Genomic DNA, 115343 nt, shown 5'->3' on the forward strand with positions numbered 1-115343 from the left:
ACGTCAAGCCATTGGCCACGGCCTGGCGGGCGACCGCGAAGCAGCCGGTGATGCCGCCCCACTTGAGCACGTCGGGCTGCACCACCTTATGGCTGCGCTGCGCGATCAGCCGCGAGAAATCCGCGAATCCGGCAACGTTTTCTCCCCCCGCGATGGGTGAAGAGGAAAGCATCGCCAATTCCGCCCAGTCTTCCGCCGGACTGTCGGCGGGAATCGGCTCCTCGATCCAGCCGAGCTCGCGTTCCGCCATCCTGGGTACCGCGATCCGTGCCTCCGGCATGTCCCAGCCCTGGTTGGCATCGACCATCAGGCGCTCGTCTCGAGCCAACTCCTTGTTGATTGCGTCCAGGACCGCGAGGTCCCGCGCCAGCCCGAACGCCACTTTGACCTTGAAGGCATTGAATCCGGCCGCGCGCGCCCTGTCGATGGTCTCCAGCGCGGAATCGGGATTGAGCCCGCTCGCATAGGCGGGCACGGTTTCGGGGACATCGCCCGGTACGAGCAAGGCCCTCAAGGGAAGCTTGGCTTTTCGTCCCGCCATATCCCAGAGCGCAAGATCGAGCCCGGCCAGGCAGGCTGCTATCGGGCCGTACTCTCCGCTCTGTATCGCCCAGCGGCGGGTCTTCGCGCTCAATGCATGCCATACGGCTTTCGGGTCATGGCATTCGACGCCCAGGGCCACCGGCGCGATGACCGTCTCGACCAGGCGGGCCTTGTTGTCGGCGGAGAACGGCGGGAAATTGCACCAGATCTCGCCCCAGCCATGCGCACCGTCGGAATCCTCCACGCGCAACAAAAGGACCGACCTGCGCGGGATCGAACCGAAGGATGTCTTGACCGGCTCATGGACTTCGGCGCGGTAAAGGAAGGTCTCGATTCGAGTAAGTGTCGCAGCCATGACGCTCCCGCATATTGAATGACTTGGCGGCATCTTAGCGTCGGGAAAATGCCGAGGGGAGCGATTCTTTCAGATGTCTTCGATCACGAATGCAGATACTCCGGGGATTCACATTTCCAGATCGATTCCATCTTGGAAAACTGCTACCGCCGCCCTTCACGCGACCATATTATTCATCGGCGGTCCGATGGGCACATGCCTGGGGGCACGGAAGCAGATGGGCCGTATTCGCCAATCACAAAGGTGGCTCAATTGACCAGGAAACCTCTCGGTGGCGGACTCATCCGCCGTTTCTACGCTCGCCACGCCGCCCGCCATGCGGCGGCCTTCGGCGTCGTTATGCTATCGGCCATGGTGCCCCTCCATGCGGAGGCGGCGGACTTTCCCACCAGGCCCATCACGGTGGTCGTGCCGTATACCGCCGGGGGCGCGCCCGACGTCTTCGCGCGCACGTTGACCGAGGCAGTCGGAAAGGCGCTCGGGCAACCCATCATCATCGACAACAAGACCGGTGCAGGCGGCAATATCGGCGCGCAATACGTGCAGCGCGCGAACCCCGACGGCTACACCCTGCTGCTGTGCGCATTCGGTTGCGCGGTCGCGCCGGCCTTGTACAAACCCGCGCCGTACGACATCGTCAAGGACTACGCACCCGTCACCCTGCTGGGCACCGTGCCCAGCGTGCTGGTGGTGAATCCGAACGTGCCCGCGAAGAATCTCGCCGAACTCATTGCCTACGCGAAAGCCAACCCCGGCAAGTTGAACGCGGGATCGGCCGGCGTCGGCACTTCGCCGCATTTGGCGATCGAGCTGCTTCGGGCGAAGACCGGCGCCGAGGTCGCGCATATTCCCTACAAGGGCGTGGCGTCGGTCGCCCAGGACCTGCTCGCGGGCCAGATCGACATGCTCTTCGACAACCTGCCTTCGTCCTTGGCGAATATCCGCGCGGGCAAGCTTCGGGCACTGGCGGTTGCCAGTGAACGACGCTCCCCATCGATTCCCGGCGTACCGACTTTTGCCGAAGCGGGCGTTCCGGGCTTTTACGTCACGCCGTGGTTCGGCCTCATGGCGCCGGCCAAGACGCCCCCGGCCATCCTGGACAAGCTCAATGCCGCCTTCGTACAGGCCCTGACGGACCCGGAGGTCAAGGCCAGGACCATGCAGCAAGGTATCGATCTGACACCCAGCACACGCGCCGGGATGGCCGCCTTCGTGATGAACGAACGGGACAAGTGGAGCCAGATCATCAAGGCGAATGGCATACGCGCCGACTAGGCAGCGAACCGTGCCTGGGCTTTGCCTGGGAGCAGCGACAGGCCGGGCTTAACGCGCCGGCCTCACCACGTCCGCCTTGCCGCGCCGCTCGGACCAGTAATTCAGCAGCGCGCACAACAGCAACAGCGCGCTCGTCACGAAGAAGACATGCGGCAGGCCCATGTGGACGCCGATCGCGCCGCCCAGCAATGGGCCTATGACCTGGCCGGAAAACTGGGCGGATTGAAGATAGCCCAGGGCCGATCCCGAGTCGCCTTCGTTGACGGACTGGCGTATGAGCTTGGCCACCGAAGGAAGCAAGCCGGCGAGTGTCGCGCCCATGATTCCCCGCAGCACGGCCAGTTGCCACCACTCTTTGACGAATGCCTGGGGTACCAGGACCAATGAAGTCGCGACCAGGCAGGCGATGATGACCGGGCGGCTGCCGACGCGATCCGCCATCGCGCCCAGTCGCGGCGCGGCGAGTATGCTGCCGAGCGCGGAACAGGCCATGATGATGCCGGCCGACTGCGCCAGCTTGTCGTGATGCACGCCCAGCTCGCCCACGTAGATCGTGATGATGGGCTCGATCGACATGTTCGACAGCAGGACCATCATCGCGGTGGTCAGCAACGTCCATATGTACAGGTTGTTGATGGAGCGAGGACTGCCCGCTGCGCGCGTTGCGGTCGACGATCGGTGGCTTTGCACGTCGAAGTCTTCGCGTATGAGGAATATCGTCGCCAGCGCGGCCACGGCGATGATGCCGCCACCGACGAAGAACGTGCCGCGGATGCCGACGAGACCCGGCAGGAAACCGCCCACCAGCGGGCCCACCAGGCTGCCCGCCAACGCGCCCGTGGACAGGACACCCAGCGCCCATCCCGCCCGCTGCCGCGGCGCCTGGGTGCCGATCATCACCGTCGAGGCGGAAGCGTAGCCGCCGACCAGGCCCGCAAGCAGCCGCAGCACCACGAGATCCGTAATGCCACGCGCCAGGCCGATCAGCGACATGACGATCGCCATGCCCACCGCCGCGCGTATCAGCATGGGCTTGCGGCCATACCTGTCGGCCAGCCTGCCCCACACCGGCGCCGTGATGGCGGTTCCGAAGAACGTCGCGCCGAAGGCGATGGCCGACCAGCGCATGACGTCATCCGCGGACTTCGCGCCCAACTGCTGCACATACAAGGGCAGGAAGGGCAGCAGCATGCTCAAGCTGACCAGCGTGGTGAACGATCCGAAGACGCATACCACCAGGTTTCTCTTCCAATACGGCGCGTTGCGTTCGGCATAGTTCATGGGTGGAATGCTACCCAGAACCCAATATCTGGAGAAACGAAATATAGTGATCCGTGTTATCTGCCTTTTAGATAACTACCGGCTGGACGCGACCCCGGAAGCGCCTATCCATACGCGCGCAGCCATTCCTCCAGCTTGCGCAGCCAGATCGCGTCGACGCGCTTCGCATTGCCATCCGAATGGCCCGCCGCATGCGGCGTGGCGATGACGTTGGGCATATGCCAGAGCGGCGAGCCGGCATCCAGCGGCTCGTGCTCGTAGACGTCCAGGTAGGCTCCGCCCAGCCGCCCCGCGCGCAGGGCCTCGATCAGGTCGGCTTCCACGACGACCTCACCGCGCGCCACGTTGATCAGGTGCGCGCCTTCGGGCAGCGCCGCCAGCGCCCGGCCATCGACCAGCCCGCGCGTGCGCTCGCTCAAGGGACAGGCCAGGATCAGCCAGTCGGCGCGCGGCAACAGCTTGCCGATGTCCTCGAACGCCACGGTTTCCGTCTCCGCGTCCACCGGTTCGGCGCTGCTCCGCACCACCGCGATCTTCAGGCCCAGCAGTTTCAGCACGGCGCCCAGGCGCTGGCCTATGCTGCCCCAGCCGACGATCACCGCGGTCTGGCCCGCCAGGTCACGCGGGATCTTCAGCTCGGTGGCCTTCAGCCAGCGACCCTGCCGCTGCGCATCCAGCAGCACGTGCATGCGCCGGTTCAAGGCCAGCAAGCCGGCCAGCGCCGTCTGCATCACCGGTTCCGAGTTCGCGCCCGCCGATGCGCTGACTTCCACGCCGCGCGCCTTCAGTTCGGGAAAGATCGGCCGGTCCAGCCCCGCCGAATGCACATGCACCCAGCGCAGCCCCGGCGACGCCCGCAGCGATTCGTAGAAGGCCTGCAGGGACTCCATCAGCACGTGCTTGGTCGAGGCGCCCGTCACCTCGCGCGAGATGTATGCGAGATCCACGTCGTCGTACGCGTGGCCCAGCGTGGGCTCGGCGATGCGCAATTCGTACGGACGGCCATTCATCACCTTCGCGATGGGCTCGCGCAGGCGTTCGGCGGTATCGCGGGAAAGCAGTATACGTATCGTCATGATGACTAGTGTTATGGCACCTATCGTTACCAGGAAGCGCACCCCATGCGCCTATTCTTACGCCGGCTGCGGAACGGCCGCACCGATGCACCGATGCGCTGGGTTCGCGCTTCGAGCGCGAGCCTGGCGGTCCGGCGCCGACATTATCGCCCGATTAGGCCCATGGCCAGGGCATTTCCCGCATAGGAGTTCACCCAGGAGTGATAGCAATGAAGACACGCAATCTCGCGCGCGCCGCCGCGCTGGCGGGCATGCTCGCGGCCATGGCGGCCGGGCCCGCGCAGGCCGAAGGATTGGACCTGAAAGGAGCCCTCGGCGGCCTGGGCCTGGGCGGTTCCGGTAGCGGATCGACGCCCGATGCAGGCGGATTGACCTCCGGCAGCCTGGGCAACGCCGCGGGCATCCTGGAATACTGCATCAAGAACAAGTACCTGCAGGATGGCAGCGCCAGTTCCCTGAAGGACCGGCTGCTCGGCAAGCTGGGCGGGAGCACCGGCCAGCCTCCGCAGAAGGACAGCGGTTACCTGTCCGGCGCGATGGGCGTACTGCAGACCGGCTCCGGCAACAGCGTCGACCTGAGCGGTGGCGGCTTGAAGAAGGCCGCCGCCCAGCAAGCCTGCGACGTGGTGTTGCAGCAGGCCAAGTCCTTCCTGTAAGGACCCGCGCCGAGCAATGATGGCGAGCCGGACCACCGGCGGCATCAACGCCCGCGCGTCAGCTCCCGGCCCGCTCCCCGCGGCATGCGCGCCGTTACCGGTATGGAAGCGGCGGAGAACAGTCCCAGCACCAGGAACGCCGGCCAGAAATCCGTCCACACGATCTGCGCATGGCCCTGCACATAATGGGAAAGTTGCAACACAATACCCGCCACCGTCACGCCCAGCCCCAGCGACATCTGCTGGATCACGCTGGCCACGCTGGTGGCCCGGCCCACGTCACCGCTATCGATTTCCGCGTACGCCAACGCATTCAGCGCGGTGAATTGCAGCGACGGGAATATGCCGCCGAACAGGACGATGACCCAGATCACCCCGCGTGACATCTCGGGGTGGAACAGGCCGTAGCTGGCCAGCGCCAGGCCGGACAGCGCCGCGTTCGCCATCAGCACGGGACGGAAGCCGAAGCGCCGCAGCAGCGGTTGCGCCAGGGTTTTCATGAACAGCGCGCCGAAGGCCGACGCGCACGTGATCATGCCGGCCTCGAACGGCGTCATGCCCAGCCCTTCCTGCAGCGCCAGCGGCAGCAGGAAAGGCACCGCGCCCAGGCCGATGCGAAACAGCGAGCCGCCCATCACGCTGGTATGGAACGTCGGGATCCGCAGGAAACGCAGGTCCAGCAGCGGGTTCTTCGCGCGCCGCGCGTACAGCACGTACAAGCCCGACAGCACGATGCCTACCACGCACATGATCGCGGTCGCGCGGTCGCTGACGACGTCGCTGCCGACCAGCGACATGCCCAGCATGAACAGCGAAGCGCCGCCCGCCGACAGGACGAATCCCGGCCAGTCCAGGTGCCCTGGCTCGGTATCGCGCACGTCGTCGATATGGCGGTTGGTCAGGTAGATACCCAGCAGGCCGATGGGCACATTGATGAAGAACATCAGCCGCCAATGCAGGTAGGTCGTGATGAAGCCGCCCAGCAGCGGCCCCACGACAGGCCCGAGCAGCGCCGGCACGGTCAGGTAATTGACGGCGCGCACGAAGTCGGCGCGCGCCACCGAACGGAAGATGATGATGCGCCCGACCGGCACCATCATGGCGCCGCCCACGCCCTGCACGAAGCGCGCGAGCACGAAGGTGAACAGGGAGTTGGAAGCCGCGCACAGCAGCGAGCCCACCACGAAGACGCCGATGGCGGCGCGGAATACCGTGCGCGGGCCGAAGCGGTCGGCGACCCAGCCGCAGATGGGGATGAATACGCCCAGGCCGACGACATAGCTGGTCACGGCCAGCTTGAGGGTGATCGGGTCTTCGCCCAGGTCGCGCGCCAGCGATGGCAGCGCGGTCACCAGCACCGTCGCGTCGACATTTTCCATGAACAAGGCGCACGCCACGATGAGCGGGACAATGAACGCACCGATGGCAAGCGGCATGGCGGAAAAACGGACGGTTCTATGGCGACGGAGCGAGATTATGACATCCCGTTCAACGCCATTCCTTCAGCATTTTGTCAGCAGACGAGCGCCACGCGCGCCGGCGCCGGGCGCCTATACCGGGCCGCGATGCAGGTGATCGCGGGTATAGGGCGCGTCTTGGCCGGACAAGGCCAGGGCCAATGCCACCACGACATCATGCGTGCGCATCTTGGGCGCAACCGAATAGCTGGCCGCCGCCGACAGCAGGAAAGCCAGCGCCACCGCTCCCGCGCGCAGGCCCAGCCGGCCGACGGGCCAGCGCGCCAGCACGACGCCGGACACCACGCCGCCCACCGCCAGGCCGAGTATCACCTCGGAGACCGAATGCGCGTCCAGCACCAGGCGCGATATGCCCACCAGCACCGCGAATGCGGCGCCGGTCCATGCCAGCGCGACCGCCAGGCGCCGCGAGTGGCGGTTGCCCAAGGCGTAGCCCAGCACCGGGTACACCGCCGCCGACACCATGGAATGGCCGCTGAAACCCGTGAAGTCGATGGCGGCCCAGCCTATGCCCCACCCCAGGAATGCCAGCTTGGACGCCAGCACCGCCGCCCCGGCGATGCCGAAGGCCCACAGCCAATTGAGCACGGGCGGCCTTTGCGTCATCGCGACGAACAGCATCGCGATCAACGCGGCCGGCAGCACCAGCCGCGATTCACCCAGCGCCGAAACCAACATCCAGAAACCGTGCATGCCATCCTCGGGAGACCAACGTTCAAGCGCTCCATGGGACCATATCCCGCACGGCTTGGCTATCCCCCATCTTGCCCACCGGCGCGCCCGCGGCGGTATACCTACCGCCCGGCGCGGACGGCGGCGACGCCGGCCCTACCAACCCGCCTTGTAGCGCGCGTACAGGGCAATCACGTCGCGCACGTACTGCTGGGTTTCCGCATAAGGCGGAACGCCATCGTATTTCTGCACCGCGCCCTGTCCGGCGTTGTAGGCGGCCAGCGCCAGGTCCAGGCGACCGGGATACTGGTCGATCAGGCTGCGCAGGTGGCGCGACCCGGCCCGCACGTTGGTGGCCGGGTCCACCAGGGCGCGCTCGATATCCGCGTCGGCCAGCAAGGCGGCGGCGGTGCCGGGCATCAACTGCATCAGCCCCAGCGCCCCCTTGGGGGACCGCGCATCCTTGCGGAATCCGGACTCGATGGCGATGACGGCGCCCAGCAGCGCGCTGTCCAGCCCGTAATCGGCGGCCGCCTTGGCGATGACGGTGCGGTAGTCGTCCAGCCCTCGATGCGTGCTGAGCGCCGCCACGCGCGCTTCGTCGGCCTGCGCCAGCGCGGCCCTGGCCGGCGCCCCCGCCGGGCCGCCCACTCGCAGGCGCGGCGCGCAGGTCGCGCAACGCGAGGCGGCGCGCGCCTGGGCCTGCCTGTAGTACTTGGCCATCCCCTTGTCGACCGTCATGCTGCGCCAGTTGCCGAAGGGATCCTTGTAGCGGTAGGTCTCGCCCGCCCAAGCCTGTTTTGCACCCGTTCCCAGGGCCAGCACCATCGCCAGGGCAGCCAGGAACAGCCATCGTGGCCCATTGTTTCGCGCGCGGGTACGCCAGTGTGTCGTCATGGTGATTTTGCGTGTGCGGTGGCCTGCCGCGCTGCCGCGGCCCCATGCTCGGGCGCGTCCTCACCACTCGCGCCACCCGGTCTCTCCTCCGGTCCCAGATATTGGGGTATGGCGGCGCGCGCTGTCTTCTGCCTTGACGTCTTAGTGCATCGAGCGGAGCACTAATGCACATGGCCGGGTTCGCCGGCCATGGCGCCACGTCGAATGCGTCAGGCCCGCCGCAGGAAGCCCACGTCGCGGTTGCCGAAATTGCGCAGATGGGGGAACACGTCGTCCAGCGCCCCGTTGTCGGCGCCGAACCAGGCGCCCAGCGTCGCGCCGAATTCCTCGACGGAAGTGCTGGGCAGCAGCCGTCCGGCGTCGACGTAGCCTGGGCCCTTGATATCCCATTCGGGCTGCGTGCCGTAGAAGCGGCCACCTCGCACGGCGCCCCCCAGGACGAAGTGGTGGCCGCCCCAGCCATGGTCGGAACCGTCGCCGTTGGACACCAGGGTGCGGCCGAACTCGGATGCGGTGAACGTGGTCACCCGGTCTTCCATGCCCAGCGCCGCGATCGCCTGCTGGAAATCGGCCAGCGCGCCGCCCAGTTCCCGCAGCAGGCCGGGATGGGTGCCGTTCAGGCCGTCGTGATTGTCGTAGCCGTTCTGCGAAACGAAAAACACCTGGCGCTTGACGCCCAGCGACCGCCGCGCGGCGATCATGCGGGCGACGATCTTCAACTGCGCGCCCAGGGGCGTGCCGAAGCCGCCCCGCACATCGACGCCTTCCAGGGCTGCGCGCAGTTGCGTGTCGGCGCGTATTGATCGCGCCAGCGTGGCGGCGATCTGTTGCTGGAACAGGTGCGGTCCGGGCCGCGTCAACAGGGAACGGAGCAGATCGGTGCAGGCCGTCGATCCATAGGTGTCCCGTTGCAGCAGCTCGATCGGCGTCGAGCCGGCCGGACTGACACGGTAGGCGGACACGTGCTGCCCGGACAACAGCAGCGCCGTGCCGCCGGCCGTGACGTTGGCGAAGGTACTGTTGCCGTTGCCGGCGGCGAACAGGTCGGCCAACCGGCCGGCCCAGCCGGACGCCGCGCCCTCCGGCGCCAGGCCTTGCCAGTAGGATTGCTGGTCGTTGTGCGAGAACAGCTTGGGCGGCATGGGCACCCGCCCGCCGATGTAGTCGGCCTTGGTGGTGGGCACGACCATGGGGCCAACGTTCAACTGCACCGCCAGCGCGCCACGCTCGAACAGCGGCGTGAGCGGCGCCAGCGCCGGCGCCAGGGCGTAGACGCGCCCGGCGGCGCCATTCTCGCGCGCGGAGCCGCGCAGCACCGTCGCATCCAGCTTGTCCCGCTTCAACGCGATGTCGGCGCGCGTCCGAAAATAGCGCTCGTGGCTATCGGCGTCGTAGGGCACGACCGTGTTGTAGGGATCGTTGCCGCCATACAGGAAGACGCAGACCAGGGCCTTGTAGTCTTCCTTGCCATCGGATCGCGACGCGGCGCCGGATGGCGTCGCCTGCGCGGCGGCCTCGCCAGCCGCGGCCAGGCGCACGGCCAGCGGCAGCGCCGCGCCCGCGACGCCCGCCGCGCCCAGCACCGACACGCGGCGCACGAACTCCCGGCGTGAAGCTGAAGTCGTCATCGCTGCACCAGATAGTCAGGCGTGGCCGCCACCAGCGTGATCGCGGCGCGCACGCGGTCCAGCGGACGATCGGCCGGTATGGTGGCCACGGCGCGCGCGATCTCGGCGGCGGTGCCGCGATCGTAGGCATCGCCGGCCATCAACAGCACGACGCGGTCCACCAGGGCCTGCGTATCGTGCGCCACCGCAACTTCCGCCTTATAGGACGTCTGCAAGTCTTCCCAGCCACGATCGACGTAGATCGCGACGAAGTTCAGATAGCCCGCGACGCTCGTTTCATCGGTGATCTGCATCTCCGGCGCCACCATGCCGCGCTCCGCGATCGGACTGCCCGGCGGCGTGTAGCGCGGGCGGAAGAAATTGAACACCGACGCCGAGCGCATCGGACTCTGCGCCAGCCGTATGGTGTTGTCGGTGGTATCCGGCATGGCCCACTTGCCATCGGTCGACGTCGCGCCGAAGGCGCGCGCCCAGGCGGCGAAACGCACGATGGGCTCGCGCACCTTGCCCCAGGTGGGCGAAGCCAGGTCGGGAAAGCGGGCCTCCGGATCCAGCAGCACCGCCCTGACGACGGCGCGCAGGTTGCCGCGCCGGCCGCGTCCGTCATCGGCGAACACGGCCGCCACGCGGCCCACGTACGCCGGGCTCGGATTGCTGGTGACCAGCCGCTGGATCAGCTGCGTGCCGACGAAGGGCCCCACGTTGGAATGGTTGCACAGCACATCCAGGGCCTTGTTCATCGATGCGACGCCGCCCGTTCCGGCCGGCACCACCGTGCCCAGGAAACGTTTCTCCGACATGGAATGCAAGGCGGGGTTCAGCGCCATGGGCCGCCGATGGAAGGCCACGTTCTCCTCGCTGCCGCTCAGGTCCCAGCCGGTGAACACCTTGGCCAGCCCGCGCACGTCGTCATTGCCGTAGGTCTCGATCGGTTTGCCCTTGGACAGCTTGATGGTGCCATCCGGATTCAGCTGGTACAGGCCGATGGTGAACAGCTGCATCACCTCGCGCGCATAATTCTCGTCCGGCTCGCGACCGGTGCGCGGGTCTTCCTTGCGATTGCCGCGATACGTCAGCATGCAGCCCATCGATACGTTCAGCGTCACCGCGCCCAGCAGCGTGCGGTAATCGCCCAGGCCATGTTCGGCCAGGATATCCATGAAAGATGCCGCGCCAAACAAGGGCCAGTTGGTGGTGATCGCCGACACGCCCACCACGAAGATTTCCGACAAGGCGAAGGCCACCCGCGTGCGCACCTGGTCGGGCGCCGAGATGAACTTGCGCCACAGGGTCGATTCCAGCGGCGCGTTGATGCCGTTGCCCTTGTTGGCCTCGTTGTCGGCCCGGATGGACAGCAGCCAGTCGAAATGCGTCTGCGATGGCGGCAGGTTCAACTGCTCGTCCAGCCAGGCCGCGTAGCCCATGCGCACCACGCGATCGATTTCCGCGGGCGTCGGGCCGAACGTGGCCTGCGCCAGGAAACGCGACGCCTGCCCAGGCGTCGGCACGGGATAGTCATCGCCCAAGGTAGCGGGGTCGGCGCGAGGCGGCCGGGTGGTCGTCACTGACATGGCGGCATGAAGTCTGCAACGCACCCACCTTAGACGCATCGCAGCATGCCCACAATTCCGGCGCTTGGCGTAGAAAGCGGTGCCTGGCCAACCGAACGGCCTAGTCCGGACGACGACCCGCCGTGGATACGCCCGGCACAGGCCTTGCCGCCGTGGCGCGCACGACGCAACTCATCCTTTGGGAGTCGGCATGGCAGACGAGGCATCACGCTACGCACGCGCGGAGGTATTGCGCACCCTGGGGCGCTCATTATGGAAATACCGGCGCCGGGCGGGCGCGGCGCTGGTCCTGCTCGTCATGGCCAAGGGCTTCGCCGTGGCCGTGCCCGTGGCGCTGAAGATGGTGGTCGACCAGTTGAGCAGACCCGACGCTATGCTGGCGCTGCCGGTGTTCCTGCTCGTCGGCTACACGCTGCTGCGCTTTGCCGGCGGCCTGTTCACCGAACTGCGCGACATTGTCTTCTCGCCGGTGGCACAGGCGACGGTGGCTGAATTCAACCTGCGCATCTTCGAGCATCTGCATCGGCTGGGCGCCCGCTTCCATGCCAATCGCCAGACCGGTACGCTGGCACGCGACGTCGAACGCGGGACGAACGGCATCGGCTTCCTGATGGGAACGGCGCTGTTCACATTGCTGCCGACGCTGGTGGAGATAGGCTCCGTCGTGGCGATCCTGGTGGGCGCCTATGACCTGGCCTTCGCCGTCATCGTCGCCGCCACCTTCGTGCTCTACGCCGTCGTGACCTATGTGCTGACCAAGCGGCGCATCTACTACCAGCGCATGATCAACGAACTGGATTCGGCGGCGGGCGGGCGCATGGTGGACAGCCTGCTCAACTACGAATCGGTGAAGCTCTACACCAACGAAGCCGGTGAGTCGCGGCGACTGCGCGACCTGCTGGATCGCTGGCGCGCGGTGGGCATCGATAACCAGCGCGCACTGTCGACGCTGCACATCTCGCAGAGCGCGGTGATCGCCCTCGGCGTGGGCGCGGTCATGCTGCTGGCGGGCGTGCAGGTCGTCAACCGCGGCATGACCGTCGGCGACCTGGTACTGGTCAATGCCTACATCATCCAGATCTGCCTGCCGCTGAATACCCTGGGCCTCGTGTTCCGCCAGACCAAGGAGGCGATGATCAATGCGGAGCAGGTCTGCGGCCTGCTGCGGTTGCCACCTGAAAGCGATCCCGCGACGCCCGCGCCCTCCTTCCATCCGGGGCGCGGCGACGTACGATTCGAGAACGTGAACTTCAGCTACGAACCGGGCAGGCAGATCCTGTGGGACGTCAGCCTACACATCCCGCCTGGCGGCACGCTGGCCGTGGTCGGCGGCAGCGGCTCGGGAAAATCGACGCTGGGCCGTCTGCTGTTCCGCTTCTACGAAGCGGACTCGGGCCGCGTTACCGTCGACGGCGTGGATGTGCGCAGCGTCGATCCGGGCAGCCTTCGGCGCCACCTAGGCATCGTTCCGCAGGACACCATGCTGTTCAACGACACCATCGCGTACAACATCGGCTATGGCAGACCGGGTGCATCGTTGACGGACATCATCGAGGCCGCCAAGGGGGCGCGCCTGCACGACTTCGTGCATAGCCTGCCGGCGCAGTACGACACCCTGGTGGGCGAGCGCGGCGTCAAACTGTCCGGCGGAGAACGGCAGCGCATCGCCATCGCACGCGCCATCCTGAAGAATCCGCCCATCATGTTGTTCGACGAGGCGACGTCGGCGCTGGACACGCGCACGGAACGCGCGATCCAGGCCGAGCTGGACCGCATCTCTCGGGGCCGCACCACGCTGATCATCGCGCATCGCCTGTCTACGGTGGTCGACGCCGACGAAATCGTGGTGCTGGAGCACGGCCGGGTCGTCGAGCGGGGCAGGCATGCCGAACTGCTGGCGGCAAAGGGCATGTACGCACAGATGTGGACCCTGCAGCGCCAACAGACCGAACTGGAGCAGGCCGGATCGAAGCGATCCGCGCAGCCCGTCAACCTGGCGGCCTTGGTTGCGGGGGTGCTCGACGCCATACGCCAGGTCATCGATGAGAAGGGCGTCATCCTCTACACCGAGCTGAGCATGGAGAGCGCCCGCGTCACGGGCGACCCCGGTGTCTTGCAACAGGTCATCTGGGACATGTGCCTGAACGCGATCGCGGCGACGCCGGCGGGCGGCCGCATCGAGCTGAGCCTGCGCCGCGCGCACGACGCGGCGCGCCTCGCCGTGACGGACGGCCGCCTGCCGCCAGCCGATGCGGCCGCCCTGGATGTGTCCGATCAGATGAATGCGGTGCTCGCCGACCGGCCGCCGCTGGACGTCACGCACGCCCGCGCGGACATCGAGAAATTCGGCGGCCGCTTCGGCAGCGATACGATGCCCGGCGGACCGGGCCGCACCTACTGGCTGGAGATGCCGCTACGCGCGCCGAGCACGCCCGCGCTGCCTTTCGTCGGTCCGGTCCGCCAGGCATCGCTGCAAGGGGCGCGCGTCTTCCTGGTCGACGATAGCGAAGAGGAGCGCGCGCGCGTCGGCGCGGCCATGCAGCGCGCGGGCGCCGACGTACGCTACTTCAAGACGGGAGGCGCGCTGCTGGACGCTCTGCGCGGCGCGCCGGAAAACGACTGGCCCGATGCACTGGTGTGCGACGTCACGCTCGACGACATGGATGGCTATGCCATGGTCGCCGCGGTGCGCCAACTCGAAGCCGCGCGTGGCGTGGGCCTGGCCAATCGCATCCCCGCCATCGCCATATCGGGACATTCCGCATCGGAGGGCCGGTTGCGCGCATTGATGGCAGGCTACCAGACGCATACACCCAGACCGGTCGACGAAGACACCATCGTCAACATCACCGCGAAGCTCATGAGCGAGAAGTTCCACCGCGTGTAATCGGTGCTGTGCGATGCGCCGTGCGCGTCAGCCCAAGCCCGAACCGTTACACAGAGAACCGTTACACGGCGACGCCATAACGGCACACGGCTTGCACCCCCACGCTACCGAGCAGAGGATGAGTCTGGACATCGCACAGCGAGCGATCGAGTGTGATACGCAGCTGGTTCTCGGATGAGCGGCCAACAAGTCGACCAGTACGGAGAGAACCATGCGAAGAATCGCCATCGTGAGTGAACACGCATCGCCATTGGCGCTTGCGGGCAGCGTCGACAGCGGCGGACAGAATATCTACGTTGCGCAGATCGCCAGGCATTTCGCGCGGATGGGACATCAGGTGGACGTGTACACCCGCGCAGACAGTCCGCGCCTTCCCGCCGAAGTCACCTGGGAGGATGGCGTCCGCGTCATCCACGTTCCCGCCGGACCCGCGCGCGAGATCCCCAAGGAACAGCTGCTGCCCTACATGGATCAGTTCGGCGACTTCCTCATGCGCCATTTCGCCCGGCCGGAGCGGCGCTACGACATCGTGCATGCCAACTTCTTCATGTCCGCCCTGGCCGCGCTGCCCGCCGCACGCGCATGCGGGATACCCATCGCAGTCACCTTCCATGCGCTGGGACGCGTCCGGCGCCAATTCCAGAAGGAAGCCGATCTGTTCCCCGAACGCCGCTTCGACATCGAAGATGACATCATCGCGCGCGCCGACCGCATCATCGCGGAATGCCCACAGGACAAGCAAGACATGGTGACGCTGTACGGCGCCGATCCGCGCCGCTTGTCCATCGTGCCCTGCGGTTACGACCCGGCCGAGATGCTGCCCATGGATCGGATCCGCGCGCGCGCCGAACTCGGATGGAACGACAACAGGTTCACGTTGCTGCAGCTGGGCCGCATGGTGCCGCGAAAAGGTGTCGACAACGTCATACGCGCCCTCGGCCGCCTGCGCCGCCGGCACGGCATCGATGCCCGGCTGTGCGTCGTCGGGGGCAATAGCGCCACGCCGTCGGAAAGCGCGACGCCGGAGCTGGCGCGCCTGCGCGCCGTCGCACGCGAGGAAGGCGTGCTTCAGCACGTCGAATTCACCGGCCGCCGCGACCGGCTGCAGCTGCGCGCTTACTACTGCGCGAGCGATGTCTTCGTCACCACGCCGTGGTACGAGCCCTTTGGCATCACACCGCTGGAAGCCATGGCATGCGCCAGGCCGGTGGTGGGCTCCGATACCGGCGGTATCCGTTTTTCCGTACGGCACGGCGAGACCGGCTGGCTGGTACCGCCCAAGGAGCCCGATGCGCTCGCCGATCGCCTGGCCATGCTGGCGCGCGACAGCCTGCTGCGCCATCGCATGGGCGAAGCGGGACTGCAGCGCGCGCGCAGGTACTTCACCTGGCCATGCGTGAGCCGCCAGCTGATGGACGTCTTCGAAGAAATCATGGCGCCGGCCATCCTGCCCGACGTCGCCCCCGCGCCCGCGGCAGCCGCCGCCCGTGCCATCGCCTGAGGAGTTGCCTGTATGCCTGATACCGATACATCCACCGTCTCGGGCCGCGTCGCCATCGTTACCGGTGGCGGCAGCGGCCTGGGCAAGGCCATCTGCACGCTGCTCGCCGGCGACGGCGCCAAGGTCGTGGTCGCGGACTACGACGTCGACGCGGCCGAGCGCGTCGCCGGGTCGCTGCCGGGCGAGCATGGGCTGGCCGTGGGCCTGGACGTGGGCAATGAACAGCAGGTCCGCGATGCCCTGCGCCAGGTCGCGGAACGCCACGGCCGGCTCGATATCCTGATCAACAACGCGGGCGTCGACGTGACGGCGCCGTTGGAAGCGCTGGACGTGGCCGATTGGGAACGCGTGGTCCGTACCAACCTGACGGGTCCGTTCATGCTCTGCAAGTACGGCATGGGCCATCTGGGCAAGGGCGGCCACATCGTCAATATCGCCTCCACCGCGGCCCGCCGCGCCTGGCCCAACGCGTCCGTGTACCACGCCACCAAGTACGGCCTGATGGGTTTGTCCCACGCCCTGCACGCCGAACTGCGGCCCAGGGGCATCAAGGTCTCCGCCGTCATCGCCGGCGGCATGCGCACGCCTTTCCTGCTGGATCGCTTCCCCGACATCGACACCGGCACGCTGCAGGATCCTGCCAACGTCGCGCGCGCCGTGCGCTTCGTGCTGACCCAGCCGGAAGAAACCGTGGTCCCCGAAGTGATGGTGCTTCCCATGCGCGAGAGCTCATGGCCATGAACATGAAGCCCGCCATTTTCCTCGACAAGGACGGCACGCTGCTGGCCGACGTTCCCTACAACGCCGATCCGGCGCGCATGGCGTGGGCGCCCGGCGCGCGTGAAGGCGTCGCCCTGCTGGCCCAGCTGGGCCATCCGCTGATCGTCATCAGCAACCAGGCCGGGGTGGCGATGGGGCGCTTCGACGAAGCGGCCCTGCATCCGGTACGCCACCGCCTGGAGGCCATGTTCCGCACCCGGGGCGCGCAACTGGCGGACTTCTATTTCTGCCCGCACCATCCGGAAGGCACGCAGGCTGCCTACGCCGTGTCCTGCATCTGCCGCAAGCCCATGCCAGGGCTCCTGCGGCGGGCCGCCGCCGACCACGGCGTCGATCTGTGCGCCTCGTGGTTCGTGGGAGACATCCTGAACGATGTCGAAGCCGGCGCCCGCGCGGGTTGCCACACCCTGTTGCTGGACAACGGCCATGAGACCGAATGGAGGCAGGGACGCTGGCGCACGCCGGAAGAAACGGCGCCCGACCTTTACATGGCCGCGCGCCTGATCGCGCGCAAGCTGCGCTGCACGCCATCGCGCGGAAAGGAGACGGCATGAGCCCACGCGATCCGCCGGCGACCGGCCTGCCTGCCTTAGGCCTCGATGGCCCGACGGCGCCTGTCGATGCCGCCGCACAGGGATGGCGCAACGCGCGCAACCTGCTCTGCATCCGGTTGGACAATATGGGCGACGTGCTGATGACCACGCCCGCGCTGCGCGCCTTGAAGGCGGTGCGGCCGGACCGGCGCATCACGCTGTTGGCGTCGCGTTCTGGCGCGGCGATCGCGCCACATGTGCGCGACATCGACGACGTGATCGTCTACGAGGCCGCCTGGATGAAGAACGCGGCCAGTCCGCCGGAGCGCTTCCACGCGACGGTGCAACAGCTGCGCGAACGCCGCTTCGACGCTGCCGTCGTCTTCACCGTCTACAGCCAGAGCGCCTTGCCCGCCGCCCTGCTGTGCCATGCCGCCGGCATCCCGCGCGTGCTGGCCTACAGCCGCGAAAACCCCTATCACCTGATCAGCGATTGGGCCAGGGAGATCGAGCCCCTGCCCGAACCGCGCCATGAGGTCCAGCGCCAGCTGGACCTGGTGGCGACCATAGGCGCGCAGGCGCCGGACCGTCATCTTGCCTTCAGCGTCCGGGATGCCGACCAGGCGGGGCTGGACAAGGTGTTGCGGGCGCGGGACCTATCGCTGCCGCGCGACTGCGTACTGGCGCATTGCGGCGCGACCGCGGAATCGCGCCGCTACCCCGCCGCCCTGTTCGCGCAGGCCATCGACATGGTGGCCGGCGCCGGCGGATGCGTGATCCTGACCGGATCGCCCGATGAGCAAGCGCTGGTCGATGACGTCATGGCCCGCAGCTGCGACCCGCGCCGGCTGGTGAACCTGGCGGGCGCGCTGACCCTGGGCGAATTCGGCGCGCTGATCGCGCGCGCCAGCCTGCTCATCTCGAACAACAGCGGGCCGGTGCATATCGCCGCCGCGCTGGGCACGCCCATCGTGGATCTTTATGCACTGACCAATCCGCAACATACCCCTTGGGAAGTCCCCCATCGACTGCTGTACCGGGATGTTCCCTGCAAGTACTGCTATCGCAGCGTATGCCCCCTGGGCCATCACGCCTGCCTTAGCGCCGTCGATCCATGGCAGGTTGCGCAGGCGGCGTTCGAGCTGTTGGAGAGCCATGCTGGCACCCGCCCGCCCGTCATGATCAAGGCCGCCTGAGACGACGCCCAGGCCCCGTAAAGGACAACACCATGTACACATTGGGCATCAACGCCGCCTTTCACGACTGTTCCGCCACGCTGGTGCGCGATGGCGAGGTGCTGGCGGCCGCGGAGGAAGAACGCTTCACCCGCATCAAGCACGGCAAACGGCCCGTACCCTTCAGCGCCTGGCAGCTGCCCTATCACGCCATCGACTACTGCCTGGCCTATGCGGGAATCACGCTGTCCGACGTCGACCACGTCGCTTATTCCTTCGATCCGTCGCTGCTGGCCGGCGGTCGACCCCTGCCCGAGACCATCACGCTGCCGCTGGAGCCTTCGCGGCAAACGCACGGGGCGGACGGCCTATCCCCATGGGACCCGCTGTTCCTGTCCTATATCGTGAACGCGCCGCGGCAACTGATAGGCGGCGCGCCGCACCACCTGCGCCAGCGCTTCGAAGGGCTGACGCTGGACCAGTTGCTCGGGCGTTGGCAGTACGTCGAGCATCATCTGTCGCACGAGGCCAGCGCCTTCCTGGCGGCGCCCTGTGAAGAGTGCGCGGTGCTGACCATGGACGGCCGCGGCGAACGCGTTACCACCAGCTATGGCCACTTCACGAAAGGCCGCTATCGGCGTCTCAGGCAGATCGACCTGCCGCACTCGCTGGGCCTGCTGTACGAGGACGTCACGGACTACCTGGGCTTTCTGCGCTCCTCCGACGAGTACAAGGTGATGGCGCTGGCTTCCTATGGCAAGCCCGAGTATGTGGACCTGTTCCGCGAGATCGTCCGCCTGGACAAGGAAGGCGGCTACACCATGGAGCCGATCAACCTGGTCAGCCGGTTCGGCCCGGCGCGCAAGCGCGGATCGCCATTCGAGCAGCGCCACATGGATATCGCCCACTCGCTGCAGCAGATGCTGGAAGAAACCGCCTTGCACATGGCGACATGGCTGCAGGCGCAGACCGGCGCGCAGCACCTGAGCATGGCCGGCGGCGTGGCATTGAACTGCGTGATGAATGCGCGCATCGCGGCGGATGGCCCATTCAAGTCGGTATGGGTCCAGCCCGCCGCGGGCGACGCCGGTACATCGCTGGGCGCGGCGCTATGGGTGGACTACGAACGCCGCGAGGCGCCGGGGCGGCGCTGGGCCATGCAGCACGCCTACCTCGGACCCGAGTATGCCGACGAGGAAATCGAGCGCCTGCTCGATCGGTCGCACCTCGCATACCGGCGGCTGGACGATGTGGCCGAACAGGCTGCGGAACTGCTGGCGCAGGAAAAGATCCTGGGCTGGTTCCAGGGCCGCATGGAGTTCGGCCCCCGCGCGCTGGGCGCGCGCTCCATCCTGGCCTCGCCGCGCGACAGCGCCATGCAGGCCAGGCTGAATGGCTTGAAGGACCGAGAGGACTTCCGGCCGGTGGCGCCGGTCGTCATGGAAGAGCGCGCCCACGAGTGGTTCGATGCGCGCGGCGAAACGGGCATCTGCGCGCCGTTCATGCTGTTCGTCTATGACGTGCTGCCGCATCGCGAACGCCAGATACCGGCGGTCAAGCACATCGACGGCACGGCACGCGTGCAGACGGTGCGGCGCGACCAGCACGCGCTGTACTACGACCTGCTGGCCGCCTTCGAACGCCGCACCGGCGTGCCCGTGCTGGTGAATACCTCGTTCAACACGCGGGGCCTGCCGGTGGTCTGCACCCCGCGCGACGCGCTGGAATCGTTCTGGACCTCGCCGCTGGACGCCCTGGTCATCGGCAGCTATCTCGTGGAGAAGCCGCTTTGAGCGGCACGGCGCACCACCCGACGGCGCCACGCCCGCGGGACGAACGGATGAATGATCAGGATGAACCCATGATTGCCGAATCCCGACCGCGCATCTCGGTGGTGGTTCCGACCTACCGCCGCCCCGACCTGCTCCAACGCTGCCTGGAGGCCCTGCTGCGCCAGACGCTGAAACCGGGCGATTACGAGATCATCGTCTGCGACGACGGCCCCAGCGATGCCGCATATCAGGTGGTGGTCAAGCTGACGCCCGTGGCCGGCGGCCCGGCGCTGCGCTATGTCCCGGTCACGGGTACGCAGGGGCCGGCGGGGGCCCGCAACGCCGGATGGCGGCGCGCGCGGGCGGAGCTGATCGCCTTCACCGACGACGACACAGTGCCCGACCCGGCCTGGCTGGCCGCCGGACTGGCCGCGTTGTCGCCCGGGGTGGACGCGCTGTCGGGGCGCATCGTCATGCCGCTGCCGCCCCATCCCACGGACTACGAGCTCGACGCCAGCCGCCTGCAGGACGCCGAGTTCGCCACGGCGAATGTCTTCCTGCGGCGCGACGCCCTGGCGCGCGTCGGCGGTTTCGATCCGCGCTTCCAGCTGGCGTGGCGGGAAGATTCCGATCTGCATTTCTCGCTGATGGAACACGGACTGCGCGTCGAACGCGCGCCGCACGCCATCGTGGTGCATCCCATCCGTCCCGGCTCATTCGGCGCCGGCATAGGCATGCAGCGCAAGATCGTATTCGACACGCTGCTGTACAAAAAACATCCGCGCCTGTACCGCGAGCGTATCCGGCCGCATCCGCCGTGGTTCTACCTGTCCGTGACGGCCATGCTGATACTCGCGGTGGCGGCGCTCGCCGCGGGCTGGTACGCAGCGGGCGCGGCCGCGCTGCTGGCCTGGCTGGCGCTGACCGCATGGTTCAGCCTGCGCCGCCTGCGCGGCACGCGTCGCACACCGGACCACATCGTGGAGATCCTCATGACGTCCGCCGCGATCCCCCCAGTCTCCATCTTCTGGCGCATCGTCGGGTCGTTGCGCTACAAGGCGGGCTTTCCATGACGGGCGATCTCTGGCATCCGCGGCCGCGCCGCATCGCGATCTTCCGCGCATTGCAGCTGGGCGATATGTTGTGCGCCGTGCCGGCGTTGCGCGCCTTGCGGCAACACTGCCCCGACGCCCGCATCACGCTGATCGGGCTGGATAATGCCGGCCCATTCGTGCAGCGCTTCCGGCGCTACCTGGACGACCTGCTGCCCTTTCCCGGGATTCCGGACTTCCCGGAGCAGGCCGCCCGGCCCGAGGCCCTGCCCGCCTTCCACCGCCAGGCGCGAGCGCGCGGGTTCGACCTGGCCTTGCAGATGCACGGTAGCGGCACGATATCGCTGCCCATCGTGCGCGCGCTGGGCGCGCGCGCGCACGCCGGCTTCGTCCCGCATGGCGGCATGGCATGCCAGGGCCGGCTCATGCCCTGGCCGGACGACCTGCCCGAGCCGCTGCGCTATACGGCGCTGATGCGGCACCTGGGCGTGCCGGTGCATGGCGACGCGCTCGAAATGCCATTGACGCCGGAAGATCATGCCGAGGCCGATCGCGTTGCCACGGAGGCCGGCCTCGATCCGGCAACGACCGTACTGATCCATCCGGGCGCGCGCCTGCGGTCGCGCCGCTGGCCGGCGGCACGCTACGGCGCCGTTGCCGCGCGGCTGGCTGGCCAGGGGTGGCGCATCGCCGTGACCGGCAGCGCCGACGAACGCGCGCTGGCCGCGGAAGTCCTGGCGGCCGCCGGGCCCGGCGCCATCGACCTGACGGCCCGCACGTCGCTGGGCGCGCTGGCGGCCCTGCTGGCGCGGGCGCCGCTGCTGGTCTGCAACGACACCGGTGTTTCGCACGTCGCCGCGGCGGTGGGCACGCCCAGCGTCGTCGTGGCCTGCGGCAGCGACACGCAGCGGTGGGCGCCGCTGGACAAGAGGCGTCACACCGTCCTGGCCGACCATCCGCCATGCCGTCCCTGCGCCTACGAGACCTGCCCCATCGGCCACGTGTGCGCCTTGAATGTCTCCGTCGACGCCGTCATGGGCGCCGTGGAGGCGAAACTCAGCCTGCCGGAACGAAGGAACAGCCATGCCGCGTAGTCCGACCCCACTGCGCCCGTTGCGCATCCTGACCTGGCATGTACACGCCAACTACCTGTACGCGCTGACGCGCGTGCCGCATGAATTCTTCGTGCCCGTCCGCGCGGGGAACCCGCCCGGCTATGGCGCGCTGGGCGATCGCATTCCCTGGGGCGGACACGTGCGGCAGATCGACGCCGATGCGCTACGCGAAGCCCGGTTCGATTTGGTGGTCTACCAATCCCGCGCCACCTACGAAGAGCGCGAGCGGCTGTTGTCGCCGGCGCAGCTCGCCCTGCCCTGCGCCTATATCGAGCACGATCCGCCCATGCCGCATCCCACCGATACGGCGCACTGGTTCCGGCACGAGCGCGGCACCCTGGTCCACGTCACCCACTACAACCGCGTGGCCTGGGACAACGGCGCGGTGCGCACGGCGGTCATCGAACATGGCGTGCCTGCGCCGGGCATCGACCCGCGATCCGACCGCCTGGCGCGCGGCATCACCGTCATCAACCACCTGCGCCGGCGCGGCCGCCGCATGGGCGCGGACCTGTTCGAACAGGCGCGCGCGCAGGTGCCGCTGGACCTGATCGGCATGGATGCGCAAGCCATGGGCGGGCTGGGCGAGATACCCAACATGGAAGTCGGCGCCTTCATGTCGCGCTACCGTTTCTTCTACAGCCCCATCCGCTATACCAGCCTGGGGCTGGCCCTGATCGAGGCCATGATGGCCGGCTTGCCTGTCGTGGGCTTCGCCGCCACCGAGCTGGCGCGGGTCATCGTCAATGGCCGCAACGGCTATATCGACACCGATCCGGACCGGCTCATCGACGTCATGAAAGCCCTGATAGACGAACCGCGCCTGGCCGCCGACTGGGGCGCGGAAGCCAGGAAAACGGCACTGGAGCGCTACGGCATGGACCGTTTCGTAGCGGATTGGACCACCTTGTTCGCAAGGCTGATGGGAGATACGCAATGATCCAGGCTTGTACTCGTCCTTTGCGCGTTCTGGTGTCGGGCGGCGCCGGCTTCATCGGCTCGCACCTGTGCGCGCGGCTGCTCGACAAAGGGCATACCGTCATCTGCCTGGACAACTTCTATACCGGCCAAGTGCAGCACGTCGAGCCCTTGAAAAGCAATCCACGCTTCGCGCTGGTCACGCATGACGTCGTCGAACCCTACGAGGCACAGGTCGACCGCATCTACAACCTTGCGTGTCCCGCCTCGCCCATCCATTACCAGAACCAGCCGGTGCATACGCTGCGAACCTGCGTACTGGGCGCGATGAACATGCTGGAGCTGGCCCGCGCGACAGGGGCGCGCATCCTGCAGGCATCGACCAGCGAAGTCTACGGCGATCCGCAGGTGCATCCGCAACGCGAAAGCTACTGGGGCCACGTCAATCCCATCGGCATACGTTCCTGCTATGACGAAGGCAAGCGTTGCGCGGAAACCCTGTTCCACGACTATGCCCGCGTCTATGGCGTACGGGTCAAGATCGCCCGGATCTTCAACACCTACGGTCCCAGCATGGCGCCCAACGACGGCCGCATCGTTTCCAATTTCATCCTGCAGGCATTGCAGGGGCGGCCCATCACCATCTATGGCGACGGCAGCCAGACGCGCGCCTTCTGCTACGTGGACGATATGGTGGATGCGCTGGAGCGCCTGATGGAAAGCCCGGACGATGTGACCGGGCCGATCAACCTGGGCAATCCGCAGGAGCTGACAGTGCTGGATATCGCGCAGCGCATCCAGCGCCTGGCGGGCACCCGCGTGCCGCTGGACTTCCAGCCGCTGCCGCCGGACGACCCCACCCAGCGCTGCCCCGACATCGGCCTGGCCGCCCGCGAGCTGGGTTGGGCCCCGTGCGTGCCGGTGGACGAAGGCCTGCGGCACACGATCCGCTATTTCAGCCAGTTCGTGAACGCGGATATCGTACGGGCGCCGGCGCGAGCCGATGCGTCGCTATAGGGATGCGCGTCAAGGGAGACCCGGGTGCGACCCATCGATGACCCTGGCACGATCGCGGCGATCTCGCCGCATCTGGACGACGCGGTAGCGGGCTGCGGCGCGCTGCTCGCGGGCGCGCCTGGCAGCACCGTGATCACCGTGTTCGCCGGCGTGCCGGATGCCACCGCGCCGCTGACGGACTGGGATCGGCGTTGCGGTTTCGGCGACGGCGTCGCCGCCATGAAGTGGCGCCTGGCGGAGGACGACAAGGCCCTGCATCTGCTCAAGGCCCACCCCGTGCGCCTGCCCTTCCTGGACGACCAGTACATGCGCGCCATGGCGCTCGCGACCGCCAAGCCCGACAAGGTGGCGCATGCGCTGGACGCCGCGCTGGAAAAGGCCGGCGCGCGCACGGTGCTGTTTCCCCTGGGCCTGTTCCATTCCGATCACACGCTGGTGTCGGATGCCGTGCTGGGCCTTTTCACCACCCGGCCGCAGCGGCGCTGGGTGGCCTACGAGGACGCGCTGTACCGCACCAAGCCAGGGCTGCTTCATGCCAGGCTGGTGCAGTTCTACACGCGTGGCGTCAGCCTCACGCCGGTGGCCTTCGCCAATACGAACGGGCACCGCAAGGCGACCGCGATGTCGGCCTACGGCAGCCAGATGCCGGAACTGGGCATCACCCGTAACGAAGGCGACACCACGGCCCCAGAGCGGTACTGGCTGCTGAGCGAAGCCATCAAGCAGGCGCCCGAGTCCCGTGAACCACCTGTCGGCGCGGGCGACGCGGGTGATGCGGGCGGACAGCCGGCTCCACGGCAGCCGGGGACGGCGGCACGAAGGCCATGAGCGAGGCGCCGGCCCGTGTGTCCATCGTCGTGCTGACCTACCAGCGGCGCGGGGAACTGCTCGGCAACCTGGAGCGGCTGCTGCGCCGGAATCCCGGGGTGCCCGTGATCGTGGTCGACAATGGTTCGCGTGACGGGACGGCGGACGCCGTCGCCGCGGCCTACCCCGGCGTGACGCTCGTGCGCGCTCCCGGCAATCTCGGCGCCGCCGGCCGCAATCTGGGGGTGGCGGTCGCCACCACCCCCTATATCGCCTTCTGCGACGACGATACCTGCTGGGAAGTCGGCGCGCTGGCCGAGGCCCAGCGGCTGCTGGACGGCGCGCCACGCGCGGGCGTCATCAACGCCGCCGTGCGCGTCGGGCCCAGCGGCAGACTCGACGCCACCTGCCTGGCCATGTCCCGCAGCCCGCTGGGCCGTGGCCCCTTGGGCACCACGCGGCTGCTGGGCTTCATGGCCGGCGCGTGTGTCGTGCGGCGCCAGGCCTACCTGCAGGCCGGCGGCTACGAAGCCCGTTATTTCATAGGCGGCGAAGAAGCGTTGATGGCCCTGGACCTGGCGACCTTGGGCTGGGACATGCTCTACGCGGGGCAGGTCGCGACCTGGCATTACCCATCTCCAAACCGAGACCGCCCCGGCAGAAGGCGGCTGCTCAGCCGCAACGACCTGTGGACGGCCTGGTTGCGGTTGCCCGCGGGCGTCGCCTGGGCCGCGACATGGACCGTGCTGCGGGAGTGCCGCCAGCACGGCGATGCGCTCCGGGTGCTGGGAGCAGCACTGGCGGGGGCGGCCTGGATCCTGCGGGCACGCCGTTGCATCTCGGCGGCGGTCGAATGCCAACGCCAACGGGTCGCCAATACCGTCACCGCCGAGGACGCCGTACTCATCCACGATGCGCAAATCTTGCCAAGCCTGCGCACATCGCACGGGCACGAGGCGTGCGCCACTCGCGTGCATCCAGGCCGCACACCCCAGGAGACGCTCATGACGATGCACCGCGACACAGAGAGCCGGGCTGACGAAAAAGCCCTCACCGACCATAGCGGCGACGCACAAGATCACGCAGTTTTACGTCCCGATACAGGCCCCCGCTCCGATCCGCCCCCGCGCTCGTTGCAGAACCGGCCGCTCGACCCTAACTCCTCGGCAGAAAAGACTTTTCCCCCGGGCGTGGACGCGGCCGACGTGCTCGATCCGGGCCGGCAGACTCCCGGGGCACCGCCCGTGGACAATCGATCGGGGCAAAAGCGCTAGGTTTTCGCGTTACAGCGGGCACGGGGCTTGCGTCGATGCCGCGCCGCGCCATTGCGGCACCCCGTGAACCAGGAGAACAGTATGAATAAGGCGGAAATCCCTCTCGCACAGCGCGATGCCCTGACCCTGATGCTGGACGATCATTCCACGATCAAAAAGCTTTTCAAGGATTTCGGGAAAACGGATGACCCGGAAATCCGCGAATCGATTGCCCACGAGGCCTGCATGACCTTGACGGTCCTGGCCCAGATCGAAGAAGAATTGTTCTACCCCTTCGTCCGTGCCCAGAACCCCGCCGCTTTCGGCCGGCTGCTGGACAAGGCCGTGGTCGAACATGGCGTGGCGCGCAATCTGGTTGCCCAGATCCAGGGCATGACCAGCGACGACCCCCTGTTCCATGCCCGCGTGTCGGTGTTGGGCGACTACATCAGCCACCACATCGAAGAAGAGGAAGGCGAACTCTTCCCGAAGCTGGTCGTGCTGAACGTCGATCTGCGCGCCGTCGCCAAGAAGATGCAGCAGCGCAAGGAAGAAATCGCCACCGTGGCCCATATCGCGTGACCGGCACGCCGGTGGGGATCGGATTGAAATGAGGATATTGACGAAGGAAACCCCCAATTCGCGGGCGACCCTATGGCTGGCGCCCACCATGCAGGGGGGGTTCCGCTGGGAAGTCGAAGTCGTCGACACGGGTAAGACGACGGTGCCCCAGCTGATTCAATCCCAATTCATTTACCGTACGCCTACCGATGCCGCGTTGGATGGGATCCGCGCCCTGGAAGAGCTGGCCGTACTGCCCTAGCGGCATAGGCCCGTCTCTATCCAGGCATGAGGCGCGCCGCATGAGCGGCGCGCTTTTTGTCGTCCGGAATTTATCAGGGCTTGGGCGCGCCCTTGTCACCCGGCAGCAATGTGGGCGGCGCCTCGCGCGACGCCGGCGATACGGCGCCGGGGGCGCCGGAACTGGCGGCGGGCGCGCTTTCCTCCGGACTTGCCTTCCCGCTGGCGGCCAGGCTCTTGCGCAGCGCCAGTCCAGCGTCCAGGTGCGCCTTCAGATTGGGCAGCATCTGCTGGGCAAAGGCCTTGACCTCCGGATCCTTGCCATGCTCGGCGGCGTCGACGAAAAGCGCGACCGCGGCCTGGTGGGCCGCGATGGCCACGTCGTCGGCATAGGCAAGATCGAAATCCGTCCCGTTCTTGGCGTCGAGGGCTTCCATGACGTGCGTCTGGCTGGAAGATATCGCCCCTGGCAGGGAGACCTTGCGCGCTGCCGCCAGGGCCTTGAGCTGGCCTGCCATGTCCGCATGCTCGTCCAGCATGGTACGCGCGTAGCGCTTGACCTCGTCATGCTCCGCCTTGCGCTGGGCCAATTGGCTCGCGGCGATCTCGAAGCTGCCGGCCTGGGCCGCTCGCTCCATGAACGCCGCGTCGGCGCGATCAACCTCCTGGGCCTGCGCCAGGCAAGGCCCAGTCACCCACAATAGCGATACCCCGATTATGCGCACCCAGTGTTTCATGGCGATCTCCTTCGACGCGTGGCCGGCCGGTACAGGCGCGCAACCCGTGTGCCCATCCATGGGTCTGTTGCCCAGGCAGCGTTGAGAGTGTGCCCAGACCGCGCCAGGCGCGGGAAAAGGAGGAAAAAATGCAGGACACCATGCAGATCTTCGTCGGCTGCGATCCCAACAATGGCGACCTCGAACAAATGATGGTGCTGGACTACAGCCTGCGCAAGCACGCTTCATTGCCCGTGCGCGTACATTGGATGCGATTGACGCACGATCCAGCGAGCCCCTGGTACTGCGATCCCGCTCGCGGACGTGGCTGGCGCACGGAAACCTGGTCGACACCCTTTTCCGCCCTGCGCTGGAGCCTGCCGGCCTGCCGTGGCTACCAGGGGCGCGCGCTGTACATGGATGCCGACATGCTGGTCCTGGACGACCTGGCGGCGCTGTGGACCATGCCCCTGCGCGACAAGGCCGTGATGGCCGCGCGCCACAACGGCGGCCAGTCGGGGCGCCCCGACTGGCTCTACTGCGTGACGCTGTGGGACTGCGCACGCGCGCGCCGCCATCTGCCGGCGCTGGAAGATATGCGGAAAGATCCCCAGCTGCATCGCCGGCTCAAGAAGTACTTTTCGCGACGCCCGGAATTGATCCACGCCATCGATCCCCGCTACAACTGCATCGACGGCGAGAACCGGGCCGCGGATGAAATGGGCGTCCTGCACTACTCGGACATGAGCACGCAGTTCAGCCATGGATACGCGATGGCCCGCCGCCAGGCGGAAGGCGCGGAGCACTGGTATGACGGGCCGGTGCGCGCGCACCCGCGCGCCGACCTGGCCGCGCTGTTCCACCGCTACTACCAGGAAGCCCTGGATGCCGGCCACCGGCCGGACGACTATCGGGTACCCGCCTTCGGCCGGTTGCCCAAGGCGTCGCAACAGGATTATCCCGGCAACGTGCGGCGCGTCAGGCAGGGCTGGACCCGCCGGCTGTTCGCTGCGTCGGGGCTGTTCAGGCGCGCCTGATCATGTGAACAGGCTACCGGCCTGTTTCAGCAGCTCGCTCTTCTGCAGCATGCCGACCACCTGGCGGCCTTCGCGGTCGCTCAGCACCGGCGTGCGTTCGGCGGGCGACTCCACCACCGTCTGCCAGACATCCAGCAGCCGCTGGTCCGCGTAGACGACCGGGAAGTCGGTCGTCGCCATGCGCGCCAGCGTGGCCTCCCGGCCCTCGCCGGCGTTGACCCGCGCCATCAGGTCATTGACCCACACCGCGCCGGCGAAACGTCCGCCGGCGTCGATCAGGAAGACGAAACGGTTGCGCTGCGCGAGGCCGATCCGCAAGGCTTCCTCGAGCGACGCCGACACGGGGGCCAGCAGCCCGACCGGCCGCATCACGCCTCCGGCGGTCGCGTCCGCCAGCAGCGCACGACGCATATCCCGCGCGCGATGCCGCGCGATGACCTCATAGGTGCCCGTCAGGCGGAACAGCATGGAGACCGCATAGGCCGCCACGGTCGCGATCATCAGCGGGAATACGAAGGTGGGTTCGCTGGTCATCTCGAACACCATCAGGGTCGACATCAGCGGCGCCTGCGTGGTGGCCGCGAGCGCGGCGGCCATGCCCAGCACGCCCAGCAGCACGACGCCGTCCTGCACGCCGAACACCTGCGCGGCCAGCGGCGCACAGGCAGCGCCGGTCAGGGCGCCTATCAACAGCGACGGTGTGAACAGCCCGCCGATGGCGCCCGAACCCACCGTGGCGATGGTGGCGACGACTTTCAACACCAGCAGGATCAGCAAGGGCGTGGCCATGGGATGGCCATCCAGCAGCCGCTCGATGGGCGCGAAACCGTTGCCGGTGACATCGGGCGCCGCCAGTGTGATGATGCCGACGATCAGGCCACCCAGGCTCATGCGCCACACCGGCGAGGCAAACAACCGCGCGAACAGATTGCGCGAGTAGCGCACGCCCCAGAGAAACGCCGACCCCACGGCGCCGGCCACCAGTCCCAACGCCACCACCGCCAGCACGCTGTTGGCCGTGAAGTCGAAGGCGTATGCGGGCAGGTCATACAGCGGATTGAACTGCCCCAGCATGCTGGTAGTCCAGGCCGATGCGACCGCGGCGGTGAACAGGTAGCCTATGCGCCGCAATTCGAGCGAACCGAATGCTATCTCGGCGACGAAGATGACCGCCGCCAGGGGCGTGTGGTAGACCGCGGTCAGGCCGCCGGTGGCGGCCATGGCCACCGCCAGCCGGAAATCGGCGCCGCGCAGGCCGGGCAGCACGCGCTTGCAGAAGGCCGAACCCACGGTGGCGGACAATTGCACCATGGCGCCTTCCTTGCCGATGGAGCCGCCGGACACGATGGAGAAGAACGACGACACGCAGCGCAGCAGCGACGGCAGCACCGGGATGCTGGCCATCTTGCCGTCTATGGTTTCCAGGTACTCGGAGACGACGCCGGCGCGCTTTTCGCGGCGCTGCGCCTGGACCAGGATGAGCGCGGCGATGGCGCCGCCCAGCGTCGGCAAGGCGATGCGCGCGTACCAGGGCAAGCCGGCGAACACTTCGGTGATATCCGCGGCGCTGTCGAACATGCGCTCCGACGCGTGTTCCAGGCTCCAGCGAAACGCATGCGCGGCCAGCGCGCCCAGCACGCCGGTGGTGATCGCCAGGACGATCACGCGAAGGTAGTCCGCGACGGACCGTTCGATCGTGCCTGTACTGTTCAAGGCCGGCTCCTCAGGACCGCGCGCAAGGCTTTCATCATCGGCGACCAGACCGCCTGGCGCCGGCTCAACAGGGAGATGTCGCGCTTCAGCGGCAGCGCGGCGTCGACCGGCAAGGCGGCCACGCCGGTGCCGGCGTCCGCCAGCAGGGAGTCCGGCGCCACGGTCAGCAGGTCGGTGCCCGCGACCAGTTGCAGCGCGCCGGCCGAGATGAAGTCGACCTCGAGCGCGGCGCGCGGCAACGGCTGGTCCGCGCGCGCGAAGGAGGCATCCAGCCGCTGGCGCGCCACCGACGTGCGCTTGGGCAGTATCCAGCGCTGATCGGCCAGGTCCGCCAGCGACAGCGCCGGATGCTTGAACAGAGGATGGCGGCGGCTGGCCACCAGGCGCAGCAGGTCATGGCCCATGGCATCCTGGCGCAGCACGCCCCCGCGGGCGCCATCGGCCGGCGCGACGGCCAGGTCCAGGTCGCCGCGCTCGACCAGATCGGGCAATTCATCGGAAAGCCCGAGGGTCAGGACCACCCGCAGCTCCGGCTGCCGTGGCAGCAGCACTTCCAGCGCGGGCATCACGACGGTATCCATGGTGGCGGCGGTGGCGCCCAACCGCAACAGCCCGCCGCCGCCGCTGCGCAACCCCTGCGCGTGCCGCACCGCATCCTCGTATTGATTGACGACCTTGCGCGCGTGCTCGGCGAAGGCCAGGCCCGCGGACGTCGGGCGGATGGCGCGGCCCGCGCGGTCGAACAGCACCAGGCCGGTTTCATCTTCCAGCCGCTTGAGCGATTTCGACAAGGCGGGCTGGGTCACCGCGCAGGCGGATGCCGCGCGCCCCATATGGCCATGGGCGACGACAGCCAGAAAATACGAGAGATCCCGCAGCGAAAGATCCATGAATTCCAGTTATGCAATTCATAACCATCTGGAATCCGGAGTGTAGCGCGGCGGGAACGGCCGGTCCATCGCTCGATCCGCTTCGGGCTTGCCACTAGAATCGCCCCATGAACGATGCTCAGGCCTCATACACCGTCACGCTGGTGCCCACGGAATGGCGCTTCGACGCCGGCGCGGACGAAGCCGTGGTCGCGGCCGCCGCGCGCGCCGGCATCAGGATGCCCGCGTCGTGCCGCAATGGCACCTGCCGCACCTGCATGTGCTTCCTGGTCGAAGGGGAAGTCGCCTATCCCGGCGGAAGGCCGGGCCTGACGGCGGACGAAATATCAGAGGGTTGGATATTGCCCTGCGTGGGCAGGGCGCGCAGCGACCTGCGCATCGAACTGCCCGATGCCGAGCTGGCGGCACCGAGCGCGCCGCGTCCCATCATGGTGGGACCGCGGCGCTGACTGGCATATCGCCGCGGATCAGCCCGCCGCGATGCGGTAGTGGCTTTCGTTGAACTCGACGGCGGCCTTGCCGTCGACGGTGCTTTCGACTCGCTGAATGGACTCCGCCGGCCGGGCGCCGCGCGGTTCGGTACGCGGCAGGGCGCGCGCGGGCTCCGACGCCACGCTCTGCGGCAGCGCCTGATTGGAAACGCCCAGCAAAGTCAATTCGGCACCGATCAATCCTTTGAAAAGCTCGTTCATTACCGCTACTCCTTAATCCTTGCAGACCGGCGCGAAACTGCCCGGCACCTATGGATCGACAGCTTAGGTGAAGCCAGGTTCCCGCGGAAGGCAAATAGTTTTATGGGCGCGATTGAACGCCCCTATGCGGCTCTGCCTCCATGCGGCCATGGGATTGGACGCCGCCGCCGATATCGCGGAGCCACGGCAAGGGCTAGACTAGCGCCACAAGCAGAACAATTCGGAGAAGACACATGGGATCGAAGTCCAAGGCGGCCTTGGCCGCGCTGGCGCTATGCGCCGCCACCGTCTGCCAGGCGCAGGACACCTGGCCGGCCAAACCCATCACGATGATCGTCCCCTTCCCGCCCGGCGGGGTCGCCGATACCGTGGCGCGGCCGGTCGCCGACGCCATGAGCCGCACGCTGAAACAGACCGTGGTGGTGGAAAACCGCGCCGGCGCCGGCGGCGGACTGGGCATGGGCGTGGTCGCGCGCGCGGAGCCCGACGGCTACACCGTGCTGATGGCCTTGTCTTCCATTTCCATCATTCCCGAAGCCGACCGCATACTGGGCCGCTCCCCCATGTACCAGTTGCGCCAGTTCAAGCCGATCGCGCGATTCACCGCGGATCCCACGGTGCTGGTGGTGCGCGCCGACAGCCCCTGGAAGACCGCGCGCGAGTTCATCGACGACCTGCGCCGGCCGGACGCCACGCCCGTGAGCTATGGATCGTCGGGCAACTACGGCACCATGCACGTGCCGATGGAGATGCTGCATGGCGCGGCGGGGATCAAGGTGCTGCACGTGCCCTATGGCGGGGCCGGGCCTGCCATCGTTGCGCTGCTGGGCGGTCAGGTACAGGCCGTGTCCACCGGCCCCGCGTCGGTGCTGCAATACATACAGGCGGGCAAGGTCAGGGCCCTGGCGACGTGGGGCGACACGCGGCTGGCGTCGCTGCCTGACGTGCCCACCTTGAAGGAACTGGGCTATGACGTCACGTTCGCCCAATGGTCAGGGCTGTTCGTGCCGGCGGCCACGCCGGAATCCATCGTGCAGAAACTGCGCGCGGCAGCCGCGGCCGCCGCCAACGACCCGAAGGTGCGCGATACGATCCAGCAGGCGGGCAGCCCGGTGCTTTATCTGGACGCGCCGCAGTTCCAGCAGTACTGGGATGCGGATGCCGCCAAGATGACCGAAGCCGTCCGCAAGATCGGCAAGGTCGAATAGCGCCGCCGGGGCGGCGCCATTGCTGTCAGCTGACTGAATAACCGCGGCCCGTCATGCAGGCGGACATGGCGCGGTTATACGAGTCCACCATCACGCCGGTGGTCCACTGGTTGGGGTGCTCCGGATCGTAGCCGCTCTGGTTCATCGCCCAGCCCTGGCATTCGCCGCGGTCACGCGTCTGCTGCGCCTGGCTTTGCCCGCGAGCGGGATAGGCGATCAGGCTGCTGGGAGGCGCGGGCGGCGGCGTGTACACGGGCGGGGGCGAATACGCCACCGGCGGGGCTGCGTACACCGGCGCGGGATACACCGGGGCGCCGTAGACGACGGGGGGCGCCGCATAGACGGGCGCCGCATATACCGGCGAGGTGTAGACCACCGCCGGCCGCGAGTTGGCGGCAATGATGGCGCCGGCGGCGCCCAGCGCGAGCGCGCCACCTACCCACCAGCCCGCCGACGAACCGCGCCAACCGCCATGGTAATAACCGTAGCCATGGGCCATGGCCGGCGACGCGACGCCGGCAGCCGTCGCCAGCGCCAGGGCCGCGACGGCAGTTCGCAAAGTCAAGGTCTTCATCTGCTGCTCCATATCCCGCGCGCGCAATGCGCCGAGGGAAACACGACCGCTACTCTACCCACTTCGACTGTGCGCTGGCGAGCAAATTCCGTGCGTAGGAAACCGCGCTGGTTTCAGGGCGTTTCGGATTCGCGCGGCGGCAAGCACCAAGAGGTAGACGGCTTAATTTAATCCGGGTAAAATTTCCGGAATCGAGGCATACCGGCGACACCCGGGCTTCTCTTCCCTCTTCCTCTCCGTTTTACTCCCTATTCTTCGGGACCACCGGGCAGCCGTCGCGCTGCTACTCACCATGACACTGACCGTCCGTACCCCATGCACGGCCTTCGCCGGGCACCGCCGGCTGGCTGCCGGCCCGCTCGCCGACGTCGCCTTGGCCGTCAAGGCCGCGCTCGAAGAGCAGGTTCCCGAGCATGCGAATGTATTGACCTTCGACGACACCACTGGGCAGGTGATCGATATCGACACGCGGGGCAGCCGCGACGACGTGCTGGCACGCCTGGCGCGCGCCCAGGCCGCGATGGAGGCCGCCGCCGCGGGCGTCGCCAGGCCGGCGGCCGCCGCGACAGGGGGTGAGGCCGATGCAGGCGGTCCGGGCGTCGATGGGCCGGGCGTCGCTACGCCGGGCGTCGCTACGCCGGGCGTAGCCGGGCGGTCGGGGTCCGCGACCGGACCATCGACGCGCGGACGTGGACGTCCCCGGCTGGGCGTGATCGCCCGCGAGGTCACGCTCCTGCCCCGGCATTGGGAATGGTTGAATGCCCAGCCCGGCGGCGCGTCGGTCGCGCTGCGCAAGCTGGTCGAGTCCGGCATGCGCGATCACGGGCTGCGCGAACGCGACCGGCGCGAGGCGGCCTATCGCTTCATGTCGGCCATGGCCGGCGACATGGCCGGTTTCGAGGAAGCCACGCGCGCCCTGTTCGCGGGCGACGCGCCCGCCATGACACGATGCATGGCATCCTGGCCCGACGACGTGCGCGCGCATGCGCTGCGCCTGGCCTACGGCGAATAAGCCTCAACAAGCAATAGGAAAATCGATGATGGCCTCCCACGACAACGTCAGCATGGCGCTGTTCTGCGATTTCGAAAACGTGGCGCTGGGCGTCCGTGACGCCCACTACGAAAAATTCGATATCCGGCTGGTGCTGGAACGCCTGCTGCTGAAAGGCAGCATCGTGATCAAGAAGGCGTATTGCGACTGGGACCGCTACAAGCCCTTCAAGGCGCCGATGCACGAGGCCAATTTCGAGCTGATCGAGATTCCTCACGTGCGGCAGTCGGGCAAGAATTCCGCCGACATCCGGCTGGTGGTCGATGCCCTGGACCTTTGCTATACGAAGTCGCACGTGAATACCTTCGTGATCATCAGTGGCGATTCGGATTTTTCGCCGCTGGTGTCCAAGCTTCGCGAAAACGCCAAGCACGTGATCGGCGTCGGCGTGAAGCACTCCACCTCGGACCTGCTGATCGCCAATTGCGACGAGTTCATTTTCTATGACGACCTCGTGCGCGAAAACGCCCGCACGTCCGCGCGCGGCGCGACCCGCGAAAGCGCGAACGGGCGACGCGGCGGCGGCGACGATCGCCGTCGCAAGGAAGACGTCGAGGCACGCAAGACGCAAGCCATCGATATCGCGGTCGAGACCTTCGAAGCCCTCATGGCCGAACGTGGCGACAGCGGCAAGATCTGGGCGTCGGCGTTGAAGGACGCCATCAAGCGCCGCAAGCCGGACTTCAACGAGTCGTACTATGGCTTCCGCGCCTTTGGCAATCTGCTGGAGGAAGCGCAGTCACGCGGACTGCTGGACGTGGGACGCGATGAGAAGTCCGGCACCTACGTCTACCGTGCCAGCATCGGCGGCGATGGCGCCCGTGACCCGCGGGAGACCAGGATGAGCGAAGGCCGCGTGGCGCCGATGACGCCGATGGCGACGGAGACGGAGGCCTCGGTAGCCGCCCCGGCCGGACAGGCCGAACAGGCCGAGTACGCGGCCGCGGAGACCAGCGCGCCGGTGCCCCAGGACAAGCCCAAGCGGTCGAGCCGGCGGCGCACGCGCTCCGGCGGCAGCGCGGCGGCCGATGCGCCGTCGGACGTGAACGCGCTACGCGAGGACGCGACCGCGACCATCGAGGCGACCACGCCAATCGCGGCGACCGCGGCGATCGAGGCAATCGAGGGAACCGCGCCGATCCGGGCATCCTCGGCGAAGAGATCGACGGAGCCCGCCAGCGACGTGCCGCCTGCCGGCGTTCCTGCCGGCGTCGACGTCGACGAGCCGGCCAAGCCCAAGGCCAGGGCCGCCCGCAAGACCCCCGCCCGTCCGCGCCGGCCACGCAAGACCGCCTCGACCAGCGAAACCTGAGCTAGACTGCCGCTTGTGCCCATCCAGCCGGATGGGGTTTCCAAGACGGCTTCTCCCAGGTGATACCCATGAAGAAACCCGCAAGCAGCAGCAAGAACTCGGCCAAGAAAAGCAGCCTCGAAAAGCGCCGCCTGGCGCCTCTGGCCACGCCTTCGGATATCTCCGCCAACGGCACCCGCGATATCGCCGGCGCGATGAACCGCCTGTTGGCGGACGTGTTCGCCCTGTATCTGAAGACCAAGAACTTCCATTGGCACGTCAGCGGTCCGCACTTCCGCGACTATCACCTGCTGCTGGACGAGCAGGCCACCGAAATCTTCGCCATGACCGACGCGATCGCGGAACGCATCCGCAAGCTCGGCGGCTCGACCCTGAAGTCGATCGGGCACATCGCCCGTACCCAGCGCCTGCTGGACAACGACGCGGAATACGTGCAGCCGCTGGACATGCTGGCCGAACTGCAGGAAGACAACAAGAGCCTGACCAGCTTCATGCGCGAAGTGCATGACCTGTGCGACGAGCACCGCGACATCGCCACCGCCAGCCTGATCGAAAACTGGATCGACGAGACCGAACAGCGCACCTGGTTCCTCTTCGAAACCAGCCGCCGCGGCGACGCCACCGGCCATTGATGACGCGGGCATGGCGCGCGACGTGCGCGCCCGCCCTCATCGATGACGGGGTGTGGCACGCGCTGCGCGCGTCCGCCCCTCAATCGCCGGTGTCTTCCCCCAACGCCCGTGCCCGCGCCAGCAACATGTCGCGGTCACGGGCGTTGCGCGTCATGGCCGCGGCCTGCTCGAACGCCGCGCGCGCCTGGTCCCTGTGTCCCAGCCTGGCGAGCAGATCGCCGCGCACGCTGGGCAGCCAGGGATAGCCGCGCAGCGCGGGGTCGCCGTCCAGCGCCTCGACCAGCGGCAAGGCGGCCGCCGGGCCCTGCGCCATGCCGACCGCCACGGCGCGATTCAAGGCCACGACCGGCGATGGCGCGCAGTGCATCAGGGCGTCGTACAGCGACACCATGCGCGGCCAGTCCGTGTCGGCCGCCGTGGCGGCGCGCGCATGGCAGGCCGCCAGCGCGGCTTGCAACGCATAGGGCCCAAGTGGCCCCTCCAGAGCGTCAAGGGCACCTTCGCCTCCTTGGCCGCCTTGACCACCTTGACCGTCCTCTCCCCTATGCCCGTCTTCCCCGGCGGATGCCGCCGCACGCGCGACCAGCGCCTCGGCCCGCGCCAGGGACGCCAGGCCGCTGCGCACAAGCTCGGCATCCCAGCGACCGCGGTCCTGGTCCGCCAGCAGGACCGGCGCGCCCTGCTCGTCCACGCGCGCGGGCAGGCGCGAGGCCTGCAGCTCCATCAAGGCCAGCAGCCCTTGCACCTCGCTTTCCTCCGGCGCCAGGCCGGCCAGCAGGCGGCCCAGGCGGATCGCCTCGCGGCACAGCGCGGGCCGCATCCAATCGTCGCCGGCCGTCGCCGCGTAACCTTCATTGAAAACCAGATAGATGACTTCCAGCACCGACCCCAGCCGCTCCGCGCGCAGGTGGGCGGGCGGAACCTCGAAAGGCACGCCCGCCTTGGACAGCGAGCGCTTGGCGCGCACGATGCGCTGCGCGATGGTGGGCTCCGGCACCAGGAAGGCGCGGGCGATTTCGTCGGTGGCCAGCCCGCACAGCAGCCTGAGCGTCAGGGCGACCCGCGCGTCCCGCGACAGCACGGGATGGCAGGCGATGAAGATCAGGCGCAGCAGGTCGTCGCCGATGTCGTCCTGGCGGGCGGCGTCCAGGGCGTCGACGAAGTCCGGCTCCACGCCGGTCTGCAGGGCATCCATATCGTGCGCCAGCGCTTCGTGCTTGCGCGCGTGCAGCGCATCCTGGCGCAACCGGTCCAGGGCGCGATGCTTGGCGGTCGTCATGAGCCACGCGCCGGGATTGTCCGGCACGCCGGTGCGCGGCCAGTGCTCCAGCGCCGCCACCAGTGCGTCCTGCGCGTAGTCTTCGGCCAGGCCGACGTCGCGCACCAGCCGGGCCACGCCGGCGATCACCTTGGCGGCTTCCTGGCGCCATACGGTTTCGATGGCGGCCCGATGGTGCATGGCGGCGCCTTTACTCGAAGCAGGGCGCGGCGCGGCGGACCTCGACGGTGCACCACGCCGCGGCCGGGCAGTCGGCGGCGATGGCCAGGGCTTCCTCACGGGTGTCGCAATCGAGGAGGAAGAAGCCGCCGACCATTTCCTTGGCCTCGGCAAAGGGCCCGTCGGTCAGACGCTGCCGGCCTTCGCGTATCTGCAGGCGCGTGCCTTCGCGGTCGTCGGCCAGCGATTCGGCGGCCAGCAGCTTGCCGCGCGCGTGCAGGCTCGCCGCGTAGGCGCGCATCTGGTCGTAGAGGTCGCGCCCTTCGGCCTCCGTGCGCTGGGCGCGCTGGCCGCGCGGCTCGACGATAAGCAGCATGTACGACATGGGGTGTCCTCCGGTGCGGGCGCGATGGCGTGGGGGCATTGTATCTGCTGCCCCAGGCCCGCCCCGCGCCCTGGTATTAAGGATGATCAGCGGCCGATATGACGGCTTATTTCGCGTTTGTTGCGGCGCGTTTCCTGTTCACAATAACGGTAATCCTCCACCCGTCCGGGTGGTCCGCAACACGGGTCACGATGATGACGTCCAGCCGAATCCCGCACGAAACGCCCCTCCCCGCGATCCCCTGGGGGTTCCTGCGCCTGCTGGCCGGACTTGGCGGCTGCGTACTGGCCGGCGCGCTGCTGGGCTGGCCCGGCGATGCGCACGCGGATACGCCGCCGGCCGGCAACCTGTCGGCGCTGCGGCAGAAGCTGGTGCCCGCGAACGTACAGCAATGCCGCTCGCTGCTGCAGCGCACGCCGGAGCTCGATCCCTATGCACCCAAGTCCTCGACGGCGTGGGAAGGCTATTGCTCATGCGTGGGGCAGGCCTATGTGGGCTATATGCCGGACAACGTCGTGTTGGCATTCGCGTCCGGCAAGCTGCCGCAGGACCGCGGCGACCAGGCCGCACGCATGCGCGCGGCGGCCGTCAGCCTGGATGCCGCGCGTGCCCGCTGCGCGGCGGTCCGCTGAGACGATAGCAATAGCGGGGGCGATCGCGGCGACCGGCCGTGCCGCTTGCGCCCGCGGCGCCGGCTGCGGCAAGCGCGTCGAGCGCGCCGGAACCGGCGCTACGGCCGGCCTTCCAGCAGCTTCACCATCGCATGCAGGACGCGGTTGACCGGCGTGGCGATGGCGCGCTCGCGGCCCTTGCGTTCGATATAGCCGTTCAGGTAATCGATTTCCGTCGCCTTGCCGCGCATCAGGTCCTGCGCGGTGGAAGAGAATTGCGTCGGCATGGTCTCGACGATCTTCAGGACGGCGGCCCAGCTGTCGCCCGGGACCTCGACGCCTTCGGCCTGCGCCACGGCCAGGCATTCATGCACGACATCGCGCATCACCTGCTGGATGCCCTGCCCTTCGTACAGCTCGCCGTAGGGCATGCGCGCGATGGCCGACAGGGCGTTGTAGGCACAGTTGACGATGAGCTTGGCCCACAGCGCGCCGATGACGTTGTCGGAAATCTCCACCGGCACGCCGGCGGCCGCGCAGGCGTCGGCATAGCGGCGGCTGCCGGCCGACGGTCCGATGACCAGTTCGCCCCGCCCGTGGTGCTTGACGTGGCCCGGGCCGGCCATTTCCGTGGCGACGTAGACGACCGCGGGAACGACGGTCTGCGGTAGCAGGGCCTGCAGGCGCTCGGCGTTGTCGACGCCGTTCTGCAGGCTCAGCACCAGGGTGTCGGGGCCCAGATGCGGCGCCAGCGCGCGCCCCGCGCTCTCGGTGTCGGCGGATTTGACGCAGAAAAGAACGATATCGGCCCCGCGCGCCATATCGGGCCCGGTGCCGGCCTGCATCGGAATGTGTTCCTGGAAGGTCCGCGCCTCCAGGTACAGGCCCCGCGCGCGCACGGCCTCGACGTGCGCCGGCCGGCCGATCAGCGCGACCTCGTGTCCGGCGCGGGCCAGCATGCCTCCGAAATAGCAGCCGACGGCGCCGGCGCCCATGACCGCGACTTTCATGCGTATCTCCTTCGATGTCGAGCCGCCCGCGCGGGCGCGGGACCGCTGCTTGCAAACGATCCGCAAACGGACTGCAAACGGCACCCGGGGCGCACCCGGATCGCGGCGCGCCGTTGATGGTAGATACTAACCGTCTTTGATCAACGCGGCCCGCGCGGGGCACCGCCATTGCCGGCGGATCCGCGCCGGCCGCCTGGAGGCCCGGCGCTGCCCGCCGGTCCTCCCCCACCCCATGGAGGACCATCGTTGCCGACCGACCCACGCCGTACATCCCTGCGCCGCATGAAGACCTGGGCCCTGGCGTCGTTGCTGGCGACGCTGGCGGGAGTGGCCGTGAGCTACGCCATGGGTGGACAGGGGATATGGGCGTGGGTGCGCGCCTTCTGCGAAGCGGCCACGATAGGCGCGCTGGCCGATTGGTTCGCCGTGGTCGCGCTGTTCCGACGGCCGCTGGGCTTGCCCATCCCGCACACCGCCATCATTCCCTCCAACAAGGCGCGCATCGCGGACAACCTGTCCGTCTTCGTGCGCGATCATTTCCTCGACCCCGTGTCGCTGCTGGAACGGCTGCGCGTGTTCGATCCGGCGACCCGGCTGGGACAGTGGCTGAGCGACCCGCGCCAGGCCCGCGTGGTGGCGGGCACGGCGCGCGCCTGGGCACTGCGCGCGATGGACCTGCTGGACGAACAGGCGGTGCGCGATGGCATTCACGGCTTCGTGGTGGGCAAGCTGCGCGCATGGAACGCCGCGCAGACCGCCGGCGAGCTGTTCGAGCTGCTGGCGCGCGACGGGCGCCACCATGCCCTGCTGGACGAGGCACTCAACCGGCTGGCGGCCTACCTGGAGGGCGAACAGGTCAAGGAGCGCGCATCGGCGCTGATGGTCAAGTACGCGCGCAAGGAATGGCCGCGCATGGCAAAGGCGCTGAACCTGGTGCGGCCGGTGGACGATATCGCCGACACGCTGGCCGACCGGCTGGCGCGCGCGCTGCTCGATGAGCTGCGTGACGTGCTGGCGCAGCCTGACCATCCGCTGCGGCGCGACTACGAGGCCTGGCTGGGCGGCTACGTCACGCGGCTGCGCGACGATCCGGGCTTGCAGGCCCAGGTGGAACAGATAAAGGAACGCATCATCGGCCACGAGCAGGTGCGCGCCTACGTGCAGGGCATCTGGGACGAGGTGCGCGACGCCCTGCGGCGCGACCTGTCCAGCAACGATTCGGCGCTGGGTCGCCATCTGGAGCAGACGCTGAGCGCCCTGGGCCGCAACCTGGCGGCCGAACCGGCCTTGCGCGACGCCATCAACCAGCATGTGCTGGCCGGCGCGGAACGCCTGGCCGCGGGCTTGCGCCAGGGCATCACGGACCATATCGCGCAGACGGTCCGTACGTGGGACGAGCGCCAGTTCGTCGATGAGCTGGAGCTGAGCATCGGCCGCGATCTGCAGTACATCCGCTTCAACGGCATGCTGGTGGGCGGCCTGATCGGCCTGGCGCTGCATGCCTGCGTGTGGGCGGCCACGGCGGCCGGGATATTCGCGGCGGCGTAAACGTCCGGGATCGCGGCCGCCGTGGCCGGGTTGTGGCCGGGATCGCCGCCGGCTTGCGGCGCGGGTTGCGGCCTGGGTCGCGGCGCGCACTGCGGTCTGGGGCGCGGCGCGGGCTGCGGTCTGGGGCGCGGCGCGGGCTGCGGTCTGGGGCGCGGCGCGGGCTGCGGCCGTAGCCACGCGGCCGTGGAACTGGCGGCGCGGTCGCGTTAAGCTGTGGCGACGAGCCGGCCCGCGCCGGCCGGCAGTATCACCGCCCTGCCGCCCGCCATCGGCGCACGCGGCGGCAATTCGCAGGAATCCGCCATGGACCATCCTCTCCCCCCACCCGCCCTCCGCCGCCACGCCGGCGCCATCCTGCTGCTGGCAACCGGCCTGCTGGCGGGCTGCGCCAACATCGCCGCCACGCCCGCCGGCACGCCGCTGGCCGACATGGAATCGCAATACGGCACGCCCTCCTACACCTGCACCCGTCCGGATGGCGCGCGCCGCGTGGTCTGGTCGCAGCTGCCGTCCGGCAGCTACGCCTGGGGGACCGACCTGGACGCCCAGGGCCGCGCGGTGCGCATGGAAACGCTGATGTCGCCAGAACACTTCGCGCTGCTGCGCCAGGGCGACTGGACGCCCGAGGCGGTACGCTGTGAATTCGGCCCGCCGGGACGGGTGGGCGCGGTCGGCCTGGGCGAGAAGCACGAGGTCGTCTGGTCGTATTACTACGTGCTGGATGGCCGCTGGCATTCGGTGATGTACGTGTATTTCGGGCCGAACGGCGACAAGGTCACCCACTACCATTCCGGCCCCGACCAACGGTATCAGCGCAGCGAATAGAGCTGCCCTCGGGCCCGGCGGCCAGGTGCCCGAGTGGCCGAGTGGCCGAGTGGCCAGAGTACACGGGTGTGCGGGTGTACCGGTGTGCGGGTGTAGAAGTGTGCGGGTGTAGAGGTGCACGGGGGTACGGGTGCACTGAGGGCACCGTCGCACCGCGCCGTGGCGCGAGCTCATCGAGATTTGTGCCACGGCTATAAGGCCGCGTTATGGGCGCCGCCCTTCCCGGCCCTGCGCCCGCGCCGAAACTGCTTTCGCATCAATGGCTTGCGCCCCGGCGCACGATGCTGCACCGCAGATGCGCGCATTGCCGGCCGGGTTTCGCCCGGCGCCGCCTTCGCGCATCATGCGCACATTCCCCGCGTATCGGATTTCCACGCGCGGCGCGCGATGGCGCCGCGTCCAGCATGCGTTCATTCCCGGAGCTCCTCCCATGACCCAGACTTCCCGCGCTCGCAAATTCGGATTGGCCGTGGCCCAGATGGGTCCGGTGCACCTGGCCGATTCCCGCCAGGCAGTCGTCAAGCGGCTGGTGGAGATGTTGCGCGAAGCCGCGGCCCGCCAGGCCACCTTCGTGGTGTTTCCCGAACTGGCCCTGACCACCTTCTTCCCGCGCTACTGGATGACGGAAGAAGAAGCGGTGGAGCGTTACTTCGAACGCGCCATGCCCAATGCCGACGTGCAGCCGCTGTTCGACGCCGCGCGCGAACTCGGCGTGGGCTTCTACCTGGGCTATGCCGAGCTGACCGCCGACGGCCGCCGCTTCAACACGGCCGTGCTGGTGGACCGCGCCGCCAAGGTGGTGGGCAAATACCGGAAGGTGCATCTGCCCGGCCACGACGACCACAAGCCGGATGCGCCCTTCCAGCACCTGGAAAAGAAATTCTTCGAAGTCGGCAACCTGGGCTTCCCAGTATGGAACACGCAGGACATCAACGTCGGCATGTGCATCTGCAACGATCGCCGCTGGCCGGAGACCTGGCGCTCCATGTCGCTGCAGAGCGCCGAGCTGATCGTGCTGGGGTACAACACGCCGTCCTGGAACATCCACTGGACCGAGCCGGTGCACCTGCGCACCTTCCATCATGAAATCGTGCTGCAGGCCAGCGCCTACCAAAACGCCGTGTGGATAGGCGCGGCCGCCAAGTGCGGGTCGGAGGACGGCTTCCACATGATCGGCAGCTCCATGATCGTCGCGCCTTCCGGCGAGATCGTGGCGCGCGCCAGCGGCGAGGAAGACGAGGTCATCACCGCGCAGATCGACCTGGACCTGGGCACGACCTTCCGCCAGCACGTGTTCAACTTCGCCAAGCATCGCAGCCCGGATCAATACCGCCTGATCGTCGAACGCACCGGCGCCGGCGAACCGCTGCCGCTGCCGCCCGAAGCGCGCGGCTGATCGCCAGGGCGCGCCATCATCCTCGGCATGAGTACGATGGCGAGGATGACGGCGTGAATGATGGGGTATTTGGCGGCGCGCGGCCGGTCACGGCCGCCGCCACCTCAGGCCGTCTTCTGACCCAGGACGGTCTCGACCCATTTGGCCACGCGCAGCGTGGCGATATCGCGTCCGAAAGTGCCCACCAGCTGCACGCCCAGCGGCAGGCCGCGCGCGGAGCGCCCGGCCGGCACCGTCAGGGCGGGAAAGCCCAGGAAAGTCCAGGGCGCGCACCACGACGCGTCGCCGGTGTCGTCCAGCCCCGCGGGCGCTTCGCCCGAGGCGGGAACGGTCAGGATGGCGTCATAGCCCGATAACCGGGTGGACAGGGCCGAGCGCAGCTCGCGCTGCGTGCGGCGCGCCCCCACGTAATCGGCGCGCGCGATGTCGCGCGATGTGTCGACCAGGCCCTGGAGACGCGCGCTGGCGCGATCCGGGTAGCGCGCCACCAGGTCGCCGTAGATATCCAGCGCCTCGAAGCCGAGTATCCGCTGCAGCGGCTCCAGCGTCGGCGCGCCGATTTCCGGCAGCACGACTTCTTCCACCGACGCGCCCGAACGCCGCAGCGTTGCCGCCACCCGCTCCAGCAGCGCCTTCTGCTCGGCGTCCACCTTGTCCCAGCCGGGCGCGCACACCAGCGCCAGCGCGGGCGCGGGCAAGGGATCCAGCCCGTGTTGCGGATCCAGGCGGAATGCCGCCAGGTCCGTGCCGTCGGCTAGCGTGTAGCCGGGATCGCCCAGGGTCGCCAAGGCATAGGCGACGTCGTCCACGCAGCGGGCCATGAAGCCGACGTGGTCCAGCGAGCCGGACAGGGGATGCACGCCTTCGCGCGGCACGGCGCCGAAGCTGGCCTTGAAACCGACCACGCCGCAATACGCGGCGGGCCGCACGACGGAGCCCATCGTCTGGGTGCCCAGCGCCAGCGGCACGATGCCCGCGGCGACCGCCGCGGCCGAGCCGCTGGACGATCCGCCCGGCGTGTGGGCCGAATTCCAGGGATTGACGGTGGCGCCGGGATGACGGAAAGCAAACTCCGTGGTCACGGTCTTGCCGAACACCGTACCGCCCAGGCGCTTGATGGCCGACACCACGGCCGCATCCTCCATGGGTACGTGATCGGCGAACATCGCCGACCCGTTGGTGGTGCGCAAACCCGCCGTGGCGATGATGTCCTTCACGCCGACGGGAATACCGGCCAGCGGCCCTTGGGTCGCGGCTTTCAGGTCCGCCGCCGGCACGCGGGTGACGAAAGCCTTGAGCCACGGCTCGCATTCGTCGGCACGCGCGGCGCAGGCGCGCAGGTAGGCGTCGCGGTCGAGCGTGCCCGCCGCGAAGCCGCGCAGGGCCTCGAGCAGGCCAGGCAGTTCAGTTGGCGTCATGTTCATCGTGTCGGCCTATTGCGGCAGCGCCAGCGCTTTCTTCACGTACGTCGGTACGACGAAGGTCGCGTAGTCGGGCTGGGTCTTCAGGTTGCCCAGGGCGATCTGCGTATCCATGCCGGTCTTGAAGGCCTCAGCCGACGTTTCCACGCTCTTGGGGTAGACGTTGTCCGCCAGCATGCGGTTGACGGCATTCGTCACCACCTTGGGATCCAGCGTGGGGAACTCCTTCAAGGCGATCTGCAGCGTCTGGTCGTGGTTCTTCTGCATGAAGCGCAGGGCCAGTTCCATGCCGTTCACCAGGCGCTGGGCGGCATCCGGATCCACGTCCGACCGCGCGGTCACCGACGAGAACGCGTACGCGCCGTACTGCTTGGGAAAGCCCAGCACCACCTTCATGCCCTGGGCGGCCACCTGGTCCAGGCCCGGCTCGTACAGCACCGCCACCTTGGCCTGCCCGCCCAGGAACGGCCCGGCCTCGGATCCCGTCTGCACCTGGATCATGTCGACGTCCTTGTCCGGATTCATGCCGTTCTCCTTCAGCAGCTTCATGAAGAGAGACGTGCTGGTGGTCGGCATCAATCCCGTCACCACCTTCTGCCCTTTCAGGCTCTTGACACCGTCGTAGTGGAAGTCTGGCGTCGTCGCGATATAGACCGCGGCGCCATTGACCACGTTGCTGATGATGCCGACCTTGGCGCCCTTGGACGCGGCGATGGCGGTCCATTCCGGGCCGTGCACCGAGAATTGCGCGCTGCCGGACAACACCGCCGACAGGGCCGCGGTCGGCGACCCGGCGCTTTCCTTCGTGACATCCAGGCCCTGCTGCTTGAAGAACCCCTGGTCGATGGCGACGTACAAGGGCAGGTACAGCATGGACTGGAATGCCTGCGTGACCGTCACCTTCTTGGCTTGTGCCCAGGCCGGGACCGTGGCGACGGCCAGCGAAGCGGCGACCAACAGCGACGCCAGGCTACTCTTGGAAAAGCGCATGACTTGCAACCTCCGAATGGGACATGAAAAGCGCCGCGGACGCGGCGCGCGAAACCCGGGCTACACCTGGATGTGCGGCCGGCCGTCATCGAGCTTCCACGGCAGGAGATTGCGCTCCAGCGCATCGATGGCGTGGTACAGCAGGAAGCCCACCAGCATCAGGACGAACAGGCCGACCCACACCGAGTTCAGGTCGTACAGGCTCGACGCGGTGTAGATGAGATGGCCCAGTCCGTACTTCGACGAAATGAATTCGCCCACCACGGCCCCGACCAGGCCCAGGCCGATATTGATGCGGAAGTTGGCGATGATGGCCGGCAGCGCGGACGGCACCACCACGCCATGGAAAATCTGGTGCTTGCTGCCGCCCATGGAATACAGCAGGGCCTGCAGGTCCTTGTCGGCGTCCTTGGCGGCCTGGTAGGCCGCGATCAGGGCGACCACCGCGGTCATGGACACCACCAGCGCCACCTTGGACAGCAGGCCCGTGCCGAACCACAGCAGCACGATGGGCGCCAACGCGATCTTGGGCACGCTGTTGATCGCGACGATGAAGGGCTCCACCAGCCTGGCGACGAACACCGAGTACCACATCGCCAGGCCCAGGACGGAGCCAATCGCGGTGCCGGCCACGAAACCGAGCAGCGCTTCGAACAGGGTATAGCCGGTATCCCAGAGCAGCGAACCGTCCATCAGGTTCTTGACGAAGATGGCCCAGATGCCGCTCGGCTTGCCGATCAGGAATTCCGAGATCCAGCCGACGCGCACGCCGGCTTCCCACACCAGGAAGAAAACCAGGACAGCCAGCAGTTGCAGCCCGAACCGGCCGGCGGCTGTATCGAAGAGACGGCGCCGGCGCGCCGGCACGGACGACGTCCCATCCCGCGGCTGGAGGGCCGCGTCGGCACGCTGGGGAATCGATGACATGGTCAGGCCGCCTTTTTCCGGGTCTGGATATCCAGCTCGCCGCACAGGGTGTGGAAGTACTCGGAAAAGCGGCGATCGGCGCGCGCTTCGATGGGACTGCCGCGCTCGATATCGATCTGGTGGATGTTCTTGACGCGCGTGGGCCGCCCGCTCAACGCCACCACGCGGCGCGACAGGGCCACCGCCTCGTCGACGTCATGGGTGACCAGGATGACGGTCTTGTGAAAGGTTTCCACCGCTTCGAGCAGCACGCTCTCCAGGTACAGCCGGGTCTGGTAATCCAGCGCGGAAAACGGCTCGTCCAGCAGAAGGATGTCCGGATCCATGATCAGTGTGCGCATCAGCGCCACCCGTTGGCGCATGCCGCCGGACAGGGTCTGGGGATAGGCTTTCTCGAAGCCGGAAAGCCCGAAGGTGGAAAGGTATTCCCGCGCGGTATCCACGGCCTCGCGTTCCGCCACGCCGCGGATCCGCAGGCCCAGCAGGACGTTCTCCAGGACGGTGCGCCAGGGGAACAGCAGGTCCTTCTGCATCATGTAGCCGACCCGCCCGCGCATGCTGGACACGGCTTCCCCGCGGTAGATCAACTGGCCGCTATCGGCCTGCAGCAGGCCGGCGATAATGTTGAAGATGGTGGACTTGCCGCAGCCGCTGGGCCCTATGATGCTGACGAAATCCTTTTCGTAGATGTCGAAGTCCAGGCCATCAAGCACCTGGACGCCCCCGCCCTTGCCGGGGAAGGATTTACGGACGCCGCGTATGCTCAGCTGCACGGGCTCGGAGGCCGGCGCGGCGCGCCCGTCGGGTTGAATCAGGGACATGGATGCGTTCTCCTTGCCTGGAAAAAGCAAAGCATGTGCCAAATTTCGCCTGCCGCCAGCCCTCTCGCGGCGCCCCGCCCATGCGCCGGAATCGTGCCGGCAGGCCCGCTGATGGTGCCGGCAGAGCACAAAACAGTGCCTACGCCGGCGTCCGTCGCGTCGCCGCCACAAAATCCGCCCAAAAGCCGAACCCAGGGCAAGCGCTAATACATCTTGAAAGGGAAAGGCCGCATCATGGCGCTGTTTGTTCGTTTGTTCCTGAGTCCAGACAATAAATTATCCGGATGAGCTCCAACCGCGCCTTTGCCCCCTTGGCCGCCGCCGTGACGGCCGTGATGGCCCTGGGCATCGCCCTGCTGCCGCCGAACGTGGCCGCACAGGCGGCGGCAGCCTCCGCGCCCGCGATTCTTGCGGCACCCAAGGGGAATACGGCGGCCACGGCCGCGACCGCCGTCGCCGTCAGCGCGGCGAACGACCGCTGGGCGGAGAGCCTGGCGGCGTTCGCCGCCGCTGACCAGGCGCATCCGCCCACGCCGGGCGGCGTTCTGTTCGTGGGAAGCTCTTCCATCCGCCTGTGGAACGGCCTGGAAACCGAATTCCAGTCGCTGCCCGTGGTGGTCAAGCGTGGTTTCGGCGGCTCGCGCATGCTGGACTGCACGCGCCATCTGCACCAGCTGGTCGAGCCCTACAAGCCGCGACTGGTGCTGGTCTACGCCGGCGACAACGACCTCGCCGAAGGCCGTACGCCGGAGCAGGTACTGCAGGCTTTCACCGCCTTCGTCGAAGGCGTGCGCACCAGCCTTCCGTCCACCCGCATCGCCTACATCTCGATCAAGCCGAGCCCGTCACGGGTGTCGCTGATGCCGCAGATTCGCGAGACCAACGAGCTGATCCACGCCTACACCTTGAAGACGCGGAACACCGATTTCATCGATATCTATACGCCCATGCTCGATGCCGCCGGCCAGCCGCGCCCGGAGCTGTTCCGCGAGGATCTGCTGCACCTGAATCCGCAGGGCTATGCCTTGTGGAAGCGGGTGATCACGGCGCATCTGAATTGAGCCGCGGCGCCCGCGGCGCGGGCACCGGCGCGGGCTTGGCCTTGCTGTCCCCCACCAGGCGCGCCACGATGTAGAGCGCCAGCACGCTTCCGCCGAACAACAGCAGGTCCTGCCACATGGGGCGATCCGGCGCGGGCTCGCCGATGATGGTCAGCACCAGCAGCACGAGGACCAGGTGCGCGCAGAACACCGACAGCGACGCCCGGCCCATGGTTTCCAGCCAGCGCATGCGCGGCAGGTGCGTCTTCAGCCAGCCGCTGAAGTGCATGGCCAGCACCACCAGCGCCAGGAAGTTCAGGACGCGCAGCGGCCCCAGGTGCCATTTGTCGAACAGGAAATTGAAGGGATTGCCGTCCGGGAACGCACCCAGCCCGGTAATGTGGCGCCAGATGAAGAAGCTGCCCGCGATGACGATCGCGCCCCACACCACCGGCCGCGGGATGGGCCGCCGGGCTTCCGCCGGCACCCGCGCGTGGGTCGATCCCAGCCACAGCCCGAAAATCCACAGGGCTTGCCAGCCGAAGGTCTCGAAGGCTCCGGTTTCGCTGAAGGGCACGGGCAGTCCGGTCAGGGTCACCAGGCCGCCGTACAGGAAGCGCGACAGCTCGAACTGCGTCAGGAACCACAGCACGCCGCTCCCGATCAGGATGGCGCGCCAGCCCTTGCGCAGCGCATAGGTCAGCACCCACGGACTCGCCAGCATGAACAGCACGTAGACCGGCAGGATGTCCAGCAGCGGCGGGTTGTAGACCAGCCCCAGGGCGGACAGGAAGGCCGTCAGCGGCTGCTGCAGGTAGAACCAGATCAGGTTCTGCACCGCCGGCTGCGGCAGCGTCAGGCCCAGGCCGGCGATCACGGTGAACAGGAACAGCAGCGAGGCGGCCTGGCAGCCGTACACCACCAGGGCTCGCTTCAGGAAGGCCCGCTGCATGGCATGCATGCCATGACGCAGGTAGCGTTGGGTATAGACCAGCCCGGCCATGTAGGCCGACAGCATGACGAAACCTTCCGCCGCCGATACGAAGCCCAGCGGCTGGCTGGTGGGAATGCCGAAGTTGGTGGGCAGGTGCGTCGACAGCATCAGCACCAGCATCAGGCCCCGGACGGCGTCCAGCTCCCAGAGCCGGGGACGCGCTGCCGCCGCTGGCGCCGGGGCGGCAGCGAGGGGAACGCGTGACAGGCAGGAAGATGGGTTGGTCATGGGCGCATCCGGGGTGTTCGAGCAAACCAGCAAGGGTACATCATCGCTGGGGTAAACCCGTAGGCTTCAAGCGTGACATCGCTGGGCGCGGCGCGCACGCCATGGTTGTACCGCTTTGTATCGGACGCGGCGCCGGCGTAGGGCCATGGGTAGCATCCGGGAACATGCATGCGAACTTCATGCAGGAACCCCTGGACGCGGCCAGGCAATCCCGGCCGCCTATCCGGGAAACCCGCGTGCTCGGCGTCCTCGTCCCGTTGACGTTCACCGATGTAGTTATTGTCCTTTCTTAGAGACAAACTACGTCGCCTAAGGCCCTGCCAACATTACGAAATTTCCCACAGTTGATCGGGCTATCAGTTATTTACATTCTGTCTGGTTTCTGTTGACATAGCGCGGCGCCGGCGGCATCCCGCGTCGCCGGTACGGCCCCAAGGAAGCCCGCGTGCCAACCAGCTATTCGATCCGGCGCAGGATCGCCGCCATCGTGGTCACGCTGCTCGCCGCGGTTCTGCCCATCCTCCTCATCCTCCCCATCGTTTTCTACGAATCGCAGCGCCAGCTGGCCGGTGAAGCCAACGTCACCGCCGGCGTGCTGCGCCGCCAGCTGGAGAACATCCTGCTGCGCGCCCAGGACGTCACGCAGCGGCTGACCCCTGCCTTGCAGAGACCGTGCGAGGAAGTCCTGCCCCTGCTGCGACAACTGGGCGCCCTGCAACCGTATTTCCGTTCGCTGCTGCTGGTGCGCGACGACGTGGTGACCTGCTCGTCGCTCTACGGCATGTCGAACACGCCCCTGATCGCGGTGTCGTCGCAGGAGCACGTGCCCAAGGGCATGCACGTGACGCCCGTGGCCGGCACGCTGCTGGTGCCGGACCGGCCCGCCGTCCTGGTGTCGAGCGGGCTGCGCGACGGCAACGGCATCGCCGCCTTCCTGGATGCGCAATATCTGTACGACCTGAAACTGGCCGCGGCGCGCGACGGCGTCTACGACGTCGACATCCTGCTCGGCCCCCACAACGTGCCGCTGGTGGAAGCGGGCGAGCGGCAGCGCGGCCCCCGCGTGCCGGCGCCGGACACGCAGCAATCGTCTTCCAGCATGTTCCCGGTGCAGGTACGCGTCACGCCGCTGCAGGCGCAGCGCGACGCCGTGCGCCTGCACGTCTGGCGCGGCTATGCGGCCTTCCTGCTGCTGGCCAGTTTCCTGTGCGGCTACGGCGCGTACCGGCTCTATGGCTGGCGGGTGTCCATCCCCGGGGAAATCCGCAAGGGCATGCGGCTGCGCCAGTTCCACATGGTCTACCAGCCGGTGATCGACATGTCGACCGGCCGCATTTCCGGCGTGGAGGCGCTGCTGCGCTGGGGCCATCCGCGCCTGGGCAAGGTCAGGCCCGACCTGTTCATCGCCGCCGCGGAAGAACACCACATCATCGACGACCTGACGCGGCACATGTTCGATCTGGTCGCCAACGACCTGGCGTTGCTGGACCTGCCGCGAGACAGTCACCTGGCGGTGAACGTCTGCGGCGCGCACATGGCGTCGGATCGCTTCGTCGCCGACGTGGACGCGCTGTTGAGCCGGGTGCGGGCCTACGACGACGTCAGGCTGGTGCTGGAAGTCACCGAACGCCACCCGCTGCCGGACACGCCGACGCTGCGCGGCAACATGGCCGAGCTGCGCGAACGCGGCGTGCGCTGGGCGCTGGACGATTTCGGCACGGGCCACAGCTCGCTGTCGTATCTGCAGACGCTGCACGTGCCCTTCCTGAAGATAGACCGCGCGTTCGTCAGCAGCGCGGGCACCGAGGCGGTCAGCAACGTGGTGCTCGACACCATCATCGGGCTGGCGCGCCAGCTGGGCATGGCGATGATCGCGGAAGGCGTGGAAACCGAAGCGCAGGCGGCCTATCTGGCCGGCAAGGGCGTGCAATTCTCGCAGGGCTTCCTGTTCGCGCGGCCCATGCCGCCGCGCGAACTGGCGGCATGGCGGACGGAACACGCGGACCGCGTGGACCTGCCGCGCCCGCGGCTTACCTGGCCGCCGGACGCGGTCGATACTTCAGGCGCATGACGCTGGCGATCGCCGCCGCGGCGGCGAAGAGCGCGCCCAGCCACAACGCCAGGATGGCGCCGCTTTCGGTGGACGCATGGAAACAAGCCGCCACCATCGCGGCGCCGCTGGACTGCCCCAGCAGGCGCACCGTGCCCACCATGCCGCTGGCCCCGCCCGCGCGTTCCGGGGGCGCGGCGGTGATGATGGCGCGCACATTGGGCGACTGGAAAAAGCCGAAACCCGCGCCGCACACGGCCAGGCGCCAGCACAGGCCGAAGACCGACGGGTCGGTCGGCATGGTCGCCAGCAATACCATGCCGATGGCCAGCATGGCCATGCCTCCCCCCGCCAGCACGCCGACGTGCATGCGGTCCGACAGATAACCGGCGATAGGCGCCATCACCGCCACCATCACCGGCCAGGGCGTGATGAGGAAGCCGGTTTCGACCTGCGTATAGCCCAGCACGTTCTGCAGCATGAAGGGCAAGGACACGAAGGCCAGCGATTGTGTCGCGAAGGAACACACGCCGGTGGCGGCGGACAGGGCGAACACCGGGCGCCGCAGCAGGTCCACCGCCAGGAAGGGCGCGGGATGGCCGGCCTGGCGCTTCAACAGCAGAAGCAGGCAGGCCAGGCACGCCACGGCCGTGATGGCGATGGTCCGGGGCGCGGCCAGTTGGGCGCCTTCGTTCAGGCTGAAGACCAGCAGCGAAAGAAAGCCGGCGCATAGCACGGCGCCCAGGGTATCGAAGGGGCGCCTGGTGCGCGTGGTCACCGGCAGACCGCGCAGGCAGAAGTAGATGCCGAGCAGGCCCACCGGGACGTTGATCAGGAACAGCCAGTGCCAGGTCGCCACCGTCAGCACCAGCGAAGCCGCCGTCGGCCCGGCGGCGAAGGCCAGCGCAACCATCAGGGAATTCAGGCCCACTCCCCCGCCCAGTTGCCTTTCCGAATAGATGAACCGCAGCATGGCGCCGTTGACCGCCATGGTGGCCGCCGCGCCCAGGCCCTGCGCCACCCGTCCCGCCACCAGCCATTCCAGCGAAGGCGCCATGCCGCAGGCCAGCGAGGCCAGCGTGAACAGGATCAGGCCGAACACCATGATGCGCCGATGGCCGACGATCTCGCCCAGCGTCGCGGCGGGCAGCAGGAACGCCACCATGGAAAGCTGGTAGGAACTGATCACCCAGATCGACCGCGCTTCGGACGACTGCAGATCGCGGGCGATCGCGGGCAGCGCGGTGTTCGCGATCGCGGTGTCCAGGCTGGCCATGCAGACCCCCAGCAGCAACCCGAGCGTGGCAGACCGACGCTGGTCGGCGGGCAGGCCCGCACCGAAGGGATAGGCTTTTTGTACCGCGAAGGAAGGGAACATCCGACACCGAGGGCAGTTGGGAGGCGCCTGGCCGTCCCACGGGACCCGGAACCGGCCCGCGACACCACCAGGCAGGGAAGGTCCAGCCAGGCAAAAGCGGGTTAGGGTGTACTGCGACACAGGCCGGGCTGTCAAACGCCGCGCGGGCCGGCTTGCGCGGCCCGGCCTGACCGGCCGTGCCTAACCGGCTGTGCCTGACCGGCCGTGCCTAACCGGCCGTGCCTATCCCCCATGCGGCATCAAGCGCAGCAGCACCGTCAGGGATACCAGCGAGCCCACCGTCGACAGCAGGATCGTGCGCGCGGTGACGAAGGCTTCGCGGCGATAGAACTCCGCCAGCATGAAAGGTCCCGTGCCCGTGGGCAGGGCCGCCAGCAGTACCGCCATCTGCGCGAGCGGGCCGGGCAGCATGAAGACACGCGCCGCCAGCCACCAGGTCAGCGCCGGCTGCACGACCAGCTTGCCGGCTGTCAGCACCAGCGATGCGCTGGGGGTCCTGGCGGCGGGCCGCTTCTCCGCCAGGAACAGGCCCAGGCACACCAGCGCGCAAGGGGTCGCCGCCGCACCCAGGATATTCAGGAAGCTTTCCGCCGGGGCCGGCAACCGCAGCCCGCTGGCCGCGGCCAGGGCGCCCGCCAAGGGCGCGACGATCAATGGATTGCGCGACATGCCGCGCAGCACCTTCAACCCGACCTTGTGCGGCCGCCGCTCCGTCTGCAGGCCGACTTCGACCAGCATCGCCGCGATGGCGAACAGCACCGATACCACCATCAAGGTGGCGACGGTGGTGGGCACGATGCCCGCGTCGCCGAACAAGGCCACGATCAAGGGAAAGCCGATGTACGCCGTATTGGCGTATGACGCGGCGATGGCGTCCACGCTGGCGTCGGCCAGATGCCGCCCCGCGCGCAGGCGCCAGGCCAGCGTCCCGGCGAACACCATGGCGCTTGCCAGGCCGAAGGTGGCGACGAAGCCGGGCTGATACAGCTGCGTCCAGGACGCATGCGCCATCAGCTTGAACAGCAGCGCGGGCAGCGCCAGCCAGACGACGAAGCGGTTCAGCTCCACGCAGGCAGCGGCGCTGGCGATGCCGCGCCTGCGCAGCACGAACCCCGCCAGGATGAGGGCAAAAATGGGAAGGAGGATCTGCAATGTCGAAAGCATGGAACACAACCTGCGCCGGTGGAGACGCGCGCCGGCAGCCGCGCGACCGTCGATGCGCATGCCTGCGCGGTAGCAACCGGCAACACAGTCAGCCATGACGGTGTGCCCAGCGTAGTGCCGCCTGGCAATACAATCCAATTCTTTATCGGGTCATCGACAATACCTTTTCTGCATCGTGCCGGTTCACCGGCCTTTTCACACCGGCCTCACACATCGTGCTGGACATCAAGCCCCTGCGTTATTTCGTCACCCTGGCCGAAACCCGCCACTTCGGCCGCGCGGCGGCGCGCCTGCACCTGTCGCAGCCGCCGCTCAGCCGGCAGCTCGCGGGATTGGAAGCCGCGCTGGGCGTGAAGCTGCTGGACCGCAATCCGCGCGTGGTGTCGCTGACGCCGGCCGGCGAACGTTTCCTGGCGGACGCAAGAGCCATCCTGGCCGCGCTGGAACAGGCCGGCCGCAACGCGCAGGCCGCCGCGCGCGGCGAAGCCGGCACGCTGTCCATCGGCTTCACCATGTACGCGGCCTACAGCGTCATCCCGTCCTATGCCAAGACCTTCGGCAATGCCTACCCGGACGTGGCCCTGAAGCTGCGTGAAGTCGTTTCGCAGGACCTGGCGGCGCAGGTACTGGATGGCCGCATCGACGCCGCGGTCGTGATGGCCGGTGGTCGCCATGGCGAGCTGTCCAGCCGCGTGGTGGTGCGCGAACCGCTTTGCGTCGCGCTGTCACGGCACCATCCGCGCGCCGCGGCGCGCGGGGCCATGCGGATCGAGCAGCTTGCCGGCGAGCCCTTCGTCATGACCTCCGGCGAAGTCGGTCCGGCGCTGCGCGCCAGCATCGTGGCGCATTGCCGCCAGGCCGGTTTCGACCCGATCGTGCGGCTGGAAGTACAGTTGCAGCAGACCGTGCTGAACATGGTGGACGAAGGCGTGGGCGTGGCGCTGGTGCCGGCGTCCATGCGCAAGTCCCGCCTGCCCGGCGTGGCGTTCCGTCCGCTGGCCGGCGCGCCGCAGTCCGAACTGGTGATGCTCTGGTCGCCCCGCAACCGCAATCCCTGCCTGTCCAATTTCCTGGCGCTGGCCGCGCCCGCCTAGAGAGTACGTACCAGGGAGATCCCTATCGATGCCCAATAGCCGCAATCCCCTTTATCGCCGCTTCGAGACGATGATCGATCCGTTCCGCCCGGCGCTGGACGAGCCGCCGCCGGACGACGTGATCCGCTTCTACCGCCATTATCTTCGGCAGGTGCGGACGGCCCTGGTGTTCCTGCTGATCGTGGGCCTGGCGGGGGCGCTCATCGACGTGACGCTGTTCCGCTTCCTGGGCCGCATCGTCGACCTGGTGAAAGACCAGCCGGTCGCCGCCTTCTTCAGCGAGCATGGCAAGACCTTGATCGGCATGGCGCTGGTGGTGCTGGTGCTGCGGCCCATCGTCACCGGGCTGCACGATATGCTGGTGCATCAGTCGCTGGCGCCGGGGCTGACCACGCTGGTGCGTTGGCAGAACCACCGTTATGTGGTCAAGCAGGGCCTGGGCTTCTTCCACAGCGACTTCGCCGGCCGCATCGCCAACCGCATCCTGCAGACCGGCGTGGCGCTGCGCGAATCCACGCTGCAGGCCGTCGATGCCATCTGGCATGTGCTGATCTATGCGGGCAGCGCGCTGATCCTGTTCTTCGATGCCGACTGGCGCCTGACCCTGCCGCTGATCGTCTGGATCGTCGGCTACATCGTGACGCTGATCCGCTACGTGCCACGGGTCAAGTCGCGCTCCGCCACGGCGTCGGAGGCCAGCTCCAAGCTGATGGGACGCATCGTCGACGGCTACACCAATATCGGCACGCTCAAGCTCTTCGCACACAGCCAGCGAGAAGAAGTCTACGCCCGCGAAGCGATGGCGGAACAGACGAGCAAGGCGCAGATGGCCGCGCGGCTGGTCACCGGCATGGGCTTCACCATCGCCATCCTGAACGGCATCCTGATCGCCGGCACGCCCGGCCTGGCATTGTGGCTGTGGAGCCGGGACCTGATGTCGGTGGGCGATATCGCGCTGGCGACAGGCCTGGCCATGCGCATCGCCGACATGTCGGGCTGGATCATGTGGGTGGTCAACGGCATCTTTGAAAACGTCGGCACGGTGCAGGACGGCATCCGCACCATCGCCCGGCCGCGCGTGGTGGCCGACCGCGTCGACGCCCAGCCGCTGCGCGTCACGCACGGCCGCATCTGCTTCGAAAACGTGGGCTTCGGCTACGGCAAGGGCGGACTGATCTTCACGCGCCTGAACCTGGACGTCGCCCCGGGCGAAAAGATCGGCCTGATCGGGCCGTCCGGCGCGGGAAAGTCGTCCCTGGTCAGCATCCTGCTGCGCCTGTACGACGTGGAGGCGGGCCGCATCCTGATCGACGGCCAGGACATCACCAAGGTGTCGCAGGAATCGCTGCGCGCGCAGATCGGGGTGGTGACGCAGGATACGTCGCTGCTGCACCGGTCCCTGCGTGAAAACCTGTTGTACGGCCGGCCCGATGCCACCGAGGAACAGTTGATGAACGCCATCCGGCAGGCGCGCGCGGACGAGTTCATCTTCGACCTGACCGACGGCGAAGGCAATCGCGGCCTGGACGCGAACGTCGGCGAACGCGGCGTCAAGCTGTCGGGCGGCCAGCGCCAGCGCATCGCCATCGCGCGGGTGCTGCTGAAGGACGCGCCCATCCTGGTGCTGGACGAAGCGACGTCGGCGCTGGATTCGGACGTGGAAGCCGCCATCCAGGACAACCTGGAAACCCTGATGCACGGCAAGACGGTGATCGCCATCGCCCACCGCCTGTCGACCATCGCCAAGATGGACAGGCTGGTGGTGATGGACCACGGCAATATCGTGGAGATGGGTACGCATGCGGAGCTCCTGGCGCGCGACGGTGTGTATGCGCGCCTGTGGCATCGGCAGACCGGCGGCTTCGTCGGGCTGGAGTAGGCGCGGGACCGTGCCGCGCGCGCCGGCGAAGCGGGCCGGCGGCGGCGAGCCGACGATCCACACTGCCGATGGCGTCCGGCATCACGCGACACATGCATGCGGGTAGACCGCCAGGGACACGATGAAGGAATCGACAAGAGCCGCATCCGCCGCCCGAAAGGACGGCGGTACGGCATATGACTTCCTCGCGCGCAGACTCGGGCCCGTGCCGACCATCGCGTTGGCGCAACTGCTGGGCACGTCCTTGTGGTTCAGCGCGAATAGCGCGGCCGACGACCTGATGAGGGCCTGGGGCGCCACGCCCGGCGATATCGGCCTGTTGACCAGCGCCGTGCAGCTGGGCTTCATCCTGGGTACGCTGGCCATTTCGGTCAGCGGCCTGGCGGATCGCTTCCGGGCCAGCGTGATCTTCGTGTGCAGCGCCATCGCGGGCGCCTGCTTGAATGCCGCTTTCGCCTGGTTGGCCGGCGGCCTGACGGCCGGCGCGCTGTTGCGGTTCCTGGTCGGGATCTGCCTGGCGGGGATCTATCCCGTGGGCATGAAGCTGATCGTGCACTGGGCGCCGGAGCGCACGGGTACGGCGCTGGCGCAACTGGTGGCCATGCTGACGTTGGGAACCGCGCTGCCGCACGCCCTGCGCGCGGCGGGCGCGGGGCTCTCCTGGCAGACGGTCATCGTGGCCTCGTCGGTGCTGGCGCTGGTCGCGGCGCTGCTGGTGCGCATCCTGGGCGACGGGCCGCGTACACGCGCAGCCGCATCGGCGTCCGTCGCATCGGCTGCCGCGGCCCCGACGGCGGCGCGCGCCGGGCACGGCACGGAGGCCATGCCGGACAACGTCGGCCGCCGGCCGACCATCGTGGATGCCTTCCGCGTGCGGCGCTTCCGAGCGGCGGCGATCGGCTACTTCGGCCATATGTGGGAGCTGTATGCCTTCTGGACCTTGGTCCCACTGCTGATCGCGCGCTCCTCGGCCGCCGAACTGGTTCCGGGCATGGGCAATTCCGCCGCGTCCTTCTGCGTCATCGGGATAGGTGCCCTGGGTTGCCTGCTGGGCGGCAAGCTGTCGCAAAGACTGGGCAGCGCCAAGGTCGCATTGGGCGCGCTCAGCCTGTCCGGGCTCTGCGCGGTGACGTTCGCCGCGGGCTGGCAGACCCTGGACCCGCGCCTGCTGGCCGTATTGCTGCTGGTATGGGGCGCGGCGGTGGTGGCTGATTCGCCGCAGTTTTCCGCCTTGAGCGCGCGGGCATGTCCGCCGCGGCTGATCGGCAGCGCGCTGGCGATCCAGAACTCCATCGGCTTCGCGATCACGGTGGTGTCGATCGCCGGTGCCAGCGCCCTGTTCCAGCATATCGGGTTGGACGCCACCTGGCTGCTGGTCCCGGGCCCGGTCATCGGTGTGCTGGGCTACGCGCTGGCCTCATCCGAACGGCGCGTCCTGTAGCGACCCGCACAGTGCGCGCTAACGCCGCCGACCGTTCGGGACGCTGTACGACCGTTCGCGACGGTTCACCCCTGTTCACCAAGGTTCAGGACGTAGGCGTGCCCGCGTCGTAGACGGCGTCTTCCAGCGGATACAAGGGCCGCGATCGCCGGGCGTATGGAAAGATCGAATAATCCGAGGTCGTCACGCCGGGGCTGTCGCATTCGACCAGGCCGTCCGAGATCGGCACGAACACCGGCCGGCAGTACATGCGCGATTTCAGCAGCAGATAGCGGGCGCCGCGCGGATCCTGGCCCACGCTCTCGAACACCGCCAGATCCCAGGGCTCGTGGGTCTGTTCGGAGACCACGACGCGGGCGTCGCCCAGGTCGAGCACCGCCGTTCGCCCCATGCCGACGCGCATGCCGGTATAGGTCGGGCCGGTGATCACGTACTCGCCGTCCGTCAGCGCCAGCACCGTGCCGCTGGCCTGCATCGGCCGCGCGTGGATGCCCAGCGCCGCCAGCGAGCGCTTGTTGCCCAGCGGCAGCGTCACGCGTGCACCGACGCCCGCCCGCGCCATGAGCGCGACGGCTTCGGGGTCGCAGACGATGCCGGCCAGGATGCCCTTCATGCCGCGGGCCAGCGCGGCTTCCAGCACCGCGGTGGTGTCGCAGGTGCCGCCCGAATTGCAGTTGTCGCCGTGATCCAGCAGCAGGATCGGCCGCCGCGCGTCGCGCGCCATGGTTTCCGCGCGCGCCAATGAATCGGCCAAGGGTTCGCTGCGGTAGACGAAATCGTCGCGCCGCGCCCAGATGCCCGCGGCGATGCGGTCGGCCGCCGCTTCGGCCAGCGCGCGGTCGCCGTCCGCGACCACGATCACGCTGATGCAGGGATGCGGAATATCCGCGAGCCCGAAACCGGCCAGGACGGAGGCCGCTTCCACCCCGCGCGATTCCTCTTCGCGCGCGGCCTGCACGGCGTCGCGCATGGCGCCGCCATCGGTGGCCGACCGCAGGGTGTGCGTCATCAGCGGCGGGCGCCGCCAGGCCATGACCGGGCGGAATTCGCCGGCGATCATGCGCCACAACAGCCGGCCCGCATGCTCGCCGGTCTCGTACATGTCGACGTGCGGATAGGTCTTGAAGCTGACGATGACGTCGGCGTTGTCCACCATGCGCGCGGTCACGTTGCCGTGCAGATCCAGCGCCACCGCCAGCGGCACGCCCGGCGCGGCGGCGCGCACGCGCGCCAGCAGGTCGCCTTCGCCGTCGTCGCTGTTCCGGGCGACCATGGCGCCGTGCAGGTCCAGGAAGATGGCGTCGCAGCCCGGCACGGCGGCCAGGATGCGATTGCACATCTGGTCATAGGCGTCGGCATCCACGGGACCGCTGGGATAGGCCCAGGCCGATAGCGGCGTCACGATGTCGGCGCCCTGTGCCCGCGCCAGGTCGATGAAGGCGCCCATCGCGGTACGCGCGCCCTCGTTCTCGCGGCGGGCGTCGTCGTCATAAGCGGGCCCGCCCCGGCCGAACGCGGACAGCGGCGTCGGCACCGGGGAAAAAGTGTTGGTTTCGTGGTTCATCCGCGCGATCAGGACTTTCATGCGGCCTCCCGGGCAGCCACGCCCGCCGTGCGCAGCATGGCGCGCAGCAGCACGTTGCAGCCGGCCTCCAGATGCTCGGGACGGGCGTCCTCGATTTCGTTATGGCTGATGCCGTCCTTGCAGGGCACGAAGAGCATCGCGGTGGGCGCGACGCGCGCCAGGTAGACCGCGTCGTGTCCCGCGCCGCTGACGATGTCCATGCAGGACAGACCCAGCTGGCCGGCGCCGTCCTTCAAGGCATCCAGCAGCCCGGCATCGAAAGGCTGCGGGGGGAAGTACACGACTTCGCGCACGTCCACCTCGACGCCCGGCAGCGCCGCGCAATGGTCGCGCAGCGCCGCGGTCATGGCCGTCAGCGTGGCGTCGTCGGCGGCGCGCAGGTCCACGGTCAGTTGCACGCGTCCCGGAATCACGTTGCGCGAATTCGGATAGGTATCCAGGCAGCCGACCGTGCCGCGCGCGTGCGGCGCATGGTCCAGCGCGATGCCGTTCACCCGCCGCACGATGTCGGCGGCCGCCAGCAGGGCGTCGTGGCGCAGCTCCATGGGGGTCGGTCCGGCGTGGGCTTCCATGCCGGTGACGGTCACGTCGAACCAGCGCTGGCCCAGCGCGCCGCGCACCAGGCCTATGGTCGTGTCCCTGGCCTCCAGGATGGGGCCTTGTTCGATATGGGCCTCGAAATACGCGGCGACGGGGCTGCCACCCACGGGCTCCGGGCCGGCATGGCCGATCGCCGCCAGGGCATCGGCCACGCTGATGCCGTCGCGGTCGCGCTGCGCCAAGGCATGCGCCAGCGTGAAGGCGCCGGCGTAGACGCCCGAACCCATCATGACGGGGACGAAACGCGAGCCTTCTTCGTTGGTCCAGACCACGACTTCGATGGGTGCCTCGGTGACGATGCCGTGCGCATGCAGGGTGCGCAGCACTTCGATGCCCGCCAGCACGCCGTAATTGCCGTCGAACTTGCCACCGGTGGGCTGGGTATCGATATGGCTGCCGGTCATCACCGGCGGCAGATCGTCGCGCCGGCCGGCGCGGCGCATGAAGATGTTGCCGATGGCGTCGATGCGCACGGCGCAACCCAGTTCGCGCGCCCATTGCATGACCAGCTCGCGGCCCTGGCGGTCCAGGTCGGTCAGCGCCAGGCGGCGCACGCCGCCCTTGTCGGTGGCGCCGATGCGCGCCAGCGCCATCAGCGACGTCCACAGGCGCGCGCCGTCGACGCGGGGAATGGATGCGGTTTCAAGTTCTGGCATGTTCGTTTCCCAAGTATGGTCAGGCGCGGTGCCGGATCACACGCCGACGCCCAGATAGCGGTCCTTGATCGCGTCATTGGCCGCGAAATCGGCGTTGCTGCCCTCGTACACGATAGCGCCCTGTTCGATGATGTAGTGGCGATCCGCCAGCTGCGTGCAGACCTCCAGGTTCTGCTCCACCAGCAGGATGGGCACGCCCTGCCCCCGGATGAGCTTGAGCTGCGCGACGATCTCTTCCACGATCACCGGGGCCAGGCCCTCGACCGGCTCGTCCAGCATCAGCAGGCGCGGATGGTTCATCAGGGCGCGGCCGATCGCGAGCATCTGCTGCTCGCCTCCCGACAGTTGCGCGCCGCCGTTGCGGCGCCGCTCCTTCAGGCGCGGGAAAATGCGGTAGATGTCCGCCAGCTGCCATGGCGACGCGCGACGCGCGCCCAGGAGCAGGTTTTCCTCCACCGTCAGCAGACGAAAAATCCCTCGGTGCTCAGGCACCAGGCACAGGCCCTTGCCGGCCACGCGATGGGCCGGCAGCCCGCCCACCGCCGCGCCGTCGAAACGGATGTCGCCGCGCGCCGGACGCAGCGCGCCGGCGATGGTCTTGAGCGTGGTCGATTTACCGGCGCCGTTGCGGCCCAGCAGGGTGACGAGTTCGCCTTCGCCCACGGCCAGCGTCACGCCCTGCAGGATATGGCTCTTGCCGTAATACGCGTGCACGTCGCGCAGTTCCAGCTTCATGCGCGGCCTCCGGTGATCATGTTGCCCAGGTAGGCCGCGCGCACGCGCGGGTCGTCGCGGATGGCGGCCGGCGTTCCCTGCACCAGCACCCTGCCCTGCTGCATCACCGTGACGGTATCGGAGATGTCCATGACGATATTCATGTTGTGTTCGATCAGCACCACGGTGTGGTCGCTTGCCAGGCCACGTATCAGCGCCTTCATCGCGTCCAGGTCGTCCACGCCCATGCCGGAGGTCGGTTCGTCCAGGAAGATGGCGCGCGGCCGCGCCGCCATGGCCATGCCGACTTCCAGGCGGCGCTGCTGGCCGTGCGACAGCGCGGCCGCGGCGACGCCGGCGCGCGCGGTCAGGGCCAGGCGTTCCAGCAACATATCCACCAGTTCGCTCACGCCGCCTTCGCGTCGCGGACGATGCCACATGTCGAAGGCGCCCGCGGCGTGCGCGCCCTGGGCGGCCAGGCGCAGGTTCTCGCGCACGTCCAGGTTGGCGAACAGGCTGGTCACCTGGAAGGATCGCGCGATGCCGCGCCGCACGCGGATATTGTCGGGCTCGCGCGTCACGTCGTGGCCGTCGAACACGATGCGGCCTTCGGTGACGGGCACCGTGCCGGTCAGGGTGTGGAACAGCGTGGTCTTGCCGGCGCCGTTGGGGCCGATGACGGAATGCACGGTGCCGGGCATCACGCGCAGGTCCACGCCGCCCAGCGCGGTGAATTTGCCGTAGCGCTTGACGATGCCGCTGGCGTCCAGGATCGGTTCGGTCATCGCGTTTCCTTGTCGCGCCACCTGGCCGGCCACCACCGTTCGGCCAGCCCCCACAGGCCCTTGTGCATGAACAGGCTGACGGCGATCAGCAGGAAGCCCAGCAGCATCAGCCAGCGCGGCCACAAGGTGGACAGCCAATCCGACACCAGCACATAGAACGCCGCGCCCAGCACGGAAGCAAACAGGTTGCCCGTGCCGCCGATGACGGTCATCACTAGGATCATTTCGCTGGTGTGGTATTCGATGTTGGATAGCGGCGCGATGCCCGTCATCAGCGCGTGAAAAGCGCCGGCCAGCGCGGTGACCGCGCCCGACAGGGCGAACACCGCCAGCTTCAGCGCGCGCGTGTCGTAGCCGACGGCACGGGCGCGCGCTTCGTTTTCGCGGATGGCCAGCAACGTGCGGCCGAACACCGAATCGGTGACCCGCTGCAGCAGCCAGAACACCAGCAGGAAGCAGACGCCCACCAGCGTATAGAAGCGCCAGGGCGTGTCCAGGCGCATCAAGGTCATGCCCGCCAGCGCCAGCGGCGGACGCGGGATGTCCAGCAGGCCGTTGTCCCCGCCCGTCCAGGACGGCAGGCTGTAGGCCAGGAAATAGAACATCTGCGCGAAGGCCAGCGTCAGCATGACGAAGTAGGTGCCGCGCTGGCGGATGGCGAACCAGCCCACCAGGCCGGCGGTCGCCGCGCCGACGGCGATGGATGCCAGCACGGCAGCCGGCAAAGGCAATCCCGCGCGCGTCATCAGGATGCCGACGGCATAGCTGCCCATGCCGAAGAAAATCCCCTGCCCGAAGGACAGCAGGCCCGTATATCCCAGCAGCAGATTGCAACCCAGGACGGCCAGCGCATACACCAGCACTTCGGTGGCCAGGGTGCCGGATTCCAGCACGGCAGGCAGCAGGATCACGACCGCCGCCGCCAGCAGCAGGCCGGCATGCCCGCGCATCCGTTCGACCATGCGCGGCATCATCCTCTCCCCAGCAGGCCGTGCGGACGCAGCAGCAGCACCGCCGCCATCGCCACATAGATCATCAGCCGCGCGCCTTCCGGCCACAGCGTGCTCATGACGCTTTGCACGATGCCGATCAGCAGCCCGCCCACCAGCGCGCCACCGAAACTGCCCATGCCGCCGACCACCACGATGACGAAGGCCACGCCCAGGGCCTCCAGCCCCATGAAGGGATCGACGCCGCGTATCGGCGCGGCCAGGGCCCCGGCCAGCGCCGCCGTGCCCGCGCCCAGCGCGAACACCAGGCCGAAAACGCGATAGACGTTGATGCCCAGCAGCGACACCATCTCGGCCGATTCGCTGCCCGCGCGCACGGCGCTGCCCAGCCGCGTGCCTTCCAGCAGCCACCACAGCAACAGTGCGAACACCGCGGTGAAGGCGATGACGAACAAGCGGTATTTCGGATAGATGAAGCCGCTCCACATCACCACGCCCTGCAGGGCGTCCGGGGTGGCGACGTTGTCGCCCAGCGGGCCCCAGGCCACGATGACGGCCTCCTGCAGCACCAGGGCCAGGCCCACCGTGATCAGGATATGGAACTCGTGCGGCTGGTCGTAGACGCGCCGCAACAGCGTGCGTTCCGCCAGCCAGGCCAGCAGGGCCACCAGCAGTGGCACGACCGCCAGCGCCACCCAAAAGTCCAGGCCCCATGCCACCGCCTGGTAGCAGAAATAGGCGCCCAGCAGATAGAAGGCGCCGTGCGCGAAGTTGACGAAGCGCAGCAGCCCGAAAATGATGGACAGCCCCACCGCCAACAGGAAATACAGCATCCCGATGCCGATGCCGTTGACGACTTGCAGCAGATAGACGTTCATGTAGCCGGCAACGGAACTACAGCTTGCAGCCGGTCTGGTCCACGGGCAGGAAGGATTTGCCGGCGCTCAGGATGTCGGCGTAGTCGTCCTTGTCCTTCATCGCCTTTTTCGCCTTGCCACGCAGCAGGTAGTAGTTCTTGAGCACCTGGTGGTCCTGCGCGCGGATTTCCTCATCGCCGGTCAGGCCCGTGTATTTCATGCCTTCGAGCACCGGGATGACCTTGGCGGGATCTTCGCTGCCGGCCTTGGCGATGGCGTCGAGCAGGATCCTGGTGCAGATGTAGGAACCGGCCAGGCTGTAGTTGGGATTCGACTTGAAGGCTTCCTGCGAGCGCTTCACCAGGTCCTTGTTGCCGGGGCTGTCGATGCCGTGCCAGTACTGCGCGCCGAAATACACGCCTTCGCACAGGTCGGCGCCCAGGGATTCGAACTGCTCCAGCCCCGAGGCCCAGGCCATCAGGATGGTGGTGTTCTGCTTCATGCCGAAGCTGACGGCCTGGCGCAGCGCGTCGGAGGACTGCGAGCCGAAGTTCAGCAGTAGCAGCACGTCCGGCTTGGCGGCCATGGCGTTGGTCAGGTACCCGCTGAATTCCTTTTCCGTCAGCGAGTGGTAGCTGTTGCCGACGTGCTCGATGCCCTTTTCCTTGAAGATATTCTTGGCGGCATTGAGCAGGCCGTCGCCGAACACGTATTGCGGCGTGATGGTGTACCAGCGCTTGGCCTTGGGCAACTTGTCGATGAGCGGCCGCACCGTCTGCTCGATGGCGCCGTAGGTGGGCACCGACCAGCGGAAGGTGGACTTGTTGCAATCGGACCCGGTGATCTCATCGGCGCCGGCGGTGGTGATGAACACGCCGCCGTCCTTCTGCACTTCCTTGCCCATGGCCAGGGCTTCCGACGACAGGATGCCGCCGGCGAAATAACGCGCGCCCTTCTGCTGCGCCAGTTCCTGCACCTTGCGCACGGCGGTGGCGGGCTTGCCTTCGGTATCCAGGGTGGTATAGGCCAGGGGGCGGCCCAGCAACTGCCCGTATTGCTGGATGGCCAGCTTCATGCCCAGGTCGGCATATTTGCCGTTGGCGGCAAAGGGGCCAGACATGGGCACGGGGCATCCGAACTGGATCGCCTGGGCGGCCTGCGCATAGGCATCGCGCAGCGAGAGGGATCCGGGCAGCGCCGACAGCGCGGCGAGTTTGAGTAGATCGCGACGGTTCAAGGCCTTCCCCTATTTATCATGATAAATAAGATGAACTGATAATATGGTTGGGCAATATTCCGCGTCAACACGGCAAGACGTGGAATCGTGACCGTAGTTTCCCTAGTGCCGCCGACAAGGACCACGCATGCCTCGCGAAACCGCCACGCCGCCGCCCGCCGCGCCTGGCAAATCCAAGCGCGCCGACCTGGTGGCCGAGGAAATCAAGCGGCTGATCACCGAACGCGACCTGCGACCGGGCGACAAGCTGCCGCGCGAGAACGAACTGCAGCAGTTGTTCGGCGTCAGCAAGAGCACGATGCGCGAGGCGCTGAAGTCGCTGGAAGTCCAGGGGCTGGTCACGATCAGCACCGGGCCGGCCGGCGGCGGACGCATCGTCGAAGTGACGCTGGACCGCACGTTCCAGCTGATGCAGAACTACCTGTTTTTCAAGGAAGTCACGATCGACGACATCTATACGGTGCGCAAGATGCTGGAGCCGGAACTGGCGGCCGGGGCGGTGCCGCACCTGACCGACGCGGACTTCGACGCGCTGATGCACAGCATAGAATGCTGCGATCCGTCTTCGGGCAGGACGGCGGACGTGGTGGCGCAGCGCAAGGAAGACCTGAACTTCCACGACATCCTGGCGATGGCGAATCCCAATCCTTTCCTGCGCTTCACCTGCCAGCTGATCAACGAGATGCTGCGGCAGCTGACGGTGTTCGAGAACGACACGCCGACGCGCACGCAGCGGCGGTTCGGCGAGGCCAACGCGCACGTGCACCAGGCCATCGTGGACGCGGCGCGCCAGCGGGATGTCGATACGGTGCGCCGCCTGATGTCCGAACACATGGTGGAAGCCTCTGGCTTCGTGAAGAAGCTGAACGGTAAGCTGCAGGGACGGCTGATCCTGGATTCGGAGATGTCGCGACGCAATGCCGCCGCGCGGCGGGGCTTGTCGCGGCGGCGCGAGAAAGACTCAACGGCAAGGGGCTGACCATGTGGTTCGATCTATCCAAACTGGCGCCGCGCGACGGCTACAAGATCCTGTCGTCGACGGTGGTGCCGCGGCCCATCGCATGGGTGGTCAGCGCCGACCAGGAAGGCCGGCTCAATGCCGCGCCATTTTCCTTTTTCAACCTGTTCTCCGACGATCCGCCCATCGTCTGCCTGGGCATCATGGGGCGCGCCGGTGGTTCCAAGGACACATCGGCCAACATCCGCGCCCGCCAGGAGTTCGTCATCAATGTCGTGCCGGAATCACTGGCCGCCAAAATGAACATGACCTCGGGCGACTATGCGGCCGGCATCGATGAGCTGGCCTGCGCGGGCCTGACCATAGCGCCCAGCACCAGGATAGGCGTCCCGCGCATCGCCGAAAGCCCCGTGGCCCTGGAATGCGTGCCGATCAATTTCATGGACGTCGGGGGCGGCCGGGTCATCATCGCCGCCCGCGTGGTGGGCGTGCACGTCGCCGACCATGCCGTGCTCGACGCGGACAAGTGCTACATCGACACGCCCGCCCTCCAACTGGTGGGACGCATGCACGGCGGCGGCGAATACACCCGCACGACCGACCGTTTCAACATGACGCGCCCCACCCCTGACGAACTGGTCACGCCACCCGCGCCCCGCGCGCCCGACGCCTAGACGCCACCCGCGGCACCATGGATTTCGCCATCCTCTATACCTGGACGAAGATTCTGCACGTCACCGCGGCATTCGTCTTCGTCGCCGGCATCTCGGTCGTGTCCCTGATGCTGATCGCCGACCCGCCCGACGCCCCCGACGCCGCCGGCGCGGCGGCCAGGACGCTGCGCTGGCACCGCGTCCTGGCCACCCCTGCCATGATCCTGACGTGGATCCTGGGCATCGCCCTGGCGGTGCAAGGCCATTGGCTGGGCGATGGCTGGCTGCACGGGAAACTGGCCCTGGTCGTGCTGCTGTCGGCCATCCACGGCATCCAGGCCCGGACCCTGCGCCGCCGCGCGGCGGGCCGGCATGCTGCCATGTGGCGCATCACCCCGCTGGTGGTCGCGATGGCCGTGATCGCCATCCTTGCGCTGGTGGTGGTCAAGCCGTTCTGACGCCGGCCGGACGCGGCCGATGCGCGCCTGCACAGTATGAAATCGCGCGGCCGCTTCGCCCCACGCCCAAGGCGACGGCCATCGCCGCGCCCATGTAACTGACAGAATTGTCAGTTCTCGGACAGGCTATCGTCCCGGCGCGCTTCGTACAGTGGCGGCATCATGATCGCCACCATCCCGCCCGCGCGCCGCGCCTCGCGCCGCTTCCCATTCGTGCCGGCCGTCCTCTCGGCACTGGTGCTTCTATCCGGCTGCACGGTCGGGCCGGACTACGCGCGTCCGGACATGGCCATTCCCACCGCGTACAAGGAAAGCCCGCCGCGCAATCCGCCCCAATCCGGAGCCTGGAAGACCGCCCAGCCCGGCCAGATCGACGCCACCCGGAACTGGTGGGAAATCTACGGCGACAGCACCCTGAACGACCTGGAAACCCAGGCCACCGCCGCCAACCAGACCATCGCCCAGGCCGCCGCCCAGTACCGGCAGGCACGTGCCCTGGTGCAGCAGGCCCGTGCCGCCTTCTGGCCCCAACTGGGCGCCGGCGTTTCGGCCGATAGGGCCCGCAGCATCGGCAACGGCGGCAGCAAGCTCGGCAACACCTACACCGCATCCCTGGACGCCGCCTGGGAGCCGGACCTGTGGGGCGCCGTCCGGCGCTCCGTGGAAGCCAGCGACGCCAGCGCCCAATCCAGCCAGGCGCAACTGGCCGCCGCGCGGCTCAGCGTGCAGGCCACGCTCGCCCAGGACTACCTGCAACTGCGCGTCACCGACGAACTCAAGGCCTTGTTCGCGCGCACCATCGCCGCCTTCGAGCGTTCCCTGAAACTGACGCAGAGCCAGTACAACGCCGGCGTCGCGCTGCGTTCCGACGTCGCACTGGCCGAAGCGCAGCTGAGAACGGCGCAGGCGTCCGCCATCGATCTCGATACCCAGCGCAACCAGCTCGAACATGCCATCGCCATCCTGACCGGCCGCGCGCCGGCCGACTTCAGCCTGCCGGCCGCGCCCGAAAGCTGGCAGGCCAGGGTTCCCGACATTCCCACCGGCCTGCCATCGGAACTGCTGGAACGCCGCCCGGACATCGCCAGCGCCGAACGCCTGGCGGCGTCCGCCAACGCCCAGATCGGCGTGGCGCAGTCGGCGTTCTACCCCGACGTCACCCTGAGCGCCGCGATCGGTTTCAGCAGCGGCAGCGCCGGCCTGGCGCAATGGTTCAACACGCCCGGCAGGATCTGGTCGCTGGGCGCGGCGCTGGCCGAAACGATCTTCGACGGCGGGCTGCGCAGCGCGCGCGTCGACGAAGCTCGCGCCGGTTTCGATGCCGCGGCGGCCCAATACAAGCAGACGGTGCTGGGCGGCTTCCAGGAAGTCGAGGACAACCTGTCCAATCTGCGCGTGCTGGCCGACGAAAGCGTCGCCCAGGACCAGGCGGTCACGGCGTCGCGGCTGTCCGAACGCCTCGCCCTGGCGCAGTACCGCGCCGGCACCACGACCTACCTGACCGTGGTTACCGCCCAGGCCCTGACCCTGTCCAACGAACGCACCGCCGCGGACCTGCTGGGCCGCCGCCTGCTGGCCAGCGTGGCGCTGATCAAGGCCACCGGCGGCGGCTGGAACGCCGCGCAGCTCGGCGTGCCGATGGCGGACGCCGCGCCGTCCGGCCCCGCCCACTGAATCCTGACCGTATCCAAGACTGAGAGCGTAGATCATGGCAGATGCATTGTCCCGGCGCCGCGCCGGATACGCGGCCGCCGCCGTGTCCCTGGCGGCGATTGCCGCCGGCTTCTGGGGCGTCGAGCACCGGGCCGAGTCGGCGGACGCGCCGGCGCCCAAGACGCCGCCCGTCATCGTGACCTCCACGCGGGTCGAACAGCAGGACGTGCCCGTCTACCTGACCGGCGTGGGCACCGTCACCGCCAACCAGAGCGTGACGGTCAAGACCCGCGTCGACGGCGAGCTGGACAAGATAGGCTTCGTCGAAGGCCAGGACGTCAAGGCCGGCCAGATGCTGGCGCAACTGGACCCGCGTGCGTTGCAGGCACAACTGGCGCAGGCCAAGGCCACCCAGGCCAAGGACCAGGCGCAACTGCTGAACGCCCGCCTGGACCTGAAGCGCTTCACCCAGCTGACCAAGGAAGACGCCGCCACCCAGCAGCAACTGGACACCCAGCGTGCGCTGGTCGCGCAGCTGGAGGCGACCGTGCAGATGGACGAAGCGCAGGTCTCGTTCGCGCAAGTGCAGCTGGGCTACACCACCATCACCGCGCCCATCGGCGGCCGCGTGGGCGCGCGCCTGGTGGATCCGGGCAATATCGTGCACGCCAGCGATACCGGCGGGCTCGTCGTCATCAACCAGATCGATCCCATCTCGGTGATCTTCACGGTGCCGGAATCGGCGGTGGGAGACATCAACGCCGCCATGGCCGACACCCCCCAGGGGCTGCCGGTCACCGCGCTGGGCCGGGAAACCAACCAGCCGCTGGGCACCGGCAAGCTGGTGCTGGTGAACAACCAGATCGACACCACCAGCGGCACCGTGCAATTGAAAGCCCTGTTCCCCAATCCCCGGCACGTCCTGTGGCCGGGCCAATACGTGAACGCGCGCCTGCAGCTCGCCACCCGCAAGCAGGCGCTGACCGTGCCGGCCGCCGTCGTGCAGCGCGGGCAGAACGGCACCTATGCCTATGCCCTGGACGACCAGGGCATCGCACGCATCCAGCCCATCCGCGTGGCGATGATCCAGGACAATGTCGCCGTGGTGGATGAAGGCCTGAAGCCCGGCGAACGCGTGGTGGTCGACGGCCAGTACAAGCTGCGCCCCGGCATCCACACCACCGAATCGAAAACATCGACCGCGATGGCGGGCGCCGCCGGCGGGCCCGCGCAAGGGGAAGGCAAATGAGCATTTCCGCGTCGTTCATCAAGCGCCCCATCGGCACCAGCCTGCTGGCGCTGGCGCTGCTGCTGGTCGGCGTGGCCGCCTGGCCGCTGCTGCCGGTGGCACCGCTGCCCCAAGTGGATTTCCCCACCATCCAGGTCACCGTGAACCTGCCGGGCGGCAGCCCGGAAACCATGGCGTCCAACGTCGCGCAGCCGCTGGAACGGCAGTTTTCGCTGATCGCGGGCCTGTCGCAGATGACCTCGCTGAGCGGCCAGAGCCAGACCCAGATCACGCTGCAATTCGACCTGGACCGCAGCATCGAATCCGCCGCGGTCGACGTGCAGGCCGCCATCAACGCCGCTTCCGGCCAGTTGCCGTCCAACCTGCCCAACGCGCCTACCTTCCGCAAGGTCAATCCGGCCGACGCGCCCATCATGATCCTGAGCGTGCAGTCGGACACGCTGCCGATCACCGAGGTCAACGACTACGCCGACAACATCCTGGCGCAGCAGATATCGCAGATCAAGGGCGTGGGCCTGGTCAACATCGGCGGCCAGCAGAAACCGTCGGTGCGCGTGCAGGTCGACCCCACCAAGCTGAAATCGCTGGGCCTGAGCCTGGAGGACGTGCGCAACGTCATCGCCACCACCACGGTCAACCAGCCCAAGGGCACGATAGACGGCCCCACGCAGAGCTTCACCACCTACACCAACGACCAGCTGCTGAAGGCCGCGCAGTGGAACGACATGGTACTGGCCTATCGCAACGGCGCGCCCATCCGCGTGCGCGACGTCGGCGTGGCCGTGGACGGGCCCGAGAACAACAAGCTGGCGGCCTGGGCCTATGCGGGGCCCGCCGCCGCCCCGGGCAACACGATCACCAACGGTCGCGGGATCGTGCTGCAGGTCAGCAAGCAGCCGGGCGCCAACGTCATCGAGACCGTCGACGCCATCAAGGACGCCATGCCGCGCCTGCAGGCCGCCATCCCGCCCACCGTGCAGGTGAACACCATCATCGATCGCACCGCGAATATCCGCGCGTCGGTGCAGGATGTGGAATTCACGCTGATCCTGACCATCGTGCTGGTGGTGATGATCATCTTCGTCTTCCTGCGCGACATCGCCGCCACGCTGATACCCTGCGTCACCGTCCCGCTGGCCTTGATGGGCACGGCCGGCATGATGTACGTGGCCGGGTTCAGCCTGGACAACCTGTCATTGATGGCGCTGACCATCGCCGTGGGTTTCGTGGTCGACGATGCCATCGTCATGCTGGAGAACATCTATCGCCACGTCGAGGACGGCATGGGGCCGCTGGAAGCCGCCTACAAGGGCGCCGGGGAGATCGGCTTCACCATCGTGTCGATCTCGGTGTCGTTGGTGGCGGTGTTCATCCCTCTGCTGTTGATGGGCGGCATCGTCGGCCGGCTGTTCCGCGAGTTCGCCGTCACCGTCACGCTGACCATCCTGGTGTCGGTCATCGTCTCGCTGACGCTGACGCCCATGCTGTGCTCGCGCTACCTGAAGAACCAGCACGGCCGCCAGCATGGCCGCCTGTTCATGCTGTTCGAGCGCGGCTTCGACGCCATGCTGGGCGGCTACAAGCGCGGCCTGCAATGGGTGCTGCGCCATCAGTTCATCACCCTGCTCAGCTTCATCGCCACGGTCGCGGTGACCGGATTGATGTTCGTCACCATACCCAAGGGATTTTTCCCGCAGCAGGACACCGGCTATATCTTCGGCTTCGCCCAGTCGTCGCAGGATTCTTCCTTCGGCGCCATGAACCGCCGCATGGTGCAGCTGGCCGATATCGTGCGCCAGGACAAGGACGTGGCGGCCTTCGGCATGAGCGGCGACCAGACGCAGTTCAACACCGGCCGCTTCTTCATCGGGCTGCGCTCCAAGGAAGACGGCCGCACCGACAATGCCGACGAGGTCATCCGCCGCCTGCGGCCCAAGGTCGCGCAGGTGGAAGGCGTGACCCTGTATATGCAGGCCGGCCAGGACATCAACGTCGGCGGCCGGCTGTCGCGCACGCAATACCAGTACACCCTGACCGATTCCAACCTGGATGAACTCAACCAATGGGCGCCGCGGCTGTCCACGCGTTTCGCCCAGTTGCCGCAGTTGACCGACGTGGCGTCGGACCAGCAGAGCAACGCGCCCACCGCCACGCTGACCATAGACCGCGCGCGGGCATCCAGCTTCGGCATCTCGCCCGCCCTGATCGATTCCACCATCTACGATGCCATCGGCCAACGGCAGGTCGCCCAGTACTTCACGCAGTTGAACAGCTATCACGTGGTGCTGGAAGTGACGCCGGCGCTGCAGCGCGATCCCTCGCTGTTCGACAAGCTGTACCTGACCTCGCCGCTGACCGGCGAGCAGGTGCCGCTGTCCACCTTCGTGAAGCTGGACACGAGCAAGACCAACTACCTGGCCATCAACCACCAGGGCCAGTTTCCGGCGGTCACCCTGTCGTTCAACCTGGCGCCGGGGACCTCGCTGGGCGAGGCCGTGCAGGCCATCAACGCCGCGCAGACGGAAATGGGCGTGCCGGCCACGCTGATCGGCTCCTTCCAGGGCGCGGCGCGCGCCTTTGGCGATTCGCTCAAATCGCAGCCCTACCTGATCGCCGCGGCGCTGATCGCGGTCTATATCGTCCTGGGCTTCCTGTACGAAAGCTATATCCATCCGCTGACCATCCTGTCCACGCTGCCCTCGGCCGGACTGGGCGCGCTGCTGATCCTGCGGGCCGGAGGCTACGACCTGAGCGTGATCGCGCTGATCGGCATCATCCTGCTGATCGGCATCGTCAAGAAGAACGGCATCATGATGATCGACTTCGCCCTGCATGCCGAACGCGAGCACGGCATGTCGCCGCAGGAAGCCATCTACCAGGCCTGCCTGCTGCGGTTCCGGCCCATCATGATGACCACCATGTGCGCCCTGCTGAGCGGCCTGCCCCTGATGCTGAGCAACGGCCAGGGCGCGGAGTTGCGTCGCCCGCTCGGCTACGCCATGGTCGGCGGCCTGATCGTTTCGCAGGCGTTGACCCTGTTCAGTACGCCGGTGGTCTACCTGTACTTGGACCGCGCGCATTACTGGTATCTGCGCCGCAAGGAGGCGCGCGCCGCGCGCAAGGCGGCGGCGCATCCGGCCGCCGGCGACGGCGAGCCGCGCGAACCGCTGGTGCAGAAATAAGGTAAAAGAACCGCAGTTCCGCACCTTTGTGCCCCCAACAGCGCCCTGCCATGAAAATCCTGATCGTCGAAGACGAGCTCAAAACGGCCGACTACCTGCACAAGGGCCTGACCGAGCAGGGCTGCGCCGTCGATCTGGCGCACAACGGTGTCGACGGCCAGTATCTGGCGGTGGAACACGCCTACGACGTCATCGTGCTGGACGTCATGCTGCCGGGGCTGGACGGCTTCCAGGTGCTGCGCGAACTGCGCCGCTACCGCCAGACGCCGGTCATCATGCTCACGGCGCGCGACAGCGTGGAGGACCGCATCCGCGGCCTGCAGGACGGTGCCGACGACTACCTGGTCAAGCCCTTTTCCTTCCTGGAGCTGCTGGCCCGCCTGCAGGCGCTGACGCGCCGCGGACGTACCCAGGAGCCCATGCACCTGCGTATCGGCGACCTGCAGATCGACCTGGCCAGCCGCAAGGCGCAGCGCGCCGGCGTGCGCATCGACCTGACCGCCAAGGAGTTCGCCCTGCTGGCCGTCCTGGCCCGCCGCAAGGGCGAGATCCTGTCCAAGACCGCGATCGCCGAACTGGTCTGGGACATGAACTTCGACAGCAACGTCAATGTCGTCGAAGTCGCCATCAAGCGCCTGCGCGCCAAGATCGACAGCCCCTTCGGCACGCGTCTGCTGCATACCATCCGCGGCATGGGCTACGTGCTGGAACAGCGCGACGACGCGCAGCCCGAATGAAGCCGGCCGCGTCCATCACCACCCGGCTGGCGCTGATGTTCGCGTCGGTCGCGCTCCTGACCTTCTCGCTGATCGGCGCCGCCCTGTACGGCGTGTTGCGCGCGGAACTCGCCCGCCAGCAGACCGACGTGCTGAACACCACCGCCAACGAAATGCTCTATGCGCTGAACCGCATGGGCAATACCGAGCGCTGGAGCCGCGCGGAAACCAAGATGGATACGCTGACGCCGGCCGACGGCAGCCTGCGGTTCTGGATACTCAGCCCGGATCCGGCCTATGCCTACGGCAAGGACGTCCCCGCGGCGCTGAGCGCGGCACCGCCGCCCGACGGCTTCGACAGCGTCGCCATTCCGGGCCGCGAGTACCCCATGCGCATCCTGGTGCGCACCGTGCCCGCGCTGCAGGACCGCCCGCAGGTGAAGTTCATCGTCGGCATCGAGACCGCGCCGTATTTCCATACCCTGCACAGCTTCCTGATCGCGCTGGCCGGCCTGCTGCTGTCCGCCGTCGTGCTGATCATGTTCCTGGGCCATTGGGTCGCGCGCATGGGCCTGCTGCCATTGCAACGGCTGTCCGACGAGGCGCGCAAGCTCAGCCCGCGCCACCTGGCCCAGCGGCTGGACGTGGCCACCCTGCCCATCGAGCTGGCCGACCTGGCCGGCGCGTTCAATGGCGCGCTGGGCAGGCTGGAAATCGCCTATACGCGACTGGAAGCCTTCAACGCCGACGTCGCCCATGAATTGCGCACGCCCCTGACCAACCTGATCGGCCAGACGCAGGTCGCGCTGTCGCGCCGCCGCAGCGTGGCCGACCTGGAAGAAGTACTGCAATCCAACCTGGAGGAACTGGACAGCCTGCGCGCCATCGTCAACGACATGCTGTTCCTGGCGCGCGCCGACCAGGGGGAAGCCGCCACCGGGCTGGTGCGCACACCGGTTGCCGCCGAGGTCGGCAAGACGATCGAGTTCTTCGAGTTCGTGCTGGACGACATGCGGCTTTCCGTGGACATCGAAGGCGATACCCTGGCCGAGGCGTCGCTGGACACCGCCCGCTTTCGACGCGCCGTGACGAACCTGCTGCAGAACGCCATCCAGCACACCGCATGCGGCGGGCGGATTACGGTACGCATCGATCCGCAACCGGGCAGCGTGCGCGTGGCGGTGTCCAATCCGGGCGCGCCCATCGATCCCATCCATCTGCCGCGCCTGTTCGATCGCTTCTACCGCGTGGATGCGTCGCGCCACGACAAGGGCGACACCCATGGCCACGGCCTGGGCCTGGCCATCGTCAAGGCCGTGGCGACCATGCACGGCGGCGACGTGTTCGCCACCAGCGACCACGGCTCGACGACCATAGGCTTCAGCGTACTGGCCTGACGGCGTCGCGTGCGCACGCCGGCGGGCTACGTGTAAACCCGGGGTGGCGGACGTCGATCTGGTAATCCTGGATTGCATAATCGCGCGGCGCGGCGGGTCTTGCGCAATGAGTAAGTCTTATAAATTCTGCGGACTTGGAATTCCTGCCACAGGCAGGAACGCGGCCCCCACGCTCGCAACGAACGGGCGTCTGAATGACAGCACCCGGTTGCACATAAATAGAGTCTGGTCGTAGAGTCCGCCGCTTCATGAATTCGCCTATCCTTTCCCCGCATCGCCATCCCGTACCCGCGGTACACGCCGCGTCAGCTGCATTAGCTGCATTAGCCGCATCAATTGCATTGGCTGCATCAGCCCCGCATGCGATGCATGCGCCGGCCCGCGCTACCGGCAATTCATAGCCACGGGCGGCAAGCCTCCCACCGCCACCCGGTCCACCTGGCCCACCTGATCCGCATATAGCGCCGCGCATCGCGCCGGCGTCGGCTTCGTGCGCCTTGCATGGTCGCTATCGCACCGAGTCCGCCACGGCGTGATCCATCGCGCGGCGCCTGCACGCGCCGAGCGCATCCATATCCATCCTTCACCAGAGAGTACGCAGCACCGATCCGCCAGCACCCTTCCAGCGCTAAAGGAGCAGTATGTCTTACCCGCATCACCCTGCATCCCCGCCATCGTCGTACCCGCATTCGATGTTCCAGCGCTTCCGCCTACCCGGCGGAGTTCCCGTTTCCCACCGTGGACAGCAGCCATGGATCCGTCGCGCCGTGTATGGCGCGACCTCATTCGGCCTGCTGGCCTATCCTCCCGATCCCGTCTATGCCGGCGGCGACGCCAGGCAGTACGGACCGGCCAGCGCCACCGTCACGTTGAGCGCCGGCGACCCCGGCGCCACGGCGCATGCGCGGGGTCCCATCGCGACCACCGGCGCCAGCGAACACGCGGTACTGGCCTTGCAGCCCGGCGCCGCCGTCTTGTCCGGCCCGGTATCGACTCGCGGCGATGACGCCTACGGCATCCACTACGGGGCCGGCGTGCGCCTGATCATCACCGATACCGACATCGTCACGCGCGGCGCGCGCGCGCATGCCGTGCAAGGCGTGCAAGGCGCGGCAGGCGGCGCCGCCGCATCGGCGCCAGGCGAACTCGCGTTGCAGCGCGGCTCGATCACCTTGTTCGGCCACGACAGCACCGCCGTATACGCGACCGCGCCCGTCGTCCGCCTGGGTCGTCCGCTGCAACCCACCAACCCCGCGAAGCTGTGGAGCATGGGCTACGACAGGCCCGCCAGCGCGCATCAGACAGACGTGCGCATCCTGGGCCAGGCGCCCCGCAATACCGGCATTTCCATACGCGGCCGCCGGCGGCTGGAGCTGAATGGCGTCGCCATCGATCTGCACGACACCGGCTCGGTCGCGATGTCGATCGGCGCCAGCGCGCGCGTCGACGGCAGGAACGTCGGCATCGCGGCGACGGGATCCGACAGCTTCGGCCTACGCGTACGCGGCGCTGCCGCCAGGCGCGCCGATGGCGAGGCCTGCCCCGCGCCGACCGAACTGCACCTGGCCGATGGCTTCATCGCCATGGCCGGAGCCAACTCACCGGCGGTGGAAGTGGTGCGCGCGCTGGTTACGCTCAAGGACGTCTCCGTCACGACCTCGAAGGACGCCCGCTTTGCCGTCGGCAACGAGGCCGGCACGTTCCGCATGCAGGCCACGCAGGGCCGTGTCGAGCTGCGCAGCACCGGTTCCGCGCTGGCCGCCTGGACCGGCAATGACAGGGAAACGGCCAGCTTCGATTTCCGCAACGTGTCCATCCACAGCGGATCGGGCAGCCTGCTCGAAGTGGGCCGCGATCGCGGGGATAGCGGGCCGGCGCGGCCCGCGCACGTCAAGCTGACGCTGGACGACAGCGATGCGCGCGGCCGCATCTGGAGCGGCGATCCCGGCGCGCCGCGCGTGGACGTCACCTTGAAGCGCGGCGCCGCGTGGCAGGGGCATACGGACATCGGGCGGACGGTGACGGTGGAAAGCCGGGGCGCGTGGACGCTGGATGGAGATTCCAGGGTGCAGCGGGTGCTGCTGCACAACGGAACGGTCGCCTTTCGCGAACCGGATCCGGATGAACGGCCTGCTGCGGCGCCGACCCGGCGGGGTTCCACGTACACGGTCGAAACGCCTCATTCCCGGCCGCCCGGCGAGCGCGCGCAAGCCACCTTCCACCGGCTGCACGTACTGGAGGACATCGACGGCAAGGGCACCGTGGACATGCGTGCCGATACGGCGCGGGGATCGGGCGACAGCATCGTGGTGGACGGCGCCGTACGCGGAAACATCAGCGTGGCGGTGCGCGACACCCGCGCGATGAGCCAGGCCGTGACTTCCGTGCCGCTGATCCATGCAAGGAAGGGCGGGAGCGCCACCTACACACTGGCGAACAATGCGCCGCGCGTCATGCTCGCGGGCCATGCCTTCCAGCTGCGAAAGGAGAAGGCGGACGACGGACCCGCGGTGACCGTATGGGTGGTGCCGGAAGGCGCGCCCTTCATCCGGGGCCACGACACGATGGACCTGCCGCCACCGGGCGACGGCCCGGTCGTGGTGGCGGAAGTGGCGCCCGCGTCGCACGGCGGGGTCGATTACATGCATCTCCCGCCGGCCACGCCGCCAGCCGCGCCCATCGTCGGGCCGGCGCCCACGCATGGCGGAATGGAGCGCAAGCGGGAACGCGAGGTCGCGGTGGCGGGGAATCCTTCCGGCAATCCTTCCGGCAATCCTCCCGGGATTCCTTCCGGGGATACACCGACGGTGCGCGGCCCGGGTCCGTCGACGGTCACGGTCGGGAAGGATGGCAAGGATCCCGCGCGCGAAGGACCGCCGGGGACCATGGGTGACCGGCCCATCGTCGCGACCATGCGTCCGCCGGCGCAGGCGCCTGCTCCCGCGCCTGTGCCTGTGCCTGTGCCCGTGCCGGAGCCGGCTCCGCGGCCCGGCGATGGTCCCGTACCGGTTCAGGAGCGAGAACCGGGAGGGCACGGCGAACCCGTGGATTTGCCGGGCGATCCGCCCTCGCCCGCCAGGCCTGGCGAGAACGATCCGTCCAGCGAGAACCCTGATGGGCCGGCCGACACGCCACCGGTCGCCAATGTCCCCGCCGATGTGCCCGCCGACGTCCCTGCCGACGTCCCTGCCGATGTCCCTGTCGACGTCCCTGCCGATGTTCCTGTCGATGAGCCCGCCGATGAGTCCGTCGATCAGCCTGCCGATGACATCGCCGAAGACACCTCCGAAGCCGCCGCGGAGGAAACCACCGAAGCAGCACCTGAAACGTCCGCCGAAGCGCTCGCGGAAGCACCCGCCGAGCCCCCTGCGGCGGAGCCGGCCGCGCCCGCGATCGCCCTGTCGTCTCAGGACCGGCTCGTCGTCACCAACTCCGCACTGGCCGCTGGCCAGGGCATCTGGAACGCCCAGCTCGGCGCCATCGACCGGCGCATGCGCGCGGTCCGCCACGGCGATGGCATCGCTCCCCCCAGCGGCATCCACGCGATCGATTCCGCCAGCCTGGGCATCTGGATGGAAGCGCTCGACGGCAAGCAGAAGATCGACAACCCGCTCACCGGCGATTACCGGCAGGAGCTGCATGGCTTCATTGCCGGCGTGGACCGCGCCATCGACGTCGCCGCCGGCCGTTGGCACATCGGCCTGCTGGCGGCGCAGGCGCACAGCCGCCGCGACTTCGATAACGGCAAGGGCAGCACGCGCAGCACGCACGTCGGCGGCTATGCAACCTTCCTGGGTCCGCGCGGCAGCTATGCGACCGCCATCGTTTCCGCGGGCCGCTATCGGCACGACATGCATGGCGAAGCGGCCGACGGCGGCCCACTCAGCGGATCGTTCCGCAACAAGGGCATCGGCGCCTCTCTGGAAGCCGGCCGCCGCGTCGAACTGCCGCGTTCGTGGTTCGTCGAGCCCTACGCCGGCGTGAGCTATCTGCGCGTCGGCGGCGCACGGTACAGGCTCAACGACGGCACCCAGGTCCGCGATCGCGGCGGCCATTCCTTGCAATGGCGCGCCGGCGGCCGCATCGGCCGCGCCATCGACACCGCCAGCGGCGGCACCGTCACGCCCTATGTGCGCGTGGGCTATGCCTACGAACAAGGCAACCGCAACCGGCTGTCGGTCGATGGCGCGAACCTGAACGCCGACCTGGGCGGCAGCCGCGTCGAAGTGGGCGCGGGTATCGAAGCCCGCCTGGGCAAGGCGCACGGCCTGTACGTCGACCTGGGTTATGCCAAGGGCAAGCGCTTCGAGCAATCGCGCGTGGTGACCGTGGGCTACCAGTACCGCTGGTAGCCCCACGGAACAGAAAAGCCGGCGAGCGCACATATCGCTCTGTCCTTCCCACGCACCGCCGGCCGCGATCGCCCACCACGAAGACGATCGCGGCCGGCTTGCTTCATGCCCGGCGCCGCCGGGCGGGAACCGTATCGCAGATGTCGGAGGAGCAAGCAGTCATGGCTGGTCTACACGTCCATCGAGCTGTCCATGGACCCGAACGCAAGCGCGGCACCCCTCAAGCAGTCCCATCCTGTCGCATGGCACGCCGGCCGGACTCCCTGGCAGGCACACGCAAATGGGCCATGCCCGGCCACACCTGGAAAGGCGGCGCTATGCGCGGCGCGGCGGCGCTGGGCCTGCTGCTGAGCCCTTGCTACGATGCCTGCGCGCAGCAGTACGCGGCCGAGTATGGCTGGTCGGACCGCGGCATCGAAGTCACCGATGGGGACGCCGGCCGCAAGACCCGCGTGCTCGGTCCGGTCCGGACGCGCCAGGGCATGGAGCATGGCGTCAAGGCCTTGCAACATGGCTCGGCCGACCTCATCAAGACCACCATTCACACCGTCGGCAACGACGCCAACGGCGTCTACTTCAGCGGCGCCGCGCGGCTGTTCGTCACGGGCGCCAGCATTGCCACCCGCGGCGATAACGCGCACGGACTGGGCAGCTTCGATGACAGGGGCGACGATGTCCCCGACTGGGCGTATGCCAACGCCGGGACGGTGCGCATGGACAGCGGCACCATCACGCTTGAAGGCAAGGGATCCCACGGCGTGCATGCGGTCGGCGACACCGGCGTCGTCCACCTGGGATCGGTACTCGCCCCCGAACCGAGCACAAGCCGGAATGACGGCAGGCCGGCGCCGGCGCGGCAGGCGGCTGCCGGTGTGGACGCCAACGTGGATGCCGGCGCGGACACCGATGCCAAGGTGTGGATCCACGGCAAGGGCGAGCAGAACACCGCCATACACGCGGTCGCCAACCGCCGCGTCAGTTTCAATGGCCTGCGCACCATCCTGTACGGCCCCTTCAGCACCGGCGTCCTGGCGCGCGGCAACGCCACGGTCACGGGCCGGAACCTGTGGTTGTATGGCGAGAATGCCGACAGCGTCGGGCTGCGCGCCGTGGGCAGGGTCCCCTGCGCGATCGATGCGCACAGCAGTCGTTGTCCGGGCGCCGACACCACCCTGCATATCGCGCAAGGCTTCGTGCACATGCGCGCACCGCGCTCGCCCGCGGTGGAAGTGGACCGCGCGCGCGTCTACCTGCGGGATGTCATCGTGACCACCGGGGCGGATACCCCTTATGCGGTCGGCAACGAAGCGGGACGTTTCCGCTACACCGGCGAAACCACGCGCGTGATCCTGAGCAGCCAGGGTGCGGCCTTGCGCGCATGGGTGCGGGAACCCGGGGAAAGCGCCGTCTTCTACCTGACGAAGGCCGACATACGCAGCGGCAACGACACGCTGCTGGAACTCGTGCGCCCCGCCGACGCGCCGGCGCCCCAGCGGCGGCGCGTCCCGCGCATGCACTATGCGATGCTGAAGCTGGACGACACGCGGGCGCATGGCGCGGTGCGCGGCCTGCCGGACACCCGCGCGAACATACAGCTGGCCAACGGCTCGGTCTGGCGCGGGCACACCGATGTCGGCGGCCAGGTCTACATCGGCAGCCGCAGCACCTGGGCCATGGACGCGGATTCCATCGTCGATGCGCTGACGATGTCTTCCGGCGGCACGCTGCGCTTTGCCGCCTCCCCGGCCGGCAGCGGGCACGGTCCGCGCTTCCAGACCTTGACGATGCGGGACCGCCTGCGCGGCAAGGGACGTTTCGAGATGAACACGCATCTGGCGCACGGCGCGGCCGACCGGCTCGATGTCATGGGCCGGGCGGCGGGCTCGTACGCGGTGTTGATCACCGATCATTCCCGCGACGGCGATCCCGTGGGACCGCGGGCCGTGCCTATCGTCCAGGCCCGTCGCGGCAACGCATCCTTCGTCCTGGAGAACGACGGCCAGGCGGTGGACGCGCGGGGGCAACGCTATACGCTGGTCAAACGGCGCACCGCGTCCGGCACCGTGTGGGCACTCGAGCGCGAAGCGGACGACGCGCCGGAAGACGGCGCCGATGCGCGTGGCCCGACAGCCGCGCCGATCGCTGGTGGACAGGACCGGCCAAGGGACCGAAGCGCGGATGCTGGCGATGATGCTGGCCTATCGACGGCCCGGGACGGCGGCGGCGGCAGCAGCGATGTCCTCGGCGACAACGGCGATGACGTTGGCAACGACGACGATGGCGGCGGCAATGACAGTGATGACGTTGGCAACGACAGCGATGACGTTGGCAACGACCGCGATGGCGGCGGCAATGCCGCAGGCGATGACGGCACCCGGCAGGCCGGCGACGACAGCGCCATGGCACTCGGCGCGCCGGATGCCGCCGACGTGCCGCCGCGCGCGATCCAGGCCACCCTGGTGAACAACGGTGCCATCGCATCGTCCAGCGCCTTGTGGATGGCCGCGCTACGGCCAATCGAAGAACGCGGCCGGGACATGCACGACGGCAGCACCGACGGCAACAGCAACGGCATCGGCATCGGCAACGCCGACGGCGACGGCCGCGACATCCGACTCGCGCCTATCGGCCACGGTTTCTGGCTACGCGGCGTGGATACGCGCCAGCATCTGCGGCAATCCGCCGGCGCCTACACGCAATCGCTCTGGGGCTACACCCTGGGGGCCGACCGCGGCGTAAAGGTCGCGGCGGGAAGGTGGCGCCTGGGCGTCAGCGTCGGCCAACTCGACGCGCATCGCCGCTTCGATGGCGGCAAGGGGCGCACATCCACCGTCCTGTTCGGTCTCTACGCGGTACTGCAACTGGATAATGGCGCCTATGCCAGCCTGGCGGCATCGGCGGGTCGTTTCCGCAACACCGTACAGGCAAGCGGAGCCGACATCGGCGGCACCGTGACGGGCCGGTATCGCCATGCCGGCGGCGGGCTGGCCGTCGCGGCCGGACAGCGCCTGGACCTGGCGCGAGGCTGGTTCGTCGAACCGGGCGCCGGGCTTGCCTACTTCAAGGCAGGCGGCGCGCGTTATACGCTGAGCGACGGCACTGCCGTGCACGACCGCGGCGGCCATACGCTGCAGCCGCGCGCCGGTTTACGCGCGGGCCGCGCCATGGCGCTGGGCAACGGCAACACGGCGACGCCTTACGTCAGGGTCGGCTGGCTGCGGGATTACGGCAAGCAAGGAACGATACATGCCGACGGTGCGAGCCTGCGCTCGGACCTGTCCGGCAATCGCTTCGAGATCGGCGCGGGCGCGGAAGCCAGGCTGGGCCAGAGCCACTTCCTGTACGCCGACGTGGAGGCCGCCAAGGGCGGCCACCTGACGCGATCGAGGTCCATCGTGGCGGGCTACCAGTACCGCTGGTAGCCCGCGCGGGCAGAGCGATCGGCCGGCAGCGACTGCCGGCCGCGATCACTGGCGGTGGCCGCTGGCACTCAACCAACCCCGATCAGTCGGCCGTGATGCCGGCCGACTTGATCACCGTCGCCCACTTGGCGGCTTCGGCGTTCAGGTACTTGCCGAAGTCCTCCGGCGAGCCCGGCTTGGTGGTCACGCCCATGCCGGCCAGCACCTTCTGCGCATCCGGGCTGGTCAAGGCCTTGTTGATCTCCGCGTTCAGGCGACTGACGATTTCCGGCGGTGTTCCCTTGGGCGCCATGAAGCCCCACCACACGCTGGCCTCGAAGTCGGGAAAGCCCGCTTCCGCGGCGGAAGGCACGTTGGGCAGCAGCGCCAGACGGTCCTTGCTGGCCACCACCAGGCCGCGCAGGCGGCCCGATTGCAGCTGCGACAGCCCCTGTACCGGATCGAGCAGCATGAAGTCCACGCGGCCGGCGGTCAGGTCCACGATGGCGGGCGCGCCACCCTTGTACGGCACGTGCAGCATATTGGTCTTGGTCACGTACTTCAGCAGCTCCGAACCCAGGTGGGCCGAACTGCCCGGGCCGGCCGAGGCATAGCTGATCTTGCCCGGATCGGCCTTGGCCGCGTCCACGATGTCCTTCAGCGACTTGGCGGGGGAACCCGCCGGCACCATCATGATCAGCGGCGACGATCCCACGTAGGCAATGGGCGTCAGCGATTGCAGTTCGGAGAAGGGCCGCTTGGGATACAGCGCGACGTTGGTGGCCAGGCCGTTGGCGCCCAGCAGGATGGTGTAGCCGTCGGCCGGCGCCTTGGCGGCGGCCTCGTTGCCCACGCTGCCATTGGCGCCGGAGCGGTTTTCCACCACGATGGACTGGTTCATCTGCTGGCCGATGTGCTGCGCCACCAGGCGGCCCAGGATGTCCACCGCGCCGCCGGGCGGGAACGGCACCACCATCCGGATCGGCTTGTCGGGGTAGTTGGCCTGGGCCTGCGCGGCGCCCATGGGGACGACGGCGGCGACAGCCAGGGATAATGCCGCCAGCCAGGCCGGCGCGCGGAAACGTGCTGATGTCATGTCTTCTCTCTTTGTTGGTCTGTAAGTCTGGTACGAAAAAAAAGGGGCCTGCGCCCCCGTGGCATCATGCCTCGCCGGCGGAACCCGGTTCCGGCCAGCGCAGGATGTGCGCGGCCGCCTTGCCCATGACCCATGCGCGGCTGTCGTCGTCGAGGAAATCCAGGGCGATGCGGAAATGGTCCACGCATTCCTGGTACGTGCACGGCAGGCGGGTGTAGTCGGAACCCCACATCGTGCGCCGCGGGCCGAAGGCCTCGAAAATGCGCTTCAGGTAGGGATACAGATTGGCGAAGGGATAAGGCTCATTGCTGTAGCACGGCGCGGCCGAGGCCTTCACCGATACGTTGGGAAAGCGGGCCAGCGCCAGCAGGTCGTCCAGGTCGGCGAAGGCGGCGGCGTCGCGCAGGTTGCTGCGCCGGGCCATGTGGTCCAGTACCATGCGCAGGCCCGGATAGCGCTGGGCCAGGTAAGGGATTTTGTCGACGTGGCCGGGCACGAAAAGCATCAGCGGAATATCCAGGCGTTCGCATGCCGCCCAGAACCAGTCCATGCCGCCCGGCTCCAGCCAGCCGCTCCACTTGGGCTTGTGGAAGGTCATGCGGATGCCCAGCATATTGGGCTGGTCCAGCCAATCCGCCAGGCGTTCGCGCGCGTCGGGCGCTTCGGGGTTGAAGCGGCCCATGATGGCCAGGCGCTCCGGGTAGCGCGCGGCGGCTTCCAGCGCGGTGTCGTTGCTGTCGCCGACCGGCGACGGCGGCACGATGATGGCGCGCTGCACGCCCGCCGCGTCCATCGTCGCCAGGAATTCTTCAGCGCCCAACGGTGCTTCGCGATGCGGCCGCGCACCCTCGACGGCCACGAAGACCTTGCGTTCGACTTCTTCCGCCGGCCATGGGCGATCGGGCCGGTGGGCTTCCCACAGATGCACCTGGGTGTCGGTAATCAGCACGCTATCTCCTGCTGGCGCCGGTAGGCCGGCGTCTATTGAATGTATGGAAGCGTGACTATAGGAGCGATGCGCGGAGAACGGAACGGCATTTCCGGTCTAGCTGCTATTACAGGAATGAATAGCTGGCTCCCGGCGCCGCGCGGGAGATGCGGCGCAAGGCCGGCGCGCTATCGCTGGCGGGGACCGCCTGCGCGCCGTGCCGCTTGCGCCAGCGCTTGCGGCACGAAGCTCGCGATCAGCGCGGCCGTCTCGCGGCCCAGCACGGTATCGGGACGTTCCGCGGACGTGGCCAGCGCCAGCGTGCTGGTGATGCGTGGCGACACGATGCGGCGGGCCGTAAGCTTGGCGGCGTCGGCGGCGATCAGCAGCGCGTTCTGCGTGACGATGGCATGGCCGTAGCCCTGCGTCACCAGGTCCACGATCGCACCGACCGCATCGATTTCCAGCGCGATGGAGATCTTGCGGCCCAGGCTGGCCAGGCGCGTTTCGACCAGCATGCGCAGGGGATGCGGGCGGCTGGGGATGATCAGCGGAACTTCCGACAATTCCTTCACGGCAATGGTGGCGCCCTGCGCGACGCGCCCCTTGCCGCGCCGCTCGATCAGGAACAGCGGGTCTTCGCTGAGCGGCAGGAATTCCAGTCCCGGCGATGGCATGGGATCGTGCAACACCGCGACATCGATGCGGCCGGACAACAGCCATTCGTGCAGATGCACGGTCAGGCCTTCCGTGATGCTCAGCGTGGCGCGCGGAAAGGCGCGGCGGAACTCGCCGACGAAGGGCGCGGTCAAGAGGCGGCCGATGGAGTGCGGCACGCCGACCACGACGCGGCCCACCGGCGAGCCGCGCGCGTCCTCGACTTCCTGGCGGGCCCGATCGAACTGCAGCAATATCCCGCGTCCATGCGCCAGCAGCCGCTTGCCGGCTTCGGTGGGCGTGACGCCCCGCCCGTTGCGATAGAGCAGCGTCTGGCGCAGTTCGATTTCCAGCCGCCGCACCTGCCGGCTGAGCGCCGGCTGCGCCACGTCCAGGATCGCCGCCGCCTTGGTGAAGCTGCCCAGCTCGGCGACGTGGACGAAGTATTCGAGTTGTCGCAGGTCCATGTAGTCCCCACTGGCGGAAGGCGGTTGCCGTCCGGCGGGTAGGCCGCCGTCCAGGATGGGGAGGCGCGAAGAAAGCGACCTTACCATGGGAGCCCGCCGGACCATGGCGCGCCCAGGCCATGGAGCCGCCGCCCCGCCCGCGACGCGGGCGAGCGAGCGAGCGGGCGGTTAACGGTAACCAGCAGGCGGTACGCGGTACGCGGTACGCGTCAGTCCAGCTGCAGATGCGCTTCGTCCACGACCTTCTTCCACTTGTCGATTTCCGCGCGGCGGAAGGTGTCCAGTTCCGCGGGGGTGGACGCGACGATTTCCGCGCCCATATCGGTCAGTTGCTTCGAGACCTGCGGGTCCTTGAGTACCTGGGCCAGGGCCTTGGAGACCTGCTCGACGATGGCGGGCGGCGTGCCGGCGGGGGCGAACACGCCGTTCCATTCGTAGGAAGCGTAGCCGGGCACGCCGGATTCCGCGATGGTGGGCAGGTCCGGCGCGGACGCCGACCGCTGCGTGCCGCCGGACGCGACCGCGCGCAGCTTGCCGCTGCGCACGTGCGCCCACGACGATCCCATGCTGGCGAACATCACCGGCACCTGGCCAGACATGACGTCGACCATGGCGGGACCGCCGCCCTTGTAGGCGACGTGCTGCATATGGGTGTGAGCCAGGAAGTTGAACAGTTCGCCCGCCAAATGTTGCGCCGATCCAGGCCCCGACGATGCGTAGTACACGAACGGGCCATCCTTGGGCTGCGCCAGCTTGATCAGCTCGCCCACCGTCTTGACGGGATACGACGGCGTCACCACCAGGATGTTCGGCACGCGCAGCAAGAGCGAGACGGGCGCGAAATCGCGCAAGGTATCGAAGGTCATCTTGCTATGCAGCGCGGGATTCTGGCCGTGGTTGGACGCGTCCATCATCAGCGTGTACCCATCCGGCGCGGCCTTGGCGACATACGCGCCGCCTATCATGCCGCCGGCGCCGCCCTTGTTCTCGATGACGACGGGCTGGCCGAGTTCGGCCGACAGGCGCGGGCCGATCAGGCGCGCGACCAGGTCCACCGTGCCGCCGGGCGGATAGGTGACGACCAGGGTGACGGGCCGTTCGGGATAGGCCGCCGCGGCGCCCGCCGTCATCGTGGCCAGCGCGAGCGTGGCCAGCGGGGCCAGCAGCGCGCGCACGCGGCGCGCCGCAATGTGCCTGCAATCGATATGCATGGATGTCTCCTTGGTTTTGCTTGGTTTGGATGTGGAACAAGTAAGCCGGATATCGCCGAAGGGCGCTACCCGTCGATCCTGAACAGGCGCCGCGCGGTCTCCCCCAGGATGAGGCGGCGGGTTTCGTTATCGGCGACCCAACGGTGCAGCCACTCGTACGCGGCGCCATAGGCCATGTAGCCATGTTCGGTATGCGGCCAGTCGCTGCCCCACAGCAGGCGTTCCGGCGTGTAGGCGTCCAGCAGCAGCCGCGTGGCTTCGGCGCCGGCCGTGGCGGCCTGCTCATGCGGCCAGTTGCGGTAGGCGCCCGAAAGCTTCACCCATACCCGGCCGCTGCCGGCCTGGCGCAGCAGGTATCCGAAGCCGGGATCCGCCACGCCCAGCGCGGGGTCCGGCCTGCCGAAATGATCGACCACCACGTCGCAGCCGGCGTCCAGCAACGGCGGCACCACGGTGGGCAGGCGCGCCGCGGGCAGATGCACTTCCACATGCCAGCCCAGGCGGGCGACGCGCGGCAGCAGGTTCCGCCAGGGTGGCGCGTCCAGCGGCGGCACGTCCTTGCCCACCAGGTTCAGGCGCATCCCCACGACGCCGTCATCCGCCATCCTGGCCAGGTCGTCGTCGGTGCAGGCGGGGTCGATCACCACGACGCCACGCAGCCGTCCGCGGCAGGCACGCAGCGCATTCCGCAGGTACCCGTTGTCGGTGCCCAGGAAGCTGGGCTGCACCAGCACGCCATGCGTCAATCCATGCGCATCCAGCTGCGCCAGATAATCGGCCAGCGTGGCGTCGTGGCCGGGCGAGTAGCGGCGGCCCTCGGCCAGCGCCAGCCCTTGCTCGAACACATGCGCATGCGTGTCTATCGCTGCCACCCGCGCCGACGTCGCGGGCCCGCTGCCGATGGCGGGAGATGGGGCGGATACGGCCATGCAATGCTCCGAGGGTGGCGATGCGGCGCATTCTAGGCAAGCCATGTATAGTTTTCTATGTTCCGAACGTCGATTTTATATATCGTCACGATATGGAAACCCGTCATCTTCGCTATTTCCTGGCCGTCATCGACCATGGCAGCGTCAGCCGCGCCGCGACCTGGCTGGGACTGGCGCAGCCGGCGCTCAGCCAGGCGCTGGTGCGGATGGAAAAGGAACTGGGCGTACGCCTGTTCGAGCGCTCGCGCCGCGGCGCCTCGCCGACGCCCGCGGCACTGGCCATCCTGGAAGACGTGCGCGCCAGCGTGGCCCGCATCGATGCCGCCGCGGCCAGGGCGCGCGATATCGGCCGCGGCAGTGCGGGACAGCTCACCGTCGGACTGGTCTCGTCCGCCCTGTTCGATACGCTGCCGCGCGCCCTGCGCCAGATGCGCGAACGCGCGCCCGGCGTGCGCGTGATCCTGCGCGAGATGAGCAACGCGGAACAGGCCGACGCCCTGCAGACCGGGGAAATCGATATCGGGCTGATGCATACGCCGGTCGCCGTGGGCGGCCGCATGCGCGAACGCCAACTGCTGCGCGACCGGCTGATGGCTGCCGTCCCGGACGAATTCGACGTCGCGCCGGACGGCAGCGTCACGCTGGCGCAGATCGCCCACGCCGGCCTGGTGCTGTATCCACGCTCGCAGTTGCCGGTCCTGTACGAGTCCATCCTGGACGCGATGCGCAAGGCCGGCCATGCCCCGCACGTCGCGCAGGAAGCCAACCGCACGCTGACGGTGCTGGCCTGCGTGGCCGGCGGCTGCGGTGTCGGCCTGCTGCCCAGCTGGATACGATCGCTCGATTTTCGCGGCGTACGCTTCTGCCGCGTGGCCGATGGCCAGAGCCTGCCCAGTTTCGACCTGAGCGCCATCTGGCCCGCACGCTCCACGCCCACGCTGGCCGACATCTTCGCCAACCTCGACCTGACATCGAAGTAAGGCCCCTTCCCGCCCGCACAACCCAGCGACGCCCCATGCTCAACACCGCGCTCAAGTATTTCCTGGAAGTCGTCAACAACGGTTCACTCACCGTCGCCGCGCAGGCGCTGCACGTGGCGCCGTCGGCGGTCAGCCGCATGATCCGCAAGCTGGAAGACGAATACCACACCGTGCTGTTCGACCGCCACGCACGCGGCATGGTGCTGACGGAATCGGGCCAGTTGCTGGCCGCCTATGCGCGGCGCGCCCACCTGGATGCGGAGCGCGTACGTTCCGACGTACGCGACCTGAGCCAGGTCGGCCAGCGCCTGGTCAAGATTTCCGCCAACCAGGCCTTCGGCCGTGAGCTGCTGCCGCGCCTGATCGGCGAATTCCGCAAGCAGGAGCCCAGCGTGCATTTCCAGCTGAACATCCTGCAATCGGAAGAAATCAATCGCCGCGTGCGCGAAGGCAAGGACGATATCGGCGTCAGCTACAGCCTGTCCGCGCCGGAAGGCGTGCAGATCGAGCACGTCGGCATCCTGCCGGTCTGCGCCGTCATGCCGCCCGATCATCCGCTGGCGGGACGCCCGCTGCTGTCGATGCAGGAGATCGCCGGCTACCCCGTCGCGCTGATGGGCCACGGCAGCACCATCCGCTTCATCGTCGACCTGTGCTGCATGCACGAAGGCATCGAGCTGAACGTGGTGATGACCAGCAACAACATGGGCGCGCTGCAGAACCTGAGCCGCAACTACGGTCCCATCATCTTCGGCAGCCGCCTGACGGTGCTCGCGGGCATCCAGCGCGGCGAGCTGGTGGCCGTGCCGCTGACCAATGCCGACCTGCACCAGCGGCACTTCCACATCCAGACCATGCTGGGCCGCGAGCTGCCGTCCAGCGTGACGCGCATCGTGCAAGCCATCGTGCGCGACGTGACGGCGGCTGCCTGAGGCACCGAACCTGGATCCGACGCTAGTCCACCTGCCCGGCCCACTCGGGTTCCTGCCATGACACGTCCGTGTCGATGGGCCACACCGGACGCGGCAGATGGCGGAAGTCCACCCGTTTCAGGTTGGGCGTGGTCAGGCCCGGACTATCCACGTCGTGGATGCGATCCGGGGAAAAGAACTCGTCGAAGCCGGCGCGATAATGCCCGCGGCTCTTGACGATCAGGTTCTTGACCGTGGCGATGTCGATGCCGTGCATTTCCACGATGCGCGGCTCGGCCAGCTGGCGGCGCAGGCTACCCACGATGACGCGCAGGCCTGAGCCTTCGAGCTGCAGCAGCGCGCTGGGGCCCAGCGCAAACTTGCGGCCGCGCATGATGCCTCGCCGCCCCGTGCCTTCGCCGTCCGTCAGTTTCAATATCTTGGCGCGCGCCTGGAAACGCCTGGAGAACTCCGATTCCTGCCGGTTGAAGACCGCCTCGAACGACGCGCCCTCGCCCAAGGCGTGCGCCTGCGCGGCCAGGTCCGGATCGACGAACACGCCCAATACCGTGCCGGGAAGATTCGCCTGGTGGAATGCCTCCAGCAACCACGCGGTATTGCCGCGCCCGCCGCCGCCGGGATTGTCGGCGACGTCGGCGAACAGCAGCGGCACGGTCGACGCGCGCGCCAGCGCGACGGCACGGTCGACCTCGATCATGTCGGGCACGTAGCGGTGGCGATCGTCCCACGCCGCGCGCGCCAGGGCCAGGGCCGTGCGCCGCGCCGCCGCCAGGTCGCCGCGCGCCGCCACGTTGATGGTCAGCCCGCATTTGGGGATGTCGGAAAACACGAAACCGCCCAGCACGGACACATTGGCGATCGGCCCCTGCCCCGCCGGCGCCATGCAGGCCTCCGCCTGCTGGATCAGATCGGCATAGGGACCGGCGGCGGTGCCCAGCGTCACCGATGGCGGGGTGAGCGGCAAGCGAATATAGGCGGTCGCGGTCTTCATGCCGGCCAGCATTTCGCGCAGCAGGTCGGCCGCCTCGGCGGCGCGCTCGCGCTGGTCGACGTGCGGATTGGTGCGGTAGGCGATCAGGGCGTCCAGGGCCTCCACCGTGGCGGCCGACACGTTGGCATGCAGGTCATGCGTGGCGACGATGGGCACGTCCGGCCCCACCATGCGGCGCACCATGGTGGCCAGCACGGCCTCGGTATCGTCTTCGCCTTCCGCGGTCGATGCGCCGTGGTTCGCGATGTACACCGCGTCCACGGGCAATACCGCTTGCAGGCGTTCGCGCACTTCGCGCAGGAAGGTGTCCCAGACCGATGCGCTGGCCGGCCCGCCCGGGGGCGCGCCGATGACGATCAGCGGCAGGGGCTGCCAGGGGCCCAGCGCGTCCATGCGTTCGTAGAAGCCGGGCAGCTCGCTGGGCAGATGGCTGACCTGCCGCGCCAGGGTGCTGATACGGTCGCCCGCTTCCCAGCACTGCGCGCGGAAGTCGGCCTCCACCGACACCGGCGCGAAGGCGTTCGACTCCAGATGGAAACCCAGTACGGCGACGCGTGGACCGGATGCATGCATGACGGGCCTCCTGGCTTCAGGCCTTGCGGGCGGTATAGAACAGGGGCAGCTGCGGCTGGAAGTCCTTCCATTCCGCGCCGTACGCACTCACCTGGTAGCTGGCGCCCAGCGGCACGTAGGGCACGTCTTCGATGACCTGCAGCTGGATCTGTTCGCAGATTTTCTTCTGCGTCGCCAGGTCGGGGGCATTGAACCAGTCCTGCCGCAACTGCTCCAGCTTGGGGCTGTCGGGCCAGCCCCACCAGGCGGCCTTGCCGTTGCCGCGCAATGCCAGGTGGCCGGCCGGATCCAGGTTGTTGGGGCCGGTCAGGCCGGTGAAGGCGATGTTCCAGCCGCCCTTGCCCGGCGCATCCTGGTTGTTGCGCCGTTGCACGGCGGTGCCCCAGTCCATGGTCTGCACGTCGACGTTCAGGCCGATGCGCTTGAACAGGTCCGCGGTGACCAGCGCCGCCGCATGGTAGTCGGGGAAGTCGGCCGGATCGATCAGCACGATGGGTTCGCCCTTGTAGCCGGCGGCCTTGATGTCGGCGCGTACCTTGTCCAGGTTGCGCTTGCCGGTCAGCTTGTCCATGCCGGCCTCGGTCGCCATCGGCGTACCGGGGACGAAAACGCCCATGCGGTCGGTCCAGTACTCCTTGAAATCCGACCCGTTGATGGCCGTCATGTAGTCGGTCTGGTTGATCGACGCCAGCACCGCCCGGCGCATCAGCACGTTGTTGAACGGCGGCTGCAGGTGGTTGAAGCGCAGGATGGCGACGGTGGGCAGGCTGCGCTTGAGCAGGGTGATCGACGGATCGGCCTTCAGCGCGCCGATAAAGTCCTTGTCCACGGCTTCCACGCCGTCGACCTCATGCGCCTGCAGGGCGGCAATGGCGGTGGCGCGGTCAGGCACGACGTTCCAGCGCACTTCGTCCATATAGGCGACCTTCGGCCCGGCGCTGAACTGCGGCGGGAAGCTGTCCTTGCGCGGCACGTAGCCGGCGAACTTTTCGTAGACCACGCGCGAGCCCGACACCCATTGGTCGCGCATGAAGCGGAAGGGGCCGCTGCCTATCATTTCCGTGACCGGCTTGTCCTCCGGCCCCTTGGCCAGGCGCTCGGGCATGATGGCCGCCATGCTGCCGGTCTGGCGCCCCAGCGCGTGCAGCAGCAGGGGGAAAGGGTGTTTCAGCTTGAACTGGAGCTGCTTGTCGTTGAGCGCGGTGAGCTCCGCGGTGGCGGCCATCAGCGACTTGCCCATCAGGTCGCGCTGCGCCCAGCGACGCAGGCTGGCCACCGCATCCTGCGCCCGCACCGGCGATCCGTCATGGAACACCAGCTGGTCGCGCAGGGTGATCACCCAACGCAACTGGTCGGCGTCCATTTCATGGCCGGCCGCCATCTGCGGGTGCGGCTGGTACTCGTTGTCCATGCCGTACAGGGTGTCGAACACCATCTGCGCATGGTTCTGCGTGATGGTGGCGGTCGTGAACGTGGGATCGAGCAGCGTCAGGTCCGTCTGCGGAACCCAGCGGAATTCGACGCGTGGCGCCGCGCGCAGGTAGCCCGGCAAGGCCAGGCTGGCCGCGCTGGCGGACGTGGTGATCAGGAAGGTTCTACGGTCCATGTGTGGCTCCCGTTCTCAAGAGATGAATGCGCTCAATACAGGCCCCCGACCTTGTGGCGGGCGACATAGTGTCCCGGGCCGACCTGCTCCAGCGGCGGCACGTCCGGCTCGTAGTCCAGCGGACGGACCGGGCTGGGCAGTTCGGCGTTGTCCAGGCGGACCTCGCGCCGGCGCCGGGGATCGGGCACCGGCACGGCGTGCATCAGCTTGCGCGTGTAGGGATGACGCGGGTCTTCGAAAACGGCCTGGCGCGGGCCGATTTCGACGATCTGGCCCAGGTACATCACGGCCACGCGATGGCTGACGCGCTCGACGACGGCCATGTCGTGCGAGATGAACAGATAGGAGACGCCCAGCTCGCGCTGCAGGTCGATCAGCAGATTGACGATCTGCGCCTGGATGGAGACGTCCAGCGCGGATACCGATTCGTCGGCGATCAGCACGCGCGGGTTCACCGACAGCGCGCGGGCGATGCAGATGCGCTGGCGCTGGCCGCCGGAGAACTGATGCGGCCAGCGCGTCGCCATGGCCGGGTCCAGGCCCACGCGCTCCATCAGCGACGCCACCCTGCGGTCGGCCTCGGCGCCGCTGGCGACGCCGTGGATCAGCATGGGTTCCTTGATGGATTCGCCCACCCGCATGCGCGGATTCAGCGATGCGAACGGATCCTGGAAGACGAACTGCATGCCGCGTCGCAGCGCGCGCAGCGACAGCGGATCGTCGGGGCGGACCTGCTGGCCGTCGAACTCGACGCTGCCGGAGGTGACGCGGGCAAGCTGCAGGATGGACCGGCCCGTGGTGGTCTTGCCGCAGCCGGATTCGCCCACCAGCGATAGCGTTTCACCGGCGTGCAGGTCGAAGCTGACCTTCTCCACCGCGTGCACGCGCCGCTTCACGCGCGCGAGGATGCCGCCGCGCACGTCGAAGCGCGTGACCAGGTCGCGCACGCGCAGGATGGGATGCTTGGTCGGCGTGTCCTGGACCGCCGCGGATGCCGGCGCTGGCGATGTTGCCGGTGTCGCCGGTGTCGCCGGTGTTGCGGGTGTTGCGGGTGTTGCTGGTGTTGCCGGTTCCCGTGCCAGGGCTGACGCCTGCCCTGCCTGCGCGGTCGCCGGCGGCGCGGACGCGGCGGCGCCCCGCGGCTCCGCTTCCAGCAGGTCGAAACGCGCCGGCGCCGTCGTGCCGCGCATGGCGCCCAGCTTGGGGGCGGCAGCCATCAGCGCGCGCGTGTACGGTTCGCGCGGCTGCGCGAACAGCGTCTCCGCGTCCTCGCTTTCGATGGCGCGGCCGCGACGCATCACCATCACGCGGTCGGCCACTTCGGCCACCACGCCCATGTCGTGGGTGATGAAGATCACCCCCATATCCATATCCCGCTGCAGCTCGCGCACCAGTTGCAGGATCTGCGCCTGGATGGTCACGTCCAATGCGGTGGTGGGCTCGTCCGCGATCAGCAGCGCCGGCTTGCAGGACAGCGCCATGGCGATCATGACGCGCTGGCGCATGCCGCCCGACAACTCGTGCGGATAGCGGCGCATGACGGCCGCGCCATCCGAGATGCGCACGCGGTCCAGGATGCGGCGCGTCTCGGCCTCGGCGGCGCGCGCGTCGCCGGGCTGGTGCAGCCGGATGGCCTCGACGATCTGCGCGCCTATCGTCATGACCGGGTTCAGCGACGTCATGGGCTCCTGGAACACCATGCCCAGGTCCGCGCCGCGCATGGCGCGCATCTGCTCGCTCCCGGCGGCCGCCAGGTCGACGATCGTGCCGTCGCGGCGGCGAAACGTCATGCGGCCGCGCGCGATGCGCCCACCGCCGAACTCCACCAGGCGCATGATCGCCAGCGAGGTCACCGACTTGCCCGACCCCGACTCGCCGACGATGGCCAGCGTCTCGCCGCGATCGACATGCAGGGTAATGTCCTCGACGGCCGAAACCGCTTGCGAGGCCGGCCCGAAAGCCACCGTCAGCCCGGCGACGTCCAGTACGCGCCGCTCGTGCTGGCGCATATCGTCCGCCGGCCCGGCGTCCTTGCGTGCAAGCGTGGGGTCGATGTCGATCGCCATGGTCAGATCCTCTTCGCCATGCGCGGATCGATGGCGTCGCGCAGCCCATCGCCCAGCATATTGATGGCCAGGATGGTCACCGACAGGAAGATCGCCGGAAACGCGATCAGGTAGGGTTTGATCTGCCACAGCGCGCGGCCCTCGGCCATGATGTTGCCCCACGACGGCGTGGCCGGCGGTACGCCGGCGCCGATGAAGGACAGGCCGGCCTCGGCCAGGATGGCGACGCCGCAGATATAGGTGGCCTGCACGGTCAGCGGCGCGATGGTGTTCGGCAGGATGTGGCGCAGCACCACGCGCAGCCGGCCGGCGCCCGCCGCCACCGCCGATTCGACGAAAGGCTGCTCGCGCAGCGACAGCACCACGCCGCGCACCAGCCGCACGACGCGCGGGATCTCCGCCAGCGTGATGGCGAAGATCACGTTGTGCAGCGAAGCCCGGCTCAGCGAGATCAGCGCGATGGCCAGCAGGATGGTGGGAATGGACATGAAGCCGTCCATGATGCGCATCGCGACCGCGTCGATCCAGCGCACGAAGCCGGCCGCCAGGCCGATCGCGACGCCCGCCAGGGTCGACAGGATGGCCACGGTGAAGCCGACGATCAGCGACACCCTGGCGCCGTAGATCACGCGCGAATACACGTCGCGGCCCAGCAGGTCCGTCCCGAACCAGTAGCGTTCGCTGGGCGGCCGCGTCCGGTTGACGGGCGACAGCGCCGTCGGGTCGACCGTATGCAGCCACGGCGCGAAGACCGCGATCATGATCAGCAGCAGCAGGAGCAGCCCGCCCAGCGCGATGGTCGGATGCTCGCGCATCGTCCGGATGAAGGCGCGCATCAGTATTTGATCCTTGGGTCGAAGACGCGATAGAGCAGGTCCACCGCCAGGTTGATCAGCACGTACATGAAGCTGAACAACAGGATGACGCCCTGGATCACCGGATAGTCGCGGCGCAGGATGGCGTCCACCGTCAGCCGTCCCAGTCCGGGAATGGAGAACACGGTTTCGGTGATGACGGTCCCGCTGATCAACAGCGCGACGCCGCTGCCGATCACGGTCAGGATGGGCACGGCGGCATTCTTCAAGGCGTGGCGGAACAGCAGCGTGCGGTCATGCACGCCCTTGGCGCGGGCGGTGCGCACGTAGTCCTGCGACAAGGTCTCCAGCAAGGTCGCCCGCGTGATGCGGGTGATCAAGGCGATGTACACGCTGCCCAGGGCCAGCGCCGGCAGCACCAGCGTATGCAGCGACGTCCACAGGCCGCGCGACAGCGGCGCGTAGCCCTGAACCGGAAACCAGCGCAGCTGCAGGCCCAGCGTCCACGCCAGCAGGTAGCCCACCACGAAGGAAGGCACGGAAAAACCCAGCACCGCGCCCACCATGATCCCGCGATCCTGCCAGGCGTTGTGCCGCCACGCCGCCAGCGCGCCCAGCGGCACGGCCACCAGCACGGACAGGATCAGGGTCATCACCATCAGGCTGAACGTCGGCGCGAGCCGCTGGCCGATCATGTAGGTGACGGGCTGGCTGGTGAACAGCGACGTGCCCAGGTCGCCGTGCAGGACCGCCCATATCCAATGGCCGAACCGCAGCAGGAAGGGCTGGTCCAATCCCAGCGTGGCGCGAATGCGGGCGATATCCTGCGCGGTGGCGTCCTCGCCCGCCAGCAGCGCGGCGGGATCGCCCGGCGCCAGGTCCAGCAGCGCGAAGACGAACAGCGCGACGAACAGCATGACGGGCAAGGTGGCAAGCAGCCGGCGCAGGATGTAGGAAACCATCTGACCTCGTCGTGGAAAACCCGGATAGGCGCCGTGCCGCTGTCGCCCGGCGCGCGTTTCCACGCGTGCCGATGCGGGCATTTGCGCGGTGCAAAAAATTCTAGGGTCGGGTTAGGCGGTCAACAATTTCAAAATTCGCCGGCGGCCGTTGCCGAAATTAGAACTGCCCGCAAAGCCAGTGCTGGCGCGGCTTTGCGGGCAGTACGTAGTCGCCCTGATGGGGATATCCCCAGGGCGCGGGATCAGACAGCGACGTCCACCGAACCCGCCGCGCGCCGTGCACCGGCATCTCCCCGGGCCAGCGCGGCGTCCGGCGGCGCGGTCACGATGCCGGTGCGGAAATCCACCGGCGGTTGCGCGCGCAGCCGCGCCAGGTCCGGCAGCGGCCGGGCCAGGTCGGGCTGGCGTGCCCAGGCCCATTCCAGCGACTTGCAGATCTCCAGCAGCGCCAAATCCTGCCGGAAGCCGCCGATCACCTGCATGCCGAAAGGCATCCCGGCGTGATCGCGGCCGCACGGCATGGACAGCGCCGGATTGGTCATCAGGGTGACGACATAGGTCAGCGCCAGCCAGCGGTAATAGTTTTCCTGCGGCTTGCCGTTGATGCGGTCCAGCGCCAACTGCGTCCAGGGAAAAGGCGACACCGGCGTGGTCGGCGCCAGGATGATGTCGTAATCGCGGTACAGGGTCTGGAACGCCTTGAACATGCGCGTCTGGTCCAGATGCGCCGCGGTATGGTCGGCCAGCGTCATCGATGCGCCCATCTCGTAATTGGCGCGCGGATTGGGCCCGAGGTTGTTCGGATCGGCTTCATAGGCATCCCGGTAGCGGGCCACGTAATTGGCCGCGCGGATCACGTCGAAGCAGCGATGCGCCGCGCCCAGGTCGGCTTGCACTTCGTCGCAGCGCTTGAACAGATGCCGCATGGCCTCGATCCTGGCCCGGAAAACGCGGCGTATGTCGTCGTCCACGTCGCAGACGCCGAAGTCCACGGTATAGCCGACCCGCAGGCTGCCCAGGTCGCGAGGCCGCAGGCTGGCGAAGGCCGTCGCGTCCACGTCGTAGGACAAGGGATCGCAGTCGCCGCGGCCCGCGATCGCGGACAGGTGCAGGCCCACGTCGTCCATGCTGCGTCCCATGGGCCCGACCACGGAGATCGGCGTCCACCCCAGCGCGCGGCGCTCCACCGGCACCAGTCCCGGAGAAGGCCGGAAGCCGATCACTCCGCACTTGGCGGCGGGAATGCGCAGCGATCCCCCCGTGTCCGATCCCGTGCACAGCGGCAGCATGTCGGTCGCGAGCGCGACGGCCGAACCGCCGGACGAGCCGCCGCAATTCAGGCGCGGGTCGAAGGGATTGCCCGTGGCGCCCCACACCGGGTTGCGCGTATTCGCGCCCGCGCCCAGTTCCGGCACATTGGTCTTGCCCACCACGATGGCGCCCGCCCGCCGCATGCGCCCCACCATCAGGTTGTCGGCGGCCGGCACGTGCGCGCGGTACATCGGCGAACCGAACGTGGTCAGCAACCCTTCGGTTTCCTCCAGGTCCTTCACTCCCAGGGGCAGGCCATGCAACGCGCCCAGCGGCAGGCCGCGCAACACGTCCTGCTCGGCCTCGCGCGCTTCCTTCATGGCGCGGTCGTAGCAGGTCGCGGTAATGGCGTTCAGGTAAGGATTGAGCGCCTGGATGCGGTCCAGGCAGGCCCGCAGCAGTTCGACCGGCGAAATGGTCCTGTCGCCGATGGCGCGGCGCAGGTCGACGGTGGACCAGGAAACCAGGGAATCGGTGGCGGTCGGCATGGGGCGCATTCCAGAAAGGCGGGATGCGCCCGATTCTGGAAGTCGCGCGACGCACTGTCCATTACAGTTTTTCGCAGCGCGCGTTCTCCAAATTCGAACCGGCGGCCGCGGCCGCTAGGATGCGAACAGGGACTGCAGGTCCACGCGCGCCGCGGCCTCGGGCTCTTCCAGCGCCAGGGTGGCCTCGATGTGCTGCAGGTGATGCCGCATCAATGCCGCGGCGCGCACGCCGTCGCGCGCTTCGATGGCATCGATCACGTCTTCATGTTCCTGATGGGGGCACGCCGGCGTATTGGGCTTGTCGTACAGCGTGATGACCAGGCAGGTCTGCGCGCACAGCTCGCGCAGGGTGCGCATCAGGATGCGGTTGCCCGTCAGCTCCGCCATCAGCAGATGAAACTCGCCGGAAAGGCGGATGATGTCGGCGCGCTCGCCGGCCCGCCGCGCCGCGGCTTCGCGGCGCACGTGCGCCCGCAGGCGGCCGACCTGCGCCGCCTTGCAGTCCCGCGCCAGCAGCTCCGCCATGGGCGGCTCGATCATATGACGCATGGCGAATACTTCGCGCGCTTCCTCCACGCTGGGCTTGGCGATGAAAGCGCCGCGATTGGGGATCAGCGTGACCAGGTTTTCGTGCGCCAGGCGCGCCAGTACCTGCCGGATCCGGCCGCGCGTGCTGCCCGTGACTTCCGCCAGATGGTCTTCGACCAGGCGGGTGCCGGGCAGGAGCCGGTGTTCGAACACGGCCTGCTGGAGCTTGCGATAGATTTCTTCGTTGGCGAGCATGGCCGACATTCTAGATTGCGCGCAATCCAAATGGAAATGTGTCGCGATGCGATGCGGCAAATTGTCCACGCTCGGACGGCGCGCGCGACGCGCCTGAGGGCCGGCGCCTGGGTTGCCCATCCCGCTTCCCGCCGCCCCGTCGTTGGAAAACACGCACCGAACCATGCGCCTTTCAGGTGCAGGACGCCCCGTTCTGACGCATATGGGCGCCCGGGCCGTTACGTCGCCGGGCGACGCGAACCGGCCCGTACTCCTGGGCACAAAGCCATTCGAGATTGTGCACAATCCAATCGAAAAGTTGGCACAGGTATTGCTTGAGCAGGGATTGATCATCGCGTACCGCGGCGCACGCGCCCGACGGCGCGCGGCCTTTCCATCCGTATCGACCACGCACTACAGGAGCGTTTCCCATGTCCTTCATCAAAGCGGTGGCAGCCATCGCCCTGGCAACCCTGGCGGGGTCGTACAGCGCCGCGCAGGCCGCCGACCCGGAAATCAAGCTGGGCTTCGCCAAATGCGCGCACTGCGTGCCCATGAGCCTGACGCCGCAGCTGGCCAAGGGCGTGACCATCGATGCCACCGCCTTCACCTCCGGCAATGACGTGCTGACGGCGCTGGTGTCCAAGAGCGTGGACGTGGCGCAGGTCACCTACCTGCATTTCGTCACCGCGCTGGACAAGGGCTTCGACGTCGTCGCCGTCTCCGGCCAGGTCAACGGCGGTTCGGAAATGCTGTCCGCGCCGGCCTTGAACCTGAAGGCCGACGATTGGGACGCGCTGAAGAAACTGGTCGCCGACCGCAAGAAGGCCGGCCAGCCGCTGCGCGTGGCGGCCTCGCGCGGCAACGCGCAGGACCTGCACATGCGCGGCGTGCTGGCGACGCACGGCATCAACCCGGACAAGGACGTGCAGTTCATCAACATCCCCAACCCCGCCGACCATGCCGCCGCCCTGCAGCGCAACGAGATCGACCTGGTGTCCACGGTGGAGCCCTTTGCTTCGCAGATCCGCATGACGGGCGCCGGCAAGCATTTCGATTTCCCCTATGACCAGGCCGCCGGCAAGCTGACCAACCTGATCGTGACGCGCTCCGACGTCATCAAGGACAAGCCGCAGGCCGTGCAGGCGACCGTGACCGCGGTGGTGGCGCTGGTCGACAAGCTGAAGAGCGACCGGCAGGTGTGGATAGACAGCATCACCAAGTACACCGCGCTGGATCCCAAGGTGGCCGCCTCCGCGCTGGAGAATGCCTATCCCGACTATGCGATGTACCAGAAGCAGACCCTGGCCATCGCCAAGATGATGAAGGACCTGCACTACGTGTCCACCGACGTCAGCGGCCAGATCCCCTCGCACATGGATTACAGCTTCCTGGTCAAGGCCACGGGCAAATCCAAGAGCGACCTGGGCGACTGACGCCCGGGCACGGAGAATCCGATGCGTCTATTCGCCCATAAGGAGCGGCTGGTGGTGCCGGTCGTCGTCCTGCTTGCCTGGGAGGCATTCTCCCGGTCCGGCCTGATTCCGCCCGCGCTGCTGCCCGCGCCGTCGCGCGTGCTGTGGACCTGGGCCGACTGGATATTCGGCACCGATGGCAGCACGCAATCCTATAGCGGCGAATGGCTGCCGGCCGCCTTCGCCAGCCTGCTGCGCGTCCTGGCGGGCTATGCGATCGCTGCGGTCAGCGGCATCCTGCTGGGCATCGCCATCGGCTGGTGGCGCTGGGTCGAGAAGACCATCGAACCGACGATACAGGTGCTGCGGCCCATCCCGCCGGTGTCATGGATCCCGCTCGCCATCATCTGGTTCGGCATCGCCAACAAGCCGGCTATTTTCCTGGTGTTCCTGGGCGCCTTCTTTCCCATCCTGATGAACACCATCCATGGCGTGAAGAACGTGGATCGCAACCTGATCCGCGCCGCGGCCATGATGGACGCGACCCAATGGCAGCTGTTGCGCCACGTGGTGCTGCCCGCCGCGCTGCCCAGCATCTTCTCCGGCCTGCGCATCGCCATCGGCTCCGCCTGGATGCTGACGGTCACCGCCGAGATGGTCGCGGTCAAGAGCGGACTGGGCTATTCCCTGTGGGATTCGTATTACTTCCTGCGCTACGACCTGGTCATCGCCGCGATGGTCAGCATCGGCCTGCTGGGCTACCTGTCGGACCTGCTGCTGAAGATCATCATGAACGCCTGCCTGCACTGGCAGCGCGGCTCCACGCTGCAGGGCAGCCAGCAAACCGCGGGAGGCGGACGATGAGCCACGTCGTATTCGAGAACATCGGCAAGACCTTCTACGACTCGCGCCGCAACACCGAGCTGCTGACGCTGCAGGACGTCTCGCTGAGCGTGGGCCATCATGAACTGCTGTGCCTGCTGGGGCCATCGGGCTGCGGCAAGTCCACGCTGCTGAACATGCTGGCGGGCTTCGAGCATCCCACCAGCGGCCGCGTCACTGTCGAAGGCAAGCCCGTGACCCGGCCAGGCGCCGACCGCGGCATGGTGTTCCAGCAGGCCACGCTCATGCCCTGGCTGCCGGTCTGGGACAACGTGGCCTTTCCCTACCGCCTGCGCGGCAAGTCCAAGGACGAACGCCGCCGGCTGGCGCAGCCCTATATCGACCTGGTGGGCCTGACCGGGTTCGAGGACCACTACCCGTCCGAACTCTCGGGGGGCATGAGCCAGCGCGTGGGCATCGCCCGCGCATTGCTGCTCAATCCCGGCGTGATCCTGATGGACGAACCTTTCGCCGCGCTCGATGCGCAGACCAAGGCCGACATCCAGGAAGAGCTGGTGTCGATCTGGCAGAAGTCCCGATCGACCATCGTCTTCGTCACGCACAGCGTGGAAGAAGCCCTGATCCTGGGCACCCAGGTCGCCGTCATGACGCACCGGCCCGGACGCATCCGCGAATTGATCCCTATCGACCTGCCCCGACCGCGCGACACCACGTCGGCGCTGTTCAACGAAATCAAGCGCCACGTGCTGGCCCTGATCCGCGAAGAGGCCGCGCTGGCCCGCGCGGCGTAAGGCTATCCACGGCGGCCACTAGCTGGAACTGAAAAACCATGACGATGAAACGCCTGCTGCTCGGCATGCTGACCCCTTCCTCCAACACCGTGCTGGAACCCGTGACCAGCGCCATGCTCGCCGGACTGGACGACGCCAGCGCGCATTTCGGCCGCTTTCCCGTCACCGAGATCGCGCTGTCGGACAGCGCGCTGGCGCAGTTCGACGACACGCCCATCCTGCGCGCCGCCGAATTGCTGGCGCACGCCAGGATGGATGTGATCTGCTGGAACGGCACCTCGTCCGGCTGGCTGGGTTTCGAGGCCGACCACGAACTGTGCCGCCGCATCGAAGCCGCCACCGGCATCCCCGCCTGCACCTCGGTGTTGGCGCTGAACGAGATTTTCGACCTCACCGCGGTCAAGCGGTATGCGATGGTGACGCCCTACACCGACGACGTGCAGGCGCGCATCCTGGCCAATTATGCGCAGGCCGGCTACGAGTGCGTGGCCGAACGGCATCTGGGCAAGCGCGACAATTTTTCTTTCTCCGAGGTGGACGCCGATACGTTGCGCGGCATGGTACGCGAGGTCGCGTCCGCCAAACCGCAGGCCATCTCGATCTTCTGCACCAATCTGCGCGGCGCCCCGCTGGTGCGGGAACTGGAACAGGAAGTCGGCATTCCCATCTACGACACCATCGCCACCGCCGTGTGGAAATCGCTGCGGATCGCGGGCGGCGACGTCAAGCGCGTGCATGGCTGGGGCTCGCTGTTTCAGGAGGTGGCATGAGCCTTCCCGACTCGCCCGGCGCCTACGACCTGGTGGTGCGCAATGCCCGCGTCGCCACCGCGGCCGATGTTTTCGAGACCGACATCGGCGTGCGTGACGGCCGCATCGCCGCGCTGGCGCGCGGGCTGCCGGCGGGCGCCCGTGAAATCGATGCCGCCGGCCGCTGGGTCCTGCCAGGCGGCGTGGACGCCCATTGCCACCTGGCGCAGAAGACCGGCGACGGCTCCGTCATGGCCGACGACTTCCGGTCGGGCACCCGCTCGGCCGCCTGCGGCGGCACCACCACGGTGATCCCCTTCGCGGCGCAGCTCAAGGGCGAATCGCTGGCGCAGGCGGTGCGCGACTACCACGCCGTGGCCGACGGCCAGGCCTGCATCGACTACGCCTTCCACATGATCGTCGCCGACGCCACGCCCAGCGTCACGAACGAAGAACTGCCGGCACTGATCGACCAGGGCTATACGTCGTTCAAAATCTACATGACCTACGACGACCTGAAGCTGGACGACCGCCAGATCCTGGACGTGCTGTATGCCGCGCGGCGCCACGGCGCCATGACCATGATCCACGCGGAAAGCAGCGACTGCATCGCCTGGCTGGCCGACCGCATGCTGGCCGAAGGGCTGGATACGCCGCCCTACCACGCGCTGTCGCGGCCGCCGGTGGCCGAGCGTGAGGCGACGCACCGCGCGATTTCCCTGGCCGAACTGCTGGATACGCCCATCCTGATCGTGCACGTGTCCGGCCCCGACGCCATCGAGCAGATCCGCTGGGCGCAGACGCGCGGCCTGAAGATCTACGCCGAGACCTGCCCGCAGTATCTTTTCCTGACCGCCGCCGACCTGGAAGGCGACCTGCTGCACGGGGCGCGCTGCATCTGCAGCCCGCCGCCGCGCGACGAAGCCGCCCAGCAGGCGGTCTGGAACGGCCTGGCCAACGGGACGTTCCAGGTCTTCTCGTCTGACCACGCGCCGTTCCGCTTCGACGGCCCGGGCGGCAAGAAACCCGAGGGCGAGCACACGCCCTTCAACCACGTGCCCAACGGGATACCCGGCCTGGAGACACGGCTGCCACTACTGTTTTCCGAAGGCGTACTGCAAGGGCGCATGGACATCAACGACTTCGTCGCGCTGACGTCCACCCAGCCGGCCAAGCTCTACGGCCTGTATCCACGCAAAGGCACCATCGCCATCGGCACGGATGCCGACATGGTGATCTGGGATACCGGCATCACACGCGTGATCCGCAACGGCGACCTGCACCACAACGTGGACTACACCCCATACGAAGGCCGGACGGTACAGGCCTGGCCCGCGATCACGCTGAGCCGCGGCCAGGTGGTCTATGCCGACGGCGTCTTCCAGGGACAGGCGGGCCAGGGCCGTTTCCTGCGCTGCGATCGTCCGGCCCCCGCGCGGCCACGGCGCGCGACGCGGCGCCACGCACCCTGGCTGTCCGCCTTGTCGCGCATGGATGCGTGGACGGATGCGGGGACTGCGGGGGACGTGGGGGACGCGGCATGAATGCCGCGCCCTTCTTCGACCTGCTGATCACCAACGTCACAGCGCTGACGGTCGACCCCGCGAATCCGTGCATCGCGCACGCCAGCATAGGCGTACGCGACGGGCGCATCGCCTGGATCGGCGCGGCCGTGCCACCGGGCGCGCAGGCGACCCGGATGCTGGACGGCACCGGACGCGTGGCCACGCCAGGCTTCGTCAACGTCCATACCCATTCGGTCCTGACGATGGTGCGCGGCGTCGCCGCCGACCTTGGATTCGCGCCTTCCTATACGCCGGGCATCCCCAAGGCTTCCGACCTGGACGACGAACAGGCATGCGCGCTGGCGCGCCTGGGCGCGATGGAAGCCCTGCTGGCGGGCTCGACCGTGATCGGCGACCACTTCACCCACGCGGACAGCACCACCGAAGCCATCGCCGCCCTGGGGCCGCGCGTCGCGGCCAGCTGGCGCATCCTCGACGTCGATTTCGACCGCGTCGCCCGCAGCCGCGAATGGGTGCACGAGCCCGCCATCGGTGCAGCCCTGCTCGCGCGCGGACTGCAACTGGCGGATCGCTGGGCGGGACATCCCCGCGTCACCGTGCAACTGGCCGCGCATGCGGCCGATACCTGTTCGGATCAGTTGCTGGCGGACGTCGCGCTGCATGCCGGCCGGCTCGGCCTGCGCGTGAACACGCACCTGGGCCAGAGCCAGGCCGAGGTCGATCGCGTGCGTGCGCGCTGCGGCAAGACCTCGACCCAGGTGATGGACCAGGCCGGCCTGCTGAACGACCGGCTGATCGCCGGCCACTGCATCTACGTATCGCCGGACGACGCCGCCCGGCTGGCCGCGGCCGGCGCCCACGTCGCGCATATCCCCAAGTGCAACGCCGCATCGGGCCGCTTGGCGCCCACCCCCATGCTGCGCCGCGCCGGCCTGAACATCGCCCTGGCGACCGACACGCAGCATGGCGACATGATCGAACTGATGCGCTGGGCGCTGGCGACCGCGCGTATCCAGGAAGGCCGGGTGGACGATGCATGGCAACCGGCCGACGTGCTGCACATGGCCACGCAAGGCGGCGCCGACGCGATGGGGCTGGGCGATGAGCTGGGCAGCCTGAGCGTGGGCAAGCAGGCCGACATCGTCCTGCTGGACGCCACGCGGCCGCACTGGGTGCCGCTGGTCAATCCGGCCGGCACGCTGGTGCACACCGGACAGGGACGCGACGTCGAAACGGTGATCGTCGCGGGCGATATCGTTGTCGACCAAGGTCGGCCGGTGTACGCGGACCTGGACCGCATATGCGAAGACGGCAGGCGCGCGGCGCGGCAGGTGTGGGAAAAGGCGAGCTAGCCGGCGCCTTTGCGAGTACCGCCGCACCCATTCGGGCAACACGCCAGGAACGCGCGCAGGATGGGCGATGCATCGCCCTTGCGCCAGGCGATGGCGATCTCGGCGGCAGCGTACGATTCCTTGATCGGCCGGTACGCCACCTTGCGGCCATGCAGCTTGTCCATCGACTCCGGCACCAGTGCCACGCCGGCGCCGGCGGCGACCATGCCCAGCACCGACTCCATGGGCTCGGCCTCCTGCACGACGTTGGGCACGAAGCCGGCGCGCCGGCAGGCCTGCAGCGCCAGTCGGCCGAAGCCGCGTCCCTTCGACCACGGCACCATGACGAAATCCTCGTCGGCGAGGTCGCGCAGCGACAGGCCGCGACGCGCGGCCAAGGCGTGTTCCGCGGGCAGTGCGGCGAGCAGGCGCATGCGTGTCAGCTTGCGCGTTTCGAGCTCGTCGTCATCGATGGGTAGCACCACCAGGCCCACGTCGATGCGGCCTTCGACAAGGGCCGCCTGGTGATAGGCCAGGTTCAGCGGATTGAGCACCAGTTCCACTTCGGGATGGCGGCGGCGAAACAGCGCGAGCGCGTCCGGAAAAAGGTACGCCGCCGTGCCGCCCAGGCCGATGGCGATCTTGCCCACCTGTCCCGCCGCCACGCGCCGAGTGGATACGACCGCCGCCTGCGCGGCGGCGACCAGGGCGCGCGCCTGCTCGTAGAAATGCGCGCCCGCGGCGGTGAGCCGCACGTATTGCTTGGAACGCTCGAACAGCGGCGTGCCGATCTCCGCTTCCAGCAGCATGATCTGGCGGCTGACGGGCGGCTGGGATACATGCAGCAGCGCCGCCGCGCGCGTGAAACTGAGTTCTTCGGCGACCGCGATGAAGTACCGCAGCTGGCGCAATTCCATGTAATACCTTTTTAGCATTACCGTGGTGCCGATTATATATTGGACGACTTACGGCGATCTTCTTAATCTGGCCTGGCCTCGACACAGGACCGACGCCATGACACAGCCAGATCCGCAGCGCGCCAGTGCCCCTTCCTATTCCGGCATGCCGCAAGGCCGCTGGGTCGATGTGGCCCAGGTCCGCACCCGCTATTTCGAAGCGGGCAGCGGCGAACCCGTGGTCTTCATCTATGGGGGCAATTTCGGCATGGCCGATGGCGCCTCCAGCGCCTACACCTGGAACCTGAACCTGCAAGCCCTGGCGGACGCCGGCTACCGCGCCATCGCCTTCGACAAACTGGGTCAAGGCGAAACCGGCAACCCCTCGCGGGACCAGGACTACACCATGCAAGCGGTGGTGGACCATGCCGCCGCGTTTCTGCGCGCGCTGGACCTGCCGCCCGTGCATCTGGTGGGCCATTCGCGCGGTGGCTATGCGGCGACGCGCCTGACGCTGCAGCACCCGCAATCGGTACGCACGCTGACCATCGTCAACAGCGGCACGCTCAGTCCGGGCGTGGGCACCAACGAAGTCGTGCTGTGCAACCCGCCGCATGCCCGTGGCAGCCGCGAGGCGGTGCGCTGGGTCTACGAAAACTACAGCCATGATCCAGGCGTCGTCACCGACGAATGGGTGGATGCCGTCATGCGCATCCTGGCGCTCGACAAGTATCGCGAGACCGTCGCCAAGATGGCGGGCGAAGGGCTGGGCGAACGCGTATTCCTGCCGGAACTCGCCCGGCAGAAACGCGAAACGCTGCGCTGGCTGGATGAAGGCAGGTTGCAGCGGCCGGTGCAGGTGGTGTGGGGCTACAACGACCGCACCGCCGTACTGGAGCGCGGCATGGAGCTGTTCCGCGCGGTATCGCGGCATCAGCGCGACGCGCTGTTCAGCGTCATCAACGAGTCGGGACATTTCCCCTTCCGCGAGCACCCCGCGCAGTTCAACGCCCTGCTCGCGCGCTTCTTTGCCTTGCAGCGCGCGGCATGCGCCGCGGACGCCGTGGGCGCCGCATAAGGATCTGGCCATGAACGATGCATCGATGACTCTCCCTGGACTGCAAACCTGCATGCTGGAAATAGGCGGCCGTCCCGCCCGCCTCCTGCGCGGCGGCGACGCCGATGCCGGGACCGCCATGGTGTTCGTCCACGGCGGCGCGCCTGGCTTGACACCGTATGCCAGCGGCGCCCACATCTGGGGCCAGGTGCTGCGCCGCTTCGCGGCGGACGGCATGGTCCTGGCGCTGGATCTGCCTGGCTTCGGCGGCACGGGCGCGGGAACAGCGGCAGGACCCGCCCCGGTACCCGAGGCAAAACGCGCCGCCGGTCCGGCTGGCTCGGCAAGCGGCATCCCGGCCTACGGCATCGAGCCCATGATCGACCATATCGATGCCGTGCTGCGCGCCGTCGGCATCCGCCGCTGCCACATCGTCGCGCACGACACCGGCGGGCTCGCCGCCCTGCTGCTGGCCTGTCGCCAGCCAGGCTATGTCGAGGCCGTCAGCGTCGTGTCGTCGGTGGCCGCGGCGCCCACCGGCGACGGAGTCGAGAACCTGACCCTGGCCCATCCGCCGCTGCCGGCCGGTACACGCGACAGCCAGCGCTGGGCGCTCGAGCGCGTCTCCTACTCGCACCACCACGTGGGGGACGTTCTGGACGAATGCGTGCAGGCGGCGCGGCAGGAACCCGCGCGTACCGCCGCCGCGCACATGGCGGACGCCGCCACCCGCCAGGCCTGGGCCGCCTCCCTGGCGCGCTCCAAGGCCCGGTTGTTCGAACTATGCCGCGATGGCGGCGTGCCCGCGCCGGTACAGGTCATCTGGGGCACGCACGACCCGCTCGCGACCGTGGACCAGGGCATGTGGCTGTACCGCATTCTGGCGCAGCGACAGCCCACGGCGCATTTCCACCTGATCAACCGGGCGGGCGCGCTGCCTTTCCGCGAAGAACCCGACGCTTTCCACGCCGTGGTCTCCGCGTTCTCTGACGCCTTACGCTGATCCAGGCGGCCGAAGCCGCATACAAGGGGAATACACATGAAGCGCGTACTTGGAGTCTGCATTGCCCTGATCGTGTCATGCATGGCGGCGTCCGGCGCCGCCGCGGAGTTTCCGGACCGGCCGATCCGCCTGATCATGCCTTTCAGCCCCGGCGGGCCCACGGATATGGTGGCTCGCGTGCTGGCGCAGCATGCCGGGCAACGTCTGGGGCAGACCATCGTGGTGGAAAACCGCGCCGGCGCGAACGGCATCATCGGCACCGGCGCGGTCGCGACGGCAACGCCGGACGGCTACACGCTGCTGCTGGCGCCGACGTCGCACACCATCAATCCCAGCCTGTACAAGAAGCTGCCCTACGACACCGTGCGCGACTTTGCCTCGGTGATCTACGTCGGAAACTCGCCCGGCCTGGTACTGGTGACCGGCCCGCAGGTTCCGGCCACGACGGTACGGGAGCTGGTGGAACTCAGCCGCAAACCCGGCACGTCCATTGCCTATGGTTCGGCCGGCAACGGCAACCTGCTGCACCTGGCGGGCGAATACTTCAACCGCGCCACGGGTTCACGCATGCTGCACGTGCCGTACAAGGGCGCGGGCGCCATCATCGCCGGCCTGTATTCCGGCGAAATCCAGGCCGCGTTCCTGGGCCCGCCCCAAGCCGCCGAGTTGATCCAGGCCGGCAAGCTGCGCGGCATCGCCGTGACCAGCGCCAAACGCATCCCGCAACTGCCCGACCTGCCCACGATCGCCGAGGCCGGCTACGCCGGCTACGACTTCGACGGCGGCATCCAGGCGGCCATCTACGCGCCGGCCGCCACCCCCAAGGCGGTGATCGCCAGGCTGAACGACACGTTCAACGCCGTGCTCATGGAACCGGAGATCCGGGAACGCTTCGCCACGCTGGCGCTGGACATCGCCGGCGGGCCGCCGTCCGCGCTGGACCAACAGGTCGCCCGGCGCATGGCCTTGTATGCGGACCTGGTGCGCCAGGCCGGCATCCAGCCCGAATGATGCCGGCCGTGCGTCCGCCGGTCCTTACAGGAACCTCTCCATGACCACACCACCCATGAACCAATCCGGCCCCCGCTATCCGCGCGACTGGCACTGGCCGCACGGCGAGCACATCGCCGTTTCCGTCACGCTGGCCTTCGAATCCTTCGTGAACCACAGCCAGATCACCTTGGAGAAGACCGCCAACAAGACGGATCATTTTTCGCTCAGCTATGCCGAGTACGGCGCCAAGGCGGGCATCTGGCGGCTGATGGACCTGCTGGACGAATTCGGCATCAAGAGCAACGTATCGACCAATGGACTGGCGGCGGAAAAGCACCCGCACGTGATCCGCGCCCTCGTGGACGCAGGCCATGAGGTGGCCGGCCATGCGTGGGCCAACGACGTGCTGATGCGGGACGACGACCCCGCCGCCGAGTTGGAAGAAATCCGCCGCTGCACGCGCGTGCTGACGGAAACCGCCGGCCGGCCGCCGCTGGGCTGGACCAGCCCGGGCAGCGCCGGCTCGGCCAACACGCTGGATTTCCTGAAGCGGGAAGGCTATCTCTGGAACGCCGACGATGCCAGCGACGACCTGCCGTTCATCCGCGAAACCGCGCACGGCCCGATCGTCATCATGCCGCGAACCAACCTGCCGCACAACGACCTGTGGATGTGGGTCTGGGGCCGCAACCCGCCTTCCATCATCTGGGACGGCTTCAAGGACACCTTCGACGAGTTGTACCGGGAAGGCCAGGCCGGACGGCCCAAGTGGACGGAGATCACGCTGCACGCCCACATGGCCGGCCGCCCCACGCTGATACCGACGCTACGCCGCTGCCTGTCCTATGCGCGCGAACACCAGGGCGTATGGTGGGCGACGAAGTCGGAGATTGCCGCCTGGACGCAGCGGATGAGCGGCGGGGACGCGGGGGCGCCGCGTGCCTAGAAGCCGCGGCACCGGCGTGACGCCGCGACGGCATCCTGCCGGAAGCCGCACGCAGGCGCGGCCCTATTCCGAATACCACAAGGCATCCGCCATCGGCAGCCGGTAGTCGGCGTCCGCCAGCTGCCGACGCAGCTCCAGCGATTGCTCGTCCGACAGTTCGACCAGCGGTGGGCGCACGATGCGCCAGGCATCGTCGCCAGACTGCCAGGCCACGGCTTCCTTCATCGCCGAGATCATCGGAAAGGCCTGGAAGATGCCGCGGATCTTGCGGATGCGTTCGTGCCAGGCATCCGCCTGCGGCGTCTGCCATTGCTTGTACAGATGCATGATCTCCGTGGCGTTGACGTTGGCGGTGGCGGTGATGCAGCCCACCGCGCCGGCCCGCAGGCCCGGCAGCAGGAATACCTCGCTGCCGGGGAATACATCGAAGCCATCCGCCGCGAACTCGCGCACCATCGCGGCCGTGTTGTCCCAGTCGCCGGAGCTGTCCTTGGCGCCCGCGACCTGTTTGGGATACGCCTTCAGCAGGCGCTCGATCAGCCCCAGGGTGATCGGCACGCCGCTGACCGGCGGTATGTGATACAGGTAGACCCGCAGGCGCTCGTCGCCGACGCCCTCGATCAGGTTGGCGTAGGCGCGGAACAGGCCTTCGTCGCTGACGCCCTTGTAGTAGAACGGCGGCAGCACCAGCACGCCCGCGCAGCCGGCCCGCACCGCATGGCGCGTCAGTTCGACCGCGTCCGGGATCGCGCAGGCGCCGGTCCCGGGCATCATGCGCTCGGGCGGCAGGCCCGCCGACAGCAGCGCATCCAGCAGGCTGCGTTTTTCCGCGACGGACATGGACGCGGCTTCCGAGTTGGTGCCGAAGACCGCCAGCCCGACGCCCTGCTCGACCAGGGCGCGGCAGTGCCGCACCAGGCCTTCCGTGCTGGGCTTGCGGTCCAGCTCGAACGGTGTCAGCACCGGCGACAGCACGCCGCGCAGACGATGATCATGGGGATGGGACATGGCGGACTCCTCCTGGCGGAACGGGCGCCTCGTACGCGGGCGCCACAACGGCAAGGTAGCAGTGTCGCCCGATCGGGAACAAGAAGAAACACCGTTCCGTTACTATCACACCGCAATAATTTTCTGGATGGGCATACCGCGCCTGGGCGCTTTGCCCGGCCGCCCGGCCGGGCGTGGACTGGAACATGGACACGCGCTATCTGCAGAGCTTCGTCACCGTGGTCGAAAGCGGTTCGTTCGCGCAGGCGGCGCGTCGCCTGGACCTGACGCCCACCGCCGTGGCCGCGCGCATCAAGGCCCTGGAAGAAACGCTGGGCCTGTCGCTGATCAAGCGCGCCGGGCGTTCCGTGCGCCCCACCGAGCCCGGCATGCGCATCCTGGAACGCGCCCGCGCCCTGCTGCGCGATGCGCGCGACCTGGCCGCGCTGGCCGAAGACGACGCCGCCTACGGCGAGCTGCGGCTCGGCGTCTTCGTTTCCGCCATGACCAGCGTGTTGCCGCCCGTGCTCAAGCGCGTGTACGCCCGTTATCCCAGCCTGTCGGTATTCGTCATGCCGGGCGCGTCGGTGGACCTGTGCCACCGCGTGGCGGCCGGCGAGCTGGACGCCGCGATCGTGGTCGAGCCGCAGTTCGCCATCGGCAAGTCGGTGCGCTGGCAATCCATCATGGAAGAACCGCTGGTGGTGGTCGCGCCCGCCGCCATGAAGGGGCGCGATCCGCACGACCTGCTGCGCACCCAGCCCTTCATCCGTTATGACCGGTCGGTACTGGGCGGCCAACTGGCGGACCGCTACCTGCGCGATCACCGCATCGTGCCGCACCAGCGGCTCGAGATGGACAGCCTGCTGGGGGTGGCGGCACTGGTGGACCAGGGGCTGGGCGTTGCGCTGCTGCCCGACTGGTCATCTCTGTGGTCGGCGCGCTATGCCTTGACGCGCATCGCCCTGCCGGGCCGCGCGCCGGTGCGCCGCGTCGGCCTGGTGTGGCAGGCGCAGGGCGCGCGCACGGCGTTGGCGGAAACGCTGCTGGAAGTCGCGCGCGCGATCTTCGCCGGCGACGGTGGAAAGCCGGGCGCGCGTGGCGATTGACCACACACGCTG

Annotated in this window: 98 protein-coding genes (1 of these 98 running past the window's edge); 54 read left to right on the forward strand and 44 right to left on the reverse strand. The window is 68.1% G+C overall.

Annotation, left to right across the window (positions count from 1 at the left end; all coding sequences use genetic code 11):
- On the reverse strand, positions 1-898 hold the 5' portion of the coding sequence (locus tag CAL12_RS22910) for a mandelate racemase/muconate lactonizing enzyme family protein (protein WP_086066720.1). 248 nt of this gene lie to the left of the window's left edge; the window shows 898 of its 1146 coding nt (coding positions 1-898); its start codon is at positions 896-898; the stop codon falls past the left edge of the window.
- Positions 899-1249: 351 nt separating this feature from the next.
- Here CAL12_RS22910 and CAL12_RS22915 point away from each other — a divergent pair, with 351 nt between their 5' ends.
- A complete protein-coding gene (locus tag CAL12_RS22915; RefSeq protein ID WP_232464607.1) occupies positions 1250-2173 on the forward strand; it encodes a Bug family tripartite tricarboxylate transporter substrate binding protein in 924 nt (307 codons plus the stop codon).
- A gap of 48 nt (positions 2174-2221) precedes the next feature.
- Here the strand turns inward: CAL12_RS22915 and CAL12_RS22920 are convergent, their stop codons facing one another.
- Both CAL12_RS22920 and CAL12_RS22925 read right to left on the reverse strand, forming a co-directional pair.
- Positions 2222-3454: an MFS transporter gene (locus tag CAL12_RS22920; protein WP_086066722.1), complete on the reverse strand. Its 1233-nt coding sequence runs from the start codon at positions 3452-3454 to the stop codon at positions 2222-2224.
- 104 nt (positions 3455-3558) lie between these two features.
- Positions 3559-4530, reverse strand: coding sequence for a D-2-hydroxyacid dehydrogenase (locus CAL12_RS22925; protein ID WP_086066723.1), 972 nt, complete (start codon positions 4528-4530; stop codon positions 3559-3561).
- 209 nt (positions 4531-4739) lie between these two features.
- Here CAL12_RS22925 and CAL12_RS22930 point away from each other — a divergent pair, with 209 nt between their 5' ends.
- Positions 4740-5186: a DUF2501 domain-containing protein gene (locus CAL12_RS22930; RefSeq protein ID WP_086066724.1), complete on the forward strand. Its 447-nt coding sequence runs from the start codon at positions 4740-4742 to the stop codon at positions 5184-5186.
- Positions 5187-5230: 44 nt separating this feature from the next.
- On the opposite strand, the gene CAL12_RS22935 is transcribed toward CAL12_RS22930, so the two are convergent.
- The 5 genes from CAL12_RS22935 to CAL12_RS22955 form a co-directional block, all read right to left on the reverse strand.
- Positions 5231-6661, reverse strand: a complete 1431-nt coding sequence (locus CAL12_RS22935; RefSeq protein WP_269768443.1) for an MFS transporter — start codon at positions 6659-6661, stop codon at positions 5231-5233.
- Between the two features lie 75 nt (positions 6662-6736).
- Entirely contained in the window at positions 6737-7357 is a 621-nt protein-coding gene (locus tag CAL12_RS22940) for a phosphatase PAP2 family protein (protein ID WP_086066726.1), read from the reverse strand.
- 135 nt (positions 7358-7492) lie between these two features.
- Entirely contained in the window at positions 7493-8233 is a 741-nt protein-coding gene (locus tag CAL12_RS22945) for a lytic transglycosylase domain-containing protein (protein WP_420042740.1), read from the reverse strand.
- 209 nt (positions 8234-8442) lie between these two features.
- Positions 8443-9861: a DUF1501 domain-containing protein gene (locus CAL12_RS22950; RefSeq protein ID WP_086066727.1), complete on the reverse strand. Its 1419-nt coding sequence runs from the start codon at positions 9859-9861 to the stop codon at positions 8443-8445.
- Positions 9858-11432 carry a DUF1800 domain-containing protein gene (locus CAL12_RS22955; RefSeq protein ID WP_086066728.1) on the reverse strand — a complete coding sequence of 525 codons (1575 nt, stop codon included), beginning with the start codon at positions 11430-11432 and terminating at the stop codon, positions 9858-9860. The genes CAL12_RS22950 and CAL12_RS22955 overlap by 4 nt, the downstream gene beginning before the upstream one ends.
- A 190-nt stretch (positions 11433-11622) precedes the next feature.
- On the opposite strand from CAL12_RS22955, the gene CAL12_RS22960 reads away from it, so the two are divergent.
- From CAL12_RS22960 to CAL12_RS23025, 14 genes are all read left to right on the forward strand, one after another.
- Positions 11623-14319: an ABC transporter transmembrane domain-containing protein gene (locus CAL12_RS22960; RefSeq protein ID WP_086066729.1), complete on the forward strand. Its 2697-nt coding sequence runs from the start codon at positions 11623-11625 to the stop codon at positions 14317-14319.
- Between the two features lie 211 nt (positions 14320-14530).
- On the forward strand, positions 14531-15820 hold the full coding sequence (locus tag CAL12_RS22965) for a glycosyltransferase (RefSeq protein WP_086066730.1): 1290 nt from the start codon (positions 14531-14533) through the stop codon (positions 15818-15820).
- 12 nt (positions 15821-15832) lie between these two features.
- Positions 15833-16561 carry an SDR family oxidoreductase gene (locus CAL12_RS22970; RefSeq protein WP_086066731.1) on the forward strand — a complete coding sequence of 243 codons (729 nt, stop codon included), beginning with the start codon at positions 15833-15835 and terminating at the stop codon, positions 16559-16561.
- A complete protein-coding gene (locus CAL12_RS22975) occupies positions 16558-17154 on the forward strand; it encodes a D-glycero-alpha-D-manno-heptose-1,7-bisphosphate 7-phosphatase (RefSeq protein ID WP_086068062.1) in 597 nt (198 codons plus the stop codon). Before CAL12_RS22970 ends, CAL12_RS22975 begins: the two co-directional genes overlap by 4 nt.
- The gene (locus tag CAL12_RS22980; protein WP_086066732.1) at positions 17151-18329 is read left to right on the forward strand and encodes a glycosyltransferase family 9 protein; all 1179 of its coding nucleotides are present in this window, start codon (positions 17151-17153) and stop codon (positions 18327-18329) included. Before CAL12_RS22975 ends, CAL12_RS22980 begins: the two co-directional genes overlap by 4 nt.
- A 32-nt stretch (positions 18330-18361) precedes the next feature.
- On the forward strand, positions 18362-20101 hold the full coding sequence (locus tag CAL12_RS22985) for a carbamoyltransferase family protein (protein ID WP_086066733.1): 1740 nt from the start codon (positions 18362-18364) through the stop codon (positions 20099-20101).
- 68 nt (positions 20102-20169) lie between these two features.
- The gene (locus CAL12_RS22990; protein ID WP_086068063.1) at positions 20170-21153 is read left to right on the forward strand and encodes a glycosyltransferase family 2 protein; all 984 of its coding nucleotides are present in this window, start codon (positions 20170-20172) and stop codon (positions 21151-21153) included.
- The gene (locus CAL12_RS22995; protein ID WP_086066734.1) at positions 21150-22226 is read left to right on the forward strand and encodes a glycosyltransferase family 9 protein; all 1077 of its coding nucleotides are present in this window, start codon (positions 21150-21152) and stop codon (positions 22224-22226) included. Before CAL12_RS22990 ends, CAL12_RS22995 begins: the two co-directional genes overlap by 4 nt.
- Positions 22216-23187: a glycosyltransferase gene (locus CAL12_RS23000; protein WP_086066735.1), complete on the forward strand. Its 972-nt coding sequence runs from the start codon at positions 22216-22218 to the stop codon at positions 23185-23187. The genes CAL12_RS22995 and CAL12_RS23000 overlap by 11 nt, the downstream gene beginning before the upstream one ends.
- On the forward strand, positions 23184-24182 hold the full coding sequence (locus CAL12_RS23005; protein WP_086066736.1) for a UDP-glucuronic acid decarboxylase family protein: 999 nt from the start codon (positions 23184-23186) through the stop codon (positions 24180-24182). The genes CAL12_RS23000 and CAL12_RS23005 overlap by 4 nt, the downstream gene beginning before the upstream one ends.
- Positions 24183-24206: 24 nt before the next feature.
- Positions 24207-25010: a PIG-L deacetylase family protein gene (locus tag CAL12_RS23010; protein ID WP_086066737.1), complete on the forward strand. Its 804-nt coding sequence runs from the start codon at positions 24207-24209 to the stop codon at positions 25008-25010.
- 17 nt (positions 25011-25027) lie between these two features.
- On the forward strand, positions 25028-26263 hold the full coding sequence (locus tag CAL12_RS23015) for a glycosyltransferase family 2 protein (RefSeq protein WP_086068064.1): 1236 nt from the start codon (positions 25028-25030) through the stop codon (positions 26261-26263).
- An 81-nt stretch (positions 26264-26344) separates the two neighbouring features.
- Positions 26345-26824: a hemerythrin domain-containing protein gene (locus tag CAL12_RS23020; protein WP_086066738.1), complete on the forward strand. Its 480-nt coding sequence runs from the start codon at positions 26345-26347 to the stop codon at positions 26822-26824.
- Positions 26825-26852: 28 nt separating this feature from the next.
- The gene (locus CAL12_RS23025; protein ID WP_086066739.1) at positions 26853-27065 is read left to right on the forward strand and encodes a hypothetical protein; all 213 of its coding nucleotides are present in this window, start codon (positions 26853-26855) and stop codon (positions 27063-27065) included.
- 73 nt (positions 27066-27138) lie between these two features.
- Here CAL12_RS23025 and CAL12_RS23030 read toward each other — a convergent pair whose 3' ends face one another.
- Positions 27139-27780, reverse strand: coding sequence for a DUF4142 domain-containing protein (locus CAL12_RS23030; protein ID WP_157793094.1), 642 nt, complete (start codon positions 27778-27780; stop codon positions 27139-27141).
- Between the two features lie 128 nt (positions 27781-27908).
- On the opposite strand from CAL12_RS23030, the gene CAL12_RS23035 reads away from it, so the two are divergent.
- Entirely contained in the window at positions 27909-28796 is an 888-nt protein-coding gene (locus CAL12_RS23035; protein ID WP_086066740.1) for a glycosyl transferase, read from the forward strand.
- Here CAL12_RS23035 and CAL12_RS23040 read toward each other — a convergent pair whose 3' ends face one another.
- Both CAL12_RS23040 and CAL12_RS23045 read right to left on the reverse strand, forming a co-directional pair.
- Positions 28797-30509 carry a chloride channel protein gene (locus tag CAL12_RS23040; RefSeq protein WP_086066741.1) on the reverse strand — a complete coding sequence of 571 codons (1713 nt, stop codon included), beginning with the start codon at positions 30507-30509 and terminating at the stop codon, positions 28797-28799.
- Complete coding sequence (locus CAL12_RS23045) at positions 30506-31399, reverse strand: LysR family transcriptional regulator (RefSeq protein ID WP_086066742.1); 894 nt, start codon at positions 31397-31399, stop codon at positions 30506-30508. Before CAL12_RS23045 ends, CAL12_RS23040 begins: the two co-directional genes overlap by 4 nt.
- 107 nt (positions 31400-31506) lie before the next feature.
- On the opposite strand from CAL12_RS23045, the gene CAL12_RS23050 reads away from it, so the two are divergent.
- Positions 31507-31848, forward strand: coding sequence for a 2Fe-2S iron-sulfur cluster-binding protein (locus CAL12_RS23050; RefSeq protein ID WP_086066743.1), 342 nt, complete (start codon positions 31507-31509; stop codon positions 31846-31848).
- An 18-nt stretch (positions 31849-31866) separates the two neighbouring features.
- Here CAL12_RS23050 and CAL12_RS23055 read toward each other — a convergent pair whose 3' ends face one another.
- Positions 31867-32091 (reverse strand): hypothetical protein, encoded by a 225-nt coding sequence (locus tag CAL12_RS23055; protein WP_086066744.1) that lies wholly within the window; start codon positions 32089-32091, stop codon positions 31867-31869.
- A gap of 233 nt (positions 32092-32324) precedes the next feature.
- On the opposite strand from CAL12_RS23055, the gene CAL12_RS23060 reads away from it, so the two are divergent.
- Positions 32325-33299, forward strand: coding sequence for a tripartite tricarboxylate transporter substrate binding protein (locus tag CAL12_RS23060; RefSeq protein WP_086066745.1), 975 nt, complete (start codon positions 32325-32327; stop codon positions 33297-33299).
- Between the two features lie 25 nt (positions 33300-33324).
- Here the strand turns inward: CAL12_RS23060 and CAL12_RS23065 are convergent, their stop codons facing one another.
- Positions 33325-33873 (reverse strand): hypothetical protein, encoded by a 549-nt coding sequence (locus CAL12_RS23065; RefSeq protein WP_086066746.1) that lies wholly within the window; start codon positions 33871-33873, stop codon positions 33325-33327.
- Between the two features lie 292 nt (positions 33874-34165).
- Between CAL12_RS23065 and CAL12_RS23070 the strand changes: the two genes are divergently transcribed.
- The 3 genes from CAL12_RS23070 (at position 34166) to CAL12_RS23080 (ending at position 36868) form a co-directional block, all read left to right on the forward strand.
- Entirely contained in the window at positions 34166-34885 is a 720-nt protein-coding gene (locus CAL12_RS23070) for a DUF2239 family protein (protein ID WP_086066747.1), read from the forward strand.
- A 25-nt stretch (positions 34886-34910) separates the two neighbouring features.
- The gene (locus CAL12_RS23075; RefSeq protein ID WP_086066748.1) at positions 34911-36236 is read left to right on the forward strand and encodes an NYN domain-containing protein; all 1326 of its coding nucleotides are present in this window, start codon (positions 34911-34913) and stop codon (positions 36234-36236) included.
- A 68-nt stretch (positions 36237-36304) separates the two neighbouring features.
- On the forward strand, positions 36305-36868 hold the full coding sequence (locus CAL12_RS23080; protein ID WP_086066749.1) for a Dps family protein: 564 nt from the start codon (positions 36305-36307) through the stop codon (positions 36866-36868).
- Between the two features lie 79 nt (positions 36869-36947).
- Here the strand turns inward: CAL12_RS23080 and CAL12_RS23085 are convergent, their stop codons facing one another.
- Both CAL12_RS23085 and CAL12_RS23090 read right to left on the reverse strand, forming a co-directional pair.
- Positions 36948-38327, reverse strand: a complete 1380-nt coding sequence (locus tag CAL12_RS23085; RefSeq protein WP_086066750.1) for an RNA polymerase sigma factor — start codon at positions 38325-38327, stop codon at positions 36948-36950.
- Between the two features lie 10 nt (positions 38328-38337).
- Complete coding sequence (locus tag CAL12_RS23090) at positions 38338-38691, reverse strand: YciI family protein (protein WP_086066751.1); 354 nt, start codon at positions 38689-38691, stop codon at positions 38338-38340.
- A 191-nt stretch (positions 38692-38882) separates the two neighbouring features.
- On the opposite strand from CAL12_RS23090, the gene CAL12_RS23095 reads away from it, so the two are divergent.
- Entirely contained in the window at positions 38883-39323 is a 441-nt protein-coding gene (locus CAL12_RS23095) for a hypothetical protein (RefSeq protein WP_086066752.1), read from the forward strand.
- A gap of 98 nt (positions 39324-39421) precedes the next feature.
- On the opposite strand, the gene CAL12_RS23100 is transcribed toward CAL12_RS23095, so the two are convergent.
- Entirely contained in the window at positions 39422-40312 is an 891-nt protein-coding gene (locus CAL12_RS23100) for a ketopantoate reductase family protein (protein WP_086066753.1), read from the reverse strand.
- A 282-nt stretch (positions 40313-40594) separates the two neighbouring features.
- Here CAL12_RS23100 and CAL12_RS23105 point away from each other — a divergent pair, with 282 nt between their 5' ends.
- The 3 genes from CAL12_RS23105 to CAL12_RS23115 all read left to right on the forward strand — a co-directional run bounded on the left by CAL12_RS23105 (position 40595) and on the right by CAL12_RS23115 (position 44081).
- Positions 40595-41860 carry a DUF445 domain-containing protein gene (locus CAL12_RS23105; RefSeq protein WP_086066754.1) on the forward strand — a complete coding sequence of 422 codons (1266 nt, stop codon included), beginning with the start codon at positions 40595-40597 and terminating at the stop codon, positions 41858-41860.
- Between the two features lie 303 nt (positions 41861-42163).
- Positions 42164-42685: a hypothetical protein gene (locus tag CAL12_RS23110; protein ID WP_232464608.1), complete on the forward strand. Its 522-nt coding sequence runs from the start codon at positions 42164-42166 to the stop codon at positions 42683-42685.
- A 430-nt stretch (positions 42686-43115) separates the two neighbouring features.
- Positions 43116-44081, forward strand: coding sequence for an N-carbamoyl-D-amino-acid hydrolase (locus CAL12_RS23115; RefSeq protein WP_086068067.1), 966 nt, complete (start codon positions 43116-43118; stop codon positions 44079-44081).
- A gap of 104 nt (positions 44082-44185) precedes the next feature.
- Here CAL12_RS23115 and CAL12_RS23120 read toward each other — a convergent pair whose 3' ends face one another.
- Genes CAL12_RS23120 through CAL12_RS23135 form a run of 4 tightly spaced genes read right to left on the reverse strand, consistent with a single transcriptional unit; the run spans position 44186 to position 48240 of the window.
- Positions 44186-45499, reverse strand: coding sequence for an amidase (locus tag CAL12_RS23120; protein WP_086068068.1), 1314 nt, complete (start codon positions 45497-45499; stop codon positions 44186-44188).
- 15 nt (positions 45500-45514) lie between these two features.
- Entirely contained in the window at positions 45515-46492 is a 978-nt protein-coding gene (locus CAL12_RS23125) for an ABC transporter substrate-binding protein (protein ID WP_086066755.1), read from the reverse strand.
- Between the two features lie 60 nt (positions 46493-46552).
- Complete coding sequence (locus tag CAL12_RS23130; RefSeq protein ID WP_086066756.1) at positions 46553-47419, reverse strand: ABC transporter permease; 867 nt, start codon at positions 47417-47419, stop codon at positions 46553-46555.
- Between the two features lie 2 nt (positions 47420-47421).
- Complete coding sequence (locus tag CAL12_RS23135; RefSeq protein ID WP_086066757.1) at positions 47422-48240, reverse strand: ABC transporter ATP-binding protein; 819 nt, start codon at positions 48238-48240, stop codon at positions 47422-47424.
- A gap of 284 nt (positions 48241-48524) precedes the next feature.
- Here CAL12_RS23135 and CAL12_RS23140 point away from each other — a divergent pair, with 284 nt between their 5' ends.
- Complete coding sequence (locus tag CAL12_RS23140) at positions 48525-49301, forward strand: SGNH/GDSL hydrolase family protein (RefSeq protein WP_232464609.1); 777 nt, start codon at positions 48525-48527, stop codon at positions 49299-49301.
- On the opposite strand, the gene opgC is transcribed toward CAL12_RS23140, so the two are convergent.
- A complete protein-coding gene (gene opgC / locus CAL12_RS23145) occupies positions 49282-50502 on the reverse strand; it encodes an OpgC domain-containing protein (RefSeq protein ID WP_086066758.1) in 1221 nt (406 codons plus the stop codon). The genes CAL12_RS23140 and opgC overlap by 20 nt on opposite strands.
- Before the next feature lie 445 nt (positions 50503-50947).
- Between opgC and CAL12_RS23150 the strand changes: the two genes are divergently transcribed.
- Positions 50948-52573 carry an EAL domain-containing protein gene (locus tag CAL12_RS23150; RefSeq protein ID WP_086066759.1) on the forward strand — a complete coding sequence of 542 codons (1626 nt, stop codon included), beginning with the start codon at positions 50948-50950 and terminating at the stop codon, positions 52571-52573.
- Here the strand turns inward: CAL12_RS23150 and CAL12_RS23155 are convergent.
- Positions 52533-53930 carry an MFS transporter gene (locus CAL12_RS23155; RefSeq protein WP_086066760.1) on the reverse strand — a complete coding sequence of 466 codons (1398 nt, stop codon included), beginning with the start codon at positions 53928-53930 and terminating at the stop codon, positions 52533-52535. The genes CAL12_RS23150 and CAL12_RS23155 overlap by 41 nt on opposite strands.
- A 222-nt stretch (positions 53931-54152) precedes the next feature.
- Entirely contained in the window at positions 54153-55094 is a 942-nt protein-coding gene (locus CAL12_RS23160) for an AEC family transporter (RefSeq protein WP_086066761.1), read from the reverse strand.
- Positions 55095-55309: 215 nt separating this feature from the next.
- On the opposite strand from CAL12_RS23160, the gene CAL12_RS23165 reads away from it, so the two are divergent.
- From CAL12_RS23165 to CAL12_RS23175, 3 genes are all read left to right on the forward strand, one after another.
- Positions 55310-56188: a LysR family transcriptional regulator gene (locus CAL12_RS23165; protein WP_086066762.1), complete on the forward strand. Its 879-nt coding sequence runs from the start codon at positions 55310-55312 to the stop codon at positions 56186-56188.
- A 28-nt stretch (positions 56189-56216) separates the two neighbouring features.
- Positions 56217-58067 carry an ABC transporter ATP-binding protein gene (locus tag CAL12_RS23170; protein WP_086066763.1) on the forward strand — a complete coding sequence of 617 codons (1851 nt, stop codon included), beginning with the start codon at positions 56217-56219 and terminating at the stop codon, positions 58065-58067.
- Positions 58068-58272: 205 nt separating this feature from the next.
- Positions 58273-59508: an MFS transporter gene (locus CAL12_RS23175; protein ID WP_232464610.1), complete on the forward strand. Its 1236-nt coding sequence runs from the start codon at positions 58273-58275 to the stop codon at positions 59506-59508.
- A gap of 85 nt (positions 59509-59593) precedes the next feature.
- On the opposite strand, the gene CAL12_RS23180 is transcribed toward CAL12_RS23175, so the two are convergent.
- The 7 genes from CAL12_RS23180 to CAL12_RS23210 are packed head-to-tail and all read right to left on the reverse strand — an operon-like array spanning position 59594 to position 66892.
- Complete coding sequence (locus CAL12_RS23180; protein WP_086066765.1) at positions 59594-61093, reverse strand: M81 family metallopeptidase; 1500 nt, start codon at positions 61091-61093, stop codon at positions 59594-59596.
- On the reverse strand, positions 61090-62349 hold the full coding sequence (locus CAL12_RS23185; protein WP_086066766.1) for a Zn-dependent hydrolase: 1260 nt from the start codon (positions 62347-62349) through the stop codon (positions 61090-61092). Before CAL12_RS23185 ends, CAL12_RS23180 begins: the two co-directional genes overlap by 4 nt.
- A gap of 36 nt (positions 62350-62385) precedes the next feature.
- On the reverse strand, positions 62386-63084 hold the full coding sequence (locus tag CAL12_RS23190; RefSeq protein WP_086066767.1) for an ABC transporter ATP-binding protein: 699 nt from the start codon (positions 63082-63084) through the stop codon (positions 62386-62388).
- Positions 63081-63848, reverse strand: coding sequence for an ABC transporter ATP-binding protein (locus CAL12_RS23195; RefSeq protein WP_086066768.1), 768 nt, complete (start codon positions 63846-63848; stop codon positions 63081-63083). Before CAL12_RS23195 ends, CAL12_RS23190 begins: the two co-directional genes overlap by 4 nt.
- A complete protein-coding gene (locus CAL12_RS23200) occupies positions 63845-64810 on the reverse strand; it encodes a branched-chain amino acid ABC transporter permease (protein WP_420042798.1) in 966 nt (321 codons plus the stop codon). Before CAL12_RS23200 ends, CAL12_RS23195 begins: the two co-directional genes overlap by 4 nt.
- Positions 64811-64818: 8 nt before the next feature.
- The gene (locus CAL12_RS23205) at positions 64819-65676 is read right to left on the reverse strand and encodes a branched-chain amino acid ABC transporter permease (RefSeq protein ID WP_086066770.1); all 858 of its coding nucleotides are present in this window, start codon (positions 65674-65676) and stop codon (positions 64819-64821) included.
- A 16-nt stretch (positions 65677-65692) separates the two neighbouring features.
- Positions 65693-66892, reverse strand: coding sequence for an ABC transporter substrate-binding protein (locus tag CAL12_RS23210; RefSeq protein ID WP_086066771.1), 1200 nt, complete (start codon positions 66890-66892; stop codon positions 65693-65695).
- A gap of 127 nt (positions 66893-67019) precedes the next feature.
- On the opposite strand from CAL12_RS23210, the gene CAL12_RS23215 reads away from it, so the two are divergent.
- The 10 genes from CAL12_RS23215 (at position 67020) to CAL12_RS23260 (ending at position 84932) form a co-directional block, all read left to right on the forward strand.
- Positions 67020-67871 (forward strand): FadR/GntR family transcriptional regulator, encoded by an 852-nt coding sequence (locus CAL12_RS23215; protein WP_086066772.1) that lies wholly within the window; start codon positions 67020-67022, stop codon positions 67869-67871.
- Between the two features lie 2 nt (positions 67872-67873).
- Complete coding sequence (locus tag CAL12_RS23220; RefSeq protein ID WP_086066773.1) at positions 67874-68524, forward strand: flavin reductase family protein; 651 nt, start codon at positions 67874-67876, stop codon at positions 68522-68524.
- Positions 68525-68541: 17 nt separating this feature from the next.
- Positions 68542-68961 (forward strand): CopD family protein, encoded by a 420-nt coding sequence (locus tag CAL12_RS23225; protein ID WP_086066774.1) that lies wholly within the window; start codon positions 68542-68544, stop codon positions 68959-68961.
- A 162-nt stretch (positions 68962-69123) separates the two neighbouring features.
- Positions 69124-70635, forward strand: a complete 1512-nt coding sequence (locus CAL12_RS23230; protein ID WP_086066775.1) for an efflux transporter outer membrane subunit — start codon at positions 69124-69126, stop codon at positions 70633-70635.
- Between the two features lie 34 nt (positions 70636-70669).
- Entirely contained in the window at positions 70670-71863 is a 1194-nt protein-coding gene (locus tag CAL12_RS23235; protein ID WP_086066776.1) for an efflux RND transporter periplasmic adaptor subunit, read from the forward strand.
- On the forward strand, positions 71860-75045 hold the full coding sequence (locus CAL12_RS23240) for an efflux RND transporter permease subunit (RefSeq protein ID WP_086066777.1): 3186 nt from the start codon (positions 71860-71862) through the stop codon (positions 75043-75045). Before CAL12_RS23235 ends, CAL12_RS23240 begins: the two co-directional genes overlap by 4 nt.
- 50 nt (positions 75046-75095) lie before the next feature.
- Complete coding sequence (locus CAL12_RS23245; protein ID WP_086066778.1) at positions 75096-75782, forward strand: heavy metal response regulator transcription factor; 687 nt, start codon at positions 75096-75098, stop codon at positions 75780-75782.
- The gene (locus tag CAL12_RS23250; protein WP_086066779.1) at positions 75779-77158 is read left to right on the forward strand and encodes a heavy metal sensor histidine kinase; all 1380 of its coding nucleotides are present in this window, start codon (positions 75779-75781) and stop codon (positions 77156-77158) included. The genes CAL12_RS23245 and CAL12_RS23250 overlap by 4 nt, the downstream gene beginning before the upstream one ends.
- 767 nt (positions 77159-77925) lie before the next feature.
- Complete coding sequence (locus CAL12_RS23255; protein WP_198298307.1) at positions 77926-81510, forward strand: autotransporter outer membrane beta-barrel domain-containing protein; 3585 nt, start codon at positions 77926-77928, stop codon at positions 81508-81510.
- Positions 81511-81797: 287 nt separating this feature from the next.
- A complete protein-coding gene (locus CAL12_RS23260; protein WP_157793095.1) occupies positions 81798-84932 on the forward strand; it encodes an autotransporter outer membrane beta-barrel domain-containing protein in 3135 nt (1044 codons plus the stop codon).
- Positions 84933-85014: 82 nt separating this feature from the next.
- On the opposite strand, the gene CAL12_RS23265 is transcribed toward CAL12_RS23260, so the two are convergent.
- The 5 genes from CAL12_RS23265 to CAL12_RS23285 all read right to left on the reverse strand — a co-directional run bounded on the left by CAL12_RS23265 (position 85015) and on the right by CAL12_RS23285 (position 90199).
- Positions 85015-86007, reverse strand: a complete 993-nt coding sequence (locus tag CAL12_RS23265; RefSeq protein ID WP_086066782.1) for a Bug family tripartite tricarboxylate transporter substrate binding protein — start codon at positions 86005-86007, stop codon at positions 85015-85017.
- Positions 86008-86071: 64 nt separating this feature from the next.
- On the reverse strand, positions 86072-86956 hold the full coding sequence (locus CAL12_RS23270; RefSeq protein ID WP_157793096.1) for an amidohydrolase family protein: 885 nt from the start codon (positions 86954-86956) through the stop codon (positions 86072-86074).
- A gap of 167 nt (positions 86957-87123) precedes the next feature.
- Complete coding sequence (locus CAL12_RS23275) at positions 87124-88059, reverse strand: LysR family transcriptional regulator (protein ID WP_086066784.1); 936 nt, start codon at positions 88057-88059, stop codon at positions 87124-87126.
- A gap of 209 nt (positions 88060-88268) precedes the next feature.
- A complete protein-coding gene (locus CAL12_RS23280; RefSeq protein WP_232464968.1) occupies positions 88269-89189 on the reverse strand; it encodes a tripartite tricarboxylate transporter substrate binding protein in 921 nt (306 codons plus the stop codon).
- Positions 89190-89335: 146 nt separating this feature from the next.
- The gene (locus CAL12_RS23285; RefSeq protein ID WP_086066786.1) at positions 89336-90199 is read right to left on the reverse strand and encodes an amidohydrolase family protein; all 864 of its coding nucleotides are present in this window, start codon (positions 90197-90199) and stop codon (positions 89336-89338) included.
- Positions 90200-90291: 92 nt separating this feature from the next.
- Between CAL12_RS23285 and CAL12_RS23290 the strand changes: the two genes are divergently transcribed.
- The gene (locus CAL12_RS23290) at positions 90292-91179 is read left to right on the forward strand and encodes a LysR family transcriptional regulator (RefSeq protein WP_086066787.1); all 888 of its coding nucleotides are present in this window, start codon (positions 90292-90294) and stop codon (positions 91177-91179) included.
- A 35-nt stretch (positions 91180-91214) separates the two neighbouring features.
- The gene (locus CAL12_RS23295) at positions 91215-92111 is read left to right on the forward strand and encodes a LysR family transcriptional regulator (RefSeq protein WP_086066788.1); all 897 of its coding nucleotides are present in this window, start codon (positions 91215-91217) and stop codon (positions 92109-92111) included.
- A 22-nt stretch (positions 92112-92133) separates the two neighbouring features.
- Here CAL12_RS23295 and CAL12_RS23300 read toward each other — a convergent pair whose 3' ends face one another.
- The 7 genes from CAL12_RS23300 to CAL12_RS23330 all read right to left on the reverse strand — a co-directional run bounded on the left by CAL12_RS23300 (position 92134) and on the right by CAL12_RS23330 (position 101706).
- On the reverse strand, positions 92134-93675 hold the full coding sequence (locus CAL12_RS23300; protein WP_086066789.1) for a M81 family metallopeptidase: 1542 nt from the start codon (positions 93673-93675) through the stop codon (positions 92134-92136).
- Between the two features lie 16 nt (positions 93676-93691).
- Positions 93692-95281: an ABC transporter substrate-binding protein gene (locus tag CAL12_RS23305; RefSeq protein WP_086066790.1), complete on the reverse strand. Its 1590-nt coding sequence runs from the start codon at positions 95279-95281 to the stop codon at positions 93692-93694.
- Between the two features lie 32 nt (positions 95282-95313).
- The gene (locus tag CAL12_RS23310; protein WP_086068070.1) at positions 95314-97290 is read right to left on the reverse strand and encodes a dipeptide ABC transporter ATP-binding protein; all 1977 of its coding nucleotides are present in this window, start codon (positions 97288-97290) and stop codon (positions 95314-95316) included.
- A gap of 59 nt (positions 97291-97349) precedes the next feature.
- Positions 97350-98183, reverse strand: a complete 834-nt coding sequence (locus tag CAL12_RS23315; protein WP_086066791.1) for an ABC transporter permease — start codon at positions 98181-98183, stop codon at positions 97350-97352.
- A complete protein-coding gene (locus CAL12_RS23320) occupies positions 98183-99124 on the reverse strand; it encodes an ABC transporter permease (RefSeq protein ID WP_086066792.1) in 942 nt (313 codons plus the stop codon). The genes CAL12_RS23315 and CAL12_RS23320 overlap by 1 nt, the downstream gene beginning before the upstream one ends.
- A 242-nt stretch (positions 99125-99366) precedes the next feature.
- On the reverse strand, positions 99367-100932 hold the full coding sequence (locus CAL12_RS23325) for an amidase (RefSeq protein WP_086066793.1): 1566 nt from the start codon (positions 100930-100932) through the stop codon (positions 99367-99369).
- A 105-nt stretch (positions 100933-101037) separates the two neighbouring features.
- Positions 101038-101706 (reverse strand): GntR family transcriptional regulator, encoded by a 669-nt coding sequence (locus tag CAL12_RS23330; protein WP_232464612.1) that lies wholly within the window; start codon positions 101704-101706, stop codon positions 101038-101040.
- Between the two features lie 410 nt (positions 101707-102116).
- Here CAL12_RS23330 and CAL12_RS23335 point away from each other — a divergent pair, with 410 nt between their 5' ends.
- The 6 genes from CAL12_RS23335 to CAL12_RS23360 are packed head-to-tail and all read left to right on the forward strand — an operon-like array spanning position 102117 to position 108361.
- Complete coding sequence (locus tag CAL12_RS23335; protein ID WP_086066795.1) at positions 102117-103121, forward strand: ABC transporter substrate-binding protein; 1005 nt, start codon at positions 102117-102119, stop codon at positions 103119-103121.
- Between the two features lie 21 nt (positions 103122-103142).
- Positions 103143-103964 (forward strand): ABC transporter permease, encoded by an 822-nt coding sequence (locus tag CAL12_RS23340; RefSeq protein WP_086066796.1) that lies wholly within the window; start codon positions 103143-103145, stop codon positions 103962-103964.
- Positions 103961-104734, forward strand: coding sequence for an ABC transporter ATP-binding protein (locus CAL12_RS23345; protein ID WP_086066797.1), 774 nt, complete (start codon positions 103961-103963; stop codon positions 104732-104734). The genes CAL12_RS23340 and CAL12_RS23345 overlap by 4 nt, the downstream gene beginning before the upstream one ends.
- Positions 104735-104772: 38 nt before the next feature.
- A complete protein-coding gene (locus tag CAL12_RS23350; RefSeq protein WP_086066798.1) occupies positions 104773-105504 on the forward strand; it encodes a maleate cis-trans isomerase family protein in 732 nt (243 codons plus the stop codon).
- Positions 105501-107027 (forward strand): dihydropyrimidinase, encoded by a 1527-nt coding sequence (gene hydA / locus CAL12_RS23355; protein WP_086066799.1) that lies wholly within the window; start codon positions 105501-105503, stop codon positions 107025-107027. Before CAL12_RS23350 ends, hydA begins: the two co-directional genes overlap by 4 nt.
- A complete protein-coding gene (locus CAL12_RS23360; protein WP_086066800.1) occupies positions 107024-108361 on the forward strand; it encodes an amidohydrolase family protein in 1338 nt (445 codons plus the stop codon). Before hydA ends, CAL12_RS23360 begins: the two co-directional genes overlap by 4 nt.
- Here the strand turns inward: CAL12_RS23360 and CAL12_RS23365 are convergent.
- Positions 108358-109257 carry a LysR family transcriptional regulator gene (locus CAL12_RS23365; protein ID WP_198298308.1) on the reverse strand — a complete coding sequence of 300 codons (900 nt, stop codon included), beginning with the start codon at positions 109255-109257 and terminating at the stop codon, positions 108358-108360. The two genes, CAL12_RS23360 and CAL12_RS23365, sit on opposite strands and share 4 nt — an antisense overlap.
- Positions 109258-109354: 97 nt before the next feature.
- Between CAL12_RS23365 and CAL12_RS23370 the strand changes: the two genes are divergently transcribed.
- From CAL12_RS23370 to CAL12_RS23385, 4 genes are read left to right on the forward strand one after another with little or no spacing between them, the layout of a single operon-like run.
- The gene (locus CAL12_RS23370) at positions 109355-110314 is read left to right on the forward strand and encodes an alpha/beta fold hydrolase (protein ID WP_086066802.1); all 960 of its coding nucleotides are present in this window, start codon (positions 109355-109357) and stop codon (positions 110312-110314) included.
- Positions 110315-110324: 10 nt separating this feature from the next.
- Entirely contained in the window at positions 110325-111296 is a 972-nt protein-coding gene (locus CAL12_RS23375; protein WP_086066803.1) for an alpha/beta fold hydrolase, read from the forward strand.
- 36 nt (positions 111297-111332) lie between these two features.
- Positions 111333-112307, forward strand: a complete 975-nt coding sequence (locus CAL12_RS23380) for a Bug family tripartite tricarboxylate transporter substrate binding protein (RefSeq protein WP_086066804.1) — start codon at positions 111333-111335, stop codon at positions 112305-112307.
- Positions 112308-112347: 40 nt separating this feature from the next.
- Complete coding sequence (locus CAL12_RS23385) at positions 112348-113235, forward strand: polysaccharide deacetylase family protein (RefSeq protein WP_157793097.1); 888 nt, start codon at positions 112348-112350, stop codon at positions 113233-113235.
- A 63-nt stretch (positions 113236-113298) separates the two neighbouring features.
- Here the strand turns inward: CAL12_RS23385 and CAL12_RS23390 are convergent, their stop codons facing one another.
- Complete coding sequence (locus CAL12_RS23390; RefSeq protein ID WP_086066806.1) at positions 113299-114243, reverse strand: dihydrodipicolinate synthase family protein; 945 nt, start codon at positions 114241-114243, stop codon at positions 113299-113301.
- Between the two features lie 185 nt (positions 114244-114428).
- Between CAL12_RS23390 and CAL12_RS23395 the strand changes: the two genes are divergently transcribed.
- Entirely contained in the window at positions 114429-115331 is a 903-nt protein-coding gene (locus CAL12_RS23395; protein WP_086066807.1) for a LysR family transcriptional regulator, read from the forward strand.
- Positions 115332-115343: the final 12 nt, after the last annotated feature.

Origin of the sequence: Bordetella genomosp. 8, from assembly GCF_002119685.1 — a bacterium.
GTDB lineage: Bacteria > Pseudomonadota > Gammaproteobacteria > Burkholderiales > Burkholderiaceae_B > Bordetella_C.

Bases quoted from the DNA above. Each gene is read 5' to 3' on its own strand.
- CAL12_RS22915 (WP_232464607.1), top strand. From the start codon at position 1,250: ATGGTGCCCCTCCATGCGGAGGCGGCGGACTTTCCCACCAGGCCCATC.
- CAL12_RS22920 (WP_086066722.1), bottom strand. From the start codon at position 3,454: ATGAACTATGCCGAACGCAACGCGCCGTATTGGAAGAGAAACCTGGTG.
- CAL12_RS22925 (WP_086066723.1), bottom strand. From the start codon at position 4,530: ATGACGATACGTATACTGCTTTCCCGCGATACCGCCGAACGCCTGCGC.
- CAL12_RS22930 (WP_086066724.1), top strand. From the start codon at position 4,740: ATGAAGACACGCAATCTCGCGCGCGCCGCCGCGCTGGCGGGCATGCTC.
- CAL12_RS22940 (WP_086066726.1), bottom strand. From the start codon at position 7,357: ATGCACGGTTTCTGGATGTTGGTTTCGGCGCTGGGTGAATCGCGGCTG.
- CAL12_RS22945 (WP_420042740.1), bottom strand. From the start codon at position 8,233: ATGACGACACACTGGCGTACCCGCGCGCGAAACAATGGGCCACGATGG.
- CAL12_RS22950 (WP_086066727.1), bottom strand. From the start codon at position 9,861: ATGACGACTTCAGCTTCACGCCGGGAGTTCGTGCGCCGCGTGTCGGTG.
- CAL12_RS22955 (WP_086066728.1), bottom strand. From the start codon at position 11,432: ATGTCAGTGACGACCACCCGGCCGCCTCGCGCCGACCCCGCTACCTTG.
- CAL12_RS22960 (WP_086066729.1), top strand. From the start codon at position 11,623: ATGGCAGACGAGGCATCACGCTACGCACGCGCGGAGGTATTGCGCACC.
- CAL12_RS22965 (WP_086066730.1), top strand. From the start codon at position 14,531: ATGCGAAGAATCGCCATCGTGAGTGAACACGCATCGCCATTGGCGCTT.
- CAL12_RS22970 (WP_086066731.1), top strand. From the start codon at position 15,833: ATGCCTGATACCGATACATCCACCGTCTCGGGCCGCGTCGCCATCGTT.
- CAL12_RS22975 (WP_086068062.1), top strand. From the start codon at position 16,558: ATGAACATGAAGCCCGCCATTTTCCTCGACAAGGACGGCACGCTGCTG.
- CAL12_RS22980 (WP_086066732.1), top strand. From the start codon at position 17,151: ATGAGCCCACGCGATCCGCCGGCGACCGGCCTGCCTGCCTTAGGCCTC.
- CAL12_RS22985 (WP_086066733.1), top strand. From the start codon at position 18,362: ATGTACACATTGGGCATCAACGCCGCCTTTCACGACTGTTCCGCCACG.
- CAL12_RS22990 (WP_086068063.1), top strand. From the start codon at position 20,170: ATGATTGCCGAATCCCGACCGCGCATCTCGGTGGTGGTTCCGACCTAC.
- CAL12_RS22995 (WP_086066734.1), top strand. From the start codon at position 21,150: ATGACGGGCGATCTCTGGCATCCGCGGCCGCGCCGCATCGCGATCTTC.
- CAL12_RS23000 (WP_086066735.1), top strand. From the start codon at position 22,216: ATGCCGCGTAGTCCGACCCCACTGCGCCCGTTGCGCATCCTGACCTGG.
- CAL12_RS23005 (WP_086066736.1), top strand. From the start codon at position 23,184: ATGATCCAGGCTTGTACTCGTCCTTTGCGCGTTCTGGTGTCGGGCGGC.
- CAL12_RS23020 (WP_086066738.1), top strand. From the start codon at position 26,345: ATGAATAAGGCGGAAATCCCTCTCGCACAGCGCGATGCCCTGACCCTG.
- CAL12_RS23025 (WP_086066739.1), top strand. From the start codon at position 26,853: ATGAGGATATTGACGAAGGAAACCCCCAATTCGCGGGCGACCCTATGG.
- CAL12_RS23030 (WP_157793094.1), bottom strand. From the start codon at position 27,780: ATGAAACACTGGGTGCGCATAATCGGGGTATCGCTATTGTGGGTGACT.
- CAL12_RS23035 (WP_086066740.1), top strand. From the start codon at position 27,909: ATGCAGGACACCATGCAGATCTTCGTCGGCTGCGATCCCAACAATGGC.
- CAL12_RS23045 (WP_086066742.1), bottom strand. From the start codon at position 31,399: ATGGATCTTTCGCTGCGGGATCTCTCGTATTTTCTGGCTGTCGTCGCC.
- CAL12_RS23050 (WP_086066743.1), top strand. From the start codon at position 31,507: ATGAACGATGCTCAGGCCTCATACACCGTCACGCTGGTGCCCACGGAA.
- CAL12_RS23055 (WP_086066744.1), bottom strand. From the start codon at position 32,091: ATGAACGAGCTTTTCAAAGGATTGATCGGTGCCGAATTGACTTTGCTG.
- CAL12_RS23060 (WP_086066745.1), top strand. From the start codon at position 32,325: ATGGGATCGAAGTCCAAGGCGGCCTTGGCCGCGCTGGCGCTATGCGCC.
- CAL12_RS23065 (WP_086066746.1), bottom strand. From the start codon at position 33,873: ATGAAGACCTTGACTTTGCGAACTGCCGTCGCGGCCCTGGCGCTGGCG.
- CAL12_RS23070 (WP_086066747.1), top strand. From the start codon at position 34,166: ATGACACTGACCGTCCGTACCCCATGCACGGCCTTCGCCGGGCACCGC.
- CAL12_RS23075 (WP_086066748.1), top strand. From the start codon at position 34,911: ATGATGGCCTCCCACGACAACGTCAGCATGGCGCTGTTCTGCGATTTC.
- CAL12_RS23080 (WP_086066749.1), top strand. From the start codon at position 36,305: ATGAAGAAACCCGCAAGCAGCAGCAAGAACTCGGCCAAGAAAAGCAGC.
- CAL12_RS23085 (WP_086066750.1), bottom strand. From the start codon at position 38,327: ATGCACCATCGGGCCGCCATCGAAACCGTATGGCGCCAGGAAGCCGCC.
- CAL12_RS23090 (WP_086066751.1), bottom strand. From the start codon at position 38,691: ATGTCGTACATGCTGCTTATCGTCGAGCCGCGCGGCCAGCGCGCCCAG.
- CAL12_RS23095 (WP_086066752.1), top strand. From the start codon at position 38,883: ATGATGACGTCCAGCCGAATCCCGCACGAAACGCCCCTCCCCGCGATC.
- CAL12_RS23100 (WP_086066753.1), bottom strand. From the start codon at position 40,312: ATGAAAGTCGCGGTCATGGGCGCCGGCGCCGTCGGCTGCTATTTCGGA.
- CAL12_RS23105 (WP_086066754.1), top strand. From the start codon at position 40,595: ATGAAGACCTGGGCCCTGGCGTCGTTGCTGGCGACGCTGGCGGGAGTG.
- CAL12_RS23110 (WP_232464608.1), top strand. From the start codon at position 42,164: ATGGACCATCCTCTCCCCCCACCCGCCCTCCGCCGCCACGCCGGCGCC.
- CAL12_RS23115 (WP_086068067.1), top strand. From the start codon at position 43,116: ATGACCCAGACTTCCCGCGCTCGCAAATTCGGATTGGCCGTGGCCCAG.
- CAL12_RS23120 (WP_086068068.1), bottom strand. From the start codon at position 45,499: ATGACGCCAACTGAACTGCCTGGCCTGCTCGAGGCCCTGCGCGGCTTC.
- CAL12_RS23125 (WP_086066755.1), bottom strand. From the start codon at position 46,492: ATGCGCTTTTCCAAGAGTAGCCTGGCGTCGCTGTTGGTCGCCGCTTCG.
- CAL12_RS23130 (WP_086066756.1), bottom strand. From the start codon at position 47,419: ATGTCATCGATTCCCCAGCGTGCCGACGCGGCCCTCCAGCCGCGGGAT.
- CAL12_RS23135 (WP_086066757.1), bottom strand. From the start codon at position 48,240: ATGTCCCTGATTCAACCCGACGGGCGCGCCGCGCCGGCCTCCGAGCCC.
- CAL12_RS23140 (WP_232464609.1), top strand. From the start codon at position 48,525: ATGAGCTCCAACCGCGCCTTTGCCCCCTTGGCCGCCGCCGTGACGGCC.
- opgC (WP_086066758.1), bottom strand. From the start codon at position 50,502: ATGACCAACCCATCTTCCTGCCTGTCACGCGTTCCCCTCGCTGCCGCC.
- CAL12_RS23155 (WP_086066760.1), bottom strand. From the start codon at position 53,930: ATGTTCCCTTCCTTCGCGGTACAAAAAGCCTATCCCTTCGGTGCGGGC.
- CAL12_RS23160 (WP_086066761.1), bottom strand. From the start codon at position 55,094: ATGCTTTCGACATTGCAGATCCTCCTTCCCATTTTTGCCCTCATCCTG.
- CAL12_RS23170 (WP_086066763.1), top strand. From the start codon at position 56,217: ATGCCCAATAGCCGCAATCCCCTTTATCGCCGCTTCGAGACGATGATC.
- CAL12_RS23180 (WP_086066765.1), bottom strand. From the start codon at position 61,093: ATGAAAGTCCTGATCGCGCGGATGAACCACGAAACCAACACTTTTTCC.
- CAL12_RS23185 (WP_086066766.1), bottom strand. From the start codon at position 62,349: ATGCCAGAACTTGAAACCGCATCCATTCCCCGCGTCGACGGCGCGCGC.
- CAL12_RS23190 (WP_086066767.1), bottom strand. From the start codon at position 63,084: ATGAAGCTGGAACTGCGCGACGTGCACGCGTATTACGGCAAGAGCCAT.
- CAL12_RS23195 (WP_086066768.1), bottom strand. From the start codon at position 63,848: ATGACCGAACCGATCCTGGACGCCAGCGGCATCGTCAAGCGCTACGGC.
- CAL12_RS23200 (WP_420042798.1), bottom strand. From the start codon at position 64,810: ATGGTCGAACGGATGCGCGGGCATGCCGGCCTGCTGCTGGCGGCGGCG.
- CAL12_RS23205 (WP_086066770.1), bottom strand. From the start codon at position 65,676: ATGAACGTCTATCTGCTGCAAGTCGTCAACGGCATCGGCATCGGGATG.
- CAL12_RS23215 (WP_086066772.1), top strand. From the start codon at position 67,020: ATGCCTCGCGAAACCGCCACGCCGCCGCCCGCCGCGCCTGGCAAATCC.
- CAL12_RS23220 (WP_086066773.1), top strand. From the start codon at position 67,874: ATGTGGTTCGATCTATCCAAACTGGCGCCGCGCGACGGCTACAAGATC.
- CAL12_RS23225 (WP_086066774.1), top strand. From the start codon at position 68,542: ATGGATTTCGCCATCCTCTATACCTGGACGAAGATTCTGCACGTCACC.
- CAL12_RS23230 (WP_086066775.1), top strand. From the start codon at position 69,124: ATGATCGCCACCATCCCGCCCGCGCGCCGCGCCTCGCGCCGCTTCCCA.
- CAL12_RS23235 (WP_086066776.1), top strand. From the start codon at position 70,670: ATGGCAGATGCATTGTCCCGGCGCCGCGCCGGATACGCGGCCGCCGCC.
- CAL12_RS23240 (WP_086066777.1), top strand. From the start codon at position 71,860: ATGAGCATTTCCGCGTCGTTCATCAAGCGCCCCATCGGCACCAGCCTG.
- CAL12_RS23245 (WP_086066778.1), top strand. From the start codon at position 75,096: ATGAAAATCCTGATCGTCGAAGACGAGCTCAAAACGGCCGACTACCTG.
- CAL12_RS23250 (WP_086066779.1), top strand. From the start codon at position 75,779: ATGAAGCCGGCCGCGTCCATCACCACCCGGCTGGCGCTGATGTTCGCG.
- CAL12_RS23260 (WP_157793095.1), top strand. From the start codon at position 81,798: ATGCCCGGCCACACCTGGAAAGGCGGCGCTATGCGCGGCGCGGCGGCG.
- CAL12_RS23265 (WP_086066782.1), bottom strand. From the start codon at position 86,007: ATGACATCAGCACGTTTCCGCGCGCCGGCCTGGCTGGCGGCATTATCC.
- CAL12_RS23275 (WP_086066784.1), bottom strand. From the start codon at position 88,059: ATGGACCTGCGACAACTCGAATACTTCGTCCACGTCGCCGAGCTGGGC.
- CAL12_RS23280 (WP_232464968.1), bottom strand. From the start codon at position 89,189: ATGACGGCGGGCGCCGCGGCGGCCTATCCCGAACGGCCCGTCACCCTG.
- CAL12_RS23285 (WP_086066786.1), bottom strand. From the start codon at position 90,199: ATGGCCGTATCCGCCCCATCTCCCGCCATCGGCAGCGGGCCCGCGACG.
- CAL12_RS23290 (WP_086066787.1), top strand. From the start codon at position 90,292: ATGGAAACCCGTCATCTTCGCTATTTCCTGGCCGTCATCGACCATGGC.
- CAL12_RS23295 (WP_086066788.1), top strand. From the start codon at position 91,215: ATGCTCAACACCGCGCTCAAGTATTTCCTGGAAGTCGTCAACAACGGT.
- CAL12_RS23300 (WP_086066789.1), bottom strand. From the start codon at position 93,675: ATGCATGCATCCGGTCCACGCGTCGCCGTACTGGGTTTCCATCTGGAG.
- CAL12_RS23305 (WP_086066790.1), bottom strand. From the start codon at position 95,281: ATGGACCGTAGAACCTTCCTGATCACCACGTCCGCCAGCGCGGCCAGC.
- CAL12_RS23310 (WP_086068070.1), bottom strand. From the start codon at position 97,290: ATGCGCCAGCACGAGCGGCGCGTACTGGACGTCGCCGGGCTGACGGTG.
- CAL12_RS23315 (WP_086066791.1), bottom strand. From the start codon at position 98,183: ATGCGCGCCTTCATCCGGACGATGCGCGAGCATCCGACCATCGCGCTG.
- CAL12_RS23320 (WP_086066792.1), bottom strand. From the start codon at position 99,124: ATGGTTTCCTACATCCTGCGCCGGCTGCTTGCCACCTTGCCCGTCATG.
- CAL12_RS23325 (WP_086066793.1), bottom strand. From the start codon at position 100,932: ATGCGCCCCATGCCGACCGCCACCGATTCCCTGGTTTCCTGGTCCACC.
- CAL12_RS23330 (WP_232464612.1), bottom strand. From the start codon at position 101,706: ATGCTCGCCAACGAAGAAATCTATCGCAAGCTCCAGCAGGCCGTGTTC.
- CAL12_RS23335 (WP_086066795.1), top strand. From the start codon at position 102,117: ATGTCCTTCATCAAAGCGGTGGCAGCCATCGCCCTGGCAACCCTGGCG.
- CAL12_RS23340 (WP_086066796.1), top strand. From the start codon at position 103,143: ATGCGTCTATTCGCCCATAAGGAGCGGCTGGTGGTGCCGGTCGTCGTC.
- CAL12_RS23345 (WP_086066797.1), top strand. From the start codon at position 103,961: ATGAGCCACGTCGTATTCGAGAACATCGGCAAGACCTTCTACGACTCG.
- CAL12_RS23350 (WP_086066798.1), top strand. From the start codon at position 104,773: ATGACGATGAAACGCCTGCTGCTCGGCATGCTGACCCCTTCCTCCAAC.
- hydA (WP_086066799.1), top strand. From the start codon at position 105,501: ATGAGCCTTCCCGACTCGCCCGGCGCCTACGACCTGGTGGTGCGCAAT.
- CAL12_RS23360 (WP_086066800.1), top strand. From the start codon at position 107,024: ATGAATGCCGCGCCCTTCTTCGACCTGCTGATCACCAACGTCACAGCG.
- CAL12_RS23365 (WP_198298308.1), bottom strand. From the start codon at position 109,257: ATGGAATTGCGCCAGCTGCGGTACTTCATCGCGGTCGCCGAAGAACTC.
- CAL12_RS23370 (WP_086066802.1), top strand. From the start codon at position 109,355: ATGACACAGCCAGATCCGCAGCGCGCCAGTGCCCCTTCCTATTCCGGC.
- CAL12_RS23375 (WP_086066803.1), top strand. From the start codon at position 110,325: ATGAACGATGCATCGATGACTCTCCCTGGACTGCAAACCTGCATGCTG.
- CAL12_RS23380 (WP_086066804.1), top strand. From the start codon at position 111,333: ATGAAGCGCGTACTTGGAGTCTGCATTGCCCTGATCGTGTCATGCATG.
- CAL12_RS23385 (WP_157793097.1), top strand. From the start codon at position 112,348: ATGACCACACCACCCATGAACCAATCCGGCCCCCGCTATCCGCGCGAC.
- CAL12_RS23390 (WP_086066806.1), bottom strand. From the start codon at position 114,243: ATGTCCCATCCCCATGATCATCGTCTGCGCGGCGTGCTGTCGCCGGTG.
- CAL12_RS23395 (WP_086066807.1), top strand. From the start codon at position 114,429: ATGGACACGCGCTATCTGCAGAGCTTCGTCACCGTGGTCGAAAGCGGT.